This is a genomic window from Sphingomonas sp. (assembly GCF_036388215.1).
Classification (GTDB): Bacteria; Pseudomonadota; Alphaproteobacteria; order Sphingomonadales; family Sphingomonadaceae; genus Sphingomonas.
Genome location: NZ_DASVSH010000031.1, coordinates 109,592 through 224,251, shown reverse-complemented (window position 1 = coordinate 224,251; position 114,660 = coordinate 109,592). Strand labels below are relative to the sequence as shown.

Genomic DNA, 114,660 nt, shown 5'->3' with positions numbered 1-114,660 from the left:
CCTGTGGTTCGACAATGGCGCGAATTTGCGCGTGCTCGATCCGCTCAAGACCCAGGTCGCGGCCTATTATTACAATCGCGCGCGGCAATGGGGGAAGCCGGTGTCGATCTCGACCAAGTTCGTCGCCTACGCGCCCAGCAACGACGACAAGAAGCAAATCGGCTCGATCGTGGATTTCGAGAAAGTCGGCAAGCGCTCGCCCCCGGATATCCGGCCGGGACCGTGGATGGTCGACGATACGATCGGCAGCACCTGGGGCTATACCGAGGGCATGTCCGTCGCGGGGCCGGGGGCGATCCTGGCACGGCTGATCGATACGGTCGCCAAGAACGGCACGTATCTTCTCAATATCGCACCCAAGGCGGACGGCACGATTCCCGAAAACCAGCGCGATACCTTGCTGGGCATTGGCCGCTGGCTCCAGGCCAATGGCGAGGCGATTTACGGCACGCGGCCCTGGATGAAATTCGGGGAGGGCGGCGCGGACGGTGTGCGCTTCACTCGGCGCGGAAGGAGTGTCTACGCAATCGCGCTTTCCTGGCCTGGCCGTGAGCTGGCGATTTCGTCGCTAGGCAGCCAGGCGGGGCGGATAACCCGGGTCGAACTGCTCGGGCAGCGCCAGCCGCTCCGCTTCACGCAGGACGCCGGCGGATTGCGGATCGTGCTTCCCGCGCAGAAGCCCGCGGGCCTCGACCATGCCTATAGCTTCCGTATCACCGGGCTTTGAGCGCACTGCAATGAATAAGCTTTTGCCACACTCCGGTATCCTGGCTTTCGCCCTCCTCGCGGCCGCCGCATTGCCGGCGCAGGGCCAGACTTGGGGGACATGGCCGTCCTGGGGCGATCAGGGCAACGGCAGCTATCGCAACCCGGTCGCGCCGGCGGATTACAGCGATCTCGATGCGATCCGCGTGGGGGATGATTATTACGCCATTTCCTCCACGATCCATGTCTCGCCGGGCATGGCCGTGCTGCATTCGAAGGATTTGGTGAACTGGCGCGCGATCGGCCACGTCGTCCCCGATCTCACTGCGCTCAGCCCGCGCTACGCCTGGGATCAGCCGCCGACACTCGGCCGGGGCGTCTGGGCCGGGACCATTCGCCATCACGCCGGCAGGTTTTGGGTGTTCTTCGGCACCCCAGATGACGGCTATTTCATGAGCTCAGCGGCCAATCCCGTTGGCCCGTGGACCGCGCCCCATGCGATTTTTCGCGAAGCCGGCTGGGACGATCCCGCTGTGCTTTGGGACGATGACGGCAAGGCCTATTTCCTCGGCACGCATTTCTCGGACGGGTATAAGAGCTATATCTGGCCGATGAGTGCCGACGGCCGGTCGATAGACCGACAGAGCGGCGTTCTGGTCAACGCAGGCGCCGGCCGCGAGGCCAGCAAATTGCTGAAAATCAACGGCTGGTATTATCTGATCTACAGCGAGGTCGGGCAGGGCGGCCGATACGTTATCGCCAAGCGCGCCCGCGCGCCTATGGGTCCCTACAGCGAAGGCCGGCAGCTCGCGGAAGTCGGGCGCGACGCAAACGAGCCGAACCAGGGCGGCCTTATCCACGCGCATGACGGCAAATGGTATTTCCTTACCCATCACGGCCGTCAGGATTGGGAGGGGCGGGCGATGAGCCTCCTCCCGATCACCTGGACCGATGGCTGGCCGATCCTTGGCACCCCTCGACCGGACGGCGTGGGCTCGATGACCTGGAGCGGGGTGAAGCCGGTTGCGCGCGGCAAGCCTGCGGCGCGCCGTAGCATCGATAATTTCAATCGGCCCAGCCTGGGACCCGATTGGGAGTGGACCCGCAATCCGCGGCCCGGAAAATGGTCGCTGACCGAGCGGCCCGGCTGGATGCGGTTGCATGCCTGGCGCCCCGCCAAGCCGGGGGACCCCCTGTCGGTCGGCAACATTCTCACTCAGCGCGCCTGGCGCACAACGGCGGCGCAGATGACGGTGAAACTCGATCTCGCTGGAATGACGGACGGCCAACATGCGGGGCTGGGGCACTTCTCCAATACCTATGGCATGCTCGGGGCCTACCGGCAGGGCGGTATTCGCCGGCTCGAATACCGCCGGGCAGGAGCCGCCCCGCAACTTGGCCAGGTTCTGAAGAGCAGGAACCTCTGGCTCCGCATGGCCTGGGGGCTTACGGGCGAGGCCAGCTTTGCGTACAGCCTCGACGGCCGTCGGTTCCTGCCGTTCGGAGACGTCACCCAGCAAACCCGCGCCAGTTATCGCGGCTCGCGCGTCGGCGTCGTCAGCTACAATGACGAAGCCGAGAGCGGCCATGTCGATATCGACCGCGTCGATTACGACTATAGCCGATAGGCTTGGCCGAACTTCCCCGCGCTAAGGCCGGGCAATCTCGCGGATCACTACCTGGCCGCCAAAGCCCGAGGCCTTGCCCGCTTCGGCCTCGACCAGCACGACAAGCCTCCGTTCGGCCTCGCCAGGGGGCAGCGTCACCGTCAGCGTTGCGGGGGCCGGGTCGAGCTTTTCCGCCACCTTGCGGCCATCGATCCAGATTTCCGCATGGCCGGCGAGCTGGTTGAAAGTCAAAACGCCACCCCGGGCACGGACGCTGGCCTGCGGCTTGAGAGGCATGCTGTAGCTGTTCCACCGGCCTGCATTGTCCGGCCCGTCCAGCCGCCCCGATCGCCCGCGGCTGAGGGCGTAGCGGTCATTGACGACATTCTCGACATTCGGATCGGGCCGGGTCGCGCTGAAGGGGGTGCGCGCCCAGAAGTTGAGAAGCGTTTCCGGGCGAGTCCGCTCGACCGCCGCGCGGGGCGCCGCCGCGATACGGTCCACCGTCAGGCTGGCGGGCTTGAGGTCGGCCGCGGTGGCGCGCAGCCTTAGCGGACCGCGTCCCTGATCCGCGCGTACGATCACTTGCGCCAAACCGTTGAACAGTTTGCGCGCATCGCCCTTTTCGGGGTCGTGATCATTGGGATTGCCATTGCCCAGGCCGATGATCGCACCGCCCGATATGCTGAAACCGGCTTGCAGGTTCGCCGTCGGCACATGGCGGCCCTTCGCGTCCACGGCATCCAGCGTGATCGGTTGGGCGTCTTCGCCGTCGCCGGTCATCACGCGCCGATCGGGGGTGAGGCGCAGCGCCATGGCTGGGCCGGTCGTCTCGACCGACGCGCGCGCCACTTCGCGCCCGCCGCGATATCCCACCGCCTCGAGCTTGCCGGGCGCATAGGGCACCTGCCATTCGGGCATGGCCAGCCGATCGACCGCCTTCTCGCTCAGCCGCTTGCCATTCAGGATCAACATCACGCGCTCGACATTGGCGAGCGCCAGAACGCGGATCGGCTGCCCCTCGCGGCCCGGCCAGTTCCAATGCGGCGCCAGCGCCAGCACCGGCTCGCCATCGATCCACTGCGCGCGGTGGAGATCGAACGACATCTTGGGGAAGCCACATATGTCCATGATGCCGAAAAAGCTGGAGGTGGAGGGCCATTCGAAGGGTGTGGGCTCGCCGTGATAGTCGAAACCGGTCCAGACGAACCCGCCCGCGAGGAACCGCCGCTCGGCGATCGCCTTCCATCCGGTGTTATGCGTGGCGCCCCAGCGCGCGGCCTCGTCATCATAGCTGGTCATGATGTTGCGTGTCTTGTCGCTCGCCCATTCGCCGCGCGTCGAGAAGGCGCTGGGGTCCTCAGAACTTGTAAGAGGTTTGTTGGGAAAGGCCTTGTGATAGGGGTCATAGGTCTGGATCTGGTAATTGAAGCCCACCACATCGACCGCATGGCTCACGTTGCTGGGGGTGAACATCCCGTCGTTCATTGCCGCGGTCACCGGACGGCTGTCGTCGAGCGCCTTCACCGCGGCGGCCATCCGGCGGACCATCTCATAGCCTTGTGGACTGCCCTGCATGGGCTCTTCGTTGAACACCGACCACATGAAGACCGATGGCCGGTTGCGGTCGCGGCGCACCAACCATTCGAGCTGGTCCATATATTCGGGGCTGGGATTAAAAACGCGGTTCTCGTTCATCACGAGCAGGCCGTGGCGATCGCAAGCGTCGAGCAATTCGGTAGGCGGCGCATTGTGCGACATGCGGATCGCATTCGATCCCAGCGCCTTGAGCCGACGCACGCGCCAGTCCCATAAAGCATCGGGCATCGCGGTGCCAACGCCGGCATGATCCTGGTGGTTGCAGGTGCCTTTTATCTTGAGCGGCTTGCCGTTGAGGTGAAAGCCCGTGGCGGCGTCGAAGCGGAAGGTGCGGAAGCCGATATTGATGCGACGTTCGTCGAGCAGCTTCCCATCGCGGCGCACCTCTATCTGTACAGCATAGAGCGCGGGATCGTCTGGCGACCAGAGGCGTGGGTCCGTCACCGGTATCGTGAGCTTGGCGACTGCCTCGCGGAGCGGGGACACGTCGATCGAGACAGGTGAGGCGTTCAGCAGGCCCGCGTTCGCCGGCCCGCTCAGGTTCGCGCTGACGGTTACGCGCTGCGCCGTCTTGTCGATATTGTTCAGCGTGACCGCGATAGGGACGCTCCAGCTCCCGTCGGCGGCCTTGCGGGGGTCGCAATGGACTCCGTCGGTGACGATGTGGACGGGTTCGCGCACGGCCAGCCACACGTGGCGATAGATGCCCGCCCCTTCATACCACCAGCCTTCCATCGCATCGGCATCGACGCGGATCGCGATGGTGTTCAGCGCATCGCCGAAGCGGGCGAATGGCGAGATATCGATGCGGATGCCGTTATAGCCGCTCCAATTATGCGCCACGATCGTGCCGTTGAACCAGATCGTCGCGAAGGTCGCGATCGCGCCGAAATCGATCTCGAGATATTTTCCCTGCAGCGCGGGATCGAGCCGCAGCGTGCGGCGATACCAACCCATGCCGCGCTTGCGATATCCCTGGGCGATATTGGCTTCCCGATCGACCGCCGCCTCGATCGCCCAATCGTGCGGCAGGTCCACTTCGCGCCAATCGCTATCGTCATAGGTCATCGCCGCCGCGCCATGCGCCGCGCCCGCCTTGGCGTTCTCGTAAGAGGCCTGGTGTCCCTTGATTGCGGGCATGGGCACGTCGCCCGGGTGGAACAGCCATCCATGATCGAGCAGCAGTCGGCCCGGCTCCTCGGGTGCGGGGCGGCGAAAGACACCGTCGCGGGGCGGCGGCATCGGGAAGCCGTCCGAGCGGGCGGGTGCGGCGAAGGAAGTCGAGGGAAGGAAGGGCGTCAGCGCCGTGCTCGCAGCGGCGCTCGCCAGGAATAGCCGTCGTTGCATTCTATCCTCCCCCAGCTGCTCGATAACGGGAGCAGATTTCACGGAATGCTTTCTTAGGACGCCCTTCGCAAGAACGCCTCTGTGTAATTCAAATGCGAACGACGCGGATCGCGAGATATGGCTTGGACGGCAACGGGATCGTCGCGACGCCCGAAAAGGCGCCAGGCACGGGCGTGGCCGTCATCGCCAGGGTATCGAGGATATCGGCCCGGAATTGCCCGTCGGCAGGAAGGCGATAGCCCTGCGACGCGTGCTGCCGGTCCCACAAATAGGTGAGGTAATATTTGCCCTCGACACCCCAGGTATTCCGGTGCGCAAGCGGAGCGGCTTCGGGCGGTGCTCCGTCGATGACCTGCTTGAAAAAGGCGATCCGCGCCGGGCTCTGGCCGACCAGTTCGCCCCCCTTGGACCACCACAGCTCCTCGCGATCGTTGAGATAGGTTTCGCCATGGCCGCAAAAGGCGCCCTGGATATGTGTCTTCCAGAACATCGCCACCATGCGCTCGGCGCTGATGTCTCCCCATCCCTGCGAGATGTTGCCCTCGTAGCGCGCCTCGTCGAACACCACCGGCTTGCCATATTGCGCGATATAGGTCTGCGCATTCTCAGGATTGTCGTTCTGCACGCTCAGATGCGTCACCCAGGGCCGGTTGTGGTCAAAGAAGGTGCGCTGGTTATGGATCGAGCAGAGATGCGCGAAGGGGTCGGTCTTGGCGACGAGCTGACCGATGCGCTCGAAATCCGCCGCAGTCATCGTCTTGAAGAAGTCCCACTCGTTGGCGAGCGACCACCAAACGTTCCGATAGGCGGCCAGGCGGGCGATCACGTAGCGGACATACCGATCGTCATTCTCCGCCCCCATGCGATCGAAGCCCCAATGCCCCTCGTCATACGGATGGAAGAGGATCAGATCCGCCTCGATCCCCATCGCCCCGAGCTGCCCGATGCGATGCTCGAGATTCTGGAAGTATGCGGGGTTGAAGCGAGTGAAGTCCCATTTGGCCGGCGCCTGGCCCTCGAACGGATAGCTGGGCGGCTCGACATGGTTGTAATTGAACCACTTGGGAAACACGCCCATCCGCATCTTGTTGAACGGCGAGGATGCGAGGGTCTTCAGCGTGCGGTCTTGCAGCGCATCGGTTTGGCAGGTCCAGGCGTAGCAGGTCGTGCCGACCTGCCGATAGGGCGTGCCGTCGGCATAAGCGAACCGGTATTTGTCCTGCACGCGAACGGGCCCATGATTGCCGGGCCGCGGAGCGGTGGCGGTAAACGCGCCGCGCTTGCCGTTCAGTTCGCGCGCATTGCTCCGGGTGCGGTAGGCCCAGGCACCCATAAAGGGAGGCATGAAGCGCACGCGGTAGATGCCTTGCCCATCATAGAATCCCGGGACCTCGATGGCTCGGTCCCCCAGGGTGAAGGTCGCGCCGAAATCGACATCGACGAAGGGATTGCCCGCAATCCTGCCCCGGTACGAGGCTTCGAAAATCCCCCATTGCTCGATCGCTTTAGTCTTCGCCACGGCCGAAGAGAGAATGGCGGGACCCGCCGCGACGGCAAATGCGCCGCTGGCGACCAGCTCTCGGCGGGAAACGATCATGACGGTCTCCTGGATGCGTTGATGAACCTGACCCGCCGATCGGCGCCGGGACGAACAATCGCGCCCTCGGCGCGGACGACGGGCGTTCGGCCCGCATAGGATCGTATGGTCGCTGCGGTCAGCCGGCCATCGTCCCAGCGGATATCGACCTCGAACCCGCCCCGCGCGCGCAAGCCGCGAACTTCGCCACTGCGCCAGGAACTCGGCAAGGCGGGAAGAAGGTCGATTGATCCCGCATGGCTTTGCAGCAGCATCTCGCCGATCGCGCTCATCGGCGCGTCGTGCAGTTGCGGCGCCTTCAGGTCGCGAATTCCCGCGAGGCCCTTATCTCCATCTCCCAGCCTGGCCCACATCGAAGCCTTGTCGGGGTGGTATCCGCCGATCCCGCGGAGTGTGAGCGAGACTTTTGCGGCCTCGAACAATTGCGGCGTTGCGCTTGCGGTGATCTGGCTCAGCGGCCACACCGTTACCAGATGCGAGACGTGGCGGTGCGTCGGTTCCCATTCCTCGAACGGCTCGGCCCATTCGAGCAACTCGCCCCGCGCACCGATGCGATACGGCACGAGCCTCGGTAGGGTTGCCTTCAATCTAGCGCGAAAGTCACTATCGACGCCGAGCACTTCGCTGGCCTTGATGACGTTGTCGAACAGCTCGCGGATCAGCGCCATGTCCATCGTCGATCCGCGGCTGACCGCAACGCGCTTGCCCGTGGCCGGGTCCTTGAAGTGGTTTTCCGGCGACGTGGAAGGCGAGGTGACGAGTTGCCCGTTTCGGTCGGCAACGAGCAGGTCGAGCGCGAATTCCGCCGCGCCGCGCATCGCGGGATAGGACTTCTTCGCCAGATACGCCTTGTCCAAGCTGAAGGCGTACCGCTCCCACAAAGTCTGAGCGAGCCAGAACCCGCCCACCGGCCACGCCGCCCAGGCGGGATCGCCGGTCGCCATCGTCGTCATGGCCCAGATATCCGCGTTGTGATGCGCAACCCAGCCCTTGAAGCCATAATCCTGCTTCGCCGTGATCGCGCCGTTGCGCGCGAGATCGCCGACGAAATCGATCAGCGGCTCGGTCGTCTCGCCGAGGTTCGCGGTTTCGGCGAGCGAATAGTATTTCTGCGGATTCTCGTTGAGCGTGAAGTTGGAAGCGTAGCGAGGCGTCAGGTCTCGGTTCCATATGCCCTGCTCGTTACGCGGCGCGCCGGAGCCCGGGCGCGAAGCCGCGATCAGCATGTAGCGGGCATATTGATACGCGAAGGCGTGGGGGTGCGCGGCCTCGCCGTTGATCGACAGCGAGAGCCGGTGAAACAGCCCCTGATGATCGGCGAGATGCCTATCCAACAGCGCGCGATAAGGCTTGGCGCCTGCGTAGGCCATGTGCCGCTTGGCGATGGCCGATGGATCCTTGCCTTGTGTCGCCGGGTCGCGATCGATCCCGTTGAAGCTGGTCGCAGCGGTTATGATGAGGACTGCTTCGTCAGCGCCCCAGACCTCAAGCGAAGTCGCGCCGGCGCGCACCACGCCGCCCTTGGCTCTCACTTGCAGCCGCGTTTCCATCGTCATGCCGCGCCGCGCGTCCCATTCGATGATGCCCTTGCGCGAATAATTGTCTACATGCGTCGGCGCGCGGCCGGTGACGGTCATCGTATTTCCGGCGACAATGCTTTTGCCGAACTTCAGCTGGGTATCCAGCGCGGCCCTGAAATCGAGCGCCCCCTTCCGGTCCGCCGTGATCCGCATGACGATGGCTTGGTCGGGAAAGCTGACAAAGGCTTCGCGGGTGAATCGCGTCTTGCGGCCATCGGGCGCGGCGACCGTGTAGGTGGTCGTCACAGTCGCGCGGCTAAGGTCGAGCGTATTCGAGTAGTCGGCGAACCTCTCATGCCCTGCGAATTTCAGGTTGAGATCTGCCAGCGGCTGATAGGATTCATTGTTGCGCGCCTGCATGCCGCGGGCGAGCTGATCGGCCTTAAGATATTCACCAGCTTCGAGCGCCGCGCGCACTTCCACCAGCGCCTGGCGATGGGCGGGAGCCTCGAAATGCTCGGGGCCGCTTCCGGACCAAAGCGTCGTCTCGTTGAGCGGAATGATCTCGGACGCGGGCGAACCGAAGATCTTGGCGCCGAGCCGCCCGTTGCCGATAGGCGGTGCCGCGCCGAAATCGGCCTGGTCGGTCGGCGCGGTTTTCACCAGTTTCAGGCTTGCCCACGCGCCTGGCTGCGCCACGGACTCAGCGGACGGCGCGAGCGACAGTAAAGCCAGGAATGCAAGGACCCTGCTCACGGCGCTGCGGCCACCCGCCAGATCGTGCCTGCCGCGTCATCGACGACGAGCAGCGCCTTGTCCTTGGCGACCGCCAGGGCACGAGGACGTCCGAGCACGGCTTTGCCGCCACGGGTGAAGCCGGTCAGAAAAGGCTTGAGCGGGCCGGAGGGCTTGCCGTTTCGAAACGCTACGAACGAAACGTCGTAGCCGTTGAATTCGGAACGGTTCCACGATCCGTGGCGCGCGACGAAGGCGCCTTGGCGGTACTGCGCTGGGAAGTTCAAGTTGTTGCCGAACAAAATCCCTAGGGCCGAGACATGCGCGCCGACCGCATAATCGGGAGCGATCGCGCGGGCGACCATATCGGGGCGCTGCCCCTTGAGCCGGGGATCTTCGTGCTTGCCGTAATAGCTCCACGGCCAGCCGTAGAACGCGCCCTTCTTCACGCTGGTGATATAGTCGGGCACCAGATCGTCCCCGAGATGATCCCGCTCATTGACCGCCGTCCACAGCGCGCCCGTGCCCGGCTGGATCGCCATGCCCACGGGATTTCGGATGCCGGACGCGAACACGGTTTCGCGGTTCGTAGCCAGCTCGATCCTCAAGATCATCGCGCGGCGTTCTTCCTCGGCCTCGCCATATTCGCCGGCGTTGCTTGCTGACCCGATGGCGACGAACAGCGCCTTGCCGTCGGCGCTCAACACGATGTTGCGAGTCCAGTGGTTGTTGTAGCCGCCGGGCTTGAAGCGGGCGATATAGGTCTTGGCTATATTAGCCGGAAGCGTCGTCGGGCCGGGCTTGAACGTGATCCAGAAGATGCCATCAGTATCCGCGACATATAGGCGCCCCTGGTTGAGCACCATGCCATAAGGCTGGCGCAGTCCGGGCAGCAGCACCGAGCGCTGATCGGCAACCCCGTCGCCATCGATATCACGCAGCAAAGTGATCCGGTTTGCGCCCGCGTCGCGATATTGCGGGTCCTCATATTTCCGTTCGGTCTTGGCCTCCGCGACCAGGACATCACCGTTGGGCAGGACGATTGCATTGCGAGGCGATTGCAGGCCGCGGGCGAAGGCCTTGACGGCAAATCCCGGCGGTGCACGCGGCCCTTCTCCCTCGGCAAAGGGTATAGGGCGCGGGTTATTGGTCTGGGAGGGCGTCGTATACGGCGCGGGCAGCACCGGGGACGGGCCCGTCTGCGCGGCGGGGTCGGACTTCGGAACATCCTGCGGCGCAAGGCCCAAGACAGCAAGGGCAATGGCGGATTTCAGCATTCAAGGCTCCTGAGGTTGATTTGCGGCCGCCGCGCCGGTCTCGATCCGTATCAGGGGCGCGTCGTCATGGCGCGCATCCGGAATAGAGCGGCCGCCGAAGCTGCGAAAGCCAGTGACCCGCTTCATCGCAAAGGCTGTCCCGGCGCGCACCGTGGTGCGAAAGAAATCCGCCTCGTTTACATCCTCCATCCAGATCGCGGGGCGGGCATCGGCCCTTTCCAGCGCGATTTCCACATTGCTCATCTCCAGGTTGCGCGCATGGCGGATGAAGAACCCGCTCGCCGGGAGCTCGCCGAACATGCGCGGCTCGGGATAAGCCCGCTCAGCAGCTGGCGGCTCCAGCGCAGCCATCTCCGCCGTGCCTCCGCCGGCGTGGCCAAGATAGACGTCGCTTATCTTGATATCCTGGATCGGATGCCCCGCCACCCCGGCGATCACCGATGGCATCAGACCCGCGCCGGAGCTGGTCACATTGCTGACCCTGATCCTGCGCATCTTGCCCATGGGCACGCCCGCCGGGCCGCGCATACGGCGGCCGAGGCGGAGGAACCAGGGCGCCTGATAGGTTCCGGACATGACGATGCCGCTGAAGGTTATGTCCTCCATGATCCCGCCATCCACCGTCAACAGGCACACGCCCCGCGTCCGGTCGAACACGCAATTGCTGACCGTGATATTGCGGAAATCGCCGTTGGATTCGGTGCCGAGCTTGAAGCGCCCGATCGGCACCACGCCGGGCTTGATCGGCTTCCACGTCCCGTCCAGCACCGAGCCCATCTGGTACCCGCCGGTGAGCAGGCAATCGGAGACCGTCATATTCTCGATCGGTCGGGCATAGCCGAGCGCAAACGAGCTCTTGGGCACGATCGCGTCGTCGCTCGGCGAGTTGATCGTGCAGCGGCTGATGCGCACGTTCCTGCAACAATCCACATCAAAGCCATCCCGGTTGGTGTCGACCAGAAGATTGTCGATCGCCATATTATCGACGCCCGTCGCCAGCAGCACGAAATGCCCGCCCTGGAGCACCTGGAAGTCGCGGAGGAGCACGTTGCGGCAATTCTTCAGCGCGACGAGCTTGTTGCCGACGCCCGGCCTCTCGGCCACCGGCAAGTCGCGGTCATTGGCACCGCGGCTCAGGCCCTTGCCCCATAGGAGCCCAGTGCCTGTAATGGCGATGTCATGAAGCCCTTCGCCCCAGATCATGCTGTTGCGCCAATGGTTGTGCCCGAAATCCTGGTAGGGCTCGATTGCAGGATCCTGCGGTTCGGCTTGGTCATACCCGCCGCTCGCAAGGCCCTCGCGCGGAGTGGACGCGGCGAGGAGGACGGCGCCCGGATCCAGGTGAAGCGTGATGTTGCTCTTCAGCCGGATCGTGAAGCATGCATAGGTCCCTGCGGGAAAATGCACGACGCCGCCGCCGCGCGATGCGGCATGATCGATCGCGGCATTGATCGCTGGCGTGTCTATCGCTGCGCCATCCCCTTTCGCTCCGAAATGGCGAACATCGACCCGCGCCTCGTTCGGGCCGGCGGGCGGCAATGGTCCCGCGTTAGCCGCTCCTGCCGCCATCGCACCAATCCCGCCGGCTCCCGCGAGCACGAGCCGCCTGCGACTGGCGTCCATTGGCTATTTGCCCCGGCGCAGGAGCAAGGCGTCGCGGCCGGGGACATTGACGCTGGCGCGGCCATTGCCGTCGAAGGTCACGGTCTGGCCGGTCCAGTGATCCTTCCACGTCGAGCCGCGCGGGCCGGTTAGGGCGATCGTTCGGCTTTCATCACTCCAGTTGAACGCGGCCTTCGGGCCCTTCTCGGTATCAATGAAGGACAGATCGGGATTGTCGAAGCGTGGCGCGAAGCCCTCGGGGCGGCCGAGGTCCTCCATCACCTTGAGCCGCTCGGCGGGGAGGGCGGTCAAATCGTCTCCGGTGAGGAAGATGCCGCCGGTCATGTAGATGGAGGTCCAGTGCGCGCGCATTTCGTTGGGCATCGCGGGATCCGCGGGCTTCTCGCCGATCTTGGGCGGGGCCTGGCCCCACAGCATGATGCTATCGGGGTCCGTGACCCAGAGCGTGCGATGCATCCATGAGCGGTAGAGGTTCTCGCGCCCCACCACGCGGAACGAGCGCCAGTGATATCCGACATCGTTGGATGCGCGGGAGGCGTCGGCGAAGCCGATCGAGGGCCAGAGCGGGGCGTTGGCAATTGTGACGAATGCGTCGCCCGCACCGCGCCGGATCGCCTGTATGGCTAGGCGATAAGCCGACAGGCGAGTGGCCTTCGAATTGTGGAAGGTTCCGCCATGGATCGCGCCCCAAAACAGCGCGTCGAGCTTGAAATAATCGATGTTCCAGTCGCGGCGCATCGTGCGGAACATGCTTTCGAGATGGCGCTGCACCTCCGGGTGCGAGCCGTCGAGACTGTACCAAGGGCCACCCCAGCCGGCATAGCTGACCGTGCCCGCCGACAGCGGCTTGCCGTCCGGCCCCTTCACGAACCAATCGGGATGTTCGCGGAGCAAGGCTGAATCGCGATCGGCAACGAGCGGCGCGACCCAGAGAGCCGGCTTCTTGCCAAGCGCGCGGATCGCCTTGCTCATCTCCGGGATCGTGCCCCCGAAAGCCGGCCGGGTGACCAGCCAATCGCCCTCATAGGGCTGAAAGCCATCGTCGAGCTGAATGTAATCGAGCATCGGAGCGCGATCGGCGACGATCTTCGTGGTCGCGACGACCTGGTCGAACGTGACGTGTTCGCGAAACGCATTCCACGACGACCAGCCAGTATGGACCGGCGCTTCAGCACGGGCCCGGTTCGTGCGTGCGATCCTTCCGGCGAAGTCGGCCATCAGCGCGCCGCGCGCAGGGCCGCCGTTCACGTAGATCGGCTCGAAGCTCCAGCTTTCGCCGGGCGCGATGCGCTGGCCCTCGGCATCGAAGGCGACGCGGTAGCGGTCCCGCCAGAGATTGACTGCTCCGACATACCGCTTGGCCGAGAGGAAGCCGACGAGGAGGTGATCAGCGCCCGGAGGTGACAGCAATGCGGCGCCATAATAGGTCTGCGAGCCGGCTGGCTGCGGGATTTTGTAGTGGACCGAGTCGAGCCGCCCCAGATTTTCGGGCTTGCCCAGCGTACCTACCGCCAGGGTGAGCATGGTGAAGCCCTCCCCGTAGAGTCCGGTCTCGGGCGGCAGATCGTGCGCGCCCTGCAGCGCCACGACTTCCCGGATCGCGACGGCCGCCCTGCAGCGGCTGATCAAGCGCGTGGTGAGGATGGGTCCGGACCAGCGCCGATCGATCTTCAAGCACGATGTATCGGCGGCCGGGTCCATCGCGACTACCGATGCCGTGCCCCGACGAACGTCGGCGGCGGTTGTTGACAGCGCTGCGGCCGCGAGAAAGAGAAGCATGGTCATCAGCGCACCAGTGTTGCAGCGAGTGTTCCGATCACGACTTCGTTCGCCAGCGCACGGATCGTGACCGAGCGGAGCGGGCGTTTCGGATCGAGTATGAGCGTCAGGACCGTCGCCGCCCCTCCGTCGATCTCGGAAGGGACCCGGCTGCGAAGTGCGGCCACCCGGACTTTGCCACTCTTGAGATCGACGCGCAGCGGCGGCGGGCCGGGCGAGCGGAACTGGAAATCATCGACCAGATAGTCGCGCTCGATGGGCCACCATGTGGTGGGATTATAGAGAGGCAGCCTCGCCTGGCCGCCATCGGCATAGGTGACGATCACCTCGCCATTGTCGATCCGGCTCTGCATCGGATTGGTGGTGCCTGCCATCAGCAGGCGCAGCGCCTGGGCCTTGCCCTGCACCGGCACGGATATTTCGCGCGGATAATTATCCCATTGCGACACGAACGCGGCATTGGGCTTGTCGGGCGCGGACGATAGCGCGAACCAGCCACCGTCCGGCAGGACCAGTCGCCCGCCATTTTCCGCCGCGACGCGCCGCAGCCCCGTGTCGTCGATCGTGGCCGCCGCTTTGACGTGCCCGGCCCATGCGCCGAGCCCCTGCGCGGGAAGCGCAAGCGAAGTGTAAGTCGAGCGCGGACTGCGGTATTTTCCCGGGGCGAAGATCGCAGTCACGCGGTCATTGAATGCGCGCGACAAGTCGAGCGGTTCGGATATCCCAGTCGGCGCGACCTTGGGCAGCATGGGCTCCACCCTGGCGGCCAGCGCCGCCCCGCTTGGGCTCAGCCAGGTGAAAGCGCCCTGGCGCTTCTTCACCAGCGTTGCGCCATTGCCTTCAGACGAAGTGATAGGGGCTCCCGTCCAACGCAAAGTGACTTGGGCCGATGTTCCAAAAGGCAGGTCTATGATGGCCGCGGGTGCGCCAATGGCGTCAGAATCCGCGCGCCACGGGATCACCCGTCCGCCTGCTTCCACCGCCAGTCGGTCATACCGCGCCGGAATGCGCAGCTTGAGTGTGCGGAAACGCGCTGCTGCCTGGCTGACCGTCCAGAGTTCGGTCTTGCCGTCGCGGCGGAACGACACCCCAATATCGGGGTGTCGCAGCGCCGCATGGTCCCAGGCCGCAGGGAAGCCGGGAGCCACTTCGAGCACTCCCGAAAGCGCATCGGGTCGAACTCCGAACAGCCCCTCTACGATTGCGCGCGAAGTGACTCCCCCGGCATCGGCGAAGTCGCGCTGGGATTCGCGGCGGTACACGTCGAGATAGTTCATCGACCCGACATTGCCCGGCGAAATGCCCATATACATGCTTGCCAGCAGCGAGCTCTTGGCGAGCGTGAATGCGGCTTCGGGGCGGCGCGCCTGCCACAGGCCGAGCGCGGTGTGCAGGTTTTCGCCCATCACGACATTATTGACCGACCAGTAATAGGGCATCCAATCCGAGGTCGCGTACATGCCGTACTTCGCATCCGCGGGAACATCCTCGCCCAGAATCGGTATCCGAGGGACCTCGCGCTCCAGGCCGGACGCCATCGACCATGCCTCGCGCGCCGTCGTCACTTCCGAATCCACCGTGTGATAAAAGGTCCACAGCCCGCCGCTGGGGTGGAGCATCTGCCGGCCGAGCAAATCCTTATATTCCGCGAAGCTGCGGCTTTCGGGCATCCACAAATGCCGCCGCATTCCCCGGCCGATCAGGTCGGCTTCCTTCAGATAGGGCGCGGGGTCCTTGCCGAGCATCCGGGCTAGGCGCGCGGCCATGCGGTTATGATAGAGATTATAGGCCGAAGCATAAGACGTGCCGCCGCCATTATAGGCGATGTCGTCGCTCGCCCAGATCTGGGCATAAGCTTCGTAGAGCGGCAATTTCTCCGGGCCATAGGTTCGGCGGAACAGGCGGCGCTCCCAGGCAAGGTGCCGCTCGATCACCGGCCATGCCTCTTCCGCCAGCTTGCGGTCGCCCGTCCACAACAGGTGCCGGAACAGTGCGTCGATGAAGACCGCGTTCATGTCGTAATGCGAGCGCGACATGTCTCCGTTCGAGTGCAGCGCCTTCTCATTGCGCGCGAGGTTGCTGTCTTCGTCGGCGGGCGGGATCGTCGACGGCACGGGCTCGACATTCTGCCGGCCGAACCAGTAGCGGAAATTGGCCTTGGCCCGGTCGTGCCAGCCCAGGGCGTCGAGCAGGTATGGCCCGCGCCAGCCGAGCAGCTTGGTGCGCCAGGCAACCGCGCCATGCATGATCGCCTGTTCCTGGTCGTCCCAAGTCGCGTCGCCGCCTATCACTGTCGCGGCCATTGCGGCGTTGATCCAGGGGTCGGGGGTGTCGATCGATACTTGCGCGCGCAGGGCCGCGAAGCTGGCGCGGGCGCGCTCGAACGCAGTGGCGAGGTCCGCCGGAGCGAACGCGGTCACGTCCCGAGGCGTGTCGACGGTGGCCGTCGAGCGCTCCGAGACTTCGCGATAGATTGCGAGGTCGGAGTTGGCGGCGTTGGCGCGGGAGAGCACCTTGAGCGCGAGATAGGCGGGGGCTTCGGATATCATCAGCGTGCCGGTGGCGATGGGGCGGTCCGCTGAGCCCGCGGGGGCGAAGAGAGCGGCGGGATTGTCCCAGGCGTCGGCGTTCCCCACCGTCGAACTGCCCTCGGAGGTGGTTCCCGCGATCGTCGCAGCCGCCGCACTGATCCGGAAGCCCTGGTCGCTGGTCTCGACCCGGTTGCCGCTGGCGAAGGCTGGCTGGGGCTGGAAATACTGGCTGATTGGAACTCGCTCGGTGCCGATATCGCCGTCGCGCGCGCCGCGCTCGCCATTGATCCCGCCGAACGCCCAACGCAGCTTCGTTCCTGCCGGAAGCTTGTCACCCTTCAGCCGGACGATCAGGCCCTCGGTATCGCGGAAAGCCAGCGCTTCCAGCCGCAGCGAAGCCGAGCCCAGCCGGGGATCGCGGATTTCGTAGTGCAGTTCGCCGGGAAGATAGCGCGTGACGATCCTGGCGGCGTCGTGAAGCCACCAGATCTTTCCGTCGGTCTCCACCGCGAAGCGCAGATTTCCGCCGCGCCCAGGCAAATAGACCGAGAATTCGGGCTTGTCCCCGCCGTCCACTCGGAACGCGGTGTTGCCCCCGTAAAGCGGACGGTTGAACCGCTCTTCGCCATTGGTGATCGCGAACCCGCCATCGACAGGGCGATAGCGCAACGGACGAGCGATTTGGCCGGCGAGATTGGGTCGTGGCCCCCCGCTCGCGCTGGGGACGGTTACCTGCTGCGACCAGGCGGGGGGCGTGACGGCGCACGCCGCAAACAGGCCTAGCAACAAGCAGGTTCTGCGCCCGCTATTGCCACTATCGTTCTTGCCCACCCGCGCACCCTCTCGACCCGTTTGATTTGCCCTCGTTCTTGCACACGATGCGCCAACGCAAAAGTGTTTTATATATGAAACCCGTGCCAATCGATCACTTAAGTCAGATGGTTAGCCCTCTTATCCTCAGTCCCACGGTGTGTGCGTCAGCCCCAAGCGCGGGCACGGTCACCGCCAGGCCGTTGGGCGTTTGCGACCATTTCACGCGGCCGCGTTTGCCGAGGAGCGAAACGCCGGTGACGCGTCCTGCGGATTTGGGAATGCTCTTGATCAGCAGTTTGCCATCGGAAGGAACCGCCATCGCATAAGCGTAAAGCGCGCCTGCCCGGGTGGTGAAGCGGATGTCTTCCGCGGTGTAGGGAATGGGCGCTTCCTTGGGTGCTCCCTTGGGCGGCGTCCATCGCCCGTCGGCCACGGGGCCTTCGCCGAAAATCTTCCAGGGGCGGCTGGCGTAAATGCCTTCGCTGTTCACGTCCATCCAAGCGGCCATTCCCTCGAGGAACCGGACCTCGTGCTCGTCAATCGTCCCGTCGCCCCGCATGGGAATGCTGAGCAGCAGGTTTCCGTTCTTCGAGACGATATCGAGCATCATCCGGCACACCTGCGCCACGGTCTTGTAGCCATTCCGCTCGGCAAGCGGCCGATCGTAATGCCACTGGCCGATGCAGGTGTCGGTCTGCCACACGTCGGTGCGGGCGCCCTTCGCGGTGCCGCGCTCGATGTCTTCGACGAACGCGCCCATGTGATCGGGCGCGATGTGCTTGGCGTTTATGACGACATCGGCGCGACCGCCATTCGCGGCTGCGCTGGCATTGTAATAATGCGCGGCGAAATCGAGCCCTGCCTGTTCGAGGGGCAGCTCGTTGGTGTCGAAATAGACCAGGTCGGGCCGGTATTTATCGACCATGTCCTTGCAGCGCATGAACCAGTTCTCGGTGAAGCGCGGGGAGGTAAGGGGGTTCTCGCGTGCGAGGCTGGTCCATTTCGTATGCCAGTCCCGAACCTTCGCAGCGGTGTTGTAGCCGCTCGGAATAACGACGGAGGGCCCCGTATAGAGATCCTGGGGATCAAGGCCCTCCCACCAGGTGCCCTTGCCCTGCGCCTTGGTGAGGCGGAATGCGTCGTAGCGTACGCCAGCCATTGGCCCTTCGCCGTCATAGCCATAAGCGGGCTGAAGCCAGCGCGGCGCCCAGCTATTGTGATTGCTGATGCCGAAGCGCAGCCCTGCCGCGCGCGCCGCCTTGGCCCAGATGCCGACGATGTCCTTCTTCGCTCCGATATTGACCGAGTTCCAGCCGTGGTACGCCGAATCATATGCGTCGAAATTGTCGTGATGGCTGCCCAGCGACATGAAATATTTCGCCCCGGCGCGCTTATAGAGCGCGATCAGCTTCTCGGGCTCCCAGCGCTCGGCGCGCCACATGTTCTGGAGCTCCATGAGGCCGACCTTGGACGGATGGCCATAGGTCTTGACGTGATAGTCATAGGCCTTGTCGCCTTGGAGATACATGCGGCGGCCATACCAGTCGCCCTGCTCGGGCACGCACTGCGCCGACCAATGGGCCCAGATGCCGAACTTGGCGTCGCGAAACCATTCGGGATAATGGTAGTTGGCGACGAGCGACTGCCAGTTGGCCTCGAACGGACCCGGATCGATGGGTCGTCTGAATGCCCCCGCGGCGGCCGGGGCGAATAGTCCGACGCTCGTCGCCAACGCGGACGATGCGAGGAACTCGCGACGTGACTTCACCATGACAGTCTCTCCTCAGTGCCGGGCGTTTTCTCGCCCTTTAATGTACATTCCGGCTCATTCCGACCGGTAAGTTTCGCAACAGGCTCTAACTTTTTGAGACCGGGGGTTTTCGTTGCGCTCTCATAATCACATTGACATCATGCCCACGTATTGCGACATAGTTCCACTATACAAGACGGGAGATCAACTCTCGATACTGATGCGGGCGGCGCCCGCTTAACCCAGGGGAGGTGGACGATGGCGATTTCCTTTGCATGCGCGAGTTTTCGCAATGGCGTTTCGAGCCGGGCAATAGTCGCGGCGGCAATGCTGCTGGGCGCCGCGGTGCCGGGCGCTGCCCTGGCTCAGGAGACCACGACGCAGGCCGATCAGGATGAAGACACGATCGTCGTCACCGGCATCCGTGCCAGCCTGGCCGGCGCGCTCGATGCGAAGCGGGATTCTGCCCTTGTCATCGACGCGATCACGGCCGAGGATATCGGCAAGTTCCCGGACAAGAATATCGGCGAGGCGCTCCAGCGCGTGACCGGCGTCCAGCTCACCCGCGGCGCGGGCGAAGGGCAGAACATCTCGATCCGCGGCGCCGCGCCCGAGCTGACTCGCGTCGAAATCAACGGCCAGACCGCGCTTTCCACGCAGGTCGGCAGCGGCCGCCAGGTCGATTTCCGCGAGCTGCCCGCCGAGTTCGTCCAACGGCTCGAAGTCGTCAAGTCGGTCTCCGCCGACATGACCGAAGGCGGCCTTGGCGGCACCGTCCGCATCATCACGCGCCGGCCGTTCGACAGCAAGGAAGGCTTCCTCGCGGGCTCGGTGCAGGGTGTTTATGGCCAAGTCGGCAAGACCTGGGATCCCAAGCTCGCGGTGATCGGCAGCAAGGTCTTCGCACAGGACACTATCGGCGTGCTCGTCTCGGCCACCTACGAGAATCGCAGCCTCTATTATGATCAGGCCCGCACCACCGGCTGGCGCCGGATCGACGGAAGCCCGGCGGCGGGCAACCAGTTCTATGACTTCAATGCCGATGGGCAGGGCGATTTTTTCCCCGATATTCCACGTAATATCATCAACCGCGAGAAGACCGAGCGCTACGCGTTCAACGGCATCCTCGAATATCGGCCGAGCGACGACTTCAAGACCTGGATCGACGCGACCTACACGACTGGCGTGCAGACGCTCGACAGTCAGTTCCTCCAGCTCACCACCGCGATCGGTGCGGCAGGGGCGGGAAGCGGCGTGGACATCCCGACGGTCAAGATCGGGCCCGATGACACCACCAGCTTCGTGCGGTTCAATAACATTTCGACCTTGGCCGTGCCGTCCCAGCTGGCGGTTTCGCTGCGCAACATCCTGGGGCAGATCGACCGAAAGACCTTCAACAGCCAGTTCGGATATGATTGGACGCTCGGGAAGCTCAAGATTTCGGGCCGCGCCAGCTATGCCCGCTCACGCGCCTATAATAACGAGATAAACGCAACGGGCGACTATCTCGGCGTCTCGTCGCTGACGATCGACTACCGAAATCCGCAGCAGGGCCCGAACATCATCCTTCCGTTCGATCCGACCAAGGTCGCCGGCATGAACCGGCTGACCGTGCTCCGGCAGCCGCGCTATAACTTCCAGACCGAATATGGCGCGAAGCTCGATTTCGACTATCGGCCGGATGATGGGGGCTTCCTTACCTCGCTCAAGGCGGGTTTCGAAGCCCGCAACCTGAGCTCGGACAGCGAGCTCTTCTCTGTGACCAAGGTGTTGAACGGCTTCAGCGGCACAACGACGGTGAGCAATACGAGCACCTTCGGCGGGCGCACCGATGTCGTCCAAAGCACGACCACGCCCGCTTCTTTGACGGCGCAGCTCCAAAACATCGTTCAGCAGAACGCCTCACTCGGCGATCACAATTTCTTCAACACCGGCACGCTGGGCTTCGCTGGTATCCAGCGTTTCCTCAATCTCGGTAACGAAGTCGCGGCTGCGGTCGGGATTCCCGATCCGTTCGGCAGCCCGTTGCCGCTCGATACCTGGGAAGTCACCGACAAGAACCTAGCCGGCTATCTCCAGGCCCAGTTTCGCTTCGATCTGGGCTTCGAAGTCAGCGGCGTTATCGGCGCGCGCGTGGTCAACACCAAGACCACCTCCAGCGGCAATCGCCTGATCACCAACGCGCCCAATCCGAACGTCCTCGTTCCGGTGAACTTCGTGGGCGAATATACCGAATTCCTGCCAACGTTGAACCTGCGGGCCGAGTTCATCCCGAACCGGCTGATCGGGCGCGCGACCGCAACCGAGGTGCTGGCGCGACCGCAACAGGGCCAACTCGCCCCGTCGTTCCGCACCGATGTGGTGGGGCGCACCGGCTCGCGCGGCAACCCGGGGCTCGCCCCGTTCCGCGCGCGCCAATATGATCTCGGGCTGGAATATTATATCAACCGCACCAGCTTCGTATCAGTCACCGGTTTCAAGAAGGTGATCGACTCTTTCATCTTCAACACGACTCAGCCTGAGACGATCGACGGCATTCTCTACACGATCACGTTGCCGGTTAACGGCACCCAGGTGGTGACGATCGACGGCGTCGAGGCGGGCGCACAGGTATCGTTCGACTTCCTGCCCGCGCCGTTCGACGGCTTCGGTGCGCTCGCCAACGTCACCTATCAGAAGGACAAGGGCTTCGAATCGCGCGATCTGATCACCGGCGGGCCGCTGCCCTTCCCCGGCTTGTCCAAGACTGCGTACAACGCCTCGCTCTTCTACGAAAAGGGCGGGTTCAGCATTCGCGGCTCGTATAACTGGCGCGACAAATATCTGATCACGCCCACTGGCCGCGGCAACAATCCGGAGTTCGGCGAGGCCTACGGCCAGTTCGACGCCTCGGCGAGCTTTCAGCTCACTCCAAACGTCTCGGTGTTCCTCGACGCTGTCAACATCACCGACGCGACGCGCAAGGAAAACGCCAACAGCATCTATCGCCGGACGCTGATCGAAACCTTTGGCCGGCGCATCTACGGAGGCGTGCGCGTCCGCCTCTAAAAAAGGCGCTTTACGAACGATAAGGGCGGCCGCTTCTCCCGAAGCGGCCGCCCTTATTTATGCGGTCGCCGGGAACGCCACGCAATGTGGGTCATATTTGCACGCTTACGAAACAAATGTTTCTGCGTGGAAATGAATTTCATCATATGGAACGTATGCGCAACTTTTGGACTTTACACCTTCGCTAATCGTGAGAAGCTGTCCCTGCCTAAAAAGGCAGGGGGTGTACCCGGCACTTAGGCCGGACTGTTTCCAGTTCCGCGGCTATGAAAAAAGCTCGGGCCACTTCCCAACCAACAAGGCCTTGCCGGGCGACCGGCTGGCGACTTTTGGAGGGTAGGGGATGACACTGAACACCGAAAAGCGGAGCCGCGGGCTCCTGCGGCCGTCGATACTGGCGATCGCCACCGTCATGACGGTCGCGACCATGTCGCCCGCTTACGCGCAGGACGCTCCGGCGGCCGACACGCAGGCCGAGGCCGACGGGGAGGACATCGTCGTCACCGGCTATCGTGCATCGCTCGAGAGCGCGATCGCAGCCAAGCGCAGTTCGAACAACATCGTCGACGTGATCAAGGCCGACGACATGGCAAGCTTCCCGGACGCCAACCTGGCCGAATCGATCCAGCGCATTCCCGGCGTGTCCATCACGCGTGACGGCGGCGAGGGTCGTAACGTCACGGTGCGCGGCCTGGGCGGGGATTTCGTCCGCACGCTGCTGAACGGGATCGAGGCATATTCAGCCACGACGGGCTCGACGCTCGGCGTGGTGGCCGGCATCAATCGCACGCGCGGCTTCGATTACTCGACCTTCGCATCGGAGCTCTTCAACAGCGTCACCGTCAGCAAGTCCCAGTCCGCCGAAATGGACGAAGGCTCGCTCGCGGCCACGATCGCGCTCGAGACCGCCAAGCCTTTCGACAAGCGCGGATTCCGCGCTGCGGTCTCGGCGCAGGGCGCCTATTACGACAATAACAACAACTTCGCGCCACGCCTGGCCGGGCTAATCAGCAACACCTGGGGCGATTTCGGCCTGCTTGTCTCGGGCGCATACAGCACGCGCCTGGCCCAGGAGGACGGTTATAGCGATACGTCGCAGTCCGACTATTCCGACGCACTTAATGGCTTCTGCGGACGCGCTACCGACGATCCGGCTCAGCCGGGCAGCCAGGTGGTCAACACTGCGATCCCGTTCGTCAACACGCTTTCGGGCGTGGGAAACCGGCCGGCCAACCAGTGCTTCTCCGGCCTGCCATCCGATCCGGTGGCCTATTCGAAGATCAACGTCGCGAATGTATTTCTGCCGCGTAATCCGGGCCTCGGCCGCTTCACGCTCGATCAGAAGCGGCTGGGCCTCACGGCGGCCCTTCAGTACCAGCCGTCCGACGCCACGCATATCACGCTGGACGGCGTTTTCTCGAAGTTCGATCAAACCCGTCTCGATTATGCGTTGTCGCTGGCGTCCAACAATCGCAACGTCAACGGCGCTTCCGCCGCATTCCCGCTCTTCGCGGGGCGCGTCGATTCGCAGATCATGGATGTGAACGTCGATGCCAACGGCCAGGTCGATTACATGCGGCTCAACCGCGTCGACATCAAGCATATCCAGGAAAAGACGAAGACCAGCACCAAGACCTATGAAGTCAGCGCGCGTTGGGAACAGAAGCTCACCGACCAGTTATCGCTCGATGTTCGCGGTGGCCTCGCGGGTTCGCTCTACGATCAGCCTTATACCGTCTTCGTGTCGTACGATGCGTTCAACAAGGACGGCTATAGCTGGGACTCGCGCAATGACGTGCGCCGTCCGCTGATCAACTACGGCTATGACGTGGCCAATCCCGCCAACGTCACTTTCACCAACGCGGGAACGGGACTCACCCCGGATATCCGCATCGTGCAGGCCACCGTAGACAACACGCTTCGCACGGCGGCGGCGAATCTGAAGTTCGAGGCGAGCGAGAGCCTGACGTTCAAGGCCGGCACGATGTACAAGGACTTTAAGTTTCGGTCGACGCAGACGCAGCGCCTGTTCGGCAATAATGGCCCACCCTGCGCCGTCAGCTCGACCAACCCCGCGGCGGTGGCGGGCAGCCCCCCCGCGGCCTGCACCGGTTACCAGACCTTCAACTTCACGCAGTTTGCAGCCGATTTCCCAAATCTGAGCTCGCTGAGTTCGACGCTCACCGATTTCGGCGGGCAGCTCAATCTGCCGGCGGGATCCGTGACAGGTTGGGTGGTGCCCGACGCGGATAAGTTCATCACCGGGCTCAACCTCCTGTGCAATTGCGCAAACAAATATGGCGATTTCACCCTCGCCATCAATTCGGCGCTTGGGAACAATCGCAATTTGTCGGAAAAGGACCTGGCCTTTTACGGCCAAGGCGACTTCAATTTCGACCTTGGCGGTCATGCGTTGCGCGGCAATCTGGGCGTCCGCTACGTCAAGACCAAGCTGGAATCGACCGGATATCTGTCGCTCACTCAGGTCGTAACGGTGGGCAACGAATATGAAGACTGGCTGCCCTCGGCCAACCTGTCATTCGAAGTGACCCCGGATCTGATTTTCCGCGGTGCGGCCGCCAAGGTCATGGCGCGGCCCGGTTTCAACGCACTTAGCCCGGGCGGCGCGGTGAACACCACCTTTGGCGCGCAATCGGCGACGATCGGCAATCCGCTGCTCGAGCCCTATCGCGCCAAGAACTACGACCTGAGCCTGGAATGGTATCCCGAACGCGGCGCATTCTATGGCGTTGCGCTGTTCTATAAGGATGTGGGGAGCACGATCCAGAACCTCGCGGCTCAGGAGGCGTTCGGCAATACCGGCCTGCCGCTCTCGCTGCTGCCCGCGGGCCAGGACGGATCGACCGTGTACCTGGTGACTCGCTTCCGCAACACCAGCGGCGGCTATATCAAGGGCCTCGAGGTCAACGTCCAGCAGCCTTTCAGCTTCCTTCCTGGAGCGCTGAAGCATCTGGGCGTCGCGGCTAACTACACCTATGTCAAATCCTCGGTGCTTTATTACCTGTCGGCAGGTGTTACTGCGACGACGACGCATGACCAGTTCGTCAATGTCTCGCCCAATTCAGTCAACGCAACGCTGTTTTACGATGACAGCCGGTTCTCGGCCCGCGTTTCGGTTGCGTACCGCGACGCCTATCTGACTGCGCTTCCATTCAAGGCCGAAGTACCGGACGGCAATTACAGCTATGCGACCACCAATGTCGATGCGTCGATGTCGTTCAACATCACCGATCGCATCAAGATCACCGCCGACGCTCTTAACCTCACCAACCAGGCGGCGGATCAATATAGCGGCAAGGTGCGCAAGTCGCAGCGCGTTTATAGCACCACCGGGCGTCAGTTCTTCATCGGCGCATCGTTCGCCTTTTAAGGAATACGCGCAATCGCCCCGGCCGATCTCGATCGGCCGGGGCTTTTTGTGCCGGGGGTAACCGTCAGCGTGCGCCGAGAAAAATGTGAGATATTCCCTCATGTTGTGAGATTGCCGCCCTGCCAAAGCTGTGAGATTGTCGTAAGTGGCTACGACGGGGGGAGGGGGATTGGCATGGCCTGACCGGCTGGGCCTCCGTCCCCATCGAAGCGCGAACGATTTAGGACGGGATGCGGGAATGATTGTGAACAGGCGCGGTTTCATGGTTGGCACGGCCCTTTCGACGGGAGTGCTGCTGAGCCCCCGGGGGGCCTGGGCCGGAACGACCGCGGCGGCCGCACCTCCCCTCGACGCCGCGATTCGCTGGCTGGATGGCGCCCCTCCGGCGCTGCACGAAGGCGTAACCTGGGGCGTGCCCTGGCCGCGCGGCACGAAGCGCGCGAAGGCGACCTTCGCTTTGCGGGATGCGAGCGGCCAGCCGGTCCCGGTGCAGACCTGGACGACGGCGACTTGGCCCGACGGTTCGATCAAATGGACCGCGCATGCGATCCCGGGGGGAGCCGCGCAAAGCCCGGCGCTCAGGCTTGAGGCTGGGCGCCCCGCTGCGCCGCCGCAATCGATATCTATTGCGGATCGTGGGGAGGCCATCGAGGTCGCCAGTGGCGCGCTGCGCTGGCGCATCGCCAAGAAGGGTGAGAAGCTTATCCTTTCGGCGCATAATGGCGCGCGCGAGACACTTCGCGATGTGAGTCTGGTCGCCACGGCGCAGGACCGGCCCGATAGCGAAGCCGAGGAGAGCGTAGCGCGCCGCCGCTATGTCGGCGAAGTGACCTCTGCGGTGGTCGAGCAGCCCGGGCCGGTTCGTGCGGTGGTCAAGGTGGAAGGGCGGCATCGCGGTGGAGACCGCACATGGCTGCCTTTCACGCTCCGCCTCTATTTCCATGCCGGTTCGGAAGCGGTGCGCATCGTTCACAGCTTCATCTTCGACGGCGACGAAAAGAAGGATTTCATCCGCGGGCTGGGCCTGAGCGGCGTCGTACCGATGGAGGATATGCCCTATGATCGCCATGTCCGCTTTGCCGGCGCGGGCGACGGCGTGTGGGGCGAGGCGGTGCAGCCGCTCACCGGATTGCGCCGTGATCCAGGCCGTCCCTTCCGTGAGGCGCAGGTGGCGGGCCGCAAGACGCCCCCGGCGGATCAGATGTCCGGGGCGGTGCGCGCCAATGTCGCCTTCATTCCGCAATGGGGGGACTTCACGCTCTCGCAGCCCAATTCGGACGGCTTCGCGATCACCAAGCGCACCCGTGCCGGCCATGGCTGGATAGAGGCCGATTCGGGCACGCGCGCGAGCGGCCTGGGGTTTGTCGGGGGCGCGGCAGGCGGCGTGGCCTTCGGCATGCATGATTTCTGGAAGCGCTGCCCCGTGCGGCTCGATGTTCGCGATGCGCATACCGATGCGGCCAGCTTCACGCTCTGGTATCATTCGCCCGATGCTCCGGCGATGGATTTGCGCTTCTATCATGACGGGCTGGGCATGGAGAAATACGCAGAGCAGAATCGCGGGCTCGACGTCACATATGAGGATTTCGAGCCGGGCTGGGGCACGCCCCATGGCGTGGCGCGAACCACCGAATTCATGCTCTGGGCAATGCCCGCGACTCCGGCCCGCGAGCGTTTCGCCAACATGGCCGGGGCCATCAGCAAGCCGCCCCGGCTCATGGCCACGCCGGAACGGATCCATCAGGCGGGCGTGTTCGGCGACTGGACTTTGCCGGATCGCTCGACGCCGATGCGCAAGGCAATCGAGGAGCAGAACGATTATCTGCTGCGCTTCTATCGCGATCAGGTGGAGCAGCGCCGCTGGTATGGCTTCTGGAACTATGGCGATGTCATGCACACCTATGATTCCGACCGGCATGTCTGGCGTTACGACATAGGCGGGTTCGCCTGGGCGAATAGCGAGCTCTCGCCCGATCTGTGGCTATGGTACAGCTTCCTGCGTTCGGGCGATGCGGACGTGTTCCGCTTTGCCGAGGCGATGACGCGGCACACCGGCGAAGTCGATGTCCACCATATCGGCCGCTTCAAGGGCCTGGGCACGCGGCACGGCGTGCAGCATTGGGGCGACAGTTCGAAACAGCCGCGCGTTTCCACCGCGGGTTATCGCCGCATCTATTATTATCTCACCGCCGACGAGCGAGTGGGGGATCTGATGCGAGATCTGGTCGACAGCGACAAGACGCTCGCGCATGTCGAGATCGGCCGCAAGGTCGGCGCCCGGCCGGGTGGCCCGGAGGCGGGATCGGGGGCTACGGTCCAGGCCGAAAAGCCGCTGCGCGAGGGCGAGATCACCATGTCGTTCGGCACGACCTGGTGCTCGCTGGTGGCGGCGTGGCTGACCGAATGGGAACGCACCGGGGATCGCAAATGGCGCGATCGGATCGTTGCGGGCATGACTTCGATCGCGGCGCTCCCCAAGCAATGGTTTGCCGGCGGCGCTACCTACGATCTCGCCAGCGGCCGCTTCACCAGCGGGGGAGACAAGGTGAGCATCAGCCATCTCAACGCGGTCTTCGGCGCGGTCGAAGTCAATTCGGAGCTATGGGACCTGGTCGATGTGCCCGCCTATAAGAACGCCTGGCTGGATTATTGCGCATTCTACAATGCACCGCGCGACGAGTTTTTCGCCAAGACCGGCTCGCGCGCTGCCGCCGGCAATTTGAAAGAGGGGCATTCGCGGCTCACCGCATTCGCCGCGAGCAAGCGCAACGATCCCGCGCTCGCCCGTCGGGCCTGGGAGGAATTCTTCTCAGGCGATGCCGGGCTGGGCATGGGCGTGGCGATCAGGGCCCGCAAGATCGAGGGCAGCGTCGTTCTCAAGCCTGTCGATGAATCCCCGCGGGTCTCCACCAACGCCGCATCGCAATGGGGACTGGCGGCGATCCAGAATCTTGCGCTCGCCGGCGGCTATCTGGAGGCGTCAGCGCCCAAATAACGGGCGCCGGCCTTGTCGGTCATCGAGCGGAAGGTGATCGACCAGCGCGGCACATCCATCGGCGCGATGCTGTGTTCCCACGCATGCCGCGCTTCGCCGCTCAGATGATAGGCCGAGCGTGACGCAAGTGGTGCTGCGAAGCGCTGGAAGCCGCCCTCGGCTCGTCGCCGCCGGAGCCGCAAGGTAGCCGGATTGCCGAGCGAAATGCCGATAACGTGCTCGAACACCGGCCGATCGCGATGCCAGCCGATCCCTGCGCCGGGATTGTAGCAGGTCACCAAAGCATGGACCAAGGCCTCGTGCGCTAATCCCGCGAAGGCCGCCGCACGCTCGCGCAGAGGCAGCAGCCACTCAGGGATCGGTTCTGCCTGGCTGAAGCTTGCATCGTGGAAATCATAACGCCACCCGAAGCTCGCGGTCAGCCGCTTTCCCGTCCACCCCTGGAAGCGGAAAGGCGCGAGGCCGGCTTCGTCGATCGCCGCAATAAGCGCGGCTTCGTCCTCAGGAGAGATGATGTCGGTGCGATAGGCGAGTCCCGGCAAAGCGGGCGCGCCGAACAGATCGGGAGTTTGACTGGCCACGGATCACTCAGGCGGAATGTGGGAAACACTGCGGAAATAGACAGGAAGTTCGGGGCACGATTTAGCGCATTTTTTCCAAAATGCCTTCACTTTCCGCAAGATAGCGATTGCCACGCCGGGCTTTCCTGCCTAGCGGTCCCGGCGTGAAAGACGAACTAATTGCTGTAATCGACCGAGCGTCGCTGTTCCTCAAGGCCCTGTCCGGCCGCAGCCGTCTGCTCCTGTTGTGTCAACTCCTCGATGGTGAGAAATCGGTCGGCGAACTCGCGCGGCTGACGGACTCGCGCGATACCGCCGTGTCGCAGCAACTCGCTTTGCTGCGTCGCGAGGGCATGGTTTCCGCGCGCCGCTCGGGCCAGATGATCTTCTATTCGCTCGCGAGTGATGAAGCGGTGCAGATGCTGAAGGCGCTGCACGGCCTGTTTTGCGAGCCCGCCGCTCAGGACGAGCTCGCGGCGTAGAGCCGTTCTACATCCTCCGCCCGGGCAAGTTCGGTCGCAGGAGTCATCAGGGTCGCCGCTCCCGCCGCAATGCCATAGCGCAGTGCGTCCTCAAAACTGCCGCCGCGGGCAAGGGCAAGCGTAACCGCGCCTACCATCGAATCGCCCGCACCCACTGCGCTCCTGGTCTCGACCTTGATCGCCGGCAAGCGATGCTCGATTCCGTCCGCGACAAGCAGCGCGCCTCGCTCGGCCAGCGAGAGGATGATCGCCTCGGCGAACCCGCGGTCCCGCAGCGCATGTGCGGCCGCTACTTCGTCCGCCTCGGTCGCGACAGGCTTGCCGAGCATGTCCTCGACTTCGCGCAGGCTCGGCTTGAGAAGATAGATGCCCGCGCCTTCGCACGCGGCCAACGCGGGACCCGAGGTATCGACGATCAGCCGGGCGTCTCGCTTGCGCGCGACTTCGCCCAGCTGCCCGATGATCGCCGGATCGCATCCCGGCGGCAGGCTGCCGCTCGCGACGATATGCGTAACTCCGGGCAGCACTGCGAGTGCATCGAGCAGCGCGGCGATCTCGCCTTCGGTCAGCGACGGGCCAGGCAGCACGAAGCGATACTGCAACCCGCTCCCTCCCTCATCCACGGTAAAACTCTCCCGCAGCGCACCGGCGACTTTCACGGGTGCGATCGACAATCCAGCATCGCGCAACAATCTCTCGAAAAGTTCTCCTGCCGGCCCGCCGCAAGGAAACACGGCGGTCACGGCTCCTCGAAGCGTGTGGATTACCCGCGCGACATTGATCGCGCCGCCGCCCGGATCGTAGCGCGGCGCGACGCAGCGCAATTTGTGCGTGTGCTGCACCTTGTCGGTGCTGGTCGTTACATCAAGCGCCGGATTAAGCGTGAGAGTCGCGATCACCGGGGCTGTGCCCGATCGAGGGCCGCACGCGCCGCGGCCACGATCAGTTCGGTCGGTCGGTTCACGCGGATGCGGTGCCAGCTCGCCAGCTCTCCCACGGACCGCCGCGATTGCTCACGCACCACGTCCACGCCGGCGTCCGAAGCGTCACCGCTCCGCTGTGCGACGCGGGCGAGCCGGTCGCGCTCGGGCGCTTCCAGCCAGATGCCGGTGAACGGCACGCGTGCCCTGTGTGCTATGGCCGCGGCCACGTCGCGCTCGCTGCGGCTCATGAACACGGCGTCGAGGATCACGCTGCTCCCACAGGCGAGGTGGTCGTCGGCCGATTCGAATATGGCTTCATAGGTTTCCCGGTCGCTACGCTGGGTATAGTGCGCGGGGGGCAGACGCGTTTCGGGTGGGAGCCCGGCGAGCCGTTTGCGAAACACGTCGGAGCGGAGCACCCGCGCACCCGGCGCCCGCCCGATCCGGTTTGCGATCAGTCGCGACAGTGTCGATTTGCCGGTTCCTGAAAGCCCCCCGACGGCTACCAGCCGGGGCGGGGAGGGCGCGAGGATCGCATCCGCAAGCTCCGCATTCCCGGCGCGAAGCGACAGATAGAGCGGCAGCAATGCCCATCCGGTGGCCCCCTGCGGAGTCACGTCGAGATAGCGGTTGGCAAGTATGTTCGCCTCGGCGGTGCGGCCAAGCGTGACCAACGCGACGAGCGGATCGGCGAGATCGTAGAGAATATCGGCGCCGCCGCTCTCCAGGGTTCGGATGCGCCCGGTCGCGGCGCGGCGCTCTAGCTGCGGGCGGTGCCGGTCGAGTTCGAGACGCTGAACGGGCGTGCGCGCCACTTGCGTAAGGAGGCAATCGAAGGCGGCGGCCTCGGCAAGGACTAAACCCGCATGGCGCTTGCAGATTGCGTCTGAAGCCGCCCGGATCGCGGCCACGTCCAGCCCGCCCCCGCTGAGCAGGGCCTGCAGCGATGCGTCGCGATGTGCGGCGTTCGCCGCCATTCCGTCCCTCCGCCGACTCTCACGATCTGCGACCAATAGCGGAATGCAAAGCGACCGGGAGCGAATTTTGGGATCAATTATCGGGATGCCCCCTCGGCCCCCCCGCTATTAACGAAAGCCCTGCTGGCTTGATCGCGATGGCGGGCAAGCGGCTGAAACTTGCCGGTTACACCGAAGTCAGCGGTGTCTGCACCCGCCCCCAATTTCGCGGCCGGCGGACTCGCCGCCATGCTGGCCCAGGCGGTGGCGGGGCGCATCGCGGGGCGCGGCAAAATCCCATTCCCCCACGCATATGCGCACAACGGGAACGCGATTGGCTTGTATGAAGCGCTGGGCTTTCGATTGCGGCGCGAGCTGGTGATCACGGTGCCCTCGCCTATTTGAGGCTGATATGCCCGACGATCTCTGCAACGATGTCATCAGGGGAGCGCATCGCGCCGCTCTCGCTGGCGCGCACGATGCGCCAGGGGCCGAGCAGATCGGCTGCGACGATCGCTTCGTAATTGGCGCGCACCCGCTGCTGAAGTGCGACATCCGCCTCATATTCGTCATAGGTTTTCGGCGTGTAGCTCCGCTCCGCCTTTTGCAGGATCATCGCCTTAGCCAGTTCCCAAGGCGTATCGAGATAGATCGACAGCGTCGGCACGGGCAGGGCGAACTGGCCGGTTTCGAGCGCCAGGATCCAGTCCATCAGGGTGCGGGCCTCGCTCTCGTCCACCCGAGCCGCCTGATAGGCCATGTTGGACGCGACATAACGATCGAAGATCAGCACGTCGCTGCCCTCGACGGCCTCAAGGATCGACGCGCGCCATTCGAAGCGATCGAGCCCATAAAGCGTGGCGGCCGCATAAGGCGTCACTGCCACGCCGATATCGCCCGCCATGTAGCGCCCGATCGTCACGCCTGCGACGGTTTCGCCATAGCGGGGGAAGCCGATCACGCTCGCCGTGCGCCCGGCGGCGCATAAAGTATCGCGCAGCCGGCTCGAGGTCGTGTTCTTGCCGACCCCGTCGGCCCCTTCGATCGCGACGATGATGCCCATGAAGCGGAGCCTTAGCAGGGTTGTGCGACAAGTCACGGGCGCACGCGGGAGGCCCGTAGCGGAGAATTCCGTAACCCTGCCGCAACGCTGCGCTAACTCCACGGCGCTTACCTATTGGGACCTCAGGCCGCATGGCGGCTGCTTCCGTGTAAGACCGGAGAGGCAGCTATCTGTGCGGCGAATTACGATATCGAAACCCGCGGTTTGCGACGGATATTTCTTGGTCTCGGAAACGCTCCTTTTAGTGCTGATCGTGCAGGAGGCGGGCTTGCGGAGCGCGCTGGCGGCTTCTCTCTCGCTGGCGGGCGCGGACGTGCTGACGGCCGATGACTTCGCCGATCCGCGGCTTGCGCGGCACCGGAGGCGGCCACTAGTGCTGATTACGGACGAAGCCGCCGTGGAAGGGTTCCAAGGCGGCAGCAAGGAACTGGCCCGCGACCCCCGCTGGCTGAAACTGGTGCTTCTGTCGCCGGGCGCGGCGGGTCCGAATGGGGATCCCAAGCTCCTGCGCCTGGACAGGGCCTCCGCGGCGCGGACGATCTCCCGGCTGCTTCCCGAATGGCAGCGCCGCTAGGGGTCTGGGACCATCCCCGCGGCAAAGGCGATGCGTAGCGCTTCGGAGAGGCTGCGCACTTCCAGCTTCTCCATCAGATTGGCGCGATAGATTTCCACCGTGCGCGGGCTGATATCGAGTTCATAGGCGATCACCTTATTTGACCGCCCTTCGATCAGGCCCTTGAGCGTGTCGGTCTCTCGCGGGGAAAGCAGCGCGATGCGCGCCTTCGCGGCGGCGATCCGGGCCGCGATTTCGCCGCCTTGCTCAAGTTGCGCGAAGCCGTGGGCGATTACGTCCATCAGCGTGCTTGCATCATATGGCTTTTCGACGAAATCGAGTGCCCCGGCCTTCATTGCCTGAACCGCAAGACCGACATTGCCCTGGCCGGTCAGGATGATCGAAACGAAATTGGGATTGCGTTCCAGCGCCGTCAGAACATCGAGCCCGCTCGCTCCGGGCATGTGGAAGTCGAGCAGGACTACTCCGGGGTCCAGCTCGCCGATTTCTTCGAGAATGGCGTCGCCCGATCTGTACCCGCGAACGATCAGGTCCGAACGGAGCGACAGCAGACTGTGCAACGATGCGCGAACGGCGTCATCATCATCCACGATATAGATGGTTTTCGTCATGCAGCTCCATCCTGCTCGGCCGCCGGCAAGGTGAACCGGAACGACGCCGCGCCTCCGGGCCGATTTTCCGCTTTCAGTTCTCCGCCATGTGCCTCGATTATGCGCTTGCTGATCGAAAGGCCGATGCCCATCCCTCCATGATCGGTCTTCGTCGTTGAAAATCGCGAAAAAAGCTTGGCCAGCACCTCGTCGGCAATACCCGGGCCCGTGTCTGCTATTTCTATTTCCACTATGTTTTCAGTTACCTTGCGCGATCGTATCGTTATCACGCGCTCGTCCGAGCGGAGATTACGCAGAGCATCTACAGCATTGCGCAACAGGTTGACCAGAACTTGCTGAATTTGAATGCGGTCGGCCAGGATCCAGGCGGCATGCTCATCGAAGTCGAATATAACGCGAATCTGGAACTGCCCTGTGCCTGGGAGCACCAGCTCGACCGCGTCGCGCACGGTACGCTCGACCGATTCAGGGCGAATATCGACTTCTCCGCGGGCCATGAAATCGCGCAGGCGCCGGATGATCTCTCCCGCGCGCAACGTCTGGCCGTTCGCCATTTCCAACAATTCGCCGATCCGCTCGACGTCCTCGCCGCGCTCGATCAGCATTCGCGCGGCGGCAAGGAAATTGGCGGCCGCGCTCAACGGCTGGTTGAGCTCATGCGCGAGGTCGGCGGCCAGTTCGCTCATTGCGCTCAGGCGAGAGACATGCGCCAGCTCCGCGCTTAATTCGCTCAACCGCTCCTCCGCAGCCAGCTTTTCGGTCAGGTCCCGCACAAACATCGTGAAAAGGGCGTGCCCATCAATCCGCGCGACGCCGGCGCGCAGTTCGAGCGGGAAGCGGCGCCCATCAGCGGCTTCGCCGGTAGCCACGATGGTGTCGCCGACCCCGCTGAGCTGGCGCGTCGTTACATATTGCGTGAGCATGGCCGCGTTTCGGTCGCGGTCCGCGCGTGGGGTGAGCATGGTGAAGTCGCGTCCTATCACCTGCTCGCCGCGATAGCCCCATAATCGCTCCGCGGCCGCGCTGAACTGCCGGATCACGCCTTGCTCGTCCATCACGATCATCGCGTCAGGGACGGTATCGAGGATCGAGCGCAGCTGCGCTTCTCGCTCGCGCAATGCCGTCTCGCGCTCCTCCTGGGCAGTCACGTTCAGGATCACGCCGACGGTACGGAGCAAAGCGCCCCTGTCGTCATAGAATGCGCGCGACGATCCCTCCACCACCCGAACGTCGCCATTGGCTTGGATAAAACGGTAGCGATAGCTGAAGCGCGGCGCTCGCACCGCGACAGCGCGCTCGACCACGCCCATAACCACTTCAAGGTCTGATGGCTCGACCAACGCCGCCCAGCTTTCATAATCCGGCATCGAGCCCGGCATTAGGCCCATGCGCTGCTCGGTGCCGGGCGACCAGTTGAACAGGCCCGTGGCGACTTCCCATTCGAACACGCCCAGTTCGTGCGCGGAAGTCGCTGTGGCCAGCCGGTCCTCGCTCGCCCTGAGTGCATCGAGCGATTGCAGGAGCGCGGCCTGACCGCGCATCACGCGGCGCACCGCCCAATAGGCGACCAGTCCCACCAGCACGATGTTAGATATCAGCACGACCAGCTTGTTGCCGAGCGGCGAAAGCAGTGCGCCGGCCTCGATCGCCGTGCCAAGCAGCGACGGCGCCAGCGGAAGCAGGAGCACAGCCGGCAACAATATCTGCAGCATGTGCGGCTGCGGCTGACTCGAGCTCAGCAGACGCACCAAGCCGAAGCCGCTTTGCCAGGAGATGAAAGCCGCCACGAGCGACACAGCGATCACAGCGGAGGGCGCCGAGATGCGATAGGCCTGCGCGAGCGGATCGTCGGGCGTCGCGAACAGGATGAGGATCGCAGCGGCGGAGGCGGTGCCCAGCACGCCGCTGGCGATCAGGCTCGCAGCCTCGTCGCGGCGCCACCGCTTGCTGGTCGAGACATAGGCGGCGCCGGAGACCAGCAGGAAAATCGTGGTTGGGGACGCGCCTGGCCTGCCCGGATGCGCGAAGCCGAATTCCGGCAGCGAGCTGCCGAACAACAGCCGGTCGGTGCCGAGGTCCACGCGCAATATATTCTGAAGGAGTGACAGCGCGGCGATGGCGACCGGGATTACCCAAAGCAACTGGGCGCGCCTGGACTCGCCGCGTATCGCGAAAACAAAGCCTAGCGAAAGCGCGAAATATCCCGCCGTCGTCAGCGGCCAGATCGGCCGGCTTTCCACACCGAAGCCGCGCAGCGCCGGCGCATCGAACACCCATCCCGAAAAGGCGAGAAGGCTGCAAAGGCACGCGAAGGCAGCGAACCCCACCGCTGCCTTTCGGCTTATCGACCACGCTGAATTAGTGTCGGGCAAAGCCTTCACCTCTGGCGCCATGCTAATCCTCAAAACAGGAAAGTCTAATCGGTTCGCCCGATACGGATGAATCGTGCAGGCGATGGTCGCCGCGTCTTGCCAAAGCCCGCCGCGACCGCGATCACTTCGGTCGTGGCGCCGCCCCGAGCGCCAGCGTCAGGAAGGAATCGCGCTTGATCCGTTCGACCTTGTTAGCGGGGGCCGTGCTCGGCCTCTCGGCATGCACTGCCAGTGGCGGAAAGGTGCAGACCGCGACTCGCGAAGCCCCGCCGCCAGGGCCAGGCAAGGGAAAGGGCTACGACCACGATCCGTATCCCTCCACCTACCGCGCTTATCCCGGCGCGCCGACGCTGGTGACCAATGTCACTATATTCGATGGCGAAGGCGGGCGGATCGATGGCGGCTCGGTGCTGTTCCGGGATGGCAAGATCGTCGGCGTCGGGCCGGGGCTCACCGCCGAGCCGGGGGTGACCGTGATCGACGGCGCGGGCAAGTATCTCACTCCCGGCGTGGTCGATATCCACAGCCATCTGGGCGATTATCCCTCCCCCGGTGTCGCGGCGCATCAGGATGGCAATGAAGCGACTTCGCCCGCCACGCCAGAGGTCTGGGCCGAGCACAGCGTCTGGCCGCAGGATCCCGGTTTCGGTCGCGCACTCACTAATGGCGGCGTCACCACGCTTCAGATTCTCCCCGGTTCTGCCAACCTGTTCGGCGGGCGCTCGGTGGTCGTGAAGAACGTCTACGCCCGCACGATGCAGGCGATGAAGTTTCCCGGCGCGCCTTATGGCCTCAAGATGGCGTGCGGCGAAAATCCGAAGCGCGTTTATGGCAGCAAGGGCCGCGCGCCTTCCACGCGCATGGGCAATATCGCAGTCGATCGCCAGACCTGGGCGCGCGCGCAGGAATATGATCGCCGCTGGGACAAATATGAGGAAAGGGGTGGCGAGGCGCCATCGCGCGACATCGCAATGGACACGCTGAGGGGTGTGCTCGACGGCGAGATCCTCGTCCAGAACCATTGCTATCGCGCCGACGAAATGGCGATCGTCATGGATATGGCGAAGGAGTTCGGATATCGGGTCACTGCCTTTCACCACGCGGTCGAGGCCTATAAGATCGCCGACCTGCTAAAGGCGAACGGCGCCTGTGCAGCGGTGTGGGCCGATTGGTATGGCTTCAAAATGGAGGCCTATGACGCGGTCTCCGAAAACCTCGCCATCCTCGATAATGAGGGCGCATGCGCGATGATCCATTCGGATGACGAGAACGGCATTCAGCGCCTCAACCAGGAAGTGGCGAAGGCGCGCGCGTCGGGTAATAAGGCCGGCTTCAACATCTCGGAGGAAGCCGCATGGAAGTGGCTGGCGATCAATCCGGCAAAGGCGCTGGGGATCGCTGACAGGACCGGCAGCCTGAAGGCCGGCAAGATGGCCGATGTCGTGCTGTGGAACGGCAATCCGTTCAGCGTCTACACTCGGCCTCAGATGGTCTGGGTGGATGGCGCCCTTCTCTATGATGCCAACAATCCGCGGCTGCGACCGGTTTCCGATTTCGAGCTTGGCCAGCCCGGCGAAGGGGATGTGAAGTGATGACTAGGCATCTCCTTCTGAGCGCGGCCGCCACGCTCGCTTTCGGCACTTTGCTCTATGGCCCGGCCGCCGCGCAGACCGTGGCGATCACCAACGCCAAGCTCGTCGTGGGCGACGGTTCTCAGCCGGTCGAGGGCGGCACGGTGGTCATTCGCGACGGCCGTGTGGTCGCGGCCGGGCAGGGCGTCGCAACACCTGCTGGCGTACCCGTGATCGATGCGGGCGGAAAATGGGTGTCCCCCGGCATCTTCGCCGGCTTCACCCGGATGGGCATCGTCGAAGTCGATGCGGTCAACACCACCAACGATGCCTCGGCCGGTAGTTCGCCCTTCAATGCCGCGCTCGATGTCGCGCCGGCGGTGAACTCGCATACCAGCTCGATCGCGATCAACCGCGCGGAGGGGGTCACGCGCGCCGTGGTCGCCCCAGAGACGAGCACCGGCTCGATCTTCGCCGGGCAGGGCGCGGTGATCGACCTTGCCTCCGATATGGACCCGGTATCGCGTCCGCGTGCCTTCCAGTTCATGGAATATGGCGAAACCGGCGGCCAGCAGGCCGGGGGCAGCCGCCCCGCGGCAGTCGCAATGCTCAGGAACGCATTGTTCGAGGTCCGCGACTATCTGCGCACGCCCGCCCGATTTGCCGATCGCGGCAAGGATGCCTTGCTCACCCGTGCCGATGCCGAGGCGCTTGCCCCCGTGGCGCAGGGGCGGGTTCCGCTGCTCGTCCATGTCGAGCGCGCGTCGGACATCCTCGTCCTGCTCGGCATCAAGCGCGAATTTCCTGCACTTCGCCTCGTACTTGTCGGCGCTGCCGAAGGCTGGACGGTTGCGCGTGAGATCGCGGCCGCCAATGTGCCCGTCATGGCCAACGCACTCAGCGACTTGCCCTCTTCGTTCGAGAAGCTTGCCGCGACCCAGTCCAATATCGGGCGGATGAAAGCCGCCGGAGTACTTGTCGGCGTCGGCACGCTGGGACAGGACGAGGCGCGCCAGGCGCGCTGGGTCAAGCAATATGCCGGCAATCTCGTCGCGCTCGGGCGCATTCCGGGCGCTGCCGGACTGGATTGGGGCGCGGCCTTTGCGGCGATCAGTTCGAAGCCTGCAGAAGTGATGGGGATGGGGGGCGATTTCGGCTCGCTCCGCCCCGGCCGGCGCGGCGACGTGGTGATCTGGGACGGCGATCCGCTCGAGATCGGCACGACTGCTCTACAGGTCTTCATCGACGGAGTAGAGCAGCCGCTCGCGAGCCGCCAGTCGCGCCTCAGGCAGCGTTATCTGGACCCCAAGGAAGGCGCGCTGCCCAAGGCGTATCAGCGCTGAGGACCATTCATTCCGGGGCAGCATGAACCCGCACAGGAGAGAATATGCGCACGATAATCCTGCCCACAATGGCCGCCCTTGCGCTCGTCGCGTGCGATGGACGAGCGCCAGAGGCGGAGCGCAACGTGACTACCGCCAGCAGGGACGACCCGGCCAATGCCGACGCGGAGGCCAATGCGACCGGCAATCGGATCGAGCCGGAAAACGCGCTAGCCGCGGTGCTCGCGCTGAACGACCGCCAGCGCAACGGAGTGTTCGTCCGGGCGCTGATGGATGCCGGAGTTCCCTGTGATGGCGTTACCGAATCGACTCGGCTGCCCGATCAGGATGGCAAGCCGCTGTGGCGCGCCGACTGCAAGGCGCCGGGCGGCAGCCACATGATCTCGATCACACCCGAGGGCATGGCCCAGATCGTTACACGCACAGATCGCTGACAAAGAATAAGGAGCGCCCTCAGGGGCTCCTTATCAGGCGGGAGATATAGGCGTCACAGCGCTACGACCCCGCCATCGTCCTTGGTGACCGTGACAGCTTTGCCCTGCGCCGCGCCCGCCGCTAAGCAGTGCGTAATGCGAATGGCTGCTCCCGATCCCGACCCCACACCGATGCCCGGCAAAACGCTTGCCGCACGGACGGGCACTATGTTGCACCTTCGGACCCCGACTTGGGAAAGGGCGGCGGCGGTTGCCGTCCTCATCGCGCTCGCGCCGCTTTTCACAATTGCGGGGGCCAAGCTGTTGCTCCAGCACGAGCGCGCGGCGACGGCGCGGCTTCAAGAAGAACTCGGGCCCAGGCTGGCCGCCGAACAGGCGGCCCGAAACGCACGCGCCTCGCTTGACGCGACCGTTCGGCGCCCCGCGATGAGTACGACGCTCGAAGCGCTGGCGCGCGGGCTTCCCGCCGACGCCTCGCTGTGGCGCGCCGAACGCACCGCGCAAGGGGCGCTCGAACTCGATGTCACCACCGCCGATCCCGACAAGCTGCGCGCGACGATCCGCCGCGCGCCCGAACTTGCCGGGCTTCGCGACAGCGGCCAGCGCCAGGGTGACGGTACTATGCTGGTTTCTCTTCGCGAGGATGCGCGATGAGGTGGCCGCCGATCGCAATCGGGGCCGGCGCCGGGCTGCTTGTTGCCTTGCTTCTCGCTCCCGCGACCGGAACCGCCCTGGGCAAGCTCGCAACGGCGCGCGCCGAGCATGCGCGGCTGGCCGGGCTAGCGGCCAGCCCGGCCCTCAATACCCCAATGGTCGCACCTGGCCTGGCGCTCGCGGTTGGCGATATTGCCGCCGCACGGGCAGCGATGATGACGCGCGTGCAGACATTGGCGCGGTCTGGCGGCGTGCTGGTGGAGGAGACGAGCGCGGCACAGGCGGCGGAGGGCCTGGCCGCGCTGCGCATCCGGGTTTCGGGCGCGGAAAAGGCAGTGATTGCACTGGCAGATGGAGTCGAGCGCGCCCGGCCGATGATGCGCCTGCGTCGCTGGCGGGTAGAGCCGATCTCCGGCGGCGGCGTGCGGCTTACCGGCGAGATGGTGACGGCATGGCGCTAGAGGGGCGCTTTGAAGCGATCGCGATGGCCGCAGCCGGCGCAGGGGCGGTGCTCATCCCGCTCGCGTTGCTGATGCCCGGGGAGGTGGCAAAATCCCCGCAGGCCCAACCGGCGCCGGCTCCGATCAGGGCGGGCAATCAACTTGCGCTTGCCGCCGTTTACGAGCGGCCCTTGTTCGGCGCCGCGAGCCAGGCCGAGAGTGAAGTTGCCCCTGTAGACGCACCTTCGCTGGTGGGCATCGTCGGCCGTCTCGGCGGCGACGCAGTCGCGCTTGTGCGAACCTCAGAAGGCACAACCCGGACTCTGCGCATCGGCGAAAGCATCGACGGCTGGAGCCTCGCCAGCCTCGCGATCGACGCGGCATTCTTCACGCGCGGGACGGAGCGCGTCCGCGTGCCGCTGCCCGCCGGTTAGTAGATCCCGTCGATCTCCACCGTGAGCCGGGGCGTGGGCGGGGCGAGCAACAGGCTGTTGCGCCGGCCGTTGGCGATTTCATCGGAACGAAGCCGGGCATAGCGATCCTTGGCTGCTGCTGCGGCATCCGCCCCGTCGCGCAGGATCGTCGGCTTGAGAAAGATGAACAGCGTGCGCTTTTGGCGGGTTTCGCGGCGGCTCTTGAAGAGTTCACCCACGATGGGAATGTCGCCGAGAATGGGCACTTGTTGACGAACATCCTGGTAATCGTCGCTGATCAGCCCGCCGAGCACGATCGTCTCGCCATTGTCGGCCAGCACGGTGGTGTTGATCGCGCGGCGATTGGTGATCAGGTCCGATGCGCCGGACACGGCGGCCGAGGCGATCGATGAGGCCTCCTGATTGACCTGGAGCCGGATCGTGTCACCGGCGTTGACACGGGGCAGGATGCGCAGTGTGATGCCCACGTCCTTGCGCTCGATCGTCGTATAGGGCCGCACATTGCTCGAGTCCGTCAGCACCGATCCGGTGACGAAGGGCACGTTCTGCCCCACGACGATTTCGCCGACCACATTGTCGAGCGTTGTGATCTGCGGAGTCGAGAGCAGGTTGGCCTTGGTCGAGACGCCCAACGCCTGGACCAGGATCGAGAAATCGTCGCCGATCGCGATATTTCCGGTCAGCCCATTGCCGAGCAATGCGCCCGCGGGCACGCCGAGGGCGCTGAGTATGCCGCCCAGCGACGGCCCCGCCTGATTGAACGAAGTCGCCGCACCCTCGATGCGATCGAGCACGGTGCCGCTGGTGCCAAGCTGGATGCCAAGCGCTTCGGCATCGTCGCCGGTGATCTCGGCAATCGCCGCCTCGATCAGCACCTGGGGACGGCGCACATCGAGATCGGTGATCAGCGACTCGATCGAGGCGATCGCCTGGGGTGTTCCGCGCACCACCACTGCGTTCAGCTCCGGAGCAGGCTGGACGGTTAGCTCAGGCGTTACGAAACCCTGGGGTGTCTCGGCCGGTTGCAAACTCATTTGCGGGGTCGCCGGTGGGGTCCCGGGGCTTGTCGCTGCGGCGCCATTGGGAAGGCCGGACATGCCTTGCGCGGCATTTTGCCGCGTGAAGGGATTGGCGCCCTGCTGCGAAAGGCTGCGCGCGATCGGGTTGTCGGCGGTTTCGCCCTGGCCGAGGATGCCGCGCAGCACTTCGGTCACCGATTCGGCGTCGGCATAATTCAGGCGAAACATCCGCGTGATCGGAGTCGCCCCGCCGGGCGTATCGAGCGACAGCGCCATCTTGCGCGCTTCCGCGACGGCGGCTGGAGTGCCCCGCACGATCACCGTGTTGCTGCGCGCATCGGCGGCAACGCGCGCGCCGCCTTCGCCGAGCACCGCGGTCAGCGATTGCGCGACATCGGGCGCGTTGCCGTTGCGCAGGACGATCGTCGCGAAAGTCGCGCCGCTGCCGCCGTCCAGTTGCCGCGCGATCGCTTCTACGCGCCGGACATTGTCGGCATAATCGGTGATCACCACTGCATTGGGGCTGGTGAGCGGCTCAACACTGCCGAAGGTCGCTACCAGCGGGCGCACCACCCGCGCCACGTCGGCGGCGGGCACGTTCTGGAGGCGCACCATCCGCGTCACCAGCGATTGCCCGGCCGACCCGCGGCTGGGCACCCCGCCGTCGCGCACTGCATTGGCGGCGGGCACAATCCGCCATGCCCGGCCCGACCGCACCGCCGCGAAACCATTGGCGCGCAGCACCGACTGAAACAGCTCCCATACCCCTGCGGGCGAAAGCGGAGTCGCCGACGTCACTGTCACCACGCCCTTGACCGCGGGATCGAGGATCAGCGTGCGCCCGGTAATCCTCGAGATCTGATCCGCGACATCGGCGATCTCCACGCCGCGCATATTGACCACCACATCGGCGGGAGCGGCGTCCTGCGCCGCGGCCACGCCTTGGAGCGTGGTGGCGGCGAGCGCGAGTGCGGCAAGGGCGGTGCGAATCTTCACGGGAATGCCTTCTAGCGCAACGAGACGGTGAGCGTGATACGCTTCCCGTCGCGAAGAATCTGAACCTGGGCGGAGCCGCTGGCCTGAGCTGCGGCGAAGGCGCCGGTGGCGGCGCTGGTGTCGCTCAGCGGCGTTCCGTTGACCGATTGGATCACGTCGCCCGCGACCATGCCCGGCGGGCCGTTATCGCCGATCCGGTATCCGCCGGATACCGGCGTCGCGTCCAGCCGCTGGAGCACGCCCGACTGGCTGACCGGAGGCGCGGCCGGCGGGGGCGGAGCGGCCCCCTGCGCGGGAGCGACCCCCGGGACCAGCGCGGGCGCAGGCGTGCCTTTCGCGGCGGCGGCCGCGCGATCCGCCTGGGAAAGCGTCGGATCGGGGAAGGCAAGGAATTCGCTGCGCCCCGCATTAGACAGGACCACGCGGTCGCGCAGGATCGCGGTGATCGTGGCGCCCCCCGCCGTCTCGCCTATACGAAAGGGGGCCGCCGGCGCGCCGCTGACCGAAATATAGGCGACCGAAAGATCGGCAGGCCTTGCGGCGAACACGCCCTTGAGTTCGAGCGGCAGGCTGGTGGCCGTGCCCGCATCGTTCACCGCCACCTTGCCGAACGGTGCAAGCGCCAGCGCGACGGCGATATCGGGCGCCACGGAGGGTCCAGTGCGCCCCGACGGAACGGTGACCGCCCCGGTTCCGGCATGGCCGCCGATCCGCCAGGTCAGCCCGGCAAGCGCGATGGCTACCGAAATGACGACGAGCCCCGTCGCCAGATCGAGCCCGGTGCGCGCCTGGCGCGGCGTGAGGGAAAAGCCGGCGATCATCGTTTACGTCCGTCCACGAAGCCGTCGAGCGATGCAAGGGGCGTGGACTCGTTTGCCGCCGTCACCGCGATCCGCACGCGCTCGATTTCAGGATCGTCGGTGCGCTGGCGTACCGTCGCGACCGTCCAGGCTTGCCCCATCATCTCGACTCGGTCCGTGCTTGGAAGGCCCGCCTCGAGTTCGGCCAGCTGATTTTCCGCCACCCACATCGCGGCGGTGCGCTGCTCCAGCCCCCGCGCCGAATCGATATGCGATTCGACTGCGCGCATCAGCCCCACAGTCGCAATGGCGAGCACCGCAAGCGCAACCAGCGCTTCGATCAAGGAGAAACCTTCCTCGTTCATGCCGCCGGCGACGCCACGGCCCGTGCGGTGAGCCCGTCGAATGTGACCAGCCATCGCTGCTCGCCGCTTTCGACCGTGGCCGACATCAGCCTCCCGGCGCCGTCGACGCCAAGCACCACCGGTGGCCTGACGCTCAGCGTCACGACCATGCCGGAGGGAAGGCGGTGAAAGCCTAGTGCATCGTCGGTGCGCGGCGTTTGTGCGCCGCCCGGTGTCAGGGTAGCAAAGCCATATCCATGCTTCTCGGCGGTGAAGGCGATCAGCCGGTCTCCCAGCATCGCTTCGTCGGCTGCTGCCTGGAGACGGCTTGCCAGCCGACGCGCCTCGGTCTCGACGCTGGGCGCGCGCGTGACGCTGCCGATGCCAAGCGTCACTGCGCCCGCGGCTACCCCGAGGATGACAAGCACGATCAGAATCTCGATCAGCGTGAAACCATCGTCATCGCGCTCGCCGGGGCGCATGGAATCAGCCCTTGCCGTCGATATCTGCATCGATCCCTTCGCCCCCGGGCTTGCCGTCCTTGCCCAGCGAGCGAATCGTGAAGACACTACCGTCGGAATCATAGGCATAGGGCTTGCCCCAGCCATCTTCCGCGGGGGCGGAGAGATAGCCTCCCTGCGTCCAGCTCGCGGGCACCGGCGGCGCTGTTGGGCGCTCGACCAGCGCCTTCAGGCCCTGTTCGGTGGTGGGATATGCCCCATTGTCCAGCCGATACATCTTGAGCGCGCCCTGAATCGTCGAGATATTTGTCTTTGTGGCGGTGACCTTGGCCTCGTCGGGCCGACCCATCACGTTGACTGCAACCAAAGCAGACAAAATCGCGACGATGATCAGCACGATCATCACTTCGAGCAGAGTGAAACCGCTCTCGCCATTGGGTACTTCGCGGCGCGAACGCCAAACGCTGTCATTGATTTGTTTCAAAACTATGCGCATCCCCGCCTCATGCGTCCCGCCCATGAAGCAAATGTGACAGCCGGTCCGAGTGCGATGGGCACGCCGGACCTCCAAGCGCCGCTCGCCGCCGGGGTGTGGACGCTGGCGGGCGATCGGCTGATCATAAACGAGCGCGGCGGTCCCGCAACCATTCTCGTTCCGACCGAGCAGGTTAGGTTGCTCGCCGTGGAATTGCCGCTGGCGAACCGCGCCAAGCGGCTGGGGGCGCTGCCCTTCGCGATCGAGGATATGATCGCCGAGCCGGTGGAGAGCGTGCATCTGGCGTTGGGCGAGGAGATTTCGCCCAAGCGCTACTTGGTCGGGGTCGTGCGCCATGACATCATGGCTCGGTGGACCGAGATCGCCGAGGAGGCGGGCCTGGGCCATGCGGCGATGGTGCCCGACGCTCTGGCGCTGCCACGCCCGAGCGAGGGCGCATGGGCAGTGGAGCTTGCGGGCGACCGCGCAGTCGTGCGCGCCGGTGACGGCACAGGCTTTGCGCTTCCCGCCAGCCTGCTCCAGTCGGCCTGGCAGTCGGCCGGCAATCCCCCCGCCACCGCTTATGGCGCGCCGCTGCCCGACGAGATGATGGCGGGGCAGGGCGTTTCCACTGGCGCGGCCCTCTCCGCGCCCGCACTCGATTTGCGTCAGGGCATTTACGCCCATCGCCGAGCCCACACCAATGTCTGGCGTCGCCTGGCCTGGATCGCCGCGCTGGGCGCGGCCGCGCATGTCGTGATCGCCACCGCCGATACGCTGATGCTGCGCGCGATCGCGGATCGCCGCGCTGCCGAGACGCGCGCCCTGGTCGCCACTGCCGCGCCGGGCGCCACGATCGGGCCGGATCTTGTGGGCGGCGTCACCAATCTTTTGCCGGCCGGTTCGACTGCCCCCGAGATATTCCTGCCGCTCCTCACGCGCGTGTCGGGCGCGCTCGGCCCCTTGGCCGGGGCGGTGACCGTGCGCACGATGACCTTTCAAGCGAACACGCTGACGATGGACGTGGAGGGCAACGAGCCGGGACTGGGCGCACGCATCGACGCCGCGCTCAAGGCATCGCGCGTTCCGGCGACGGTCACCAATGCCGCGGACGGCTCGGTCCGCATCACGGCGAGCGGCGCATGAGGATTATCCTGACCCGCCTGCCGGCGCTCGATGCCGCATTGATCCGCTTCGATGCCTGGTGGGGCGGGCTTTCGCGGCGCGAGCGCATCCTGATCGCGACGATGAGCACGTTGCTCGCGGCCGTGGTGCTGGTCTTCGGCGTGATCAAGCCGCTCCAGTCCGCCCGCGCCGCCGCGATTTCCGATATCCGCACCTATGAGACGCTCAACGCCCGCATCCTTGCGGCGGGCACGCTGACCCGCGCGGCGCCCCGGCGGCAGGGCGCGCCGGTGAAGATTGCCGGGGATGCGGCTGTTGCGCTGAGGCTGGCCGTGACACCCGAGGGAATCCCCGGCGGTGCGCGCGTGACCGTTGCCGACGCCAATTATGACACGCTGATCGCCTGGCTCGCGGATTTAGCGGCAACGAGCGATCTGCGTGCGCGCCGCATATCGATCCAGCGGCGTCCCCAGCCGGGACGTGTATCGGCGGTGGTGGAATTCGCGGGATGAACGAAACGCTGATCCTGATCGCGGATAGCCCCCCGACGACCTTGCCTTACAGCTTCGCGCGCAAGAACGGCGTGCTGCTGCGTATGGGGGCGGGCGGGCTCGAATGCGTTCACCGGGAGGGGATCGCCCTGGATGCGATGCTGGAAGTCCAGCGGATCGCGCCCGGCGCGGCGTTCGTGCCCGTCGCCGACCCGGTCTTCGATGCAGCCTTGAGCGCGGCTTATGGCGGCGTTGGCGCGGCGGCGGATATCGACATGGGCGATATGGACCTGGCCGCGCTTGCGGACAGCGTTGCGGCGATCGACGATCTGCTCGACACCCGCGACGACGCACCAGTGATCCGCCTGATCAATGCATTGCTGCTCGAAGCGGTCAAGGAAGGCGCGTCCGACGTGCATATCGAGACGCAGGAAAAGCGCCTCGTCGTGCGCTTCCGCATCGATGGCGTACTGCGCGACCGGATCGAGCCCCCGCGCGCACTCGCGCCGTTGCTGGTCAGCCGCATCAAGGTGATGGCGAAGCTCGACATCGCCGAGCGCAGGGTGCCGCAGGATGGACGCGTGACGCTGCGGATCGGCGGGCATGATGTCGATGCGCGCGTCTCTACCATCCCCACCCAGCATGGCGAACGGGTGGTGATGCGCCTCCTCGAAAAGGGATCGCTCCGTCTAGATCTTGAAGCGCTGGGCATGAGCGAACGCGACCGCGGCGTGTTCAACCGGCTGCTCGAAAAGCCCCACGGGATGCTGCTGGTCACTGGCCCCACCGGATCGGGCAAGACGACTACGCTCTATGCGGCGCTCAACACGCTCAATGACCGCAAACGCAATATCATGACGGTCGAAGATCCAATCGAATATGAACTGGCCGGGATCGGCCAGACCCAAGTCAATCCGCGCACCGACCTGACCTTTGCGCGCGGACTTCGCGCGATCCTCCGCCAGGATCCGGATGTGATCATGGTCGGAGAGATTCGCGATCAGGAGACCGCGCAGGTGGCGGTCCGCTCGTCGATGACCGGGCATTTCGTGCTCTCGACGCTGCACACGAACAGCGCGGTCGGCTCCGTGACGCGACTGATCGACATGGGTGTGGAGCGCTATCTGCTTGCTCCGATGGTCGTAGGCCTCGCGGCGCAGCGGCTGGTTCGCAGGCTGTGTCCGGTGTGCCGGCGCGAGGATGCGGCAAACGATGCCGACGCGCTGCTGCTGGGCGGCGCGATCGCGGCGGGCGAGACGGTGTGGCGGGCACAGGGCTGCGCGGAGTGCCATAATGAGGGCTATCGCGGCCGTGCGGGGCTCTATGAAGTCGTTGCTGTCGATGACGCCTTCCAGAAGCTCATCCATGATGGTGCTTCGGAAGCCGAGCTGGAAACCACCGCGCGCCGGGACAATCCAAGCCTCCTGGACGACGGTATTTCCAAACTCCGCTCGGGCCTGACGACGGTCGATGAAGTCGCCCGCGTGGTTCGCGACGAGGCCTGATGCCCGCTTATTCCTATCGCGCCGCCGACCGCACAGGGGTGGCGAAGAAGGGCGTGATCGAGGCATCCTCGCCTGCCGCCGCCCGCGCTTTGCTGCGCGAGCAGGCGTTGTTGCCACTGTCCGTCGAAGCAGCGGGGGAGCGCAAAGGCCTATCTCTCGCAAGCTTCCGCCGCGGCTCCCTATCGCCAAAGGCGCTCGCCACGATCACGCGCCAGATCGCGACGCTGGTCGGCTCGGACATTTCGATCGAGGAATCGCTCCGCCTCGTCGCTGCCCAATCCGAGCAGCCGCGCGTCAGCGCGCTGCTGGTGGAAGTGCGCGGCGCGATCCTCGATGGGCGCAGCTTCGCCGCGGCGCTGGCCGCGCACCCGAAGGCTTTCCCTGAATTCTACCGGGCCTCGGTCGCGGCGGGCGAGGCATCGGGCAAGCTGCCGGATGTGCTTAATCACTTGGCCGAATTCGTCGAAAACCGGCAGGCGAACGGACAGAAGCTCCAGCTCGCCTTGCTCTATCCGGCGCTGCTCGCGATCGTCTCTTTCGGCATGATGGCGATGCTGATGGTCTATGTGGTCCCCGACATCGTCCGCGTCTTCGTCTCGCGCGGAGCGGATCTGCCGCTGCTCACCCGGATGCTCATCGCGATAAGCTGGTTCGTCCAGAAATTCGGGCTCTATGCCCTGTTCCTGCTCGCGGTGCTGGCGCTTCTCGCGGCCCGCTGGGCGAGGGTGCCGGCTAACCGACTGCGGCTGGACCGCTTCTTCTCCGAGCGCCGCCCATTCCGGCGCTTCAGCCGTCAGCTGAGCGCGGCGCGCTTCGCCGGCAGCCTTGCTACCCTTGTCGGCAGTGCGGTGCCCCTGGTCGAGGCCCTCCACGCCGCCGCCGCGGTCACGCCCAATCGCTGGGTGCGGGAAAAGGCACTGGGCGTCGCCGCGCGCGTGCGCGAGGGCAGCAGCCTGCGTGGCGCGATGCAGGAAGCCGCCGTGTTCCCCACCATGCTGGTGGCGATCGTCGCTTCGGGCGAAAGTTCGGGCAAGCTGGCCCCGGCGCTGGCGCGCGCCGCGACCGAGCTGGAGCGCGAGCTCGACGCTTTGGTCTCGGCGCTGGTCGCGCTGGCCGAGCCTTTGGTGCTCTTGGTGATGGGCGGTCTAGTGCTGACAATGGTGCTGGCGATCCTGCTCCCGATCATCAATCTGAACAATCTGGTGACGCTCTAGCCGCACCGCTATAAGAGCCCCACGGGAGGAACTTCGCATGACATTGACTGGGCTCGACATCATTGTGCTGCTCGTCATCGGAGGAGCCGGCGTGCTCGGCTTCATGAGGGGATTCGTCACCGAAGTGCTGGCTCTGCTCGCCTGGGTGCTCGTCGTGCTCGCGATCAAGCTGTTCCATGCGCCGCTGGCAGAGGTGCTCGCGGGCATGGTCGGCACGACGCAGGGTGCTTCGGTGCTGGCGTTCGCGATCCTTGCCGGCGCCACCTATTTCGGCGGGCGGATGCTCGCCAATGCAATCGGCTCGCGGACTCGCGAAAGCTTCCTCGGTCCGATCGATCGCGCGCTGGGGCTCGGCTTCGGCGCGCTCAAGGGGCTCATCCTGGTCAGCATCGCCTTCCTGCTGCTGGTGCTCGTGCTCGACACGATGGGTGGTGGCCCGGCCAAGCGCCCCGAATGGATCAAGTCTTCGATGACCTATCCTTTGCTCAACGCGACCAGCGCGAGCATCGCCGACGTCGTCGATCGCCGCCGCAAGGGGCTGCCGGTGTTTGGAGATGAGAAGGCTGCGGGCAACGTCGCTATTGAGAATTCGTCCAACTAGCGCTTCGCAGCCCGCTCGCCTAAGTCCCGCCAGGATGAACGCGCCGCTCTACAATTTGGAAATCCTGCGCCTCGCCGCGACCGTGCCGTTCCAGGAGCGCTTGCCCGGGCCGATGGGCACCTCAGAGAGGCGCTCCCCGGTATGCGGCAGCCGCGTGACCGTTGATGTCGATCTCGACGATGCGGGCCGGGTGAAGGCGCTGGGCCTGCTGGTCAGGGCCTGCGCGCTGGGACAGGCTTCGGCGGGCATCCTCGCCGCGCATATCGTCGGGCGTTCCGTAGGCGAGATCGCGACTGCGCGCGATGAACTGACCGCGTGGCTGGCGGGGGAGGGGCCGGCGCCGGCATGGCCCGGGCTCGATATCTTCGCGCCCGCATTGCCGCACCGGGGGCGGCATCCCTCGATCCGACTCGCGTTCGAAGCAGCGGCCGATGCCGTTCAAGAGGCGCGCTGATGGAGCCGCACGGCGAAGTCTCGCTGATCCAGGACGCCGTGCCGCTGCTGGGCTTCGCGCTCGTCTTCGTGTTGATCTTCCGCAAGTTCGGGCTCGGCGCTACCTTGGGCTTCCTCGTCGCAGGCGCGATGGTCGGCCCACAGGTGCTCGGGCTGGTCGGGGGCGCCGAGAGCAAGATGGGCATCGCGGAGCTTGGCATCGCGTTGCTGCTGTTCCTCGTCGGGCTCGAGCTTTCACCGAGCCGGCTGTGGCGGATGCGCCGCGATATCTTTGGGCTCGGCCTGCTCCAGGTAGTGTTGTGCGGCGTGGCGGTTGCGGGGATCGTCTGGGCCGCGACGCAATCTACGCTTGCTGCGGCGCTGGCGCTGGGTCTGCCGCTCGCGCTTTCCTCGACTGCACAGGTGCTGCCGATGCTGCAATCGGCGGGACGGCTGCGCACCCCGTTCGGCGAGCGCGCCTTTGCCATCCTGCTTTTCCAGGACCTGTCGATTGTGCCGCTGATCACGATCATCGCGGCGATGTCGCGCAATCCCGCCGACCTGCACGGCCCGCCGGGCTGGCTGCTCGGGCTCTACACGCTGGGGGCGATCGTCGGCCTGATCCTCGCCGGGCGCTTCCTGCTCCAGCCGCTATTCCGCCTGATCGGCAATCTCGGCGAGCGCGAGATGTTCGTCTTCGCGGGGCTGTTCACCGTGATTGCGGCAGCGGCGCTGATGGAATGGCTCGGGCTTTCGGCGGCGCTCGGCGCGTTCATCGCGGGCGTCATGCTCGCGGATTCGCCCTATCGGCACGAGCTGGAGGCCGATGTCGAACCCTTCCGCACGATCCTGCTCGGCCTGTTCTTCCTCGCCGTCGGCATGAGCCTGGATCTGGGTGCGATCGCCGACCGGCCCTTCTTCGTCGCGGGTATGGCGATAGCGCTGATCGTCACCAAGATGGCGATCATCATGGGGCTGGCGTTGCTTTTCGGCATGAAGCGGCGCCCGGCGTTCGCGATGGGGCTGCTGCTCAGCCAGGGCGGGGAATTCGGCTTCGTCTTGTTCGCTCAGGCGCAGGCCGCATTCCTGGTAGAGGCCGAGGCAGCGAGCGTGTTCGGCGCCATCATCACGCTTTCGATGGCGACGACACCGTTCCTGATGATGCTCACCCGCAATCTCCGCGCCGAGCCGGAGCCGAGCGCTGAAGGCATGCAGAGTCCCCAGCACGATGGATCGAACGCGATCGTGGTGGGCTATGGCCGATTCGGCCAGACCGTGGCGCAGATGCTGATAGGGCAGGACATTCCGGTCACCCTGATCGACACCGATGTCGAGATGATCGAGACCGCGGGCAGCTTCGGCATGAAGGTCTATTATGGCGACGGCACCCGCACCGATCTGCTCCGCCAGGCCGGGGCGGCGGATGCGGAGCTGATCCTGTTCTGCCAGGATGGCGACGGGCTCGACACGGAGATTCTGGAAAGCATCCACCACGCTTTCCCAAACGCCAGCATCTTCGTGCGCGCCTATGACCGGCGCAGCGTGATGAAGATGAAGGGCGCGCCGGTGGCCGGCATCGTACGCGAAATGCTGGAAAGCGCCGTGCTGATGGCGCGCAAGGCGATGGAAGCGGTTGGCGTGGACCAGCAGGAAATCGACAGGACCGAGGCCGAGTACCGCAAGCGCGATTCGGCGCGGCTCAAGGTCCAGAAGGAAACCGGCGACTTGCGCGCGGGGATCGAGCGCATGTTCAGCCAGGATGCGCTGGCGAAAGCGGTGGCCAAGGCCGATGCCGAAGCGATGGCGCGGGACGGGTGAGACGCCGAGTATCCCGTTCCCCTCCCTCCAAGGGAGGGGCTAGGGGTGGGTGGCGTGCCCGCGTTACTGCGCCCACGGCTCCAAATTCGCCGTACAGCCCGGACGCAACCCGCCCCCCAACCCCTCCCTTTTAGGGAGGGGAGCAGATGAGGCTTCTCTTAATTCTCGCCGCCCTCTCCGGCGCGCTCGCAGTCGCCGCCGGCGCATTCGGCGCGCATGGCGTAGGGGGTCAAGCGGCGGAGTGGCTGCGGACGGGCGGGCAATATCAGCTGATCCATGCGGTCGCCGCGATGGTCGCGGTTCGGATGGAGGCGAAGGGGCCGGCCTGGCTTTTCGTTGTAGGCGCTGCGGTGTTTGCCGGCACGCTGTACGCGATGGCGCTGGGCGCGCCGCGTTGGCTGGGGGCGGTCACGCCGATCGGCGGCGCTGCGTTGATCGGCGGGTGGTTGTGGCTGGCGTTTGGGGCTGGGAGGAACCCCTCCCGCTCACCCTGAGCTTGTCGAAGGGTCTCTATCCCCTGGACGGATCGCTTGTGGATAGAGCCCTTCGACAAGCTCAGGGTAAGCGGAGTTGGGCGGTTTGGCTGTTCGTCGCCGGCGGCGCGACGCTGGTCGGGGGGGGCTGAGGCTGGCGCGGCGTGCACGATATGCCCAGCCCTGAGCCGATCGGCGAAGGCTCATGTTATTCATAAACGGGTGGCGCGAAGTTCCACGAGACCGCGCTGACGTAGAAGCTGCGGACCGGCGTGCCTTTCGCATCCAGCGCGGGAATGAAGCGGGCGCGGCGCATCAGCGCTTCGCATGTTGCATCGGCAAACTTGTCGGGGTCGGTTCGAAATAGCACGCGACAAGATGCGGGCTTGCCGTCTGGAGCGATGTCGAGTCTGTACTGGACCTGGCCATTATATCGCCGGTTTGCGGCGCCCCCCGGAAAGTCTTTGGGCAGTATCCAATTTCTGGAGCCGATTGGTACGACGTGGCGTGAGTAGTGCAACCAGGCTTCGGGATCATAGCCCCAGGACCTGATCAAGTCGAGTGTGCACGCACGCAGCGCGTCCATCGGCTTATCGAGCGGTCCCCAGACAAGCTGGAAGGGACGCTTCAGCCCGACATCGACAGTTACGCTGGACGCCGCCTGCTCCTCCTCTCGCGTGGCGTTGCGGGGACCTGGCCCCTGCCGCAGATTCAAGCCATTGAATATCAGCACGGGTTGCCCGGCGGCACGGCCGGACAGACCGGGCAGCTCGATCCGCGGTGCGGCGCCGAAGCGCAGCCTCGCATCGATCTGAGCCGTCGAAGTGAAAACTCGCTTGCCGGTTATGAGCAGATCGAAGCCTTGGACATGCGCGTAGCGTGTGAAGCGCGCGAGCAGCTGATCGTCGCCCGTGCCGAATTGCGCCTGGAGGTGGCAGGCATCCTGATCATAGTGGATCGCCCATTTGCCGACGCGATCAAGCACGACCGGCTCGCGATCATCCGTGATCGTTGCGGGCGAGGCCAGCATCAGGCTCAAAGCCGTGAAATACATGTCCTGCCCCCTCCGTTTCGGCGAAAGCTAACGCAACGGGGTTCAGCAGACCAGAAGCAATCTACTTTCAGATTACTTCGCGATAATCTTCTCCACCTGACCCGCAGTCACCGGATGATAGCTCGCCTTCGCCTTGGCGAAGAAGCGCGCCGCGATCGGCTTGCCCCAGTCGCCCTGCGCCACCAGCGCCTGATAGACCGGGCGGATCAGCAGCCCGCGGCCGACGCTGTTCACGAACGCTTCGATGCTCGGCAGCGCGGGCTCGTAGCGGTTGGCGATGGCGAGTTCGGCCCAGGCCGAGCGGACATAGGCGTTGGTCGATGCCGACAGCCCGAGGCCCTGGTCCAATTCCTTGAGCCGCGCCGGGGTTTGTTGGCGGGGGAGCCCATTCAGGAAGCGCATCCACTGCTGGGTGCTCCAGCCCGTCGTCTTGACCGCCGAGACGGAGCCGCCGGCCTTCACCGCCGCGAGCTGCGCGTCCACTTTGGCGAGGATGGCCGACTGCACATGCACCGCGTTCGCCGGAAGGCCAGGCTGATAGACCCAGCGATCGAGCTGTAGCCTCGCCTCCAGCGCCTTGTCGCCTCGGATAAGCCGCTGGCGGATATCCGCGAGGAAGCCGGCGCTGGTCTGCGGCTGGAAGGCATAGCGATCGAAATAGGAGCGCAGATAGGCATCGAAGCGCTTGCGCCCGACGGCGACCTCGATCGTGCGCAGCATCGTCGAGCCCTTGAAATAATCGAGCTGGCCCGCAGTCGCCCCGGGATCGCCATGCAGCCGCGTCGTCGGGCCGTTCTTGGCCTCCGTCAGGTCCTTTTGCAGCCCGTCCCAATCGAGATCGGCATAAAGCGCGGCGCGCGTCTTGCCATAGACCGCCTCCATGATGCGGTTCTCGAAATAGGTGGTGAAGCCCTCATTGAGCCAGGAGTCCGACCAGGTCGCATTGGTGACGAGATTGCCCGACCAGCTATGCGCCAGCTCGTGCGCGACGACATCGGTGTTCGATCGGTCGCCGGTGATGATCGTGGGCGTCAGGAAAGTGAGCGTGGGGTTCTCCATCCCGCCATAAGGGAAGCTCGGCGGCAGGACGAGCATGTCGTAGCGGCCCCAGCGATAGGGGCCGTACAGCGCCTGCGCCGCGTCGATCATCTTTTCGACATCGCCGACTTCATACGCGGCGGCATCGAGCATGCTGGGCTCGGTCCATACGCCGGATCGCTTGCCGGTCGCCTTGAAAGCAAGATCGCCGACTGCGAGTGCGATCAGATAGGGTGGCACCGGCCGGTTCATGCGGAATTCGTAGGCCCGGCCGCCATTGGCGCGCTGCATGCCCTTGTCGCCGCTCAGCCGGTCGCCGCTCATCACCGCGACCATATTGTCGGGCACTGTGAGGGTGGCCGACCAGGTCTGGCGGATGCCGGGCGAATCCTGCGTCGGAATCCAGCTGCGGTTGTTGATTGGCTGGCCCTGGCTGAAGAGATACGGCTTCACCTTCCCCGCGGTCAGCTCGGGCGGAAGCCATTGCAGCGCGCTCGCGCTGGGCTTGGTATTGTACGTGATGCGGATGCGCTTGGTGCCGGGATTCAGCTGGATCGTGAGCGCCGAGCCGAGTTCGGCATCGCGTGGTCCGATCTTGTACGGGAGATTGGGGCCGTTCAGCGCCGCGACGGTCTGGATATTCATATTGTCGACATCGAGGATAATTTCGCGCGCGCCCGGCGCTGTCAGGATATCGAGGATGGCGCTGCCCGAAAGCGTCTGGCTGGCGAAATTGACGCGAAGATCGAGCGCGACATGCGTGACGCGGGCGATCTCGGGCCGGGCATGCGTCCAGATGTCTTTCGCTTCGGGCGTGGTCAGGATCGGCGCGACCTGGGCGGTCTGGGCGGAAGCTGGCACGGCGATGAGGGCGCCAAGCGCCAAAGCAAGGATACGCATGGCCGCGTTGCTATGCCGATCCGCCATGAACAGCAACTGACGCATGCCCGGGAGCGCCCGACTCACATAACCGCAGACGCGGTCAGGATAGCTCGGAGGGAATGAGCCGGATGGATATGGGTTCATCGAGACTCCGGAATCCGCGCTCTGCCAGCAGCTGGTTGCTTTGTACCGCCCGGCGGCCGCTTGCTCCGTCGAGCGACCAGGTGATGTGATAGATACTGCCGTCGGGGCGATCCGTAGTTCCGCCGATCGCCACCGCGAGCGCCTGCAAGCCTTCGCCATCATCAACGTGACCCACGACTTCGCCGGCGGTTTCGGCGGGGAGCGGCGCATCGGTATGGGAGGCCAGCGTCACGTGATGCGCGATCACATCGGGCCAGATCGGCGGAAAGCGGATCAGCAGCGCGGCGCGATCGGCTTCATCCAACAGCCACCCGATGGTCCGTTTGGTCATGGGCGGTGAACGCAGGCGGCTCCGCGTGGTTGCGCGTCGAGAAAGGCGGCGACGTCGGCGAGGTCGACCGTCTTGTCGAGATACGTCTGGCCGATTCCGCGGGCGAGGAGGAAGGGCAGGGTGCCGCTCGCCATCTTCTTGTCGTGGAGCATGTGTTCGACGAGCCGTGTGCCGGATGCTGCGATGCCCGCCGCCTTCAGCCCATCGGGCAGTCCGACCGCGCGGATGTGTGCCGCGACGCGCTCGGCATCTTGGCCGGGGCACAGGCCCTTATGCGCCGAATAGGCGAAGGCGAGCGCCATCCCTGCCGCAACGCCCTCCCCATGAAGGAGCTTGTCCGAAAAGCCGGTCTCGGCCTCGAGCGCGTGACCGAAGGTGTGACCCAGATTGAGCAGCGCCCGCTTGCCGGTCGTCTCGCGCTCGTCCTCGCCGACGATTCGCGCCTTGGCGGCCACCGAATGCGCGATGGCGTATTCACGGGCGGCGGCGTCGCCCCGAAGCAGCGCCTCGGCATGGGCTTCGCACCATTCGAAAAAGGCGAAATCGTCGATAAGCCCGTATTTGACGACTTCGGCATAGCCCGCGCGGACTTGGCGCTGAGGGAGCGTATCGAGCAAGTCCGGATCGATCAGGACAAGGGCTGGTTGGTGGAACGCACCCACCAGATTCTTGCCCGCAGCCGAATTAATCGCGGTCTTGCCGCCCACCGACGAATCGACCTGGGAGAGCAGGGTGGTCGGGAATTGCACGAAGTTGCAGCCCCGCTTGAGGATGCTCGCCGCGAAACCCGTGAGATCGCCGATCACCCCCCCGCCGAACGCGATGATATGATCGCCGCGCTCGACCCCCTGTTCGAGCAGACAGTCGCAGACGGCCGCGAGCTGCGTCCAGCTCTTCGTCCCCTCGCCCGGGGGAAGAATCAGCGCCTCGCTCGCGATGCCCACGGCGTGGAGGCTGGCCTGGAGCACGGGCAAGTGCCCGCGCAGATTCTCGTCGGTGACGATGGGCATCGCGCGGCCATTCGCGAGGTGGCGAAGCGCAGGTCCGGCGCGCGCGAGCAGCCCTGCTTCGATCCACACTTCATAGCTGCGCGCGCCAAGCGCGACGGGAACGACTGTCACTGGCGTAGGGCTTTCAGGATGGCATCGACGGTGGCGTCGTGCGGCGCCGCTACGCTCTCCACCCGGATCGGCGCAAGCGCGTAAAATGGATTACGCAGGGTCGCGAGCTCGGCGAGCACCTTCGTGGCGTCGCGCCCGCGTAGCAGCGGACGTGTGTCGCGGCGGCGGACGCGGTCGGCGAGGACCTCGGGCTCGGCATCGAGCCATATGGTGATCGCCTGATCCAGGATCAGCGCGCGTGTGGCCTCGTTGATGAACGCGCCGCCGCCTGTCGCGATGACCTTTGGCGTGCCATCCACCAGCCTGGCGATGACCCGGCGCTCCCCATCGCGGAAATAGGGTTCGCCGAAGCGCTCGAATATATCCGCCACGGTCATCCCGGCCGCGGCCTCGATTTCGTGATCGGCATCGACGAAGGGCAGCCGCATGCGCTGCGCCAGGCGGCGGCCGACCGTGGTCTTGCCCGCCCCCATCAATCCGATCAGCACGATCGGCTTTCCGCTCCAGCGGTGTCCATGCTCGGGTGTTTGCAGCATCGTCCGGGGGGCTATACAGGCTGGGGGCTAGTCGGGCAAAAGGCCTGGCCATTCATTTTTTGCCACCATTTTTTGACAGGCCCCCTCATGTCGCGTTCGCTGATAGCGTTGATCGTCGTCCTTGTGCTTCTGGTGGGCGGCCTGTTCCTCCTCGCAGGGCGGAGCTCCGAGAGAGAGCCGACGCGAATGGAGAAGGTCGTTCCGCTTGATAACCTCGCCAAGTAAGCGCGTGCGGATCAAGCTGGCGGCGCTGCTGCTGGCGGGCATAGCGATGCCCGCTCTGGGCCAGGATACACCCGAATCGCTGCTGCCGCCGGGCTTCGACGAGCCCGCGACGCCCGCTCCGGCTCCCGCGGCCACGCGCGCGCCCGATCCGGCGCCCGGAAGTGACAGCGCTCCGGCGGCGCCCGGTCCGGTATCGAATACAAGCGAAGCGGATGAGCCGGAAAGTACTGCCCCGGTCGACTTGTCCCGCTATGAGCTCCCCGAATATGCGCGCCATTCGCTCGATCGCGTCGGCGTGCTCGCTGCGGGCAATGCGCCGTTTCCCGCGAAGAGCCTGGGCGCAGTGGACGGGCGCTACCTGCGCACGCTGCTCCACCGGCTAGACGCGCCGATCGCATCGCGCTGGGCCTCGATCGCGCTCCGCCGCGCGCTGATGTCGCCGCTGGATACGCCGAAGAACGTGAACGGGGCGGATTTCGCCGCCGACCGCGCCTGGCTGTTGCTCCACATGGGCGAGGCTAATGCCGCTCGCGCGGTGATCAACGATGTCGATGCCGATAATTATACGACCTGGCTGTATCAGGTCGCGATGCAATCGGCGCTGGCGAGCGGCGATCCGGCGGCGATGTGCGGCGTGGCCGACAAGGGCGCGCAGACGATAAGCCAGCGCGGCTGGGCGCTTGCACGCGCGATGTGCCGTGGCTTGGCGGGCAAGCCCGACGAAGCCGGACCACTGCTCAGCCAGGCCCGGCGCGGCACGAGCGCGAGCGATATCGACAATCTGCTTGCCGAAAAGGTGATGGGGGCAGGCGCGCAGGGCCGCCGCGCGGTGACGCTCGAATGGCAGGCGGTGCCGCAGCTCACTGCCTGGCGCTTCGGGCTGGCGACCGCGATGGGCGAGGCGGTGCCGCCCGAACTCTTCGCCACCGCCGGGCCGCAGGTTCGCTATTGGCAGGCGCTTTCGCCTTCGCTCCCTCCGCAGGCGCGCGCCGCCGCGGCTGAACTGGCCGCGAGCGCCGGCGTGTTCTCCAGCGCCGCGCTGATCGACCTCTATTCCGAAATCGCCCAGGACGAGGATGCGAGCGGCAGCACAGAGGCGGAGGTCGCACGCATCTTGCGCACCGCCTATACCGACGGAGACGTCGCCGATCGGGTGGGGGCGATCCGCAGCTTGTGGGAACAGGCGAAGACGCCGCGCACCGCTTATGCCCGCTCGATCCTCACGGCGCGCGCGGCCTCATGGATTCCGGCCGACGCCAAAGTCGAAGAGCCCGAAAAGCTGATCGCCTCGATGCTGAGCGCGGGAATGGAAACCGCCGCCGGGGAATGGCGCGACGTGGTCCGGCGCGGAAGCGAAGGCTGGGCGCTGCTAACGCTCGCCGAGGCCGGCGATGCCCGAGTCGCTTATGGAGATTTCGACACCTTTGGCGATGTAGCGGGCCGGCGAAAGGCGCAGATGATGCTGGCGGGCCTGGCCGGGCTCGGCCGCTTCGAGGCAGCGGACGCGCGGCGGGGCGCCATTGCGCTCGACGTGCCGATTGGCGCGGCCAATGCGTGGACGCGCGCGATCGACGGTGCCGGACAGCGCGGCGACGCGGCCATGGTGGCGCTGCTTGCCGCCGTGGGCATGCAATCGCGAAGCTGGGATTATGTGACCCCCGAAGCGCTTTTCCATATCGTTGCGGCGATGAAGGCCGCGGGGCTGGGCAATTATGCACGGATGATCGCCGTCGAGGCGATCAGCCGGGCTTGAGCGCTCCTTCTATTTTTTCGCCTGAAACCGGCGAGGGGAACGACCGCGCGCTGATCGAGCGCTTTCTCGAGATGATGCGGGCAGAGGCTGGTGCTGCCGGAAACACGATCGCCGCCTATGGCGCCGACCTGCGGCTCGCTTCCGAGGCCCTGGATGGCGGCCTGGGAGAAGCGGGGCGCGCGGAACTCGAAAAGCTGGGCGGCCAGTGGCAGCCGCTGGCGCGCGCCACGGTCGCGCGCAAATCGGCGGCGCTCAGACGCTTCTTCGCGTTCCTGGCGGACGAGGGGCTTCGCGGCGACGATCCTGCGGGCGCCCTGCCGCGGCCCGGCTCCGCGCGTTCGCTTCCCAAAATCTTGAGCGTAGAGGATGTCGATCGGCTGTTCGCGGCGATTGCCGAGCGCATTGCGCGCGTTCCCACCGATCCACGCGACCTGCGGTTGTCGGCTTTGGTCGAGCTGCTCTATGGATCGGGCCTGCGGGCGACCGAACTGGTTTCGCTGCCGCGGAACGCGGTGGCTCCCGACAGGCCCTATCTGATCATCCGCGGCAAGGGCGGGCGCGAGCGGCTGGTGCCGATATCGGATCGCGCGCGGGCGGCAGTGGGCACATGGCGCGAGCATGTCGCCAGCGATCGGGCGTGGCTGTTTCCCTCCGGCAAGGCGCATCTGTCGCGGGTGCGGCTGTACCAGATGATGCGCGGGCTGGCTGTGGAAGCGGGGATTCCGCCGGACCGCGTGAGCCCCCACGTGCTGCGCCACGCCTTCGCGACGCACTTGCTGGAGGGCGGCGCCGACCTGCGCGCACTGCAATCGATGCTGGGCCATGCCGACATCGCGACCACCGAAATCTATACCCATGTCGACAGCAAGCGGCTAGTCGATCTCGTCAACGAGCGGCATCCCTTAGGTCAGGCGCTCGTTGACGCGGGCGGGCGGCGGGACTAGCCCGCGCAGCAATGACCACGTTCCTCGACTTCGAAAAGCCGATCGCCGAGCTTCAGACCCGGATCGACGAGCTTCGCCAGACCGCCGAGGGCGGAGAAGTGAATATCGACGCCGAGATCGGCCCGCTCCAGGCGAAATCGGACAAGCTGCTGAGGGATACCTATGCGCGGCTCACGCCGTGGCAGAAGACGCAGGTGGCGAGGCATCCCGAACGCCCGCATTTCAAGCATTATGTCGCAGGGCTTATCGATGATTTCATGCCGCTCGGCGGCGACCGGGCATTCGCCGATGATTCGGCGATCATCGGCGGGCTGGGGCGCTTTCGCGGCCGGCGTGTGATGGTGATCGGCCATGAGAAGGGCGACGATACCGCGAGCCGGCTCAAGCATAATTTCGGGATGGGCAAGCCGGAAGGCTATCGCAAGGCGATCCGGCTGATGCAGCTAGCCGACAAGTTCGGGCTGCCGGTCATCACGCTGGTGGACACGTCGGGCGCGTTCCCGGGCGTGCAGGCCGAAGAGCGCGGCCAGGCCGAAGCGATCGCGCGCTCGACCGAGCAGTGCCTCAATCTCGGCGTCCCGCTGGTCGCGGCGATATTGGGAGAAGGGGGATCGGGCGGCGCCGTGGCGCTGGCGGCGGGCAATACCGTCTTGATGATGGAGCATGCGGTCTATTCGGTGATTTCGCCCGAAGGCTGCGCTTCGATCCTGTGGCGCACCGCAGACAAGGCGGCAGACGCCGCGGAAGCGATGAAGGTCACCGCGCAACACCTAAAGGAGCTGGGGGTGATCGATGCGATCGTGACCGAGCCGCTGGGCGGGGCGCACAGGGAGCCGGGCGCCGCCATTGGCGCGCTAGGCGATGCGATTGCGCGGGCGCTCGACGATATGCAGGGCCTCTCGCCCGAGAGCCTGCGCCAGGCGCGCCGCGCAAAATTCCTCGCAATAGGCCGAGGCTAGACCGTCAGCTAGCCTTCATGTTGCTCGAGACGTTGCCGAACGTCTTTTTGAGATTGTTGCCCAGGCCCTGCATCGCGGCAATCGCCGCGACGGCAATCAGCGCGGCGATCAGCCCGTATTCGATTGCGGTGGCGGCGCGCGTGTCACGCAGCAGCATTAAGATCTTCATAAGCATGTTGTGGATCCCTCTACGAAAAAGGGCGGCGAAACGCAGGTCCCGCCGCCCTTGATCGGTCGACTATTCGAAAGCTTACGAAGCCTTCATGTTCGACGAGACGTTGCCGAAGGTCTTGTTGAGCTGATTGCCCAGACCCTGCATCGCTGCGATGGCGGCGACGGCGATGAGCGCGGCGATCAGGCCGTACTCGATTGCGGTGGCGCCCTTGGAATTCTTGATGAAGTTGCGAATCTTCTGCATTACCGGTCTCCAACGTTTGTCGTATTGCTTTATTCACCCGACCGCGTCGGATAATCCGGAGCGGCACTGTTGAAGTTAGACCCCGGAAGTAAATAAACGGCTAAAGCGCGACGTTACGAAAGCGTTACGTATTGCTGGCGCTTTGGACCTTGTTGCTGACGTTGTTCCACATGCCGCTCGTGGTGCTGGCCAGCGCAGACACACCGGTGATGATGGCGAGCACGACCAAGGCGAGGATCAGGCCGTATTCGACTGCGGTGGCCGCCTTGCGGTCCCCGATCAATTTGCCCAACAGTTGCGCCGCGGCTCGCATCGCCGGAATCTCCCTTCGCTAACCCATGTTTAAACGGAGAGGCTTAATCAGGTGTTGAAGGACGTGTCCGCCTTGTTGCTGGTTGTCGCCGCAGCGCTGATCCACCGCGACGGCCGCGTGCTGGTCCAGCAGCGCCCTCTGGGTAAGCCTATGGCGGGGCTGTGGGAATTCCCCGGGGGCAAGGTCGAGCCCGGCGAATTTCCAGAAGCAGCTTTGGCGCGCGAATTGGCCGAGGAACTTGGAATCGGCCTCGATACTTCCCGGCTCGTGCCACTTACCTTCGCGAGCGAAGCGCTGGACGGGCGGCATCTGGTGCTCCTGCTCTATACGCTCCGCGAATGGAGCGGCATTCCTGAACCGCGCCACGCGACGGCTTTGCGCTGGGCGAAGCCGGCCGAACTCCGCTTGCTGGAGATGCCGCCCGCCGACTTGCCCTTTATTCCGATCCTTGACGCTTTGCTCTGAGCGCATCGGCCAGCGAGGCCGTGGCGCTGCCACGCCTGGCCGGCTTGGGCTGCGACGCATCGGGCGCCCAGCCGGTGAGGTAGATGATCTCGAACCGCTCGGGAGTGCGGCTATCGGGATCAGCACGATCGGCGAATTCCCGCGCGGCGCTGGCGAGCGTGGCGCGCCCTAGCGGCTGAGGGTCGGGGAGCAAATTGGTCGCGGCCATCCCGCGCAGGTCACGGAACAGGCTGAAGATGCTCGCGTAACGCACATGCAGCGTCTCTACATCGGACACCGGCAGCGCGAAGCCGGCGCGCGTCAGCAGATCGCCGGCCGCGCGCACATCGATCTGGGGGTGGAAGCGCGCTGCGGGGCGCTCACTTTCTGCGGCGGAGAAGCAGGCTCGGAGCGTTGCCAGCGTCCCTGCGCCGAGGAAGGCGCCCAGGAACAGTCCGTCGGGGCGGAGCGCGCGCCGCGCAAGCGCCAATGCGCCGGGGACGTCGTTGACCGAATCGAGCACGCCCGCCGAAACCACCAGGTCGAAGCTGGCATCGGGGAAGCGCGGCATGTCTTCCTCTCCCTGAATCCCGCCCGCAGCGGCGGCGAAGGCCTGGCCTGCGTCCAGCCGCGTGATCGTCGCGCCGGGCAGATCGAAACCGCCCCCGAAGCTGCCCAGATCGAGCACGTCGCGAAACTGGCGCGTGACGCCCTGAAGCCGCTCGTGCAGCGCTTCGATCATGTGCTCGCGCACGAAGCCCTCATATCGGCTTGCGGCACGGTCACGCCGTTTCCTGCGCAGCGCGCGGTCAAAGATTTCGGACTCGCCCATTTCGCGGCGCTTGTGCAGCGCGCCGCGGCGGGGGACAAGAGCGCGTGCTGCTGACTCCGCTCGCCCGGCTTGCCGATCTCGCGCTGCCCCCGCGCTGCCCGGGATGTGGCGAAATCACGCAGGAAGACCACCGCTTTTGCGTGCGTTGCTGGGGCAGCCTGCGCTTCCTGGGGCCGCCCTGGTGCGCGCTTTGTCATTTGCCCTTCGATTATGACCGGGGCGAGGATGCGGCCTGCGCCGAATGCCTGGCCGATCCCCCGCCGCATTCGGGAGTGCGCGCGGCGGTAGCTTATGGCGATATAGCCAGAGCCGTGGCGCTCAAGCTCAAATATCCGGGCCGGCTGGCGTGCGGCGAGACGATGGCGCGGGCAATGATGCGGCTGATGCCCGATACGGCGGACCTGCTGGTGCCGGTGCCGCTGCACCGCTGGCGGATCTGGTCGCGCGGGTTCAACCAGGCGGCTCTGATCGCCGCGGCGCTTTCAAAGGCCAGTGGCGTTCCCGCCGATATGGAAGTGTTGCGCCGAGTGAAGGCGACGCCGGTGTTGCGGGGGCTGGGGCCCAAAGGGAGGGCGAAGGCAGTGTCGGGCGCTTTCGCGCTGGCGCCGGGGGCGAGCGAGTTGCTGAGGGGAAAGACGGTGGTCTTGATCGATGACGTGCATACCAGCGGCGCGACTGCGGCGGCCTGCACGCGCGCCTTGAAGCGGGGCGGGGCGGCGAAAGTGATCCTTCTGTGCTGGGCGCGCGTTCTGGGAACCGAGGCGCTGGATTGACAAGCCCGCGGCCACGCCACAATTCGAGGATCACATGGCGAATATCGAAATCTACACCAAGGCTTTCTGCCCCTATTGCTCGCGCGCGAAGGCGCTGCTGGACAGCAAGCACGCCCACTATGAGGAATTCGACATCACGATGGGCGGACCGAAGCGCCAGGAGATGATCCAGCGCGCCGGGGGTCGCACCACCGTGCCCCAGATATTCATCGGCGGGGACCATATTGGCGGATCCGACGATCTCGCGGCGCTCGAACGCCAGGGTGAGCTGGATTCCCTGCTCGCCACATGACGCGAGCCGCGCTGCTTCAGATGACGAGCGGCATCGACCCTGCCGCCAATGCCCGCATTTTGACCAGTGGCGTGGAGGGGGCGGCATCGGGGGGTGCGACGATGCTGTTTACACCCGAAATGTCCGGGCTGCTCGATCGCGATCGCGACCGGGCGGCAGGATCGCTGGCGCGCGAGGAAGACGATCGCGTGCTCGCCGCCGTGCGCGAAGCGGCCGTCAAACATGGCATCTGGGTGCATCTGGGCAGCCTTGCGATCCTGCGCGACGACGGAAAGCTGGCCAATCGCGGGTTCGTGATCGACGATAACGGAGCGATCCGGGCGAGCTACGACAAAATGCACCTGTTCGATGTCGATCTGCCGACCGGCGAAAGCTGGCGTGAATCGAACAGCTATGCACCGGGCGAGCGCGCGGTGACGGTAAAGACTCCGCTGGGAGTGCTGGGCCTGGCGATCTGCTACGACCTGCGCTTCCCCGACCTGTTCCGCGCGCTCAGCGACGCGGGCGCCACATTGCTCGCGGTCCCCGCCGCCTTCACCCGGCCCACCGGCGCGGCGCATTGGCACGTGCTGATGCGCGCCCGGGCGATCGAGGCGGCGGCGTTCGTGATCGCGGCGGCGCAGACCGGCGTGCATGAGGATGGCCGCGCGACCTATGGCCATTCGCTTGTGACCGATCCCTGGGGGGAGCTGTTGCTCGACATGGGCGAGGCGGCGGGGCTGGGCTTTGCTGACATCGATCCCGCGCGGGTCGAGCATGCGCGCAGCCGGGTGCCCGTGATCCAGCATCGCCGCCCGATTCCGACGGTGGAGGCGCTGTGATCGTTTTCGATCTAAAATGCGGAAGCGGCCATGTGTTCGAAGCATGGTTCGGCTCGAGCAGCGCATTTAACGAGCAGCGCGACGGCGGCCTGGTCGCATGCCCGATCTGCGGCGATGGCGAAGTCGAGAAGGCGATGATGGCGCCCAATATCGGCGCAAAGGGCAATCAGGGACCAGGCGTCCCTCCCGCGGCGATGAAGGCGGCGATGGCGGCGCTGGCGGCGGCGCAATCCAAGGCACTCGAAAACTCGACCTGGGTGGGCACTGCCTTTGCCGACAAGGCGCGCTCGATGCATCTGGGCGAAGCGCCGGCTGCGCAGATTCATGGCCAAGCGACTGCCGACGAAGCAAGGGCGCTGGCGGAGGAAGGCGTGCCCGTTGCACCGCTGCCCCTCCCGATCGTGCCGCCCGAGACCTGCAATTGACCGTGGGACCCCCGCCGATTACCAGCGGCGCGGCGGCCCGGTAGCTCAGCAGGATAGAGCAAGCGATTCCTAATCGAGAGGTCGGAGGTTCGAATCCTCTCCGGGCCACCAGAAATCCAGATGCTCAGTCGAACGGGCGCGCCTGCGCCTCTTCGGTCAGGCTGAAGGCGGAGCGGGTTCCAGGCGTGGCGGGCACGTCGGTCGAGAAATAGGCGACGCCGCTGCCATTCTTGCGATCGATCCACAGCCCCGATTTAAGGCCATATGCCTCCCCTGCATGGCCGAACCGGCGCATGCCGTCGCCAAAGGGGTCGTCGCGGCAGCCGGGAGCAGAATTGGCCAGGAACGCGACGGCGAGGCCATAGCTGCAATGGAAGCCGTTATCGATGTCGCCGTTTTTCCCATTGTAGGCCCATAAGGGCGTCTCGAGCACCGTGATCGAGCGACGGCTGAGAATTCGCGTTCCGTCCAGCGTCCCCCAGTTGAGCAGCATCCGACCAATCCGGCCAAGTCCGCGCGCGGAGATGCGCAGACCGCCCTGCGGCGAAAAGGTCGCGCCGTTCCGGCCGGCGCGCCAGATCGACAAGTCGCAGCCGCCGTCGGCTGCCGGAGTGACGGGGCAGGGGGGAAGCGCGCCCTTGTGATCATCCTTGGTCGGCTGGCGCGCGCGATAGATCACGACGGCACGCTTCTTTGTCGCATCGGAACAGCTCGCCCAATTATAGCAGGCGTCGAGCTTGAGCGGCCTCAGGACCAGGCGGTCCATCAATCTGTCGAAGCGCTCGCCGGTGACTCGCTCCATTACCGATGCCACCACCGGCGTGTTGAAGTTGGTGTAGTGAAACCAGGTGCCGGGCGCATGCGTCGCATCCCATGCCCCGGGCTTTTCGAGGATTGCGCGCATGTCCGCATCGAGCGGCAGGACATAATCGATATTGTCGGTGAGGCTCGACTGGTGCGAGAGCAGCAAGCGGAGCGTGATCGGCGTGCCAGGAAAGGCGGGATTGCGCAGCTTCCAGCCGAGATAGCTGGAAACGTCGGTGTCGAGATCGAGCTTTCCCAGCTCGACCAGCCGGAGCACACCGATCGCGACGACGAGCTTGGAAATCGATGCGACGCGAACGGGATCGTCGACGCCGATTGGGCGATTGGCCGCGATATCGGCGAGGCCCTTCGCGCGGATCGAGGTTTCTCCCTTGACATCGAATGCGACGCGGACCTGGGCGACGGGCGGCGCGGCGGCGGTTTGCGGGGCGACCGCGAGGAGCATTGTAGCGAGCAACATGCCACAGCATGACGCGGGCTTTCCCTTTGCGCAAACTGCGATAGGCTGCCCACCTATGAACTTAAGGCATATCGAGATCTTCCACGCGGTCTACGTCAACGGGTCGGTCAGCGGGGCGGCGCGTGCGCTGAACGTGTCGCAGCCCTCGGTCTCGAAAATGCTGCGGCATGCGGAATCGCTTCTGGGCTTCCAGCTCTTCCAGCGCACCGCGGGACGCCTGGTGCCAACCGAGGACGCGCATACGCTGTTCAGCGAAGTCTCCGAGATCCAGGACCGGGTATATGCCCTGCGTGAAGCGGGGCGGAACCTGCGGCGCGGGGCGGGGGGCATGCTGCGAATCTCCGCGCTGCCCAGCCTGGCGCTGAGTGCGCTGCCGACCGCCGTGTCCTGGTTCCTGAAGACTCATGACGGCGTGAAGTTCGACCTCCAGACGGTTCATCACGACGATCTGCTGCGCAAGCTTTACGAGCGCGAGACCGAAATCGCCATTGCCTATGAAGTGCCGCCCGCCGCGCCGCTTGGGCACAAACGAGTAGGGTCGGGCGAATTGGTGGTGTTGTACCGCGAGGAGGACTTGCCCGACGCACCCGAACGGATCGGGCTGGAAACGCTGCGCGGCCAGCGCTTCATCAGCGTGGCGCAGAGCGGGCCGATCGGGCAGCTCTTCACCAAGGAGCTGCAGCGGATCGACGTGGAGCTGGACGAGATCGTCTCGGCGCGCACTTTCTACATCGCTTCCGCGCTGGTGCAGCAGGGTGTGGGGATGACCGTGGTGGACAGTTTCACGGCGAAGGCGTCGCTCTCGCCTGGCCTTTCCTTCCGCCCGCTGGCCAACCCGGTGTCGTTCGACGTGCACGCGATGTTTCTGCTCAATCGTCCCCCCACCGCGCTCGCTACCGATTTCCTCAAGATGTTCGAGCGCGTGATCGCCGCGGCATAACAACAGGCTATGGGCGGGCGCGCACACAATATGCCCGCGCCCGGTGCGCGGGCGATACGGTCGCGCGATATGATCCCTGCACCTTACCTCCTCTATCTCGGCCACAGCACCGATTTCATCGGCATCAAGACCTCGCGCGGGCTGGCTACCTTCCGCCAGCACGATTGCGTCGGTGAGTTCCGCTACGATGACTGCCCGCTGACGCTGAATCTGCCGCGCCTGACCATGGCCGAGGGGGCCGCAGCCGGCGCCCGGACGCTCGTGCTCGGCATCGCCAATTCCGGCGGCAGCATGGGTGCCGACCTGATCGCGGACGCGATCGAAGGCCTGGAAGCGGGGATGAACGTCGCGTCCGGGCTGCACCAGCGGCTTCGCGATGTGCCGCGCCTGGTGGCGCTCGCCGAAAGCAAGGGGCTGCGGCTGTTCGACGTGCGCGATCCGCCGGCGGACCTGAAGGTCGGCAACGGTTATGCACGCGCCGGGCATCGGCTGCTTACCGTCGGCACGGATTGCTCGGTCGGCAAGATGTATGCGACGATCGCTCTTGCCGAGGGGCTCAGGGCGCGCGGCATCACCGCCGATTTTCGGGCGACCGGGCAGACCGGTATCCTTATCGCCGGCGCTGGCGTGCCGATTGATGCGGTAGTCGCGGACTTCATCTCGGGTGGGATCGAGCAGTTCGCCCCCGCCCGCGAGGACGATGGCTGGGATCTGATCGAGGGCCAGGGATCGCTGTTTCACCCCAGCTTCGCGGGCGTCTCGACGGGGCTGCTTCACGGTGCGCAGCCCGAAGCCATAGTGATGTGCCACGATCCCAGCCGCGAGCATATGCGCGGGATTCCCGGGCGCAAGCTGCCCGGCCTGAAGGAATGCCTGGAGGCCAATCTGCAGGTCGCCCGACTGACCAGCCCCGCCGTCCGGGCGGTGGGCATTTGCCTCAATACCTCCGGCCTCGCGTCCGAGCAGGCGCTTGACCTGTGCCGCATCACCGAGGCTGCCTTGGGCCTTCCTTGCACTGACCCGATCGCGTTCGGCGTCGACGCGATCATCGACGAGTTGCTATGTCTCGAAGCCTCCGCGCGCAGCACGACCGCTTCTTACTGACGCACCCTTTCCGCATTTCGCGTGGTGTGAAGACCCAGGCGGACGCGGTGACGGTGACGCTGGAGGCCGGCGGCCTGACCGGGCGGGGCGAAGGCGTGCCTTATCCGCGATATGGCGAAAGCGTCGAAAGCGCGCTGACGGCGATCGAACGCATCCGCGCCGACATCGAAGCCGGAGCGGATCGCGCGGCGCTGCAATCGCTGCTGCCCCCGGGCGCCGCCCGCAACGCAGTGGATTGCGCGCTTTGGGACCTGGAGGCGCGGCAGTCCAGCCGTTCCGTAGCGGAATTGATCGGCGCGCCGGAGCCCCTGCGGCTGGCGAGCGCGCTGACCGTGGTTATCGATACGCCCGACGCGATGGCCCATGCCGCGCGCGCGGTTTCCACGTCGCCGCTGCTCAAGGTGAAGGTCGATGCCCAGGATCCCGAGGCGCAGCTTCGCGCCGTGCGTGCCGCAGCGCCTGATTGCCGGCTGATCGTCGATCCCAACGAGAGCTGGGACGAGGCGCTGCTCAGGGAGATCGAGCCGCTGCTCGTCGAACTGCGGACCGATCTGCTCGAGCAGCCGGTTTCCGCCACCGAGGACGATTGGCTGGAAGGATTCACCCCCGCCGTGCCGATCTGTGCGGATGAAGCAGTGCATGTCGCGGCCGACCTCGACGTCATCGCCAGTCGCTATCAGGTGGTCAACGTGAAGCTCGACAAGGCGGGCGGGCTTACCGCCGGGCTGGAACTGGCCCACGCCACCCGTGCGCGGGGGCTGGGGCTGATGACCGGCTGCATGGTCAGCTCCTCACTCTCGATCGCGGCTGCGCTGCATGTCGCGCGCATGTCGGACTTCGTGGACCTTGACGGCCCCATCTGGCTCGCGGAGGATCGCGCGGGCGGCGTGCGGGACGAAGGCGGGATGCTCCTGCCGCCCGCGCGCGGCTTTTGGGGAAGGCCATGAAGGTTGCGCTGCTTCTGGGAACCGCCGCATTGTCGCTGGGCGCCGCAAATGCCCCGTTGCCAAGCGTCGATCTGCTGATCCGGGGAGGGACGGTCTACACGGGGACGATGGCGCCCTTCGTCGGCGACGTTGCGATACGGGGCGACCGGATCGTCTCGGTCGGCCGCCGCGTCAACGTTCGCGCCACGCGCGTGATCGAGGCAAAAGGCATGATCGTCGCGCCCGGCTTCATCGATCCGCACACGCATATGGGCTCCGATCTTGCGTCCAAGGACCGGGGCGAAAGGCTGGTGCCCGCATTTCTGATGCAAGGCGTGACGACCGCGTTCATCGGCAATGACGGCGGTGGGAGTCCGGACATGGCCAGGGTGCTGGGCAGCGGCCAATCGGTGGGCATCAACTATGCGGCATATGTAGGCTTCGGCGCGATCCGCGAGAAAGTGATCGGCGAGGCTGACCGCGCGCCCACCGTGACGGAAATGGCCCAGATGAAGGGTCTGGTCGCGAACGCCATGTGTCATGGCGCGCTGGGGCTCTCGACGGGGCTCTTCTATGCGCCGCAAAGCTTCGCGAAAACGGAGGAAGTGATCGAGCTGGCGCGCGAGGCGGGGAAACGTGGTGGCACCTATGACAGCCATATTCGCGACGAAAGCTCATACACGGTCGGGCTGGCCGCTGCGATCGACGAGGCGATCCGGATAGGGCGCGAGGGCCAGCTTCCGGCGCATATCAGCCATATCAAGGCGCTGGGCGTCGATGTGCACGGTCAGGCGGGCGCGATCATCGCGAAGGTAGAGGCGGCGCGGCGCACGGGCCAGAAAGTGACGGCCGACCAATATCCCTGGTCTGCATCGGGCACGAGCCTGGTGGCCGCGCTGATCCCGTTATGGGCGCAGGATGGCGGGCGCGAGAAGCTGCTTCAGCGGCTGGGCCCCTATGCCCGGGCCGAAGATCTGCGCGCCGGAATTATCGAGAATCTGCGCAAGCGCGGTGGTGCGGAGAAGCTGTTGATCGTCGAGGGGCTGTACGCCAACCGCACGCTCGCCGCCGTGGCGAAGGATCGGGGCGTGGACGCCGTCACCGCCGCGATGGAAGTGATCAAGGTTGCCGATCCGGGGGTCGTTTCGTTCAACCAGAGCGAGGCGGATATCAAGGCGTTCATGGCGCGGCCCTGGGTGATGACCGGCTCGGATGCGTCGGGCGGCCACCCGCGCGTCTATGGCAGCTTTGCGCGGAAATACGCGAAGTATGTGAAAGCGGAGCATGTGCTTAGCTTGCGCCAATTCATCTATCGCAGCTCGACGCTTACTGCCGACACCTTCGGGCTGAAGGGACGCGGGCGACTGACGGAAGGCGCCTTCGCCGATGTAGTGGTGTTCGATCCCAAGACATATGCCGCCCAGGCGACGTATGAGCAGGCCAAGCTGCCGGCCTCCGGCGTGCGGACCGTCGTTGTCAACGGCGTGGTCGCAGTGAGCAACGGCGAGATGACCGGCAAGGCGGCGGGCCGCGCGCTGCCGCACAAGCCGACGGGGAGTTGCCGCTGATGCTGAGTGTGCTGCATGTGCTTCCCCTCCCTTTTAAGGGAGTGGCCAGGGGTGGGTTAGCGGCGGGCGAGGCTCGATGCCTCGACCGGTGCTTACGCCGCGGGGGTATAGAGTCTTTGGAGCGCGCAGACGCGCGCACCCACCCCCGACCCCTCCCTGCAAGGAGGGAGGGGAGAGCGTCATGCTGAGAGCGTGGTTCGCGATCGCGCTGTGGAAACGCGTGCTGGCCGCGCTGGCGCTGGGATTGATCTTCGCCTTGGTCTGGCCCTCCGCCACGCCTTCGGTGATGTTCATGGGCGACCTGTTCGTGCGGGCAATACGGATGCTCGTGGCGCCGATCGTGCTGGTGACGATCGCGTCCGGGATTACCGCGCTGGCCGATCCCAAGCGGCTGGGGAGCCTGGGCGGCCGGACGATCGGGCTGTTCGCCTTTACGACCGCGATCGCGGTCTCGATCGGGATGCTGGTGGCGACTCTGGTCCAGCCGGGGGTGGGCGCGCCGCTGGGCACCGCCGCGCCGCATGCGCTGGGCGAGGCGGTGACACCGTACCAGCAGCTGATCGGCATCATCCCACTCAATATCGTCGATGCGCTTGCCAAGGGCGACATGCTTGCTTTGATCTTTGTCGCGATCCTGGTTGGCGTCGGCACGGTGGTGGCGGGGGAGGCGGGCAAGCCGTTCGCGGCGGGGCTGCAGTCGCTGTCCGCGGTGCTGCTCAAGGTGGTTGGCATCGTCATGGAGGCGACGCCGTTCGGCGTGTTCGCGCTGATCGCCAACGCGGTGGCGGCGAACGGCGCGGCGGTGTTCGTCAATGTCGGCTGGCTGGCCCTGGCCGTGGTGCTGGGCTCTTTGATCCAGATCGTGCTGGTCCACAGCCTGATCCTGCGATTGTTCGCCAAGTTGCCTATCCTGCCTTTCTTCCGCGGCATCGTGGACGCGCTGGCGGTCGCGTTTTCCACTGCATCCAGCTCGGCGACGCTGCCGGTGGCGATGCGTGTGGCCGAGAAGAATCTCGGGATCGGCCGGCCGGTATTTTCAACGGTGCTGCCGCTGGGGGCGAGCATCGGCAAGGACGGCACGGCGATGTATGTCGGGCTGCTCAGCATGTTCGCGCTGCAGGCGTTCGGCGTCCCGCTGTCTCCCCAGGTTTACGGGATCGTGCTGCTGACCGGCGCGCTGGCGGCGTTCGGGACCGCGCCCGTCCCCTCCGCCTCGCTGTTCATGCTTGCCGCTGTGCTGTCCGCGGTCGGCGTCGCGCCCGAGCAGACTGCGCTGGTCGTAGGCTTCGTGCTCCCGTTCGACCGGCTGCTCGACATGACGCGCACGGTGCCGAGCGCCAGCGCCAATCTGACTGTCGCTACCACCGTCGCTCGGTGGGAAGGCGAATTGGACGAAGCCATATATTGTTCAGCCGACGACGACTAAACGCGACCCATGCGTTTCCTTGTCCTGATTCTCGCGCTGTTCACGCTGGCAAATAGCGCGCCACAAAGCTCCGGTATCATCCGTGTTCGGCTGGAAACCTCAGCCGGCAACATCGTGCTCGCGCTCGATGCCAAGCGGGCGCCCAAGACGGCCGCCAATTTCCTGGCCTATGTCGATGACGGGCGGCTCGACGGAACCGAATTCTACCGCGCGACCCGGCGCAAGGCCGATCCGCGCTTCGGCTTTATCCAGGGCGGGATAGGCACCGATGCGCGGCGGATGCTGCCGCCCCTAGTGCTGGAGCCGACCAGCCAGACGGGGATCAAGCACCTCGACGGGACCGTATCGATGGCGCATGGCCCCAACGAGAATGCGGCCAACGCCAATTTCTCGATCATGGTGGGCCCCAATCCGGGGCTCGATGCGCGGCCGGGCAATCGTGGCTTCGCGGCATTCGGGCGCGTGATCGCCGGGATGGACGTGGTTCGCCGGATCCTCGCGCTGCCCACCGGGGGCGGGCGCGACGCGATGAAGGGCCAGATGATCCTGAAGCCCGTCAAGCTGATCCGCGCGGTGCGGCTGGACGGCGTTGCCAAGCCGAGCGCCCGAGTGAAGCCCTGGCTGATCGGTCCGCAACGCTAATGGATAGGCGGCGGTTGTGGCCGCGTGGCGCATCGCGCGCTTGCCGCCGGGTTCGTTACGGCTAGGCTCGTTTGGATGAGACATGCATTCCTCCTCGTGCTGGCGCTGGCCGCCGCAACGCCGGCCGCCGCGCAGGACCTTCGCGCGCAGGTTCGCGCCAAGCTGGCCGAGGCCGCGCCGGGCACGCGCTTCGGACTGATGGTCGCGAGCGAGGACGGGACGGAGATCGTCGCGATCGATCCCTACGGGCGCTATATCCCGGCCTCCAACACCAAGATGTTCTCAACAGCGGTCGCCTTCGCGACGATGCCCGACGTCAACGCGCCGGACGAGGCGGGCGGCAACGCAGTGCGTATCGACGGCCGCGACGTGGTGCTGATCGGCAATGGCGATGCCCGGATGTCGTCCGCTGGCGACTGCAAGGTCGATTGCCTGGCCGCGCTGGCGGATGCCGTGGCCGCGAAGACCAAGCGGGTGAGGGATGTGATCGGCGATGACACGCGCATGCCCGACGAGCGCTGGAGCCCGGGCATGAGCTGGAACAACATCCCGACCCGCTCGGGCACCGGCGTGTCTGCGCTTACGGCCGACGACAATGAGGTCGAGTTGGTCGTGGCCCCCGGAGAACCGGGCAAGGCGGGCAAGGTCACGCTGGGCTCGACTTACTACACGGTCGACAATCTGACGTTGACGGTCGAGGGCGCGGAAACCAGGATCGGCTATGACCGGCTGCCGTTCGAGCGCGTCGTCCGAGTCACCGGGACGATCGGCAAGGAGGCCAAGCCGGACATTTCCCGCATGGGGATCGACGATCCTGCGCACTTTGCGGCCTGGCGGTTCAAGACACTGCTCGAGGAGCGCGGCGTCAAGGTGAAGGGGCAGGTGCGCACCTTTCACCGAACGCTGATGCCCGGCGACGATCCCGCACGGCGCGAGGGCCCGTTCGCGGGTTCGAGCGACGTGCCGGTCCTCGCCAGGCTCACGCCGGCGCCGCTGGCCGAGGATTTGAAGGTGATCAACAAGATCAGCCAGAACCTCCACGCGGAACTGACACTCCGCCGCGTATCACTGCTAAAGGGCAGCGGATCGATCGCCGACGGCATGACCGAAGTGGAGGCGATGCTCGCCAAGGCGGGCGTGGCGCGCACCGCATGGGACTTGTCCGACGGATCGGGCATGTCGAGCTACAATCGCGTGAGCCCGCGCGGCGTGGTGCAGATGCTGCGCTGGATCTCAGGCCAGTCCTGGGGTGCACAGTGGCGCGAGACGCTGCCGATCGGCGGGGTGGACGGCACGCTGCGCAACCGCTTCAAGGGCACGCCGCTGGAGGGCAAGGTCTTCGCCAAGACCGGCACGCTTAACGCGACCAATGCGCTGGCGGGGTATATGATTGCCGCGAGCGGGAAGACGCTGGTCTTTGCATTCTATGCCAATGACATGCCCGCGAGCGGATCGGCGACCAAATTCATGGATGCCGCGCTGATCGTGATCGCGGCGGCGAATTGACGCGCGAAAGGTCACACTAGGGTCACACTATCGCGCTTGTTTTGCCCGGCGCGAATGTTCTGAATGTTCGCACTGGCCATGGGCTTCGGAAACGACAATTCAAAGAGCGGACGGCAGTGTCGACCGGCTCAGCCAAGCAGGCGAAATCCTACATTGCAAGGGGCAAACCTGCCCCAGAGGGATAGCGCGGCTTGGCACTTTAGCGCCTAGCGGAGATTGGGTGAGGGGTTCGCTTATTGAGGGGGCGACACCCCTCACCCAGCTACGACCAGGGTCTGCTGAAGGAGCAGACCCAAGTCTGCGCAACCCTTTCCGGATGGGAGAGGGAGAACGCGGGTTACTTCCCGCCGTTCTTCGCTGCCCAATCCTCGGCGGCCTTCAGCACGCGCAGGACGTTGCCGCTCCAGATCTTCTCGATATCCGAATCCCTGAAGCCTTCCTTGCGCAGCCGGGCGGTGATCCTGGGCAGCGCGGTAACATCCTCCATCCCGCGCACCCCGCCGCCGCCGTCCCAATCCGCGCCGATGCCGACATGGTCCACGCCCATCACCGCGATGGCGTGGAGGAGGCTCTTCATGAAGAGCTCGAAGTCCGCGCCGGCATAGGGATCGGTGGCGTCAGCCACCGCCTTGTCGGCGATCAGCTTGCGTTGCTCGGCTTCGGACAGCGCCCACCAGTCGTTCTGGCGGTCCTGCACGGCGTCGCGCGCCTTGTTGCTGTCACCGGCGACCAGATAGACGCTGTTGATCTGCATGACACCGCCGGCCCTGGCCAGCTTGCGCATGCGATCGTCGTCCACATTGCGCGGGTGGTCGAAGATCGCCTTGGGACCCGAGTGCGAGAGGATGATCGGAGTTTTGGAGAGCGCCAGCGCCTGATCGAAAGTGTCGTCGGACGCATGGCTGAGATCCACGACCATGCCGAGGCGGTTCATCTCGGCCAGCCATTGCCTGCCGAGGGGCGAGAAGCCGCCAAAAGCCTTGACCTTATCGGTGGAGCTGTCGGCGAACTGGTTGTTCCGGAAATGCACGGGGCCGACCATGCGAACGCCAAGGCCGTGAAAATAAGCGAGCAGGCTGATATCCTCGCCGAGCGGATAGCTGTTCTCGATGCTCTGATAGACGATGCGTTTGCCCGTTTTCGCGATGCGTGCGGCGTCGGCAACGGTGGTCGCCATCGCGAGCTTGTCGGGATGCGCCGCGACGACGCGCTGGATCCAATTCGCGCGGGTCAAAGCGCCGTTGCGGGCTTTGGCATATCCCTGCGGAGTCAGCTCCCCCTGGCTGGTATAGATCACGAAGAAGCCGCCATCGAGCCCGCCCTGCTCCATGCGCGGGATATCGACCTGGCTCTTGTCGAAATCGCGATCGTGCCAGCGATCGAACTCCCAGCCCGGGTGCTCGAACAGCTCGGGGGTATCGAGGTGGCTGTCGAGCGTGAGCATGTGATCGTGCGCCAGGCGATCCGCGGGGGTGGGGTCGTCTGCAAGCGGAGCGAGGGCGAGGGTGAGTGCGAGCAACGAGATCATAGGGACTCCATGTTTTTTCCGCTCATCCTGAGCTTGTCGAAGGACATTCGAGAGCGATGCGACTGTGGCTGACGACCCTTCGACAGGCTCAGGGTGAGCGGAGTTAGAGTTTGGATTCCGCCGATCATGAGAGCGAACCCCAGGCCGCGATCACAGCATCACCAGTTGCGGGGCGTAGCGCCGATATGCCGCTGTCGAAATGGCGGGTGGGGTGGACGCGGTTGGTTAGCAGCGTCCAGGCGATCCCGCGCCCTAAATCGACCCAGAGGCCGGTGCCGGTGAAGCCGGTATGGCCGATCGTGTCGTCCGAACAGGCCTGACCGCCCGACCAGCCGGGGAATTTGCGCTCCCAGCCGCAGGTGCGGTGCTCGTGCTGGATTGCGCGGATTGCTGAAAGCATAAAGGGGGAGGCTCCGCTTCCGTCCAGCAGCCCCTGTGCGAAATCTAGGACACCGGCGACCGTGCCGAACAGCCCGGCATGACCGGCCTGGCCGCCCAGGGCCGCGCAATTCTCGTCATGCACTTCGCCCTTGAGCACACGGCCGCGCCAGTGGCAGAATTCGGTGGCGACGGCGGGGCCGGGGGGCGGGCCGAAGCCGAGACCTGCGCCCAGCGGCCATGCGGCGAGCGGCGCGCCGGTGATGCGCTCGATCGCGATGCCGAGCAGGATGAAGTTGATGTCGGAGTAGACCGGCGGACCGTGCTTCCATTCGCGCTGGAGGACGAAGGCGCGCAGGCGCCGGGGATCGTCGCCATAGGTGTAGATCGGCTCCACCGCGGGGAGGAAAGTACGGTGGGCCAGGCAGTCGCGGAAGGTGAGCTTGCGCTCGGCGGCGTTGGCTACATCATATTGGCGGAGGTCCGGGATCGCATCGGTGATCGGGCGGTCGAGGTCCACTCTGCCTTGCTCGGCTAGCTGGAGGATCGCGGTGGTGGTGAAGATGACCTTGGATACCGAGGCGAGGTCGAACCAGTGATCGGCGGTGAGCGGCTCGGGATGGGGGACACGCTGGGCGAGGCCGGCATGCGTGGTCCAGCGCTCGCCGGAGGCGGTGACGACTCCAAGCACCGCGCCGGGAATGCCGCCTTGGGCGATTGCGGTAGCGGCGGGGGCGAAGGCCTGATCGATCACGCGACTACAGGCTCGCGGTCATCCGGGCGCGGCTTTGCGTTTGTCAGGAGCGGGAGGAACAGCAGCGCTCCCAGGCTGATCGCACCCGAGAAATAGAAGAACATGTCGAAGCCGTTATAGCCGGCCTGGTCCAGCTTGCTGACGATGGACCCTCCAGCCCCCGCCAGGAGGCGCGAGAGCAGGAAGGCGAAGCCGGAGAGGAACGCATATTGCGCGCCGGGAAAGCGCGGATTGCAGAGCATCGACAGGTAGACCACGAACACCGCACCGGCCATGCCATTGCCGAACTGATCGGCGGCGGTGGCGACATAGAGCGTGTTCTGGTTCACCGGCATGTGCGCCAGCCAGACGAAGCCGAAATTGCCGATCGCCGCAAAGATCGCGCCCACGGTGAGCGTGACGCCCCAGCGCCACTTGGTGACCATGAAGCCGCCTATCCCTACGCCGATGATGCTCGCCATAAGCGCGACCGCGCCGTCCGCCCAGCCGATCTGGCTCTTGGTGTAGCCAAGGTCGAGGATCATCGGCTTGGAGAGGTTGAGCGCCAGCACGTCGCCCATCCGGTAGATCGAGACGAAGGCGAGCAACACGATGGCGAGGAAGCCATAGCGCCAGAAGAAATCGGCATAGGGGCCGATCGCAGTGGACGCCCGGATCGGATCGTCGGGCTTCGCATCGCGAATCCAGGGGAGCGCGAAGGCCAGGACGACGAAGGGCGCCATTGCGATCCCGAGCACCCAGGGCAGCACATTGGTGTCGGCAGTGATGCCGATGCGGGCCGCGGCAGTGAGCAGGAGCCAGCCGAGCGCAGCCGTGCCGGCGAGGACTGCCAGCAGCATGAGCGCGCTCGCGCCCAGACCGGCGGCGAGCGCAGACCAGCGATTGCCGGTGCAGCCGGGCTGCCTGGGAAGCAGCGCAAGGATGGGAAGCGGAATGAAAGCGCCGGCGGCGATCAGCAGATACGATGAAATCCAGCCCGGCGTGATGCCGAGACCGAACAATGCGGGGCCGATGCTGCCGGCGGGATCGGCGAAGAGCAGCGCGCCGCTTCCTGCCGCCACCATCGCTGTGCGGTATCCCCACAGGTTCGAGGCGGCGACGGGGCCTTGCTCTTGCGGCGTGGGTGCAAGTTCAATGCGCCAAGCGTCGGCGGCGACTTCGAGCGTGGTGGTCCAGAAGGCGAGCAGCACCGCGAACAATGCGGTAAGCCAGAGATTGGCGTCTGACGAGGTCAGCGCCATCGCCAGCATCGAAGTGAATATGCCGAGCTGCGACAGCATGATCCAGCCGCGGCGCTTGCCCCAGAAGCGCGCGAAGCCGGGCACGTCATATTTGTCGAGGAATGGCGCCCAGAGGAACTTGAAGGTGGGCAGCAATTGCACCCAGGCGAAGAAGCCGATGACCGCGAGCACCACGCCGTGCTCGGCAAGCCGCACGCTGAGCACCGTGGAAAACATGTAGAAGGGAAGGCCGGCGGAGAAGCCCAGCAGGACATAGAGCGCCATGCGCCCGGCGCCGGGCGGGATTGCGGGCGGGGGCACCGCGTCGTGGGGATCAGCCAAGCGGAATGGTCCTGTCGCGGTGCATCGAAAAGTCTCTCCTGACCCGACGATGAGTCCGGAAAGGGCGAGGCAAAGTCAATAAGCGCGCGACTGTTGCCGCCGGGCAACGCTTGCGCGGAAGAGTGAGCGCCGCAATGCCCGGGGGTTATGGATTTCCGAAAAGATACTATGGTGCGGTGCCACATCTTTGTTACTTAATGTGCCGGTCTGCGCTGCCGGAATCTGCGCGCTCAGGGGGAAAACCAATGGCTGCTTCGTCGCTCAAACTGATTCTCGCTTCGGGAACGGCTTTCGCCGCGCTCGCAGGCGCGCTGCCTGCGGTCGCGCAGGTCTCCACCGAAGGCACCACGCAGCCGGCGACGACGCCGACCACCGCGGAGACGCCGACGAGCGATGCCGATCAGGGCGCCGATGGCGGCGCCCAGATTCTCGTCACCGGATCGCGCATCAAGCAGGACCCGAACAACTCGGCGCTGCCCCTGCAGATCATCACAAACCAGGAGCTGACGCGGGAGGGGATCAGCAGCCCCGAACAGCTCATCAGCTTCCTGTCGAGCAACGGAACCGGCAACGACAATCTCTCTTCGAACTCGGACGTGGTCGGCGCTGATTCGCGTGGCAAGAACGGCCTGTCGGCCGCGAACCTGCGCGGACAGGGCTCGTCGGCGACGCTCGTCCTGCTCAACGGCCGCCGCGTTTCGTCACACGGCCAAGGCGGCTCGGCAGTCGATGTCAACCAGATCCCGTTCGCCGCGATCGACCGCATCGAGGTGCTCAAGGACGGTGCTTCGGCAATCTATGGCACGGACGCGATCGGCGGCGTGATCAACTTCATCACCAAGACCAACTTTCAGGGGCTTACGCTTAACGGCTTTACCGACATTACAGAGCAGGGCGACAGCCCGATCTACCGCCTGTCCGCGACCGCCGGCTACGGCGACCTGGCCGAGGACGGCTTCAACGTGATGGGCGCAGTCAGCAAGAGCTGGAACGGCATACTGTTCGGCCGCGACCGCGACTTCGTGAATGGCAATCAGCCCAATCGTGGCCTGTCGATCGACACCCGCGGTACGCCGATCGCGACGGCGCAGCAATTGAACCCGACGGGTGCGGGCATCGGCATCGCGCAGACCGGCACGTTGCTGGGCGGGACGACCGGCGCGACGAATCTGGCCGTCCTGCCGGGCACCACGACCCCCAATCCGGCGTTTTTCATACCGGGTACGACGCAGGCTGCCAACGGCGGCGTCAACCCGCTGCGGCTGCCGGGCGGCGCCGGCTGTGCGTCGGTCGATGGCGGCATGAACTATGACTCGGTTTTGTGGGCGGTGCCGGGGGCGGCGCTGGCCTGTTCGTGGGACACGGCGCGTGCCGCGACGCTTCAGCAGCCGCTGGAGACGCTGACCTATTATGCGCGCGGTACGGTCCGGCTTGGTGGCGCTCACGAAGTTTTTGTCGAAGTCACCGGTTCGGACGCGACGGCGCGCAAGGCATTTTCCAACAATCAATATACCGGCAACGGCACGTCATTGCCTATCGCTTATCCGCTCAATGCGCTGACCGCGCCGACTTACAACCAAGTGTACGATCGCATCGCCGCCGTGCTTCCCGCGGTTGGCGCGGTCGGTGATCGTACGGTCGATGCGGTCGGCAATTACGGCAAACCGATCGCATACCGCTACCGCTGCCTCGACTGCGGCGAGCGTTCGCTGGTGACCGACACCAGGACGTTTCGTGTGGCGCTCGGAGTCGATGGCCCGCTGTTCGATGGCTGGGATTACCAAGCGGGCGCGTCCTATGCGCGCAGCAAGTCCGACAGTACGCTAGGCTCAGGCTATCACTACACCGGTGTCTATACGAACTCCACGCAGACCGCGAACGCGACGGTGGCGGGCCAACCCGTACCGGTGATCGGCCAGGCCGATCCGCGCGCGCCGACCGGGGCCGGCGCGACGGCGCCCGGCATCGTCGGCCTGTTCAACAGCGGCATCCTCAATCCCTTTTCCCTGGCCCAGACGCCCGCGGCCCTCGCGGCTCTTCAATCCGTGTCGGCGGACGGCGTCACGCTTTACGGTGGCCAGTACGAGGTCAAGCAATTCGACGCCTCGATTTCGGGCAGCCTGTTCGGCTTGCCGGCCGGTGACGTTAAAATGGCAGTCGGGGTCGATTACCGGCGCGAAAGCTACAAGTTCGATGCGGGCTCGCCCGGCGCGCTCGTGTCGCCATCGATCTTCAACGCGCCGTTCGACAATGCGTTCGCGCTGCCGGAGGTCAACCGCGACGTGAAGGCGGCCTATGCCGAGGTACTGATCCCGATTCTGAGTTCGCTCGAAGTGACCGTCGCCGGGCGCGTAGACGATTATTCCGGGTTCGGTTCGACCGTCAATCCGAAGGTAACCGCCAAGTTCCGGCCGGCCGACTGGCTGATGTTCCGCGCCTCGTACAACACTGGTTTCCGTGTTCCGACATTCAACCAGATTTTCAACGGCCAAGTGCGGCTGGTCAACCCGGGCAATACCCTGGTCGATCCCACAACCTGCCCGCAAGGGACGACGGCGGGTCCGCAGCCCGGCTGCGCGGCGATCACTCCTGATTCCATCAGCGGCGGCAATCTGACGCTAGGGCCGGAGACTTCGAAGCAATATAGCGTAGGCGTCGTATTCCAGCCGGCACGCCGCTTCAGCCTGTCGGTCGATTATTGGAACATCGGGGTCGATAACACCATCAGCGCGATTACCATTCCGCAGCTATTTGCGAACATCTCATCGTTCGGGGACCGCATCCAAAGGACCAACGGCATCATCACGCTGGTCGATCTGCGGACTGGCAACTTCGGCTCGCGGCGGACGAAAGGACTTGAGTTCGTCGCGCGCGGCGGGTTCGAGGCCCTGGGAGGGGTGATCGGCTTTGGGCTGGACGGCACCTATCTGCTCGACAAGCGTGAAAAGCTGTTGCCGAACCTGCCGTACACGAACCTCGTCGGCAAGTTTACGCTGCTGGGCGATCTCGGCCTCGAGTGGAAGCATAATGCCTTTGTCACCTACACTAATGGCGATTTCGGGCTGAGCTTCTCGCAAATCTACCGCAGCGGCTACGCCAACCAGACGCTGCCGGCCAGCGCCGCACGACCGGACTTCAATCCGCGCGTTAAGCCCTACATGATCTACAATGCGACGATTTCGCAGCGGATCGACAACCGGTTGTCGCTGACGGCAGGCGTCAGGAACATCTTCGACACCGATCCCCCCTTCGCGATCACCTATGACAGCAACTCGGGTTCGGGCGGCTCCTGGGAACCCCGCGTTGCCGATCCGCGCGGACGTTCGTTCACGGTGTCCGCGGAAGTGAAGTTCTAGGATCTGGGTTCCGAACGCCCTTGGCGTTCGGTACGTGGAAGGGCCCGTCGCGCACCCGCGCGGCGGGTCTTTTTTTTAGAACTGAACAGGGGGCCGCCGCTTGAGCGCCACCAGCGCGGTATCCAGCGCTTGAAGGAACCGGGAGCGATCGGTCGCCGCGAAAGGAGCGGGGCCGCCGAGCTGATCGCCGCCAGCGCGCAGATCGGCCATGATCGCGCGGGTGGCGATGGCCGATCCGATCGAGCTGCTGGTGAAGGGCTTGCCGGTGGGGGAGAGCACCGCGGCGCCGGCCTTGAGCGTGCGATCGGCCAGCAGGATATCGGCGGTTATCACTACCGACCGGCTATCGGCTTGCTCTACGATCCAATCGTCCGCGGCGTCGAAGCCGTCGCTCACCACCTGGCGGCTGACCAGTGGATGCTGGGGCACGCGCAGCCAGGAGTTGCTGACGATCACCACGGGCAGTTCGTGCCGCCACGCGACCTTGTAGATCTCGTCCTTCACCGGGCAGGCGTCGGCATCGACCAGGATGCGGATACCGGCGCTAACCCCAGCGCTCATCGTTGCGGCTTGGGGCCCCTGGGTCCCTTGGGCGGGCCCTTTTGATATGGCTTGGCCTGATGGCGCGGCATGGGACGGCCCATATGGGGCCCGCGCGGCGGGCCGGCGCGATTGGGACGCGGTCCGTCACTAGGCGGCGCCGTGCTGCGATGGAGCGTCGGGCGAGCGGCGGGGCGGGCGGCATCGACCGGGCCCTGCTCGGCGGCTTCGAAGCGCACGCCCGATTCATCCTCCCCATCGGCATCGGCGGTACGCGCGACGGCGGCGGCGAACTTGGCGGCCACCGCTCGCGGAATCTGGAACATGGTTTCGTTCTGGGCGATGCGGATCGCGCCGATCTCGTTCTTGGTGAGATGCCCGCGGCGGCAGATCAGCGGCAGGATCCAACGCGCATCGGCATTCTGGCGGCGGCCGATATCCATGCGGAACCAGACCACGTCCTCGAAGCCGGGACGATGCTTCTCCTGCTGCGCGGCGCGGCGCGTCTCCGGGGTCTGCTGCATCAGCTCCTCGGGCTGCGGCATCGCCGCGCGGTGGGCGCGGACCAGCAGGGCCGCGATATCCTCGGGCGGCTTCTCGGCCATCAGGCGCTCGGCCAGCGCGCGATCCTCATCGTCGATCTCCACCGGCTCGAGCATCGTGGCGATCAGCCGCTCGCGATCATTGATCCGGATCGATTCGGCGCTGGGGGGATCGATCCACTGGGCCTCGATCCGCGCGCCCTTGAGCATGGATTCGACGCGGCGCCGGCGCGGGAAGGGAACGATGAGCACGGCGGTGCCCTTCTTGCCCGCGCGCCCCGTGCGGCCGGAGCGATGCTGGAGCGCTTCGGCGTCGCGTGGCAGTTCGACATGGACGACGAGCGTGACGCTGGGCAAATCGATGCCGCGCGCGGCAACGTCGGTCGCGACGCAGACGCGGGCGCGGCGGTCGCGCAGCGCTTGCAGCGCCTGGTTGCGCTCGCTCTGGCTGTGCTCACCTGACAGCGCCACGGCGGAGAAGCCGCGCTCGACCAACGTGGCGTGCAAGTGGCGGACATTGTCGCGCGTGGCGCAGAACAGGATCGCCGTCTCGGCCTCGTGGAAGCGCAGCAGGTTGATCACCGCATGCTCGATTTCCGAGGGGCTGACGGTGACGCACTGATACTGGATGTCGCCGTGCCCGCGATCCTCGCCCACGGTCGAGATGCGCAGCGCGTCGCGCTGGTAGCGCCTGGCGAGCGCGACGATCGGCTTGGGCATCGTCGCCGAGAAAAGCAGCGTGCGGCGCTCGCTGGGCGAAGCATCGAGAATGTGCTCGAGATCATCGCGAAAGCCCATGTCGAGCATCTCATCGGCCTCATCCAGCACCGCGACGCGGAGCGCCGAAAGGTCGAGCGCGCCACGCTCCAGATGGTCGCGCAGCCGCCCCGGCGTCCCGACGACGATGTGTGCGCCGAAATTGAGCTGGCGGCGCTCCTTGCTGGCGTCCATCCCCCCGACGCAGGTGGCGATGCGCGCGCCGGCCTGGCCATAAAGCCACATTAGCTCGCGGCTGACCTGGAGCGCCAGTTCGCGGGTCGGCGCGATGATCAGCGCCAACGGCTCGCGGCTCGCGACGACGCGGCTGTCCTCCCCGAGGAGCTGGCCGGCCATTGCAAGGCCGAAGGCGACGGTCTTGCCCGATCCGGTCTGCGCCGAGACGATGAGGTCGCGGCCCAGCGCCTCCGGCTCGATGACATGGGCCTGGACAGGCGTGGGCGAGGCATAGCCACGCGCGGCGAGCGCTTCGGCGAGAAGCGGGGGGAGGTGCGAAAATGGCATGAGCGGTGCAAATGGGCGCGAGGGGGGAAAAGGGCAAGCTTAATGTAGGGAACGTGGCGGCTTGGCCTCGCACTTTTCCCGCGAATCGTGATCGAAAGTTGCGTGGGACAGGAAATTATCGGTCGGGTGACGAACGGGGGGATGGATGGTTCAAAGAGCAAGCGGGCGATGCTGAAGGCTCAGCCAAGCAGGGGGAGTCCTACAGTGCAGGGCGGATCCCCTTCTTGGCGAGAAGGAAGCGGAACCCCGGGTCGAACTCGGGGTGACGGGGAGGAACTACTGCCGCTTCGCCTTCTGATCGATCAGCACGGCCTGTTGCCATGGGCTTGGCGCCTTGTCGGTGCGGTGGATGCAGCCCGCCCAGCAGCAGGGGCGCTTCTTTCCCTCCAGCAGTTCTTCACGGGTTCGCTCGATGCGACGGTGGCGCGTCTTTGGCTGCTTCGCGTCATCGACCCAGCAGATGAACTCATTCCTGCCGAGCGGCGTCAGGCTTTCCCACAGCGCAAGGATTTCGGGGTCCGACCGTATTGCCGCCTGAAGGTCGTCACCGGCTTCGTGGACCGTGCCATGGGAAAATGCGTTTGCCACGATACCTCCGAGCATGCCCGCCGTGGTGAACGGCGCCTTCCCAGCTTGGCGGCCGGATGAAGGAATGTCCACGATCGGGTCGTAAGCTGTAGCGTTCTAAACCGCCTGCCCCGCCGCCCAACCGCTGGCCCAGGCCCACTGGAAATTATAGCCGCCGAGCCAGCCGGTGACGTCCACCGCTTCGCCGATCGCGTAGAGGCCGGGGACCTTGCGGGCTTCCATCGTCTGGGAGCTTAACTCGGCGGTGGATATGCCGCCGATGGTGACTTCGGCCTTGGCATAGCCTTCGGTGCCGTTGGGGGTGAAGCTCCAGGCGGCTAGGCGGGCCTGGGCGGCGGCTAGGGCGCGATCAGAGTGGTTCTGGAGTTCGCCGGGCAGCGCCAGTTGCTCCGCGAGCGCGGCGGCGAGGCGATCGGGCAGGGCATCGCCCAGCAGCTTGCGAAGAGTGACGCGAGGGCGGTTGCGCTTGGCTTGGGTGAGCCAGCCGGCCCCCGCATCGGGGAGGAAATCGATGTGGATCGCTTCGCCATGCTGCCAATAGCTGGAGATTTGGAGGATCGCGGGGCCGGAGAGGCCGCGGTGGGTGAAGAGCGCGGCTTCGCGGAACGCTGCCTTACCGGCGCGGGCGATCACGTCCGTGGCGACGCCTGACAGTTCGCTGAACAATGCCTGCTCGCCGCTGAGGGTCAGCGGCACCAAGGCGGGGCGGGGCTCGATGATCTTTAGGCCGAGGCTGCGGGCGAGATCATAGGCAAAGCCGGTCGCGCCCATCCTGGGGATGGAGGGGCCGCCGGTGGCGATGACGAGGGCGGGGGCTTCGGCGGTGCGAGCGCCGCAGGCGATGCTGTAGCGGGCATCGGAGTGTTCGACGGTCGCGGGGCGGCCTAGCCAGATATCCACGTCGCCGGCCGCGCATTCCTTCAGCAGCATATCCACGATCTGCCGCGCGGAGCCGTCGCAGAAAAGCTGGCCGAGGGTCTTTTCGTGCCAGGCGATGTGGTGGCGCTCCACCAGGTCGAGGAAGTCCTGGGCGGTGTAGCGGCCGAGCGCCGATTTGGCGAAATGCGGGTTAGCGGAAATGTAGCGATCGGGCGCGGTGTGAATGTTGGTGAAGTTGCAGCGCCCGCCGCCCGAGATAAGGATTTTCTTGCCCACCTGGTCCGCATGATCGATCAGCAGCACCCGGCGGCCGCGCTGGCCGGCGGTGAGGGCGCACATCAGGCCGGCGGCGCCTGCGCCGAGGATGATGGCGTCGTAGGGGGTGGGCTGGGACAGGGACTAAACTCCGCTCACCCTGAGCTTGTCGAAGGGTTTTGCTCGCTTCGAGCGATGGAGAAAGAAGAGTGCTTCGACAAGCTCAGCATGAGCGGTTTTAGTTCAATGCAGCTTGGCGATGCCCAGCCCATCCAGCTTGGCGCGTTCCTTTACCGATTCCTCGCTGCGAGTGAGCGCCTTGGCGATGCCGCGCAAGGGCATGCCCTTTTTGGCGAGCGTATGGAGCTTCTGGATCTCGTCCTGCCGCCAGGGTTGGCGGTGGCGTTCAAAGCGTTCGGCCATGGGTCCTCCGTTCAGGACCCGGCAATGCCAGTGGTGCGTTAAGGTGACCACCCCGGATTTTGAAAGCATGCCATGTCTGCCGTCGCCGCCGCCCTTGCCCTGATCGCGCTCGCCGACCCGTTTTGCAGCGATGTCCAGCGATTGACCCAGGCCGCACGCGAGCCCTTTGCGTTCCAGTCGCTGCGAGAGGAAGACTTCAAGCCGATGCTGCTCGCGCACGGGTGCTTCCCCGGCGGCGAGGGCTTTTTCTGCCAGCAAAGCCGGCTGCCCGCCGAAATCACGCAGAAAAGCGTGAGCACGCGGATCGCTGCTTGCTTGCGGGGTGCGAAAATTGCTGTGGAAAAACAGCCGGGATCGCGGCCCCAGACAGTGGTTTCAGCCGATGCGACTCGTTTCGAGATCGAGGAATCGGGTGCGGATGGCGGGCGCGACGGGCGAATCCTGCGCATTCAGGTCGTCGCCGACCGCTGAGTCGCGCCGGGCGGCGGCGCCAAACGAGCGGGGCGGGTCCCTTTCGAGACCCGCCCCGCGGTTTCGGCAAAGCCCAAGCCGGCATCACGCCGGCCGGGACATCACTTCATATGCTTGGAGAGGTGCTTGTTCATTTCGAACATGGTGCACTTGTCCACGCCGAAGATCGGCTTGAGCGTGTCGTCAGCCAGAATTTCCCGCTTGTTTGCAGGGTTTTGGAGGTTGTTCTTCTTGATGTAGGCCCACATCTTGCTCACCACTTCGCTGCGCGGCAGCGCGGCCGAACCGGTGATCTTCGCCAGCTCGGGCGAGGGGGTGACGGGCTTGGCGATGCCGCCGCGTGCTTTGGTCTCGGCCATATTATCATCTCCTGTTCGTGCCCGTTTCCGGGCTATAGCTTGGTAAGCGCAGACGGCTATTGCGGCGCTCTCCCGCCGCTGTCGCTCCGCAAGACATATTGCGGATTGGCTTCCGATGCACGTACCTGACGCCCTTTGATCTTGGTATCGCGCGTCTGTCCAGCGAGACTTTTCCGCAGAGCCCAAGGAGAGGCGCTTTTCGCACGGTAGGAGCGACGCTGGAGCCGTGCTATCGCATGGCCAGGCGGATTGGGGGAGGCGAACGATGCGAGTGCTGGTGCTGGGCGGATTGCTGATGCTGGCCGCGTGCGGCGGTGGCGGAACCACGGGCACCAATTATGCCGAGGCGCCTCCCGTTGCGGAGATCGTCGCGACGCCGAGCCCCAGGCCGAGCGAGACCCCCGAGACCGAGGCGGCTCCTGCCGCGGAAAACGAGACCGCCAACGCCCACTAAGCGGGTTCAGGCGGCGCGGCGCACCTTCGCGAAGCCTTCGAAGGTTGCGCGGATGTCGCTCGATGCATTGGCGGCGAGCTCCGCGATACGTTCGATAAAGGCGTCGGCGTCGCCGCCGGGCGCATGATGCGCCATCTCCCATTCGCCGAACTCGCGCGCGTCGATAGCCCGGCGGGATAGAATGACGATGGCGCGATGGCGCGGATCGGCCTGGATGCGGGCGTAGGCAGCTTCGACCCTCTCGTCGGGGCCTTCGAGCACCTGGAGGAACCGGGTGCCGTCTGAATAGAGCATGCCGGTGATGCCGTCCCGGCGATTGTTGCCGCGGGAGACGGCCAGGATGCTGGCGGGGTCAGGCGCTTCGCGGCGATTTGCGCTGCTCACATATACGAGCTGTAACATATTCGAATCCCTAGCCGCTTCGCTCGCTAAAGCCGCTACAGGGCTGGGCTTAAGATTTCCTGCGCGCCGAAGCGGTGGACAAGCGGCGATGCGCGGGGCATGACTGTGCGCATCATGACGGCCACCGCGCTTCTCGGACTGCGACTTATCCGCCCTTAGGGCTGTGTCGCTGCGCGCGCGTCCCTAAGGGCCTTTGACCTTTACCGACCGCTTTATCCGAGAGTTGAGCCCATGCTGCGCGACCCCAGCGTCAAATACCGACCGTTTCCGCAAATCGACTTGCCCGACCGCCGATGGCCGGGCCAAACCATCACCTATGCGCCGCGTTGGCTATCGACTGACATGCGCGACGGCAACCAGGCGCTGATCGATCCGATGGATGGGGAGAAGAAGACGCGCTTCTTCGAATTGCTCTGCCGGGTGGGGATCAAGGAGATCGAAGTCGGCTTTCCGAGCGCGGGGGCGACCGAATTCGATTTCATCTCCGGATTGGTGCGCGAGGGGAAGGTGCCCAGCGACGTGATCGTCCAGGTGCTCACTCAATCGCGGCAGGACCTGATAGAGACGAGCTTCGCCAGCCTGCGCGGCGCGGAGCGGGCGATCGTGCACCTCTACAATGCGGTCTCGCCTGCATGGCGGCGCATCGTTTTCGGGATGAGCCGCGACGAGATACGCGAAGTCGCGGTCGCGGGGGCCAAGGTGATGCGCGACGAGGCCGCCAAGCAGCCCGATACCGAATGGCATTTCGAATATAGCCCCGAGACCTTCTCGACCGCCGAACTGGATTTCTCGGTCGAGGTTTGCGAAGCGGTGATGGAAGTGCTGCGGCCGACGCCCGAGCGGCCGATCATCCTCAATCTGCCGGCGACGGTCGAATGCGCTACGCCGAATGTCTATGCCGACCAGATCGAATGGTTCGGGCGCAACATCCGCAATCGTGAGAGCGTGGTGATCAGCCTGCATACGCACAACGACCGCGGCACGGGCGTGGCGGCGACCGAACTGGGGCTGCTGGCTGGGGCGGACCGCGTCGAAGGCTGCCTGTTCGGGAATGGCGAGCGGACGGGAAACGTCGATCTCGTTACAGTCGCTTTGAACATGTACACCCAAGGCATTGATCCGGGCCTGGATTTCTCCGACATCGATTCAGTGATCAACACTGTCGAATATTGCAACCAGCTGCCCGTTCATCCGCGGCATCCTTATGCCGGAGAACTGGTGTTCACGGCCTTTTCGGGCAGCCATCAGGACGCCATCAAGAAGGGCTTCGCTTCACAGCAAGCGCGCAACGACCAGATCTGGGATGTGCCCTATCTGCCGATCGATCCCAAGGATCTGGGGCGCGATTACGAGGCGGTGATCCGCGTGAATTCGCAATCGGGCAAGGGCGGCGTCGCCTGGGTGCTCGAGCAGGACCGCGGACTGAAGTTGCCCAAGCGGATGCAGGCCGACTTTTCGCGCTACGTCCAGGCGCTGGCCGACGAGACCAGCCGCGAGCTCAACGCCGCCGACATCGGCGCATTGTTCGAGCGGGTGTATTTGCCGGGGGAGGACGCGCGGATCGCCCTGGTCGATTACGAGGAGACCGGTGCGGTAGGCAGCCGGGTGTTCGTGGGGCGGATCGCAGTGGACGGGCAGGTCCGTTCGATCTCCGGGCGCGGCAACGGCTTGATCTCGGGCGTGATCGATGCGCTGGCCGGCACCACCGGCCCCACGCTCGACGTTGTCGATTATAGCGAGCATGCGATCGGCCACGGCTCGGACGCGCAGGCCGCGGCCTATGTCGAATGCCGCACCGATGACGGGCGCACCCTGTTCGGCGCCGGGATCGACGCCGATATCGCCACGGCTTCGGTGCGTGCTGTGCTGAGCGCGGCGAACCGGGCGGGGAAGGGGGAATAATGGGCTTAGTGACGATCCAATGCGCATGCGGGAGCGTGGCACTCGCCGTGATGGGCGCCCCGATCCTGGGCGCTGCCTGTTATTGCGGCGATTGCCAGAAAGGTGGCGAGCAGATCGAGGCGCTCGATGATGCGCGCGCCTTCCGCGACGCGCATGGGGGAACCCCCTATCTCCTGTTTCGAAAGGACCGTGTCCAGACGGTGAGGGGCAGCGAATCGCTGCGCGATCACAGGCTGGACGAGGCGTCGCCGACCCGGCGGGTGGTCGCCAGCTGCTGCAACACGGCAATGTACCTCGATTTCACCAAAGGGCATTGGTTCTCGATCTATCGCGCCCGTTTTGGCGAGGATGCGCCGCCCCTGCAGATGCGGATATTCACCAAGGAGAAGAGGGGAGAGGAGCCGCTTCCGGGCGACGTTCCCATATATCCGACATTCCCCTTAAAGTTCATCGCGACGCTGATGGCCGCCCGGCTGGCCATGCTGCTCCGCCGTTAAGCGCCGGAGGGGCGCCGGGCGGTCAGCCCGACCGAACCACCTCGCAGCCGATCCGCGCATCTGGATAGATATCGAGCTTCATCGATCGGACGCGGACTCGCGCGACCCGGCGGTCGGCTAGAGCAAGCGCCGCGACCTGGTCGCAAAGCGTCTCCTGCAACTCGAAATGGCGGGATTTCACCAGGGCATGAATCTGCTCTCGCAGGAAATCATAATCGACCACTGCCTCTATCCGGTCCCCCGGCGGCTCGGGATAGGCGCAGGCCATCGCGACATCGATTCGGATGCGTTGCGGCGCGGCGCGCTCATGCGGGTGGATGCCCAGGCCCATCGCCACTTCGAGCCCTTCGAGCAGGATCGTATACTCAGCCATCCGGGCGCTCGCGTCCTTCGAACATCACATCGCCCTCTCGCGGCAGGAAGCGCTGGCCGCAATCGACGAACACGTTCTGCCCGGTGATGCTGCTGCACGTGAGCAGATGCTCGACAGTGGCGGCGATGTCGTCGAGCGCGACGGGGCGCTGAAGCAGGTTCTGTCGGGCATGCCGCGAAAATTCCTCGGCGGTCTGATCCAGGCTAGGGAGCGTCAGGCCGGGGGAGACGGCGTTGACGCGGATGCGCGGAGCCAGGCCGCGAGCGAGCAGTTCGGTGGCGGCGGCGAGGGCAGACTTGCTGAGCGTGTAGGTGAGGAAATCGGGGTTGAGATTGGCGACTTTCTGATCGAGCAGGTTTACCACTGCCCCTTCGTCCAGATCCTCCTGCGCGGCGAGCGCCGATGCGAGTGCGATGGGCGCGCCCAGGTTGATTCGCATATGCTGATCGAGCAGCGTGAAATCGGTGAGCGGCAGCGCATCGAAGGCGAATTGCGATGCATTGTTGACCAGGCCGCCGATGGGGCCGCCCAGCGCATCGCGCGCCGCGGCGATAAGCGCCGGGGCTGTCGCCGGATCGGCCAGCTCGCCCTGAAGCACCGATGCGCGGCCGCCTGATTCCATGATCGCGCGGCACAGCGCCTCGGCATCCTCGGCGGCGTGATGGTGGTGGATCGCCACCGGATGGCCGCGCAGCGCGAGGCGGCGGGCAATGCCCGCGCCGATCCGCCGCGCAGCGCCGGTGATCAGTATCCGCATCAGAAGCCCATCAGCGCGAGCACTTCCTTGCGGCTGCGCTCATCCTCGCGGAACACTCCCATCATCCGGCTGGTGGCCATCTTCACGCCGGGTGTGCGGACGCCCCGCGCCGTCATGCAGGCGTGCGTGGCGCGGATCACCACTGCGACGCCGAGCGGCTTCAGATTGTCCCAGATGCAATCGGCGACTTCGGCGGTCAGCCGCTCCTGAACCTGGAGGCGGCGGGCATAGGCATGGAGCACACGGGCGAGCTTCGAGATGCCGACGACGTGATCGCGCGGCAGATAGGCGATGCACGCGGTGCCGATGATGGGCGCCATGTGGTGCTCGCAATGCGACTGGAAGGGTATTTCCTTGAGCATCACGATCTCGTCATATCCGCCGACTTCCTCGAAGACGCGGCTCAAGTGGTGCGCCGGGTCCTCGGCATAGCCGGCGCAATATTCCTTCCAGGCCCGTGCGACGCGCTCCGGCGTATCGACCAGCCCTTCGCGAGCCGGATCGTCGCCTGTCCAGCGGATCAACGTGCGGATCGCGTCCGAGACATGGGCGGGCACCGCGATCTTCGCGGGAGGCGCGACGATATCGCCGTCTTCGAGCTGCGCCTGGGTTTCCGTCATCGTCTGTCTCTCCCAACCTTGATCCAGGTTTACGCTACGGCAACCGGGACTTCCCGGAGTCCCGAGTGTTGCCATTCTGTACCGCACCGGGAAAAACGGCGCAAAACCGAGGAGTTCCGCGCTGCATTCCCGTTGACGGGCATAAAAATGCAGCGTTAGTTGCGTGGGTAATAAAAGCAACGCCGTCACCGGATATCAGCCGGGGCGGACCGGAGGAGGGGGACTCATCCCATGAAGAAGCTCGAACTGCTCGCCGCAACCGCACTCACGCTCTTTCTGGCGACGCCGGCCATGGCGCAGGATGCATCCACGCAGACCGACGCCACCGCTGAACAAAACGACGAGGATTCCGCCACTATCGTCGTCACGGCGACCAAGCGCGAGACGACGTTGCTCGACACGCCGATCGCAGTGACCGTCACCAACAGGGAGACGATCGAGCGCGCGCAAATCCGCGACCTGATCGACTTGCAGACCGTCGTGCCGTCGCTGCGCGTCTCGCAGCTGCAATCCTCGGCCAACACCAACTTCATCATCCGCGGCTTCGGCAACGGCGCGAACAATGCGGGCATCGAGCCTTCGGTCGGCGTGTTCATCGACGGCGTCTATCGTTCGCGCTCGGCGGCGCAGATCGCCGATCTGCCCAATCTGCAGCGTGTCGAAGTGCTTCGCGGCCCGCAATCGACACTCTTCGGCAAGAATGCGTCGGCGGGCATCATCAGCATCGTCACTGCGCGGCCGAGCTTCGAGTTTGGCGGCAACGTGGAAGCCTCGTACGGCAATTATAATGCGATCGTGGCAAAGGCGAGCGTAACCGGCCCGCTCAGCAAGACAGTCGCGTTCAGCCTGGGCGCGAATTACAACACGCGTGACGGCTATGTCCGCGATGTCGCGCTGAACCGCGACGTCAACAACCGCAACCGCTATGGCGTGCGCGGGCAATTGCTTTTCGAGCCCAATTCGGACTTCAGCGTCCGGCTGATCGGCGATTACGACAAGATCGACGAGAATTGCTGCGCCGTGGTCAACGTGATCAACGGCCCGACGGGCGCCATCATCGGCGCACTGGGGGGTAATCTCGATCGGGCGAACCCGTTCTCGTACCGGATCTACAACAACATCCTGTCAAGCAACAAGATCGAGAATTACGGGGGCTCCGGTGAAATCAACTTTACGCTCAGCGACGCGCTGAACATCACTTCGATCACCGCATATCGCAAGGTCAAATCCAACACCGATCAGGATTCGGATTTCACCAGCGCCGACCTGGTTGGACACAATGCCCAGCAGCTCGATATCGGGACCTTCACCCAGGAACTGCGCCTCGCCTCCGACTTTGACGGCCCGGTCAACTTCCTGCTCGGCGGCTTCTATTTCGACGAGCGGATCCGCCAGGCCAACCAGATCAACTTCGGCGCCTCCTTTCGCCCCTATGGCGACCAGCTGATCCGCGGGGCGAGCGGAAACGCACTGAACGTCGTGCTTCTGGAGAACACCTTCGGCGCGCTCGAAGGCGCGCCGACACGCTACCAGAACGCATTTTTCCGCCGCGGGGATGGGCTGAACGAGGCATATCGCCTCAACGACCGCTCCTTCTCGCTCTTCGGCACCGTCGATTTCGAAGTCACCGACCGGCTGACGCTGACCGGCGGCCTGAACTATACCGACGACCGTAAGACCTTCTCGACCAACGTGGTCAGCACCGACGTGTTCGCCGGGATCAATTTCGACGCGCCGCAATATGCGCCCTTCCGCAACCAGTTGCTGTTCCAGGGCGGGCTGGCGCAGCTAGTGGGCGGAGCCCTCGGGCTTGGACGTTCCGCGACGTCGGCGGAAATCACAGCTTTCGCCAGCAACCCCGCCACCAATCCTACGTTCGTAGCGATCTCGGCGGGCGCCCAGGCCAATGCCAACGCAAACCAGAACAACCCGGCGGCGAACCCACTGGCCGGGCTGCGCGCGCTGCAATTCCTGCCGCCCTTCTTCAACGTGCCCAACCCGATCGAGCCGGGCCTCACGCATGACGACAATCTGTCGTACACGCTGCGCGCCGCTTACAAGGCCACCGACAACCTCAATTTCTATGTGACCTACGCGACCGGCTTCAAGGCGAGCTCGGTCAATCTGTCGCGCGACAGCCGCCCGACGGCCGCCGACCTCACCCGCATCCGCAGCGCGAACCTCCAGACCGTCAACTTGACCTCGGGCTCGCGCTTCGCGGGGCCGGAACAGGCAAAGGTCTATGAAGCCGGCATCAAGGGGCAGTTCCGGCAATTCGCCTTCAACGCCGCCGTCTTCAAGCAAACGATCGAAGGCTTCCAGAGCAACGTCTTCACCGGCACCGGCTTCTCGCTGCTCAACGCCGAAAAGGAATCGGTGTTCGGTGTCGAACTCGACGCGAGCCTTACTCCAGTCAAGGCGCTCAACTTCACCTTTGCGCTAACCTATCTCGATCCGAAATATGACTCGTTCGCCAATGGCGGCGCGATCGGGCCCGCTACGGCGAGCGGCGGGCTGGGCGTGATCCCGACCAACCTGACGGGCACCCGCCCGGCGGGCATCCCCGAGTTCACGGTCACGACGGGCGTGAACTATTCTCAGGATCTCAGCGAGGGCCTATCGCTGCTGCTGCATAGTGATTTCGATCATGCCAGCAACGTGCGGATCGCCGAGGGCGCAGTGACGACGAAGCGCGAGATCAACCTGCTGAACCTTTCGGCGGGGCTGCAGTTCTCGAACGGGCTCGAGCTGATGGTCTGGGGCCGCAACGTGACCAATGACCAATATCTCTCGACGATCTTCTCGTCCGTGGCGCAGGCGGGCAGCATCTCGGGTTATCCGAGCATGCCGCGCACCTATGGCGTGACCGGGCGCTTCAAGTTCTAACCGGGCGACATGCGAACAGCGAGCGGGCACCCCCAAAAGGGGCGCCCGTTTCGATTTCAGGAAGGCCCCTCAGTCCTTGGTGAAGCCCGCGGCGATCTTGAGCGCCACTTCGTCCGAGATCATGGGGACGAGGAAGGTGAGGCCGAACTCGCTGCGCTTGATCAGCGCGCGCGCCTCGAACCCCAGATTTTCCCTTTCGCCGCCTGATCGCGATGCGGACTTGCCCGCACCGTAAAACTCGACGTCGAGGACGACGGGTTTGGTGACGCCGTTGAGCGTGAGATTACCGGTGACTTTCGCCTTCTGGCCCTTCGCTATCACCGAGGTGGAGACGAAATGCGCATCCTCAGGGGTGGGACCGAAGAAATCGGGCTTGCCGTCCGCTGCCTTGGGCGCACGCAATAAATGGCCGGTCAGCGCGGTGTTGGCAGTCAGGACCTTCGAGACCGGGATGGTGATGTCCACCGTGGCGGCGGAGGGGTTCCTGGGGTCGATGGCCAGCTTGCCGGTAACGCTGCCGAACAACCCGAAATAGGGGGTGAAGCCAAGGTGATCGACGGTCCATTCGACCAGCGTATGATTGGGATCGACACTGTAGGTGCCGGCCGTGACGAGCGCCGGGTTCCGCGAGCCCGGCTTCTGCCGTGCGTCCTGCGCCAGCAGCGGAGTGGCCACGAGCAGCGTGGCGGCGAGGATCAGGCGATTGCGCATGAAGAGTGCTCCTGTTGGGGGTGTTCCAGCATCGGCGTGCAAATCCCGGCGGTCAAACAGGAAGATGGAGCGGGGCCGACCCTTGGCCCCAAGGAAATGCCCCTCATGCGCCGATGGGGACGATGGGCGCTCTGTTCCACTTTCGTGGAAGCGGCACCGGCCCGCTCCCACACTCCCACAGGATCATGCTGGATGGGTGGCCGGGTGGGGAGCGGGCCGGTGCCGCCTAACTCAAACAGACCTAGTTCTTCGCCTTGTCGACCAGCTTGTTCGCGCCGATCCACGGCATCATGGCGCGGAGCTCGGTGCCGACCTGCTCGATCGGATGCGCCGCCGCGGCCTTGCGGCTGGCCTTTAGCTCGGGCTGGCCGGCGCGGTTGTCGAGGACGAAATCCTTCACGAACCGCCCCGCCTGGATGTCGGCGAGGACGCGCTTCATCTCCGCCTTCGTCTCGTCGGTAATGATGCGCGGGCCGGTCTTGATGTCACCATATTCGGCGGTGTTCGAGATCGAATAGCGCATGTTGGCGATGCCGCCCTCATAGAGGAGATCGACGATCAGCTTGGTTTCGTGAAGGCACTCGAAATAGGCCATCTCGGGGGCATAGCCGGCCTCGACCAGCGTCTCGAAGCCCGCCTGGATCAGATGGGTGATGCCGCCGCAGAGCACGACCTGCTCGCCGAACAGATCGGTTTCGCATTCCTCGCGGAAATTGGTCTCGATGATACCCGATCGCCCGCCGCCGACGCCCGAGGCATAAGCCAGCGCGACGTCATGCGCGTTGCCCGAAACGTCCTGGTGGATCGCGACGAGGCAGGGGACGCCGCCGCCCTTCACATATTCCGAGCGGACGGTGTGGCCCGGGCCCTTGGGCGCGATCATGATCACGTCCACATCGGCGCGGGGCTCGATCAGGCCGAAATGCACGTTGAGGCCGTGCGCGAAGGCGATCGTCGCGCCGGGCTTGAGATTGGCGTGGAGATCGTCGGCATAGATTGCGGCCTGATGCTCGTCGGGGGCGAGGATCATCAGGATATCCGCCCAGGCGGCCGCGTCCTTGTTGCTGAGAACCTTGAAGCCGGCGCCTTCGGCCTTTTTCGCGGTGGCCGAGCCTTCACGGAGGGCGATGGCGACTTCCTTGACGCCGCTGTCGCGAAGATTCTGTGCATGGGCATGGCCCTGCGAGCCATAGCCGAGGATGGCGATCTTCTTGTTCGAGATCAGGTTCAGATCGGCGTCGCGATCGTAATAGACACGCATTTTAGTTCTTCCCTTTCTACCCCTCTCCCTATGGGAGAGGATACGAAGACTTGGCAGCTTGCTGCCTAGTCGGAGTTGGTGAGGGCAGGGGCTCAGCTGCCCTCACCCTTCCGCCGCTTCGCGGCTCCCTCCCTCTCCCGATGGGAGAGGGAAATTTCAGGCCGCTTCGGCCCCTCGTGAAATCGCTACAATTCCGGTGCGGGCGACTTCGACCAGGCCTACCTCGCGCATCAGCTCGATAAACTTGTCGATCTTGTCGGTACCGCCGGTTACTTCGAAGACGAAGCTGTGGATCGTCGCGTCGACCACGTGCGCGCGGTAGACCTCGGCGAGGCGCAGCGCCTCGATCCGGTGATCGCCCGTGCCCGCGACCTTCACCAGCGCCAGCTCGCGCTCGACATGGGCGCCGAGCATGGTGAGATCGGTCACCTTGTGGACGGGCACGAGGCGCTCGAGCTGCGAATGGATCTGCTCCATCACGTGATCGGATGCCGAGGTCACGATCGTGATGCGGCTGACGGTCTTGTCCTCGGTGATCTCGCTCACCGTCAGGCTCTCGATATTATAGCCGCGCGCCGTGAACAGGCCGGCGATCCGCGCGAGGATGCCGGGCTCGTTGTCGACGATCACGGCCAGCGTATGCCGCTCGCTCTGTTCTTGCTTGATGTGCATTTTTAGCTCCTTCCTCCCCCTTGACGGGGGAGGATACGGAGACTTGGCAGCTCGCTGCCTAGTCGGAGTTGGAGAGGGTGAGCGCGCCGTTGGCGCGCGCGGCGCCAAGCGCCGCCCCCCTCACTAAGCTTTGCTAGGCAGCAAAGCTGCCAAGCGACGCTATTCTCCCCCGCGAGAGGGGAGAAAGTTCCTGGCTGCCGCATCACACCAGCGCCTTGGCTTCGTCGTCCATTTCGCCGGAGACTTCGGCGGCTTGGAGCATCATTTCGGTGTGGGCGGCGCCCGAGGGGATCATCGGGAAGCAATTGGCGAGCTTCGCCACGCGGCAATCGACGATCACCGGGCCGTCATGGTCGAGCATCGCCTGGATGCCGTCCTCCAGGTCTCCGCGCTTGTCGATGCGGATGCCCTTCCAGCCATAAGCCTCCCCTAATTTGACGAAGTCGGGGAGCGCGTCGCTGTAGCTTTCCGAATAGCGCGACTGATAGGTCAGCTCCTGCCACTGGCGGACCATGCCCATATATTCGTTGTTGAGGATGAATATCTTGACCGGCAGGCGATATTGAGTCGCGGTGGCCAGCTCCTGGATGTTCATCTGGATCGACGCCTCGCCGGCGATGTCGATCACCAGCGCATCCGGATTGCCGAGCTGCGCGCCGATCGCGGCGGGCAGGCCATAGCCCATCGTCCCTAGGCCCCCGCTCGTCAGCCACTTGTTGGGCTCTTCGAAATCGAAATGCTGCGCGGCCCACATCTGGTGCTGGCCGACTTCGGTGGTGATGATCGGCGACCGGGCATGCGTCGCCGCGTACAGCGAACGGATCGCCTGTTGGGGCATGATCACGTCGGCCTTGTCCTCGAAATCCAGGCAGCCGACCTGGCGCCAGCCCGCGATCCGTCCCCACCATTCGGAGAGAGCGGGCCTGGGGTGATTGCGGGTCTTCCAGCTCTCGACCATCTGCGCCAGCGCGATGCCGACATCGCCGATGATGGGCAGATCGACGCGGACATTTTTGTTCACGCTGGAGCGATCGATATCGACATGCACCTTGCGCGCATGCGGCGCGAAGGCATCGAGCCGGCCGGTGACGCGATCGTCGAAACGGGCGCCGAGGCAGATGATCAGATCGGCCTTGTTCATTGCCCAATTGGCTTCGTACGTCCCGTGCATGCCGAGCATGCCGAGCCACTGATCCGAAGAGGCCGGGAAAGCGCCCAGGCCCATCAGCGTGGAGGTGACCGGCGCGCCGGTGAGCGTGGCGAGTTCGCGAAGCAGCCGCGATGCTTCGGGGCCGGAATTGATGATCCCGCCGCCGGTGTAGAAGATCGGGCGCTCGGCCCCGGCGAGCATATCCACCGCTTCCTGAATCTTCGCGGCATCGGGCTGGGTCTGCGGGCGATATGTTTTGTGCGTGATCTTGCCCGGCGCGGCATAATGCGCCGTGGCGACCTGCACGTCCTTGGGGATGTCGACGACGACCGGCCCCGGGCGACCCGACGTGGCGATATGGAAGGCCTCATGCACGATCGTGCCGAGGGTCGCGGGATCCTTCACCAGGTAATTATGCTTGGTGCAGTGCCGCGTGATGCCAACGGTATCGGCCTCCTGAAAGGCATCGGTGCCGATCAGCGCGGTGGGCACCTGGCCGGTGATGACGACCATGGGAATCGAATCCATCAGCGCATCGGTGATGCCGGTAACCGCATTGGTCGCGCCCGGCCCGGAGGTAACGAGCACCACGCCTGGCTTTCCGGTCGAGCGGGCATAGCCCTCTGCCGCATGCGTCGCGGCTTGTTCGTGGCGGACGAGGATGTGGCGGATGCGGTCTTGCTTGAAGAGCGCATCGTAGATCGGGAGCACCGCGCCGCCGGGATAGCCGAACACGACCTCCACGCCGAGATCGCACAGCGCCTCGATCAGGATGTCTGCTCCGCTCTTCTCGGTCACGTATTCCTCCCTTGCTGCAACGCGACATAGCATTGCCCGAAGGGCGCTGCTAGTCGCACGAAAATGTTACGTCAAGCTCTATATAAGACATTTAGTTTCAAAATAATGCACCAAGGCGTTTGTTTCTATCTCTCCAGTGCGGTGCCAGAGTGGCGGCGGTTGACGGCGGAACCATGTGTATTGGCGCTTGGCATATTGGCGCGTGACCAGGGAGCCGGTGGCGATGGCCTTTTGGGAGTCGATTTCACCGCGCAGCATTGGGCCGAGCTCGGCGACGCCTATAGCGCGGAGCACGGGGGCGTCGGCGGGGATATCCGCGCGCGCGAGCAGGGCCGCGACTTCGCCACTCGCGGCATCGGCCATCCAGGCGAAGCGGCGGTCGATGCGCTCTCCGAGCCAGTCGCGGTCGGGCAGCAAGATCATCGCCGCCAGGCTGATCTCGCGGCCGATCCCGCCGGTGCGCTCGTTCTGCCATTCGTGCAGCGGACGGCCGGTTGAGCGGACCACTTCGAGCGCGCGGGCGACGCGGGCGCTGTCGTTGATGCCGAGCCTGGTCGCGCCGTGCGGATCGAGCCGGGCGAGCTGGGCATGGGCATCCGCGACGGGAGTGGCGCGGACTTCGGCGCGGATGTGCGGCTCGATCTCGGGGACGGGGGCGATGCCGTCGAGGAGCGTGCGCATATAGAGCCCGGTGCCGCCTACCAGGATCGGCAAGCGGCCCGCGGCATGAGCTTCGTGGATGGCTCCGCGCGCTTCGGTGGCCCAGCGTGCGGCGGAACTGGCCTCGGCGCCGTCGATATGGCCGAACAGCCGATGCGGAACCCGGGCTTCCTCCTCGTGGGAGGGGCGGGCGGTGAGGATGCGCAGATCGGCATAGACCTGCATCGAATCGGCATTGATGATCGTGCCGTCGTGCTTTTCGGCGAGCGCCAGCGCGAGCGCGGACTTGCCGCTTGCGGTCGGCCCTGCGATTAGCGCGACCTTGGGGAGAGCAACGGTCACTACTCTCTCCCGCTCACCCTGAGCTTGTCGAAGGGCCCTTCGACAAGCTCAGGGTGAGCGGAGGTTGGAATATCGCTCGGAAAGGCAACGTACTTGTTCATCGCGACGCTTATAGCAGACGGCACCTTGAATGCCTCGCTCCTGTCTGATGCGATTCACGAGTTTGATACGGAGTGTGCGGCAGGAAAGTTGGTCAGCGCAGACTTCATCGATGAAGGGTACGCGGCCGACTTTCTGTTTGAACCGGCGTCCGGTTTTGGTCGGGAGGATTGTGCGTCGCTCGCAAATGCAATGACCCAACGCATCGGAGCTATCGCAGGAGGTGGGCATGGGTTCGGCATCACGTTGGATGTGATCGTCCAGCCCGAAGCGGGGCGCGAGAAGACGTTGCTCGTCGCGGACATGGATTCCACGATGATTACCGTCGAATGCATCGACGAGCTGGCTGATTATGCGGGGATCAAGGCGCAGATCGCCGAGGTGACCGAACGCGCGATGCGCGGCGAGCTGGATTTCGGCGCGGCGCTGGATGCGCGAGTGGCGCTCCTCAAGGGGCTGGAGGAAAGCGCGATCGACTGCTGCCTGGCCGAGCGCGTGCGGCTGTCCCCGGGGGCGGAGACGCTGGTGAAGACGATGCGCGCGCGGGGGGCGCTGACGGTGCTGGTCTCGGGTGGCTTTACGCGGTTCGCCGAGCCGGTGGGCCGCATGCTGGGCTTTGAGCGCGTGATTGCGAACGTGCTGGAGATCGACGCGGGCAAGCTTACGGGGACGGTCACCAAGCCGATCGTGGATAGCGCGACAAAGGAGAATACGCTGCTCGACTGCCGCGCCGAACTCGGCCTTGCCCCCGAACAGACTTTAGCCGTGGGCGACGGGGCAAACGATCTCGCCATGATCCGGCAGGCGGGGCTGGGGGTCGCCTATCGCGCCAAGCCAATCGTTGCCGCGGCGGCGGGCGCGCGCGTGGATTATACCGATCTGACGACCTTGCTTTACGCGCAGGGGATACCACGCTCGGAGTGGGCCACGGAGGGCGCAGCCTAGCGCTGCCGCCCGAACGTGTAGGTCAGCCCCAGCCCGCCGGAAATCTGGTCGCGCTTGCCGAAGGCGCGGATGAAGGGGGAGCGAGCGGCGTCGCGCACCAGCCGGTCGTATTTCACATAGCCGACCAGGCCCCAACGCTCGTTGAGCGAATAGGTCATGCCGCTCGTGACGCCGACAGCGTGGACGCCGCTGCCGGGGCGATGGACGGGGAGGCCCGTGCGCGCGGCTTCGCCGGGGTTCACGCCGAAATAGGCGGCTTGATAATCGCGGTCGGAAAGCGAGACGCGCGGGCCGATCGAGAAGACATATTTGTCGCCGTCGCGTGCGACGAAGTCCGCGCCGAACGATCCGACCAGGCTGCGATGCCCGCCGATGCCCTTGCGACCTTCAGCGCGGATGCGGAAGGAATCGGAGAGCCAGAACTGGACGAAGCCCCCGGCCTCGATCGTAGCGCCGATCTCATCGACTTGCGCCCCCACATGCTTGCGGCGACGACTGCTTTCAAAGCTGACCGCCGGCCCCACCTCGAAGCCGGACGCACGGATCAGCGGGAAGCCGAAGCTGTCGTCCGTCGCTTCGTAATCGAACGGCTTGGAACCGCGGGTCATTGCGAAGTCCCAATAGGGACTGATCGTGATGTCCTCGGAGCCCGGAAATCTCGGCACGACCTGGGCGCCCAGCCCGACCCGGACGCGCAGCGGCTCCTTTTCGCCCGCAACGTCGGATTGGGCGAGAGCGGGGCACGCAACCAACGCGCTGGAGGCCAGCGCCGCAGACAATATAGCTTTGATCATCAAGCTCCAACGAAGGAGGAGAGGTTTCGTTGCGCCTCCGTATCGCTTCCTGCCCGGCCCGCTGACGTCACCTGGTGGGCACGCAGGGGCTGACCCCGCCGCATGCCCCTGCGGCTTCCGCCCGGCTCGCGAAGGGGCCGACCAGCACTTTGGTGAGGCTGCCGGTCTTCACATAGGAAACCTGGCGCCCCGGGAAGCGGCCGCCGACCTGTCCCCAGAGCTTGCGCGCATTGTTCGGATCGCCGAATGCGCCGAGCTGGAGACGCCAGCCCCCGTCGCGCGCCGGCACGGCTACGGACGGCCTCGCCGCTGCGACGGGCGCAGGCCGTGGGGTTGGGCGCGCCGGGGGCTGGGTTACCGGCGGATTGTTCGTGGCCACTCGGACGGGCGGTAGATCGGGCGAGGGCGCGCGATTGAATTCTTCCTCATATTTACGCGCCAGCGTCAGCCCTTCGCGGCGCTCCTGCAGGGACATATATTTGTCCATCTGCGCCAGCGCGGTCGAAGCTTCGTTCAATCCCGTCTGCGACGAGCGGGTGACCAGCGCATAGGCGCGCACCCAATCCTTGGCGACCACATCGCCGTTGAAATACATCGTGCCGAGCACGTATTGCGCGCGCGGATCGCCGCGCTGGACGGCGCGCTGAAGCCAGGTGAGCGCTTCACTGCGCTTGCCGTTCGCGAAAAGGGCCAGGCCATAGCTGGCTTCGGCCTGTTCGTGCCCCTGCCACGCGGCCTTGCCATACCAGCTTTCGGCTTGCTTGAGGTCCGCCGGCACGCCGCGGCCGAGCTTATAAGCCTGGCCCAGATTGAACTGCGCATCGGCGTTGCCCTGGTTCGCGGACGGGCGCCAGCGATCCACCGCGCCCTTGAAATCGCCGCGCTCCCACGCATCGACTCCGGCCTTGACGACGTTGTCCTGCGCAACGGCCAGCGGAGCCAGCAACATCGTAACGGCGGCCGCAGCCAACCAAAGAGACCTCATCCCACCCAACTCCTGCGCCCCCGCAACAATGGATAAGTGCCAGTTAACCACTCGAAGGGAAAGAAATCCTTACTTTCGGCGCGCAGGCGCTTCGTCCCGCAGCGGCACGCGTTAACTTCTTCTTGAGAGACGGCGTGGCATCCCAGCCCTGGGTTCGAGTAATATTCGAGGGGGTACATGCGGGTTCTGGCGATGGCATCGCAGAAAGGTGGGTCGGGCAAGACGACCCTGTCCGGGCATCTTGCCGTTCAGGCGGAGCGCGCGGGCTGCGGTCCGGTCGTGCTCATCGACATCGATCCGCAGGGCTCGCTTTCCGATTGGTGGAACGAGCGCGAAACGCAGCTCCCCGCCTTTGCGCAAACCACGGTCGCGCGGCTTGCCGCCGATCTGGAAGTGTTGCGGCAGCAAGGCTTCAAGCTGGCGGTGATCGATACCCCGCCAGCCATCACCATGGCGATCCAGAGCGTGATCCAGGTAGCCGAACTGATCGTCATCCCGACGCGGCCCAGCCCGCACGACCTGCGCGCCGTGGGCGCCACGGTCGATTTGTGCGACCGCGCGGGCAAGCCGCTGATCTTCGTGGTCAACGCCGCCACGCCCAAGGCGCGGATCACCGCGGAAGCCGCCGTCGCGCTCTCGCAGCATGGCACGGTCGCTCCGGTCACGATCCATCACCGCACCGATTTCGCATCGTCGATGATCGACGGGCGCACCGTGATGGAAATCGATTCCAACAGCCGCTCAGCCGGCGAAGTCGTTGCGCTCTGGTCGTATATCTCCGATCGGCTCGAGAAGAATTTCCGGCGCACCGTGTTCGCGGCTCCTGCCGCGGTCCACACGCACTTTGGCGCAACGCGCCCGGCAGGCGGCTTCGGCCGCCGGGTGGTGAGCTGATGATCGGTAGTTCGAAGCCGATGGCATCCCTTTCGTCCAGCCTGCTCGCGCGCAAGGGCCAGGCCAAGCCCGCGATGCGCCCGCAAGGGTTCGTCGGGATGACGCATGGCACCACGCAGGACGATCTGGGCTGGAACGACATGGGCGAAGAACCCCCGGTTGCCGCTCGGGTCGAAAAGCCGGTGGTGCTGCGCCAGATCGAAGCATTGGACGAGCAGATCGCTCAGGCCGCTCCGACGCCGCCGCCCAAGGCGAAGCCGAGCCGCGTTGCGCGCGCGGCTCCTGCGAAAAACATCAAGGCCGCTTTTACGCTGCGACTCGATACCGACCGCCATTTGCGGCTGCGCCTCGCATCGGCGGTGACCAATCGTTCGGCGCAACAGATCGTCACAGAGGCGCTCGACGCCTTTCTGGAATCGCACACCGAGGTCGAAGCGCTCGCGCGCCAGATCGGCCCGGCCAAGGATCATGGGTGAGGGAATTACCATGAAGAGCCATAGCAAGCTTCTGTTCGGCCTGACGGCGCTGGCGCTGGGCGGCACGCTGGCGGGGGGCGCGCTGACCCAGGGCTTCGCGCTTTCGGCCTTCGCGACCGACGCGCCGAATGCCAAGAAGGGCGCATCCGAGGCGGCGCAGGCGCGCAAGGCGATCGCCAAGCGCAAGGCGGCCAAGGCCGTGCAGCACGCCGAGGCCGCCGTTTCGAACGATCCGCAGAACGCCGATTACCGCGCGCTGCTCGGCCAGGCCTATCTGCTTTCGGGGCGCTTCGGCTCGGCCGCACAGGCGCTGAACGATGCGCTGACGCTCAACCCCGAGGATGGGCGCGTCGCGCTCAACCTGGCGCTCGCGAAGATCGCCGGCGGCGATTGGGCCGGCGCGCGTGCGACTCTCCAGACGCATGCCGATCAGATCCCGGCAAGCGACCGTGGGCTGGCGCTGGCGCTGGCGGGCGATCCCGTCTCGGCCGTCGAAGTATTGATGCCCGCCGCGCGAGCCGTGGACGCGACCGCCAAGACGCGCCAGAATCTCGCGCTGAGCCTTGCCCTCGCCGGACGCTGGGCGGAAGCGCGCAAGTTGGCGGAAGTCGATGTCGCCGCCGATCAGCTCGACGCGCGGATCATGGAATGGGCGAAGTTCTCGCGTCCCACCAACGCCTATGACCAGGTGGCTTCGCTGCTCGGCGTGACTGCGGTGCAGGATGCAGGGCAGCCAGTGCGGCTTGCGCTCGTTCAGCAGCCGAACGTGCAGCTCGCGGCAGTAGCTCCGGCGCCCCAGCCCGTGGTCGATCCGGTCGATGCCTTCATGCCGGGCGCGCCTGTGGCTTCGGCGGAGGCTCCTGCTGAGACCAACGTGCAGGTCGCTTCAGTCGAGCCTCAGCCCGAAGTACAGCAGATCGCCGGGACCGGCGCATCGGTGGTGTTCGGCCCGCGGGAGGAAATCGTGCAGCCGCTTCCCGTGCGCGCGGCCGTGAAGCCCACCCCGGCCATCGTGCGCCGGGAGCGCGTGGCAGCCCCCACCGTGCAGTCACGGCGCGGCAATTACTATGTTCAGCTAGGCGCCTATGCCAATTCGAGCGTCGCGCGCGATGCCTGGGCCCGGCACACGCGCCGCGTTCCCCGTCTGGCTTCGAATGCGCCGCAGGGTGCGAAGATTTCCACCCGCGCGGGCAATTTCTATCGCCTGTCGGTAGGTGGATTCGCGCGCAGCGACGCCGATTCGCTGTGCCGCCAGCTCCGCTCCACGGGCGGCGCATGCTTCGTGCGCGTCCAGGCGGGCGATGCGCTGGCCAGCTGGGCTAAGCCCGGCCGCAATGCGCAGCTGGCTTCGCGCTAAGGTTTCCCTCTCATCGGGGTTCAGGGAAGGCCGGGCGAAAGTCCGGCCTTTTCGTTTGCTGGTTTGGGCTCGCGGAAGTTTAGGCGAAGTTTAGGCCAATGCGCGGTGTGCGAGCCGCGAATGTTCCCAATGTTCGCACTGGCCATGGGCCTCTCAACCGACGATTTCAAAGAGCGGCCGGCATTGCCGACCGGCTCAGCCAAGCAGGCGAAGTCCTACATTGCAAGGATTGATGGCGAGGGCCGCTTTTGGTGGCTAGCGGTCAGTCGGCATTTAAGTCGGTCGTTGAGCAGGCAGACATTACTCCGAGCAGATAAGGTCAATAATCCGCTGCGCGCTCTTGTGTAACGCCGCTCGCGGTTCGCCGCTTCGCGCGCGGTTGGCCAAAGCGATGTGCGTCGACAGAACCAGATCGGCCGCAGTCTCGATCTCCATTTGAACGGCGACTTCCCCTTTCCTTTGCGCCTGCGTCAATCGCTCGACCACAGCGCTGCGCAGCCCTGCCAGCGCAGCACGAACGCGATCCGCGATTTCGGGGTCGGTTCCAGCCAGCGGCAGCGCCGTCGCGAGCATGAAGCAGCCCGCGCCGGCCTCAGCGGTAAAAAGGTCGAGGTCAGAAACGAAAAATGCCGTCATCGCATCCCGAAGCCGGGGCTTGCCGAATGCCGATTCCACAAGGCCGGCGGCATCGCGCTGATAGGCGTCATAGGCCTGAAGGAAGATCGCGCGCTTGTCCCCATAGGCGGCGTAAAGGCTGGGTTTGTGGACACCGATCGCCTCGGCCAATGCCGCGAGTGACGTGGCCTCATAGCCAAGCCGCCAGAACACGGACTGCGCCGTGCGAACAGCGGCTTCCATATCGAAGATGCGGGGACGCCCTACAGATGCGGCCATTATGTTCCAATCGGTAATTAACTCTTGCGTCGACCGGAATATTATTCTAATCGGTAAACAACGCAAGGGAGAGGTCAGATGATGGTTGAACTAGCAAGCATAGCCGCAGTCGCGATGGCGTCCATTTCGAGCGACGAGCCGGCCAATGTGAAGGTCGTAACGACGGAGACGATCATCGCTGCGCCTCCCGCCAAGGTCTGGGATGCCGTTCGCGATGTCTATGCAGTCGACACGCGGCTCGTGCCCGGCATGGTCACAAAGGTCGAACGCGCAGGTGACGTTCGGACGGTTACTTTCACCAACGGTTTCGTGGTGAAGGAAAGGATCATCGCCGTTGATGATCGATCGCGTCGCATCACCTATTCGGCGGTTGGCGGCAAGGCGACTTACCACGTCGCGACCATGCAGGTCACTGCCAATGGGCGCGACGGGAGCAAGGTGATCTGGCAGACGCGATTCTTACCTGCAGAACTCGAGCCCTTTATCTCGCAGAATATGCAGGCGGGGTCGACGGTTATGAAGGCTCATCTCGAAACGCAGTAACCTTACGGCGTACGCTCATCGACAGGGGCTATCTCGTCGCATGACCGCTATTGGCATCCCTAACAGCATCGTTGAACGTCTGCTACTGCGCCGCAAGCGGACGACTTATCCGCCCGCCGCCGCGCCGATCTCCGCTCCGCCCTTGAACAGGCGGAGCGCCTTGCCCTGGACGGGCAGTCCGTCGAACGGCGTATTGCCTGCGCGCGCGGCCATGCGGTCTGCGTCGATGATCCAGGGCGTTTCGGGATCCAGGACGATCAGGTCTGCCGGCATGCCAAGGGCGAGCGTGCCGGCCTCCAGTCCCAATATTCTTGCCGGGTTGGCCGCCAGCAGCGCGAAGAGCCGCTCGATCGGCAGCAATCCGTCGCGCACCAGTCCCAAGGATAGCGCGAGCAGAGTCTCGGCGCCCGACATTCCGGGCTCCGAATCGGCAAAGGGGAGCCGCTTGGCCTCCGGGCCGCGCGGATCGTGGCCGGATGCGATCACATCGATCGTGCCGTCCTTGATCGCCGCCAGCGCGGCCTGGCGGTCGCTTTCGGCGCGGAGCGGCGGGGAGAGGTGCGCGAAGGTGCGAAAGTCGCTCATCGCGATATCCGAGAGCAGCAGATGCGCGGGCGTGATGCCGCAGGTGACGGCGACGCCACGGCGCTTGGCGGCGCGGATGAGATCGAAGCCCTGCGCGGTGGTGACCTGGCGGAAATGCAGGCGCGAGCCAGTCTCCTCGGCAAGCATTAGGTCACGCGCGATGGCGAGCGCTTCGGCGATCGCGGGGGCGGCGGGGAGGCCGAGACGGGTGGCGGTCTCGCCTTCGGTGGCAGCCGCGCCGCCGCTCAGGCCGCCGTCCTCGGCATGCGTGATGACTGCGAGACCGCAGCCCTTTGCATAAGCCAGCACTTTGCGCATCGTGCCCGCATTGGCGATCCAGCTGCGGCCGGTCGCGACGGCGCGTGCGCCGGCGGAGGCGTTTATCGCCATTTCGCCGAGATCCTCGCCCGCCAGCCCGCGCGTGGCGGCGGCGATGGGGTGGACCCATAGATCGGGCTTGCCCGAAGTGGCGGCGCGGCGAACGATGCCCGGATCGTCCAGCACCGGGCTTTGATCCGGCATCAGCCCGACGCGCGCGATCCCGCCGAAGCGGCATGCGGCGCGGTCCACCGCGAACACGCCGAGATCGATGAGGGCGGGGGCGAGCATCTTTCCGGCAAGGTCGATGATTCGCGCGTCAGTGGGGACGGTGATGTCGCCGGTGGCGGCGATTGCGCCGTTTTCTACGAGCAGGCTGCCCCTGCTGACGCCGGCGACGGGGCAGACGAGCGTGGCGTTGGTGAAGGTGAGGATCATCGGCGTTCGCCTTGCCGTTCTCCTGCGAAAGCAGGAGCCCAGAGCCAAGCAGGGTGACGTTTACGACCCTGGGCTCCTGCTTTCGCAGGAGAACGGAATGGGGCTGGAGCATACCTCACGCCCAGCCCTCCACGCCGCGGGCCCGGCGGGTGAGAACGTCGAGGCAAGCCATCCGCACCGCGACTCCCATCTCTACCTGTTCGGTGATTGCGCTGCGCACGGGATCGTCGGCGACCGACGAGTCGATCTCGACGCCGCGGTTCATCGGGCCGGGGTGCATCACCAGCGCATCGGGGCGGGCGAGGGCAAGCCGCTCGGGAGTAAGGCCGTAACGCAGGTGAAACTCGCGCGTGGAAGGGATGAATCCGCCGCCCATCCGCTCATTCTGGACGCGGAGCATCATCACCACGTCGGCGCCCTCGAGCGCGGCATCGAAATCGGTGAAGGGCTGCACATACATCCGTTCGACCCCAGCCGGCATCAGCGTCGATGGCGCGACGACGCGGACCTCGGCGGCGAGGGCGGTAAGCGCCAGCATGTTCGAGCGCGCCACGCGGCTGTGGAGGATGTCTCCGCAGATCACCACGCGCTGCCCCGCCACCGATCCACGGCGGCGGCGGATGGTAAGCGCATCGAGCAGGGCCTGCGTCGGATGCTCGTGCCAGCCGTCACCGGCGTTGAGCACGGGACAATCGACCTTATCGGCGATGAGCTGGACCGCGCCCGAGCTGCCATGCCGGATGACGATCACGTCGGCGCGCATCGCGTTGAGCGTCACCGCGGTGTCGATCAGCGTCTCACCCTTCTTCACCGAGCTTTGCGCCGCGTGCATGTTTACCACGTCCGCGCCGAGCCGCTTGCCGGCGATCTCAAACGAGAGGAGCGTACGGGTGGATGCTTCAAAGAAGGCGTTGATCTGCGTGACGCCTTCAAGGCGCTTGTCGCTCCTGGCGCGGCTGCGGTTCGCCTCCACCCATTGCTCGGATTCATCGAGCAGGAACATGATCTCATGGGGCTGAAGTCCCGCGATCCCGGTCAAGTGCCGGTGCGGGAAGGCGGCGCTGCCGGAAAGCTGGGCAGCGGGGCGATGATCGGATGCTGGCATTAAAGGGGCGGGTTAGACGGGCGCGGGCGGGGAGGCAAGCTCAGCTTACTCCCCTCCCTTGCAGGGAGGGGAGGACCTCGGTCGATCAGGCGTTCACCAGCGCGTCGATCGCCGCCTGGAGGATGTGCGCGGCGGCCATGTTATCGACCATTTCGGCACGGCGGGCTCGGCTGAAATCCTGCTCGATCAGGGTGCGCTCGACGGCGACGGTGGACCAGCGTTCATCCCAGAGGAGTATCGGCAGCATTATGTCCGCCAGGTTGCGCGCGAACGCGCGGGTCGATTGGGTGCGCGGGCTGTCCGTGCCGTCGAGATTTAGCGGCAGGCCGATTACGAGCCCTTTAACCGCCTGGGCCGCGACAAGATCGGCGAGCGCCGCCTTGTCCTTGGTGAACTTGGTGCGGCGGACCAGCAAAGCGGGGGAGGCGAAGCTCCACCCGGCGTCGCACAGGGCCGTGCCGATCGTCTTGGTGCCCACGTCGAGCCCGAGCAGGCGCCCGCAGCCGGGAAGCGCCGCGCGGAAGTCTGCAGCGGCGGTGGTGATCACGGCTTGAACGCGGCCAGCCGCCGCTCGGCATCGGCGCGGACATTGGCCCAGAACAGGCTGTAGTCGAACACATGGTAATTGTTGCCGGGGAGCACATAGGGACCGAGATCGGGCGGATTGCCGCCGATCATCAGCAAGCCGCGGCCATCGCACCGCGCGCTGACCCGGCCCCTTTCGATATGCGCGTTCCGCAAATCCTTGTCCTGGATCAGCGCGCCCAGATTGGCCTCGGGCGGAGCATCGTCGTTCGGCTTGCCGGTAAGCGGATTGGTGCAGACCATGAGGGTGCGGGCGCGGGGCAGGCCGGTGAAGCCGTTGCTCGCATCGAACGTGTCGAGGATCAGCGAGGGATCGGCCGGCTCACCGAAGCTTTGCCATGAGAGAATGCAGCCGGCTTCGTCGGCCGCCGAGCAGGCGGGCAGGCCCATCCTGGGCAAATCGGCAGTGATCGAAACCGGCCAGCCGACGAGATAAGCGGCGACGATCCGCTTCGCGACTGGCTTGCCCGCAATGCGATCGACCAGGAGGCGCGAGAGATGCAGCGCGCCCTGGCTGTGCCCCGCCAGCACGATCGGGCGGTCCCCGGCTTCCTTGAGGAATTCATCGAACGCGGCCGATACGTCGCGATAGGCGAAATCGAGCGCCTGCTCGGCCTGTTTCTGCGAAGTTAGGAACGCGCCGAAGGTGGCCTGGCGATAGCGTGGCGCCCAGACGTGCCCGACCGAGTTGAACGCGCTCGCCTGGCCGCGGAGGAACAATTCGGCTCGGCCATTGGCATCGGCGTTGTCGAGCGGGGCGTTCCACGCGCTGCGATCGAGGAATGAGGTGGGGTGGACGAAGAACACCGCCGCTTTCGGGTCTGCCGCGGCCTGACAGCCCTCAGGAGTCCATAAAGCGGGATTGCCGGGCTTGTCAGGCCGGGCGAGCCACATATCCGCGTTTGCATAGCTGCCCGGCGGGGCGAGGGCGACGACATCGGCGCTGGGCACCATCGCCTGACGCAGCAGTTGCGCCCCCCAGAATCGATAAGCGAAGGTAGCAGCGATGCCGAGCACGATCAGGAAAACCACAACATAGAGGAATTTGCGGGCCAAGACCGACCACTCCATCGTGCATTGCAACATAAACCGGCACCCCGGCAACCGCGGCTCCCTGAGCCATGGATGCGCCGGATGCAACTGCGAGTTGACGCGGGGGCGGGCAGGGGCGGATGCTCTCGCCAAGGGGGAGCATCATGATCGATTCGCACGACGCAGGAACCACAACCGCGAATGCAGACTGGCCGCTGCGGCCGGTGCTGCTGGCGCTGCTCGGGCTCGTGACGGGCCTGGTGGTGCATCTCATCATCGGCGAACTTTCGGACTCGCAGTTGAGTGCGGGACTGTTGGCGGCGCTTGCCTTCGTGACAGTGACGGCCGGACTGATCGGGTTCACGATCGAGCGACGCTTGTGGTGGGCGTCGGTCGCGTTTGCAGTGGCGGCGGGCGTGGTTGCCGCGGGCATCGTGTGGTGGAACGGCGCGCCGGATCATTGGAGCGGGGGCGATGGCTGGCGCGGGATCAGCCTGTTGCTCGCCATCGCGATCGCCGCCCCCTTGTTTCAGGCAGGGCGCGACGAGGGAGGGCCGCGCTTTCCCTATGCCTCGGTCCATGATCATGCCTGGACCAATGTGGTTTTGTGGGGCGCGTGCTGGGTGTTCGTGGGCATCACCTTTGCCCTAACCTATCTGCTCGCTGGCCTGTTCGACCTGATCAAGCTCAGATTCCTGAGCAATCTGCTGCGCAATGACTGGTTCTGGCGCGCGCTGATCGGGCTGGCGTTTGGCGGCGCGCTCGGCATCCTGCGCGAGCAGACGCAGGTGGTTCGGCTGCTCCAGCGCGTCGTGCTGACGGTGCTTTCGGTGCTTGCGCCGGTGTTGGCGGTGGGGCTGATCGTGTTCCTGGTCGCCTTGCCCTTCACCGGGCTGGCGCCGCTTTGGGAGGCGGGGAGCGCTACGGGAATCCTGCTCGCCTGCGTCGTCGGATCGCTGATTCTCTCCAATTCGGTGATTGGAAATGCGCCAGGCGAGGAGCGAAAGTTCCCGTTGCCGCGCTTCGCGGCGATGGGACTGGCGGCGGTGATGCTGCCGCTGGGGATTATCGCGGCGGTCGCGATCGGGCTGCGCATCGGGCAATATGGTTTCACGCCGGAGCGGCTCTGGGCGCTGACCTTTGTGATCCTGGCCTGCGCTTACGGGCTGGCCTATCTGGTCTCGCTGGCGCGTGGACGGCTTGATTGGGCGGCGAAGGTGCGACCGGCGAACCTCAATCTGGCGTTCGGCACCTGCGCGGTGGCGCTGCTGCTCGCGACTCCGCTGGTGAGCTTCAATGCGATCGCCACACGCGATCAGGTCTCGCGGCTCGAATCGGGGAGGCTCGCGCCCGAAAAGTTCGACTGGCGGGCGCTGGCCTTCGAATTCGGCGAACCGGGCAAGGCGGCGCTTAAGAAGCTCCAGGCTTCGGCCAATGCCGACATTCGAGAACGCGCGGCACGCGCCGGCAAGGCGGAAAGCCGTTGGGAAGTGCAGCCGGAAGGCCCCTCGCGCGCCGACGTCGCCAGGCGCTTGCGCGTGCTCCCTGCGGGATCGCCGCCATTGCCGGATGCGCTGCTCGACTATCTGGCGACTCAGCGCTGCGGCGCCGGCGAGAATGGCGGGTGCACGGTGCTGCTTGCGGATGCGGGAACGGCGATGGTCCTGCGCGACTCCTGTTTCGCGCCCCGGGACCGCTGGCCATGCAACAACGCCACCGAAGTGCGGCTGATCGACGGCAACTGGACGGATAATACGGGCGCCAGGCCAGTTCCAAAAAAGGATGAAGCCCAAGCTCGCGCAGACGCGCAACGAAAGGCATATGCGAGCGGACAGATCGAAATGCGCGAGGTCAAGCGCCGACAGCTATTCGTCGGAGGCGAACCGATCGGCACGGGCCTCGAATAGGTTGCGTATCCGAGGCGCGCTCTGCTAGCCGCCCTTCATGTCCGTAGATACCGCAACCGTGAAGAGGGTGGCGAGCCTCGCTCGCATCGCGATCAGCGATGAGCATGCCGAG

General features: G+C 65.2%; 105 protein-coding genes and 1 tRNA gene (2 of these 106 only partly in view). 51 read left to right on the top strand and 55 right to left on the bottom strand.

Features of this window, described 5'->3' with window-relative positions; genetic code table 11:
• Positions 1–727, top strand: partial view of an alpha-L-fucosidase gene (locus VF617_RS13550; protein WP_331015419.1) — the 3' portion only. It extends 833 nt beyond the left edge of the window; the window shows 727 of its 1,560 coding nt (coding positions 834–1,560); its start codon lies beyond the left edge, outside the window; it ends in the stop codon at positions 725–727.
• 10 nt (positions 728–737) lie between these two features.
• Positions 738–2,333, top strand: a complete 1,596-nt coding sequence (locus VF617_RS13545; protein ID WP_331015418.1) for a glycoside hydrolase 43 family protein — start codon at positions 738–740, stop codon at positions 2,331–2,333.
• A gap of 21 nt (positions 2,334–2,354) precedes the next feature.
• On the opposite strand, the gene galA is transcribed toward VF617_RS13545, so the two are convergent.
• From galA to VF617_RS13505, 8 genes are all read right to left on the bottom strand, one after another.
• Positions 2,355–5,258: a beta-galactosidase GalA gene (gene galA, locus VF617_RS13540; protein ID WP_331015417.1), complete on the bottom strand. Its 2,904-nt coding sequence runs from the start codon at positions 5,256–5,258 to the stop codon at positions 2,355–2,357.
• Between the two features lie 88 nt (positions 5,259–5,346).
• On the bottom strand, positions 5,347–6,855 hold the full coding sequence (locus VF617_RS13535; protein WP_331015416.1) for a DUF5060 domain-containing protein: 1,509 nt from the start codon (positions 6,853–6,855) through the stop codon (positions 5,347–5,349).
• Positions 6,852–9,038 carry a glycoside hydrolase family 95 protein gene (locus VF617_RS13530; protein WP_331015415.1) on the bottom strand — a complete coding sequence of 729 codons (2,187 nt, stop codon included), beginning with the start codon at positions 9,036–9,038 and terminating at the stop codon, positions 6,852–6,854. Before VF617_RS13530 ends, VF617_RS13535 begins: the two co-directional genes overlap by 4 nt.
• An 89-nt stretch (positions 9,039–9,127) precedes the next feature.
• A complete protein-coding gene (locus VF617_RS13525; RefSeq protein ID WP_331015414.1) occupies positions 9,128–10,387 on the bottom strand; it encodes a sorbosone dehydrogenase family protein in 1,260 nt (419 codons plus the stop codon).
• Positions 10,388–12,010 carry a rhamnogalacturonidase gene (locus VF617_RS13520; RefSeq protein ID WP_331015413.1) on the bottom strand — a complete coding sequence of 541 codons (1,623 nt, stop codon included), beginning with the start codon at positions 12,008–12,010 and terminating at the stop codon, positions 10,388–10,390.
• Positions 12,011–12,013: 3 nt separating this feature from the next.
• Positions 12,014–13,795, bottom strand: a complete 1,782-nt coding sequence (locus VF617_RS13515; protein ID WP_331015412.1) for a glycoside hydrolase family 36 protein — start codon at positions 13,793–13,795, stop codon at positions 12,014–12,016.
• Complete coding sequence (locus VF617_RS13510) at positions 13,795–16,989, bottom strand: DUF4450 domain-containing protein (RefSeq protein ID WP_331015411.1); 3,195 nt, start codon at positions 16,987–16,989, stop codon at positions 13,795–13,797. The genes VF617_RS13515 and VF617_RS13510 overlap by 1 nt, the downstream gene beginning before the upstream one ends.
• A 265-nt stretch (positions 16,990–17,254) precedes the next feature.
• Complete coding sequence (locus VF617_RS13505; protein WP_331015410.1) at positions 17,255–18,904, bottom strand: alpha-L-fucosidase; 1,650 nt, start codon at positions 18,902–18,904, stop codon at positions 17,255–17,257.
• Between the two features lie 237 nt (positions 18,905–19,141).
• Between VF617_RS13505 and VF617_RS13500 the strand changes: the two genes are divergently transcribed.
• The 3 genes from VF617_RS13500 to VF617_RS13490 all read left to right on the top strand — a co-directional run bounded on the left by VF617_RS13500 (position 19,142) and on the right by VF617_RS13490 (position 28,317).
• A complete protein-coding gene (locus VF617_RS13500) occupies positions 19,142–21,931 on the top strand; it encodes a TonB-dependent receptor (protein WP_331015409.1) in 2,790 nt (929 codons plus the stop codon).
• 343 nt (positions 21,932–22,274) lie between these two features.
• Positions 22,275–25,322 carry a TonB-dependent receptor gene (locus VF617_RS13495; protein ID WP_331015408.1) on the top strand — a complete coding sequence of 1,016 codons (3,048 nt, stop codon included), beginning with the start codon at positions 22,275–22,277 and terminating at the stop codon, positions 25,320–25,322.
• Positions 25,323–25,584: 262 nt separating this feature from the next.
• Positions 25,585–28,317, top strand: a complete 2,733-nt coding sequence (locus VF617_RS13490) for a Tat pathway signal sequence domain protein (protein ID WP_331015407.1) — start codon at positions 25,585–25,587, stop codon at positions 28,315–28,317.
• Here the strand turns inward: VF617_RS13490 and VF617_RS13485 are convergent.
• Entirely contained in the window at positions 28,290–28,898 is a 609-nt protein-coding gene (locus tag VF617_RS13485) for an alpha-ketoglutarate-dependent dioxygenase AlkB (RefSeq protein ID WP_331015406.1), read from the bottom strand. The two genes, VF617_RS13490 and VF617_RS13485, sit on opposite strands and share 28 nt — an antisense overlap.
• A 143-nt stretch (positions 28,899–29,041) precedes the next feature.
• Here VF617_RS13485 and VF617_RS13480 point away from each other — a divergent pair, with 143 nt between their 5' ends.
• Positions 29,042–29,359, top strand: a complete 318-nt coding sequence (locus VF617_RS13480; protein ID WP_331015405.1) for a helix-turn-helix domain-containing protein — start codon at positions 29,042–29,044, stop codon at positions 29,357–29,359.
• Here the strand turns inward: VF617_RS13480 and VF617_RS13475 are convergent.
• Together VF617_RS13475 and VF617_RS13470 are read right to left on the bottom strand one after the other, a co-directional pair.
• Positions 29,338–30,258 (bottom strand): 1-phosphofructokinase family hexose kinase, encoded by a 921-nt coding sequence (locus VF617_RS13475; RefSeq protein WP_331015404.1) that lies wholly within the window; start codon positions 30,256–30,258, stop codon positions 29,338–29,340. The genes VF617_RS13480 and VF617_RS13475 overlap by 22 nt on opposite strands.
• Positions 30,255–31,259: an AAA family ATPase gene (locus VF617_RS13470; RefSeq protein WP_331015403.1), complete on the bottom strand. Its 1,005-nt coding sequence runs from the start codon at positions 31,257–31,259 to the stop codon at positions 30,255–30,257. The genes VF617_RS13475 and VF617_RS13470 overlap by 4 nt, the downstream gene beginning before the upstream one ends.
• 183 nt (positions 31,260–31,442) lie before the next feature.
• On the opposite strand from VF617_RS13470, the gene VF617_RS13465 reads away from it, so the two are divergent.
• Entirely contained in the window at positions 31,443–31,643 is a 201-nt protein-coding gene (locus VF617_RS13465; RefSeq protein ID WP_331015402.1) for a GNAT family N-acetyltransferase, read from the top strand.
• Here VF617_RS13465 and VF617_RS13460 read toward each other — a convergent pair.
• Complete coding sequence (locus tag VF617_RS13460; protein ID WP_331015401.1) at positions 31,636–32,301, bottom strand: dTMP kinase; 666 nt, start codon at positions 32,299–32,301, stop codon at positions 31,636–31,638. The genes VF617_RS13465 and VF617_RS13460 overlap by 8 nt on opposite strands.
• A gap of 220 nt (positions 32,302–32,521) precedes the next feature.
• Between VF617_RS13460 and VF617_RS13455 the strand changes: the two genes are divergently transcribed.
• Positions 32,522–32,875 (top strand): hypothetical protein, encoded by a 354-nt coding sequence (locus VF617_RS13455; RefSeq protein WP_331015400.1) that lies wholly within the window; start codon positions 32,522–32,524, stop codon positions 32,873–32,875.
• On the opposite strand, the gene VF617_RS13450 is transcribed toward VF617_RS13455, so the two are convergent.
• The gene (locus VF617_RS13450) at positions 32,872–33,486 is read right to left on the bottom strand and encodes a response regulator transcription factor (RefSeq protein WP_331015399.1); all 615 of its coding nucleotides are present in this window, start codon (positions 33,484–33,486) and stop codon (positions 32,872–32,874) included. The genes VF617_RS13455 and VF617_RS13450 overlap by 4 nt on opposite strands.
• Positions 33,483–35,813 (bottom strand): PAS domain S-box protein, encoded by a 2,331-nt coding sequence (locus tag VF617_RS13445; protein ID WP_331015398.1) that lies wholly within the window; start codon positions 35,811–35,813, stop codon positions 33,483–33,485. Before VF617_RS13445 ends, VF617_RS13450 begins: the two co-directional genes overlap by 4 nt.
• Before the next feature lie 218 nt (positions 35,814–36,031).
• On the opposite strand from VF617_RS13445, the gene VF617_RS13440 reads away from it, so the two are divergent.
• The 6 genes from VF617_RS13440 to VF617_RS13415 all read left to right on the top strand — a co-directional run bounded on the left by VF617_RS13440 (position 36,032) and on the right by VF617_RS13415 (position 40,734).
• Positions 36,032–37,450, top strand: a complete 1,419-nt coding sequence (locus VF617_RS13440) for an amidohydrolase (RefSeq protein ID WP_331015397.1) — start codon at positions 36,032–36,034, stop codon at positions 37,448–37,450.
• A complete protein-coding gene (locus VF617_RS13435) occupies positions 37,450–38,772 on the top strand; it encodes an amidohydrolase family protein (RefSeq protein WP_331015396.1) in 1,323 nt (440 codons plus the stop codon). The genes VF617_RS13440 and VF617_RS13435 overlap by 1 nt, the downstream gene beginning before the upstream one ends.
• Before the next feature lie 44 nt (positions 38,773–38,816).
• Positions 38,817–39,206: a hypothetical protein gene (locus VF617_RS13430; RefSeq protein WP_331015395.1), complete on the top strand. Its 390-nt coding sequence runs from the start codon at positions 38,817–38,819 to the stop codon at positions 39,204–39,206.
• A 135-nt stretch (positions 39,207–39,341) separates the two neighbouring features.
• A complete protein-coding gene (locus VF617_RS13425) occupies positions 39,342–39,860 on the top strand; it encodes a hypothetical protein (RefSeq protein ID WP_331015394.1) in 519 nt (172 codons plus the stop codon).
• The gene (locus tag VF617_RS13420) at positions 39,857–40,321 is read left to right on the top strand and encodes a hypothetical protein (protein ID WP_331015393.1); all 465 of its coding nucleotides are present in this window, start codon (positions 39,857–39,859) and stop codon (positions 40,319–40,321) included. Before VF617_RS13425 ends, VF617_RS13420 begins: the two co-directional genes overlap by 4 nt.
• A 23-nt stretch (positions 40,322–40,344) precedes the next feature.
• Entirely contained in the window at positions 40,345–40,734 is a 390-nt protein-coding gene (locus VF617_RS13415) for a hypothetical protein (RefSeq protein WP_331015392.1), read from the top strand.
• On the opposite strand, the gene gspD is transcribed toward VF617_RS13415, so the two are convergent.
• From gspD to gspG, 5 genes are read right to left on the bottom strand one after another with little or no spacing between them, the layout of a single operon-like run.
• Positions 40,731–42,749 carry a type II secretion system secretin GspD gene (gene gspD / locus VF617_RS13410; RefSeq protein WP_331015391.1) on the bottom strand — a complete coding sequence of 673 codons (2,019 nt, stop codon included), beginning with the start codon at positions 42,747–42,749 and terminating at the stop codon, positions 40,731–40,733. The genes VF617_RS13415 and gspD overlap by 4 nt on opposite strands.
• Positions 42,750–42,760: 11 nt before the next feature.
• Positions 42,761–43,570: a type II secretion system protein N gene (locus tag VF617_RS13405; protein WP_331015390.1), complete on the bottom strand. Its 810-nt coding sequence runs from the start codon at positions 43,568–43,570 to the stop codon at positions 42,761–42,763.
• Positions 43,567–43,893 carry a type II secretion system minor pseudopilin GspI gene (gspI, locus tag VF617_RS13400; RefSeq protein WP_331015389.1) on the bottom strand — a complete coding sequence of 109 codons (327 nt, stop codon included), beginning with the start codon at positions 43,891–43,893 and terminating at the stop codon, positions 43,567–43,569. The genes VF617_RS13405 and gspI overlap by 4 nt, the downstream gene beginning before the upstream one ends.
• A 17-nt stretch (positions 43,894–43,910) precedes the next feature.
• The gene (locus tag VF617_RS13395; protein ID WP_331015388.1) at positions 43,911–44,375 is read right to left on the bottom strand and encodes a prepilin-type N-terminal cleavage/methylation domain-containing protein; all 465 of its coding nucleotides are present in this window, start codon (positions 44,373–44,375) and stop codon (positions 43,911–43,913) included.
• Positions 44,376–44,379: 4 nt separating this feature from the next.
• Positions 44,380–44,838, bottom strand: a complete 459-nt coding sequence (gene gspG, locus VF617_RS13390; protein ID WP_331015387.1) for a type II secretion system major pseudopilin GspG — start codon at positions 44,836–44,838, stop codon at positions 44,380–44,382.
• Between the two features lie 45 nt (positions 44,839–44,883).
• Between gspG and gspL the strand changes: the two genes are divergently transcribed.
• From gspL to VF617_RS13350, 8 genes are all read left to right on the top strand, one after another.
• The gene (gspL, locus tag VF617_RS13385; protein ID WP_331015386.1) at positions 44,884–45,975 is read left to right on the top strand and encodes a type II secretion system protein GspL; all 1,092 of its coding nucleotides are present in this window, start codon (positions 44,884–44,886) and stop codon (positions 45,973–45,975) included.
• On the top strand, positions 45,972–46,466 hold the full coding sequence (gspM, locus tag VF617_RS13380; RefSeq protein ID WP_331015385.1) for a type II secretion system protein GspM: 495 nt from the start codon (positions 45,972–45,974) through the stop codon (positions 46,464–46,466). Before gspL ends, gspM begins: the two co-directional genes overlap by 4 nt.
• Entirely contained in the window at positions 46,463–47,950 is a 1,488-nt protein-coding gene (gene gspE, locus VF617_RS13375; protein ID WP_331015384.1) for a type II secretion system ATPase GspE, read from the top strand. The genes gspM and gspE overlap by 4 nt, the downstream gene beginning before the upstream one ends.
• Positions 47,950–49,164, top strand: coding sequence for a type II secretion system F family protein (locus VF617_RS13370; RefSeq protein WP_331015383.1), 1,215 nt, complete (start codon positions 47,950–47,952; stop codon positions 49,162–49,164). Before gspE ends, VF617_RS13370 begins: the two co-directional genes overlap by 1 nt.
• Positions 49,165–49,201: 37 nt before the next feature.
• Positions 49,202–49,765 carry a CvpA family protein gene (locus VF617_RS13365; protein ID WP_331015382.1) on the top strand — a complete coding sequence of 188 codons (564 nt, stop codon included), beginning with the start codon at positions 49,202–49,204 and terminating at the stop codon, positions 49,763–49,765.
• Between the two features lie 34 nt (positions 49,766–49,799).
• Positions 49,800–50,219: an iron-sulfur cluster assembly scaffold protein gene (locus VF617_RS13360; RefSeq protein WP_331015381.1), complete on the top strand. Its 420-nt coding sequence runs from the start codon at positions 49,800–49,802 to the stop codon at positions 50,217–50,219.
• The gene (locus VF617_RS13355) at positions 50,219–52,015 is read left to right on the top strand and encodes a cation:proton antiporter (protein ID WP_331015380.1); all 1,797 of its coding nucleotides are present in this window, start codon (positions 50,219–50,221) and stop codon (positions 52,013–52,015) included. The genes VF617_RS13360 and VF617_RS13355 overlap by 1 nt, the downstream gene beginning before the upstream one ends.
• Before the next feature lie 146 nt (positions 52,016–52,161).
• Positions 52,162–52,509, top strand: a complete 348-nt coding sequence (locus VF617_RS13350; RefSeq protein WP_331015379.1) for a DUF423 domain-containing protein — start codon at positions 52,162–52,164, stop codon at positions 52,507–52,509.
• 187 nt (positions 52,510–52,696) lie between these two features.
• On the opposite strand, the gene VF617_RS13345 is transcribed toward VF617_RS13350, so the two are convergent.
• The 5 genes from VF617_RS13345 to VF617_RS13325 form a co-directional block, all read right to left on the bottom strand.
• Positions 52,697–53,542: a TonB family protein gene (locus VF617_RS13345; RefSeq protein WP_331015378.1), complete on the bottom strand. Its 846-nt coding sequence runs from the start codon at positions 53,540–53,542 to the stop codon at positions 52,697–52,699.
• A 72-nt stretch (positions 53,543–53,614) separates the two neighbouring features.
• The gene (locus VF617_RS13340; protein ID WP_331015377.1) at positions 53,615–55,480 is read right to left on the bottom strand and encodes a M1 family metallopeptidase; all 1,866 of its coding nucleotides are present in this window, start codon (positions 55,478–55,480) and stop codon (positions 53,615–53,617) included.
• Positions 55,481–55,562: 82 nt separating this feature from the next.
• A complete protein-coding gene (locus VF617_RS13335; RefSeq protein ID WP_331015376.1) occupies positions 55,563–55,910 on the bottom strand; it encodes a hypothetical protein in 348 nt (115 codons plus the stop codon).
• Between the two features lie 23 nt (positions 55,911–55,933).
• Positions 55,934–57,058, bottom strand: a complete 1,125-nt coding sequence (aroB, locus tag VF617_RS13330) for a 3-dehydroquinate synthase (protein WP_331015375.1) — start codon at positions 57,056–57,058, stop codon at positions 55,934–55,936.
• Positions 57,055–57,594 (bottom strand): shikimate kinase, encoded by a 540-nt coding sequence (locus VF617_RS13325; RefSeq protein WP_331015374.1) that lies wholly within the window; start codon positions 57,592–57,594, stop codon positions 57,055–57,057. The genes aroB and VF617_RS13325 overlap by 4 nt, the downstream gene beginning before the upstream one ends.
• Positions 57,595–57,823: 229 nt before the next feature.
• On the opposite strand from VF617_RS13325, the gene VF617_RS13320 reads away from it, so the two are divergent.
• From VF617_RS13320 to VF617_RS13310, 3 genes are read left to right on the top strand one after another with little or no spacing between them, the layout of a single operon-like run.
• Positions 57,824–59,572, top strand: coding sequence for a hypothetical protein (locus VF617_RS13320; protein WP_331015373.1), 1,749 nt, complete (start codon positions 57,824–57,826; stop codon positions 59,570–59,572).
• Positions 59,569–60,516 carry a tyrosine-type recombinase/integrase gene (locus VF617_RS13315; protein ID WP_331015372.1) on the top strand — a complete coding sequence of 316 codons (948 nt, stop codon included), beginning with the start codon at positions 59,569–59,571 and terminating at the stop codon, positions 60,514–60,516. Before VF617_RS13320 ends, VF617_RS13315 begins: the two co-directional genes overlap by 4 nt.
• A gap of 11 nt (positions 60,517–60,527) precedes the next feature.
• Positions 60,528–61,475 (top strand): acetyl-CoA carboxylase carboxyltransferase subunit alpha, encoded by a 948-nt coding sequence (locus VF617_RS13310; RefSeq protein ID WP_331015371.1) that lies wholly within the window; start codon positions 60,528–60,530, stop codon positions 61,473–61,475.
• A 4-nt stretch (positions 61,476–61,479) separates the two neighbouring features.
• Here the strand turns inward: VF617_RS13310 and VF617_RS13305 are convergent, their stop codons facing one another.
• The 3 genes from VF617_RS13305 to VF617_RS13295 form a co-directional block, all read right to left on the bottom strand.
• Positions 61,480–61,644: a Flp family type IVb pilin gene (locus VF617_RS13305; RefSeq protein WP_331015543.1), complete on the bottom strand. Its 165-nt coding sequence runs from the start codon at positions 61,642–61,644 to the stop codon at positions 61,480–61,482.
• 81 nt (positions 61,645–61,725) lie between these two features.
• On the bottom strand, positions 61,726–61,893 hold the full coding sequence (locus tag VF617_RS13300; protein ID WP_331015370.1) for a Flp family type IVb pilin: 168 nt from the start codon (positions 61,891–61,893) through the stop codon (positions 61,726–61,728).
• Positions 61,894–62,017: 124 nt separating this feature from the next.
• Complete coding sequence (locus VF617_RS13295; RefSeq protein WP_331015369.1) at positions 62,018–62,206, bottom strand: Flp family type IVb pilin; 189 nt, start codon at positions 62,204–62,206, stop codon at positions 62,018–62,020.
• 51 nt (positions 62,207–62,257) lie between these two features.
• On the opposite strand from VF617_RS13295, the gene VF617_RS13290 reads away from it, so the two are divergent.
• A complete protein-coding gene (locus VF617_RS13290) occupies positions 62,258–62,671 on the top strand; it encodes a (deoxy)nucleoside triphosphate pyrophosphohydrolase (RefSeq protein ID WP_414714058.1) in 414 nt (137 codons plus the stop codon).
• On the opposite strand, the gene VF617_RS13285 is transcribed toward VF617_RS13290, so the two are convergent.
• On the bottom strand, positions 62,643–63,482 hold the full coding sequence (locus VF617_RS13285; protein ID WP_331015368.1) for a methyltransferase domain-containing protein: 840 nt from the start codon (positions 63,480–63,482) through the stop codon (positions 62,643–62,645). The genes VF617_RS13290 and VF617_RS13285 overlap by 29 nt on opposite strands.
• Before the next feature lie 44 nt (positions 63,483–63,526).
• On the opposite strand from VF617_RS13285, the gene VF617_RS13280 reads away from it, so the two are divergent.
• The 5 genes from VF617_RS13280 (at position 63,527) to VF617_RS13260 (ending at position 65,904) form a co-directional block, all read left to right on the top strand.
• Positions 63,527–64,255 (top strand): ComF family protein, encoded by a 729-nt coding sequence (locus tag VF617_RS13280; protein WP_331015367.1) that lies wholly within the window; start codon positions 63,527–63,529, stop codon positions 64,253–64,255.
• A gap of 34 nt (positions 64,256–64,289) precedes the next feature.
• Positions 64,290–64,547 carry a glutaredoxin 3 gene (grxC, locus tag VF617_RS13275; RefSeq protein ID WP_331015366.1) on the top strand — a complete coding sequence of 86 codons (258 nt, stop codon included), beginning with the start codon at positions 64,290–64,292 and terminating at the stop codon, positions 64,545–64,547.
• A complete protein-coding gene (locus tag VF617_RS13270) occupies positions 64,544–65,368 on the top strand; it encodes a carbon-nitrogen hydrolase family protein (RefSeq protein WP_331015365.1) in 825 nt (274 codons plus the stop codon). The genes grxC and VF617_RS13270 overlap by 4 nt, the downstream gene beginning before the upstream one ends.
• Positions 65,365–65,793: a DUF1178 family protein gene (locus tag VF617_RS13265; RefSeq protein ID WP_331015364.1), complete on the top strand. Its 429-nt coding sequence runs from the start codon at positions 65,365–65,367 to the stop codon at positions 65,791–65,793. The genes VF617_RS13270 and VF617_RS13265 overlap by 4 nt, the downstream gene beginning before the upstream one ends.
• Positions 65,794–65,827: 34 nt before the next feature.
• A tRNA-Arg gene (locus tag VF617_RS13260) sits at positions 65,828–65,904 on the top strand.
• A 13-nt stretch (positions 65,905–65,917) separates the two neighbouring features.
• Here VF617_RS13260 and VF617_RS13255 read toward each other — a convergent pair.
• Positions 65,918–67,078 (bottom strand): serine hydrolase domain-containing protein, encoded by a 1,161-nt coding sequence (locus VF617_RS13255; RefSeq protein ID WP_331015363.1) that lies wholly within the window; start codon positions 67,076–67,078, stop codon positions 65,918–65,920.
• Positions 67,079–67,133: 55 nt separating this feature from the next.
• Here VF617_RS13255 and VF617_RS13250 point away from each other — a divergent pair, with 55 nt between their 5' ends.
• The 7 genes from VF617_RS13250 (at position 67,134) to dacB (ending at position 75,190) form a co-directional block, all read left to right on the top strand.
• Positions 67,134–68,018 carry a LysR family transcriptional regulator gene (locus tag VF617_RS13250; protein WP_331015362.1) on the top strand — a complete coding sequence of 295 codons (885 nt, stop codon included), beginning with the start codon at positions 67,134–67,136 and terminating at the stop codon, positions 68,016–68,018.
• Positions 68,019–68,087: 69 nt separating this feature from the next.
• Complete coding sequence (gene dgcN / locus VF617_RS13245; protein WP_331015361.1) at positions 68,088–69,122, top strand: N-acetyltransferase DgcN; 1,035 nt, start codon at positions 68,088–68,090, stop codon at positions 69,120–69,122.
• Positions 69,080–70,069, top strand: a complete 990-nt coding sequence (gene dgcA, locus VF617_RS13240) for an N-acetyl-D-Glu racemase DgcA (RefSeq protein ID WP_331015360.1) — start codon at positions 69,080–69,082, stop codon at positions 70,067–70,069. Before dgcN ends, dgcA begins: the two co-directional genes overlap by 43 nt.
• Positions 70,066–71,616, top strand: a complete 1,551-nt coding sequence (locus VF617_RS13235; protein WP_331015359.1) for an N-acyl-D-amino-acid deacylase family protein — start codon at positions 70,066–70,068, stop codon at positions 71,614–71,616. The genes dgcA and VF617_RS13235 overlap by 4 nt, the downstream gene beginning before the upstream one ends.
• A gap of 181 nt (positions 71,617–71,797) precedes the next feature.
• Positions 71,798–73,042, top strand: a complete 1,245-nt coding sequence (locus VF617_RS13230; protein ID WP_331015358.1) for a dicarboxylate/amino acid:cation symporter — start codon at positions 71,798–71,800, stop codon at positions 73,040–73,042.
• Positions 73,043–73,051: 9 nt separating this feature from the next.
• Positions 73,052–73,684 carry a peptidylprolyl isomerase gene (locus tag VF617_RS13225; RefSeq protein WP_331015357.1) on the top strand — a complete coding sequence of 211 codons (633 nt, stop codon included), beginning with the start codon at positions 73,052–73,054 and terminating at the stop codon, positions 73,682–73,684.
• 75 nt (positions 73,685–73,759) lie between these two features.
• Complete coding sequence (dacB, locus tag VF617_RS13220; RefSeq protein WP_331015356.1) at positions 73,760–75,190, top strand: D-alanyl-D-alanine carboxypeptidase/D-alanyl-D-alanine endopeptidase; 1,431 nt, start codon at positions 73,760–73,762, stop codon at positions 75,188–75,190.
• 337 nt (positions 75,191–75,527) lie between these two features.
• Here dacB and VF617_RS13215 read toward each other — a convergent pair whose 3' ends face one another.
• From VF617_RS13215 to VF617_RS13205, 3 genes are all read right to left on the bottom strand, one after another.
• Positions 75,528–76,718, bottom strand: a complete 1,191-nt coding sequence (locus tag VF617_RS13215) for a dipeptidase (RefSeq protein WP_331015355.1) — start codon at positions 76,716–76,718, stop codon at positions 75,528–75,530.
• A 124-nt stretch (positions 76,719–76,842) separates the two neighbouring features.
• The gene (locus tag VF617_RS13210; protein WP_331015354.1) at positions 76,843–77,850 is read right to left on the bottom strand and encodes a serine hydrolase domain-containing protein; all 1,008 of its coding nucleotides are present in this window, start codon (positions 77,848–77,850) and stop codon (positions 76,843–76,845) included.
• Positions 77,847–79,412 (bottom strand): permease, encoded by a 1,566-nt coding sequence (locus VF617_RS13205; RefSeq protein WP_331015353.1) that lies wholly within the window; start codon positions 79,410–79,412, stop codon positions 77,847–77,849. Before VF617_RS13205 ends, VF617_RS13210 begins: the two co-directional genes overlap by 4 nt.
• Before the next feature lie 245 nt (positions 79,413–79,657).
• Here VF617_RS13205 and VF617_RS13200 point away from each other — a divergent pair, with 245 nt between their 5' ends.
• A complete protein-coding gene (locus tag VF617_RS13200) occupies positions 79,658–82,768 on the top strand; it encodes a TonB-dependent receptor domain-containing protein (RefSeq protein ID WP_331015352.1) in 3,111 nt (1,036 codons plus the stop codon).
• Positions 82,769–82,843: 75 nt separating this feature from the next.
• Here the strand turns inward: VF617_RS13200 and VF617_RS13195 are convergent, their stop codons facing one another.
• The 5 genes from VF617_RS13195 to VF617_RS13175 form a co-directional block, all read right to left on the bottom strand.
• Positions 82,844–83,329, bottom strand: coding sequence for a YaiI/YqxD family protein (locus VF617_RS13195; protein WP_331015351.1), 486 nt, complete (start codon positions 83,327–83,329; stop codon positions 82,844–82,846).
• On the bottom strand, positions 83,326–85,131 hold the full coding sequence (locus VF617_RS13190; protein WP_331015350.1) for a DEAD/DEAH box helicase: 1,806 nt from the start codon (positions 85,129–85,131) through the stop codon (positions 83,326–83,328). Before VF617_RS13190 ends, VF617_RS13195 begins: the two co-directional genes overlap by 4 nt.
• Positions 85,132–85,407: 276 nt before the next feature.
• The gene (locus VF617_RS13185) at positions 85,408–85,719 is read right to left on the bottom strand and encodes a YdeI/OmpD-associated family protein (RefSeq protein ID WP_331015349.1); all 312 of its coding nucleotides are present in this window, start codon (positions 85,717–85,719) and stop codon (positions 85,408–85,410) included.
• A 96-nt stretch (positions 85,720–85,815) separates the two neighbouring features.
• Positions 85,816–86,937 (bottom strand): NAD(P)/FAD-dependent oxidoreductase, encoded by a 1,122-nt coding sequence (locus tag VF617_RS13180; RefSeq protein ID WP_414714056.1) that lies wholly within the window; start codon positions 86,935–86,937, stop codon positions 85,816–85,818.
• 159 nt (positions 86,938–87,096) lie between these two features.
• Positions 87,097–87,276, bottom strand: a complete 180-nt coding sequence (locus tag VF617_RS13175; RefSeq protein WP_331015348.1) for a hypothetical protein — start codon at positions 87,274–87,276, stop codon at positions 87,097–87,099.
• A gap of 72 nt (positions 87,277–87,348) precedes the next feature.
• Here VF617_RS13175 and VF617_RS13170 point away from each other — a divergent pair, with 72 nt between their 5' ends.
• A complete protein-coding gene (locus tag VF617_RS13170; protein WP_331015347.1) occupies positions 87,349–87,747 on the top strand; it encodes a hypothetical protein in 399 nt (132 codons plus the stop codon).
• Positions 87,748–87,848: 101 nt separating this feature from the next.
• Here the strand turns inward: VF617_RS13170 and VF617_RS13165 are convergent, their stop codons facing one another.
• On the bottom strand, positions 87,849–88,106 hold the full coding sequence (locus tag VF617_RS13165; protein WP_331015346.1) for an SWIB/MDM2 domain-containing protein: 258 nt from the start codon (positions 88,104–88,106) through the stop codon (positions 87,849–87,851).
• Between the two features lie 56 nt (positions 88,107–88,162).
• Complete coding sequence (locus tag VF617_RS13160; RefSeq protein ID WP_331015540.1) at positions 88,163–88,285, bottom strand: HVA1 family protein; 123 nt, start codon at positions 88,283–88,285, stop codon at positions 88,163–88,165.
• A gap of 86 nt (positions 88,286–88,371) precedes the next feature.
• Between VF617_RS13160 and VF617_RS13155 the strand changes: the two genes are divergently transcribed.
• Positions 88,372–88,560, top strand: a complete 189-nt coding sequence (locus VF617_RS13155) for a hypothetical protein (protein WP_331015547.1) — start codon at positions 88,372–88,374, stop codon at positions 88,558–88,560.
• 6 nt (positions 88,561–88,566) lie between these two features.
• On the opposite strand, the gene VF617_RS13150 is transcribed toward VF617_RS13155, so the two are convergent.
• On the bottom strand, positions 88,567–88,962 hold the full coding sequence (locus VF617_RS13150) for a BLUF domain-containing protein (protein WP_331015345.1): 396 nt from the start codon (positions 88,960–88,962) through the stop codon (positions 88,567–88,569).
• 231 nt (positions 88,963–89,193) lie between these two features.
• On the opposite strand from VF617_RS13150, the gene leuA reads away from it, so the two are divergent.
• Both leuA and VF617_RS13140 read left to right on the top strand, forming a co-directional pair.
• A complete protein-coding gene (gene leuA / locus VF617_RS13145; protein ID WP_331015344.1) occupies positions 89,194–90,864 on the top strand; it encodes a 2-isopropylmalate synthase in 1,671 nt (556 codons plus the stop codon).
• Complete coding sequence (locus tag VF617_RS13140) at positions 90,864–91,361, top strand: hypothetical protein (protein ID WP_331015343.1); 498 nt, start codon at positions 90,864–90,866, stop codon at positions 91,359–91,361. Before leuA ends, VF617_RS13140 begins: the two co-directional genes overlap by 1 nt.
• 22 nt (positions 91,362–91,383) lie before the next feature.
• Here VF617_RS13140 and VF617_RS13135 read toward each other — a convergent pair whose 3' ends face one another.
• The 3 genes from VF617_RS13135 to folE are packed head-to-tail and all read right to left on the bottom strand — an operon-like array spanning position 91,384 to position 93,111.
• Entirely contained in the window at positions 91,384–91,734 is a 351-nt protein-coding gene (locus tag VF617_RS13135; RefSeq protein ID WP_331015342.1) for a dihydroneopterin aldolase, read from the bottom strand.
• Complete coding sequence (locus VF617_RS13130; RefSeq protein WP_331015341.1) at positions 91,727–92,491, bottom strand: SDR family oxidoreductase; 765 nt, start codon at positions 92,489–92,491, stop codon at positions 91,727–91,729. Before VF617_RS13130 ends, VF617_RS13135 begins: the two co-directional genes overlap by 8 nt.
• Complete coding sequence (folE, locus tag VF617_RS13125) at positions 92,491–93,111, bottom strand: GTP cyclohydrolase I FolE (protein WP_331015340.1); 621 nt, start codon at positions 93,109–93,111, stop codon at positions 92,491–92,493. The genes VF617_RS13130 and folE overlap by 1 nt, the downstream gene beginning before the upstream one ends.
• 231 nt (positions 93,112–93,342) lie before the next feature.
• On the opposite strand from folE, the gene VF617_RS13120 reads away from it, so the two are divergent.
• Complete coding sequence (locus VF617_RS13120; RefSeq protein WP_331015339.1) at positions 93,343–95,997, top strand: TonB-dependent receptor; 2,655 nt, start codon at positions 93,343–93,345, stop codon at positions 95,995–95,997.
• 69 nt (positions 95,998–96,066) lie between these two features.
• Here the strand turns inward: VF617_RS13120 and VF617_RS13115 are convergent, their stop codons facing one another.
• The 5 genes from VF617_RS13115 to miaA all read right to left on the bottom strand — a co-directional run bounded on the left by VF617_RS13115 (position 96,067) and on the right by miaA (position 101,591).
• Positions 96,067–96,708 (bottom strand): YceI family protein, encoded by a 642-nt coding sequence (locus VF617_RS13115; protein WP_331015338.1) that lies wholly within the window; start codon positions 96,706–96,708, stop codon positions 96,067–96,069.
• 241 nt (positions 96,709–96,949) lie between these two features.
• Positions 96,950–97,969 carry a ketol-acid reductoisomerase gene (ilvC, locus tag VF617_RS13110; protein WP_331015337.1) on the bottom strand — a complete coding sequence of 340 codons (1,020 nt, stop codon included), beginning with the start codon at positions 97,967–97,969 and terminating at the stop codon, positions 96,950–96,952.
• 156 nt (positions 97,970–98,125) lie between these two features.
• Positions 98,126–98,641, bottom strand: a complete 516-nt coding sequence (gene ilvN, locus VF617_RS13105; RefSeq protein WP_331015336.1) for an acetolactate synthase small subunit — start codon at positions 98,639–98,641, stop codon at positions 98,126–98,128.
• Positions 98,642–98,843: 202 nt separating this feature from the next.
• Entirely contained in the window at positions 98,844–100,622 is a 1,779-nt protein-coding gene (locus VF617_RS13100) for an acetolactate synthase 3 large subunit (protein ID WP_331015335.1), read from the bottom strand.
• Positions 100,623–100,667: 45 nt separating this feature from the next.
• Positions 100,668–101,591, bottom strand: coding sequence for a tRNA (adenosine(37)-N6)-dimethylallyltransferase MiaA (miaA, locus tag VF617_RS13095; RefSeq protein WP_331015334.1), 924 nt, complete (start codon positions 101,589–101,591; stop codon positions 100,668–100,670).
• Positions 101,592–101,684: 93 nt separating this feature from the next.
• Between miaA and serB the strand changes: the two genes are divergently transcribed.
• Complete coding sequence (serB, locus tag VF617_RS13090) at positions 101,685–102,635, top strand: phosphoserine phosphatase SerB (protein WP_331015333.1); 951 nt, start codon at positions 101,685–101,687, stop codon at positions 102,633–102,635.
• Here the strand turns inward: serB and VF617_RS13085 are convergent.
• Together VF617_RS13085 and VF617_RS13080 are read right to left on the bottom strand one after the other, a co-directional pair.
• Positions 102,632–103,429 carry a MipA/OmpV family protein gene (locus VF617_RS13085; RefSeq protein WP_331015332.1) on the bottom strand — a complete coding sequence of 266 codons (798 nt, stop codon included), beginning with the start codon at positions 103,427–103,429 and terminating at the stop codon, positions 102,632–102,634. The genes serB and VF617_RS13085 overlap by 4 nt on opposite strands.
• A 67-nt stretch (positions 103,430–103,496) precedes the next feature.
• The gene (locus VF617_RS13080; RefSeq protein WP_331015331.1) at positions 103,497–104,414 is read right to left on the bottom strand and encodes an SPOR domain-containing protein; all 918 of its coding nucleotides are present in this window, start codon (positions 104,412–104,414) and stop codon (positions 103,497–103,499) included.
• Between the two features lie 177 nt (positions 104,415–104,591).
• On the opposite strand from VF617_RS13080, the gene VF617_RS13075 reads away from it, so the two are divergent.
• Genes VF617_RS13075 through VF617_RS13065 form a run of 3 tightly spaced genes read left to right on the top strand, consistent with a single transcriptional unit; the run spans position 104,592 to position 107,141 of the window.
• Positions 104,592–105,308 (top strand): ParA family protein, encoded by a 717-nt coding sequence (locus VF617_RS13075; protein WP_331015330.1) that lies wholly within the window; start codon positions 104,592–104,594, stop codon positions 105,306–105,308.
• A gap of 2 nt (positions 105,309–105,310) precedes the next feature.
• Complete coding sequence (locus VF617_RS13070) at positions 105,311–105,784, top strand: hypothetical protein (protein ID WP_331015539.1); 474 nt, start codon at positions 105,311–105,313, stop codon at positions 105,782–105,784.
• A 10-nt stretch (positions 105,785–105,794) separates the two neighbouring features.
• Positions 105,795–107,141, top strand: coding sequence for an SPOR domain-containing protein (locus tag VF617_RS13065; protein WP_331015329.1), 1,347 nt, complete (start codon positions 105,795–105,797; stop codon positions 107,139–107,141).
• A gap of 300 nt (positions 107,142–107,441) precedes the next feature.
• Here VF617_RS13065 and VF617_RS13060 read toward each other — a convergent pair whose 3' ends face one another.
• Entirely contained in the window at positions 107,442–107,999 is a 558-nt protein-coding gene (locus VF617_RS13060; protein ID WP_331015538.1) for a helix-turn-helix domain-containing protein, read from the bottom strand.
• Positions 108,000–108,113: 114 nt separating this feature from the next.
• Here VF617_RS13060 and VF617_RS13055 point away from each other — a divergent pair, with 114 nt between their 5' ends.
• Positions 108,114–108,578, top strand: a complete 465-nt coding sequence (locus VF617_RS13055; protein ID WP_331015328.1) for an SRPBCC family protein — start codon at positions 108,114–108,116, stop codon at positions 108,576–108,578.
• A 105-nt stretch (positions 108,579–108,683) separates the two neighbouring features.
• Here VF617_RS13055 and VF617_RS13050 read toward each other — a convergent pair whose 3' ends face one another.
• The 4 genes from VF617_RS13050 to VF617_RS13035 form a co-directional block, all read right to left on the bottom strand.
• Positions 108,684–109,919: a dihydroorotase gene (locus VF617_RS13050; protein ID WP_331015327.1), complete on the bottom strand. Its 1,236-nt coding sequence runs from the start codon at positions 109,917–109,919 to the stop codon at positions 108,684–108,686.
• A 115-nt stretch (positions 109,920–110,034) separates the two neighbouring features.
• Positions 110,035–111,024, bottom strand: a complete 990-nt coding sequence (locus VF617_RS13045) for an aspartate carbamoyltransferase catalytic subunit (RefSeq protein WP_331015326.1) — start codon at positions 111,022–111,024, stop codon at positions 110,035–110,037.
• A gap of 85 nt (positions 111,025–111,109) precedes the next feature.
• Complete coding sequence (gene ruvX, locus VF617_RS13040) at positions 111,110–111,571, bottom strand: Holliday junction resolvase RuvX (protein ID WP_331015325.1); 462 nt, start codon at positions 111,569–111,571, stop codon at positions 111,110–111,112.
• Positions 111,568–112,665: a DUF3089 domain-containing protein gene (locus VF617_RS13035; RefSeq protein ID WP_331015324.1), complete on the bottom strand. Its 1,098-nt coding sequence runs from the start codon at positions 112,663–112,665 to the stop codon at positions 111,568–111,570. The genes ruvX and VF617_RS13035 overlap by 4 nt, the downstream gene beginning before the upstream one ends.
• Positions 112,666–112,805: 140 nt before the next feature.
• On the opposite strand from VF617_RS13035, the gene VF617_RS13030 reads away from it, so the two are divergent.
• Positions 112,806–114,548 carry a DUF4153 domain-containing protein gene (locus VF617_RS13030; protein ID WP_331015323.1) on the top strand — a complete coding sequence of 581 codons (1,743 nt, stop codon included), beginning with the start codon at positions 112,806–112,808 and terminating at the stop codon, positions 114,546–114,548.
• A gap of 37 nt (positions 114,549–114,585) precedes the next feature.
• Positions 114,586–114,660 carry the beginning of an Asp-tRNA(Asn)/Glu-tRNA(Gln) amidotransferase subunit GatC gene (gene gatC, locus VF617_RS13025; protein WP_331015322.1) on the top strand. 213 nt of this gene lie beyond the right edge of the window, so the window shows 75 of its 288 coding nt (coding positions 1–75); the start codon lies at positions 114,586–114,588; its stop codon lies beyond the right edge, outside the window.

What these genes read in the sequence shown, in the direction of transcription:
- VF617_RS13545 (WP_331015418.1), top strand. Translation starts at nt 738, where the DNA reads ATGAATAAGCTTTTGCCACACTCCGGTATCCTGGCTTTCGCCCTCCTC.
- galA (WP_331015417.1), bottom strand. Translation starts at nt 5,258, where the DNA reads ATGCAACGACGGCTATTCCTGGCGAGCGCCGCTGCGAGCACGGCGCTG.
- VF617_RS13535 (WP_331015416.1), bottom strand. Translation starts at nt 6,855, where the DNA reads ATGATCGTTTCCCGCCGAGAGCTGGTCGCCAGCGGCGCATTTGCCGTC.
- VF617_RS13525 (WP_331015414.1), bottom strand. Translation starts at nt 10,387, where the DNA reads ATGCTGAAATCCGCCATTGCCCTTGCTGTCTTGGGCCTTGCGCCGCAG.
- VF617_RS13520 (WP_331015413.1), bottom strand. Translation starts at nt 12,010, where the DNA reads ATGGACGCCAGTCGCAGGCGGCTCGTGCTCGCGGGAGCCGGCGGGATT.
- VF617_RS13515 (WP_331015412.1), bottom strand. Translation starts at nt 13,795, where the DNA reads ATGACCATGCTTCTCTTTCTCGCGGCCGCAGCGCTGTCAACAACCGCC.
- VF617_RS13505 (WP_331015410.1), bottom strand. Translation starts at nt 18,904, where the DNA reads ATGGTGAAGTCACGTCGCGAGTTCCTCGCATCGTCCGCGTTGGCGACG.
- VF617_RS13500 (WP_331015409.1), top strand. Translation starts at nt 19,142, where the DNA reads ATGGCGATTTCCTTTGCATGCGCGAGTTTTCGCAATGGCGTTTCGAGC.
- VF617_RS13495 (WP_331015408.1), top strand. Translation starts at nt 22,275, where the DNA reads ATGACACTGAACACCGAAAAGCGGAGCCGCGGGCTCCTGCGGCCGTCG.
- VF617_RS13490 (WP_331015407.1), top strand. Translation starts at nt 25,585, where the DNA reads ATGGTTGGCACGGCCCTTTCGACGGGAGTGCTGCTGAGCCCCCGGGGG.
- VF617_RS13470 (WP_331015403.1), bottom strand. Translation starts at nt 31,259, where the DNA reads ATGGCGGCGAACGCCGCACATCGCGACGCATCGCTGCAGGCCCTGCTC.
- VF617_RS13460 (WP_331015401.1), bottom strand. Translation starts at nt 32,301, where the DNA reads ATGGGCATCATCGTCGCGATCGAAGGGGCCGACGGGGTCGGCAAGAAC.
- VF617_RS13450 (WP_331015399.1), bottom strand. Translation starts at nt 33,486, where the DNA reads ATGACGAAAACCATCTATATCGTGGATGATGATGACGCCGTTCGCGCA.
- VF617_RS13435 (WP_331015396.1), top strand. Translation starts at nt 37,450, where the DNA reads ATGACTAGGCATCTCCTTCTGAGCGCGGCCGCCACGCTCGCTTTCGGC.
- VF617_RS13430 (WP_331015395.1), top strand. Translation starts at nt 38,817, where the DNA reads ATGCGCACGATAATCCTGCCCACAATGGCCGCCCTTGCGCTCGTCGCG.
- VF617_RS13425 (WP_331015394.1), top strand. Translation starts at nt 39,342, where the DNA reads ATGCGAATGGCTGCTCCCGATCCCGACCCCACACCGATGCCCGGCAAA.
- VF617_RS13420 (WP_331015393.1), top strand. Translation starts at nt 39,857, where the DNA reads ATGAGGTGGCCGCCGATCGCAATCGGGGCCGGCGCCGGGCTGCTTGTT.
- VF617_RS13415 (WP_331015392.1), top strand. Translation starts at nt 40,345, where the DNA reads ATGGCCGCAGCCGGCGCAGGGGCGGTGCTCATCCCGCTCGCGTTGCTG.
- VF617_RS13405 (WP_331015390.1), bottom strand. Translation starts at nt 43,570, where the DNA reads ATGATCGCCGGCTTTTCCCTCACGCCGCGCCAGGCGCGCACCGGGCTC.
- VF617_RS13395 (WP_331015388.1), bottom strand. Translation starts at nt 44,375, where the DNA reads ATGCGCCCCGGCGAGCGCGATGACGATGGTTTCACGCTGATCGAGATT.
- gspM (WP_331015385.1), top strand. Translation starts at nt 45,972, where the DNA reads ATGAGGATTATCCTGACCCGCCTGCCGGCGCTCGATGCCGCATTGATC.
- gspE (WP_331015384.1), top strand. Translation starts at nt 46,463, where the DNA reads ATGAACGAAACGCTGATCCTGATCGCGGATAGCCCCCCGACGACCTTG.
- VF617_RS13370 (WP_331015383.1), top strand. Translation starts at nt 47,950, where the DNA reads ATGCCCGCTTATTCCTATCGCGCCGCCGACCGCACAGGGGTGGCGAAG.
- VF617_RS13365 (WP_331015382.1), top strand. Translation starts at nt 49,202, where the DNA reads ATGACATTGACTGGGCTCGACATCATTGTGCTGCTCGTCATCGGAGGA.
- VF617_RS13360 (WP_331015381.1), top strand. Translation starts at nt 49,800, where the DNA reads ATGAACGCGCCGCTCTACAATTTGGAAATCCTGCGCCTCGCCGCGACC.
- VF617_RS13355 (WP_331015380.1), top strand. Translation starts at nt 50,219, where the DNA reads ATGGAGCCGCACGGCGAAGTCTCGCTGATCCAGGACGCCGTGCCGCTG.
- VF617_RS13350 (WP_331015379.1), top strand. Translation starts at nt 52,162, where the DNA reads ATGAGGCTTCTCTTAATTCTCGCCGCCCTCTCCGGCGCGCTCGCAGTC.
- VF617_RS13345 (WP_331015378.1), bottom strand. Translation starts at nt 53,542, where the DNA reads ATGTATTTCACGGCTTTGAGCCTGATGCTGGCCTCGCCCGCAACGATC.
- VF617_RS13340 (WP_331015377.1), bottom strand. Translation starts at nt 55,480, where the DNA reads ATGCGTATCCTTGCTTTGGCGCTTGGCGCCCTCATCGCCGTGCCAGCT.
- VF617_RS13325 (WP_331015374.1), bottom strand. Translation starts at nt 57,594, where the DNA reads ATGCTGCAAACACCCGAGCATGGACACCGCTGGAGCGGAAAGCCGATC.
- VF617_RS13310 (WP_331015371.1), top strand. Translation starts at nt 60,528, where the DNA reads ATGACCACGTTCCTCGACTTCGAAAAGCCGATCGCCGAGCTTCAGACC.
- VF617_RS13305 (WP_331015543.1), bottom strand. Translation starts at nt 61,644, where the DNA reads ATGAAGATCTTAATGCTGCTGCGTGACACGCGCGCCGCCACCGCAATC.
- VF617_RS13300 (WP_331015370.1), bottom strand. Translation starts at nt 61,893, where the DNA reads ATGCAGAAGATTCGCAACTTCATCAAGAATTCCAAGGGCGCCACCGCA.
- VF617_RS13295 (WP_331015369.1), bottom strand. Translation starts at nt 62,206, where the DNA reads ATGCGAGCCGCGGCGCAACTGTTGGGCAAATTGATCGGGGACCGCAAG.
- VF617_RS13285 (WP_331015368.1), bottom strand. Translation starts at nt 63,482, where the DNA reads ATGGGCGAGTCCGAAATCTTTGACCGCGCGCTGCGCAGGAAACGGCGT.
- grxC (WP_331015366.1), top strand. Translation starts at nt 64,290, where the DNA reads ATGGCGAATATCGAAATCTACACCAAGGCTTTCTGCCCCTATTGCTCG.
- VF617_RS13270 (WP_331015365.1), top strand. Translation starts at nt 64,544, where the DNA reads ATGACGCGAGCCGCGCTGCTTCAGATGACGAGCGGCATCGACCCTGCC.
- VF617_RS13255 (WP_331015363.1), bottom strand. Translation starts at nt 67,078, where the DNA reads ATGTTGCTCGCTACAATGCTCCTCGCGGTCGCCCCGCAAACCGCCGCC.
- VF617_RS13250 (WP_331015362.1), top strand. Translation starts at nt 67,134, where the DNA reads ATGAACTTAAGGCATATCGAGATCTTCCACGCGGTCTACGTCAACGGG.
- dgcN (WP_331015361.1), top strand. Translation starts at nt 68,088, where the DNA reads ATGATCCCTGCACCTTACCTCCTCTATCTCGGCCACAGCACCGATTTC.
- dgcA (WP_331015360.1), top strand. Translation starts at nt 69,080, where the DNA reads ATGTCTCGAAGCCTCCGCGCGCAGCACGACCGCTTCTTACTGACGCAC.
- VF617_RS13235 (WP_331015359.1), top strand. Translation starts at nt 70,066, where the DNA reads ATGAAGGTTGCGCTGCTTCTGGGAACCGCCGCATTGTCGCTGGGCGCC.
- VF617_RS13230 (WP_331015358.1), top strand. Translation starts at nt 71,798, where the DNA reads ATGCTGAGAGCGTGGTTCGCGATCGCGCTGTGGAAACGCGTGCTGGCC.
- VF617_RS13225 (WP_331015357.1), top strand. Translation starts at nt 73,052, where the DNA reads ATGCGTTTCCTTGTCCTGATTCTCGCGCTGTTCACGCTGGCAAATAGC.
- dacB (WP_331015356.1), top strand. Translation starts at nt 73,760, where the DNA reads ATGAGACATGCATTCCTCCTCGTGCTGGCGCTGGCCGCCGCAACGCCG.
- VF617_RS13215 (WP_331015355.1), bottom strand. Translation starts at nt 76,718, where the DNA reads ATGATCTCGTTGCTCGCACTCACCCTCGCCCTCGCTCCGCTTGCAGAC.
- VF617_RS13200 (WP_331015352.1), top strand. Translation starts at nt 79,658, where the DNA reads ATGGCTGCTTCGTCGCTCAAACTGATTCTCGCTTCGGGAACGGCTTTC.
- VF617_RS13195 (WP_331015351.1), bottom strand. Translation starts at nt 83,329, where the DNA reads ATGAGCGCTGGGGTTAGCGCCGGTATCCGCATCCTGGTCGATGCCGAC.
- VF617_RS13190 (WP_331015350.1), bottom strand. Translation starts at nt 85,131, where the DNA reads ATGCCATTTTCGCACCTCCCCCCGCTTCTCGCCGAAGCGCTCGCCGCG.
- VF617_RS13180 (WP_414714056.1), bottom strand. Translation starts at nt 86,937, where the DNA reads ATGTGCGCCCTCACCGCCGGCCAGCGCGGCCGCCGGGTGCTGCTGATC.
- VF617_RS13175 (WP_331015348.1), bottom strand. Translation starts at nt 87,276, where the DNA reads ATGGCCGAACGCTTTGAACGCCACCGCCAACCCTGGCGGCAGGACGAG.
- VF617_RS13170 (WP_331015347.1), top strand. Translation starts at nt 87,349, where the DNA reads ATGTCTGCCGTCGCCGCCGCCCTTGCCCTGATCGCGCTCGCCGACCCG.
- VF617_RS13165 (WP_331015346.1), bottom strand. Translation starts at nt 88,106, where the DNA reads ATGGCCGAGACCAAAGCACGCGGCGGCATCGCCAAGCCCGTCACCCCC.
- VF617_RS13155 (WP_331015547.1), top strand. Translation starts at nt 88,372, where the DNA reads ATGCGAGTGCTGGTGCTGGGCGGATTGCTGATGCTGGCCGCGTGCGGC.
- VF617_RS13150 (WP_331015345.1), bottom strand. Translation starts at nt 88,962, where the DNA reads ATGTTACAGCTCGTATATGTGAGCAGCGCAAATCGCCGCGAAGCGCCT.
- leuA (WP_331015344.1), top strand. Translation starts at nt 89,194, where the DNA reads ATGCTGCGCGACCCCAGCGTCAAATACCGACCGTTTCCGCAAATCGAC.
- VF617_RS13140 (WP_331015343.1), top strand. Translation starts at nt 90,864, where the DNA reads ATGGGCTTAGTGACGATCCAATGCGCATGCGGGAGCGTGGCACTCGCC.
- VF617_RS13135 (WP_331015342.1), bottom strand. Translation starts at nt 91,734, where the DNA reads ATGGCTGAGTATACGATCCTGCTCGAAGGGCTCGAAGTGGCGATGGGC.
- VF617_RS13130 (WP_331015341.1), bottom strand. Translation starts at nt 92,491, where the DNA reads ATGCGGATACTGATCACCGGCGCTGCGCGGCGGATCGGCGCGGGCATT.
- folE (WP_331015340.1), bottom strand. Translation starts at nt 93,111, where the DNA reads ATGACGGAAACCCAGGCGCAGCTCGAAGACGGCGATATCGTCGCGCCT.
- VF617_RS13120 (WP_331015339.1), top strand. Translation starts at nt 93,343, where the DNA reads ATGAAGAAGCTCGAACTGCTCGCCGCAACCGCACTCACGCTCTTTCTG.
- VF617_RS13115 (WP_331015338.1), bottom strand. Translation starts at nt 96,708, where the DNA reads ATGCGCAATCGCCTGATCCTCGCCGCCACGCTGCTCGTGGCCACTCCG.
- ilvC (WP_331015337.1), bottom strand. Translation starts at nt 97,969, where the DNA reads ATGCGTGTCTATTACGATCGCGACGCCGATCTGAACCTGATCTCGAAC.
- ilvN (WP_331015336.1), bottom strand. Translation starts at nt 98,641, where the DNA reads ATGCACATCAAGCAAGAACAGAGCGAGCGGCATACGCTGGCCGTGATC.
- VF617_RS13100 (WP_331015335.1), bottom strand. Translation starts at nt 100,622, where the DNA reads ATGCTATGTCGCGTTGCAGCAAGGGAGGAATACGTGACCGAGAAGAGC.
- VF617_RS13085 (WP_331015332.1), bottom strand. Translation starts at nt 103,429, where the DNA reads ATGATCAAAGCTATATTGTCTGCGGCGCTGGCCTCCAGCGCGTTGGTT.
- VF617_RS13080 (WP_331015331.1), bottom strand. Translation starts at nt 104,414, where the DNA reads ATGAGGTCTCTTTGGTTGGCTGCGGCCGCCGTTACGATGTTGCTGGCT.
- VF617_RS13075 (WP_331015330.1), top strand. Translation starts at nt 104,592, where the DNA reads ATGCGGGTTCTGGCGATGGCATCGCAGAAAGGTGGGTCGGGCAAGACG.
- VF617_RS13065 (WP_331015329.1), top strand. Translation starts at nt 105,795, where the DNA reads ATGAAGAGCCATAGCAAGCTTCTGTTCGGCCTGACGGCGCTGGCGCTG.
- VF617_RS13060 (WP_331015538.1), bottom strand. Translation starts at nt 107,999, where the DNA reads ATGGAAGCCGCTGTTCGCACGGCGCAGTCCGTGTTCTGGCGGCTTGGC.
- VF617_RS13055 (WP_331015328.1), top strand. Translation starts at nt 108,114, where the DNA reads ATGATGGTTGAACTAGCAAGCATAGCCGCAGTCGCGATGGCGTCCATT.
- VF617_RS13050 (WP_331015327.1), bottom strand. Translation starts at nt 109,919, where the DNA reads ATGATCCTCACCTTCACCAACGCCACGCTCGTCTGCCCCGTCGCCGGC.
- VF617_RS13045 (WP_331015326.1), bottom strand. Translation starts at nt 111,024, where the DNA reads ATGCCAGCATCCGATCATCGCCCCGCTGCCCAGCTTTCCGGCAGCGCC.
- VF617_RS13030 (WP_331015323.1), top strand. Translation starts at nt 112,806, where the DNA reads ATGATCGATTCGCACGACGCAGGAACCACAACCGCGAATGCAGACTGG.